At 59.7% G+C, this 115343-nt stretch carries 103 protein-coding genes and 7 pseudogenes (1 of these 110 running past the window's edge); 36 read left to right on the top strand and 74 right to left on the bottom strand.

Annotated features, from left to right (window positions below):
* Nucleotides 1-575, top strand: the final stretch of a protein-coding gene (locus tag GR212_RS20180; protein WP_163988689.1) for a PLP-dependent aminotransferase family protein. It extends 856 nt beyond the left edge of the window; only the last 575 of its 1431 coding nucleotides appear in the window; its start codon lies off the left edge, out of view; its stop codon occupies nt 573-575.
* Between the two features lie 39 nt (nt 576-614).
* Here the strand turns inward: GR212_RS20180 and ehuA are convergent, their stop codons facing one another.
* From ehuA to eutB, 8 genes are all read right to left on the bottom strand, one after another.
* The gene (ehuA, locus tag GR212_RS20175; protein ID WP_163988687.1) at nt 615-1379 is read right to left on the bottom strand and encodes an ectoine/hydroxyectoine ABC transporter ATP-binding protein EhuA; all 765 of its coding nucleotides are present in this window, start codon (nt 1377-1379) and stop codon (nt 615-617) included.
* Entirely contained in the window at nt 1376-2068 is a 693-nt protein-coding gene (ehuD, locus tag GR212_RS20170; protein WP_163988685.1) for an ectoine/hydroxyectoine ABC transporter permease subunit EhuD, read from the bottom strand. Before ehuD ends, ehuA begins: the two co-directional genes overlap by 4 nt.
* Nucleotides 2065-2730, bottom strand: coding sequence for an ectoine/hydroxyectoine ABC transporter permease subunit EhuC (gene ehuC, locus GR212_RS20165; protein WP_163988683.1), 666 nt, complete (start codon nt 2728-2730; stop codon nt 2065-2067). The genes ehuD and ehuC overlap by 4 nt, the downstream gene beginning before the upstream one ends.
* A gap of 93 nt (nt 2731-2823) precedes the next feature.
* On the bottom strand, nt 2824-3681 hold the full coding sequence (gene ehuB / locus GR212_RS20160) for an ectoine/hydroxyectoine ABC transporter substrate-binding protein EhuB (RefSeq protein ID WP_163988681.1): 858 nt from the start codon (nt 3679-3681) through the stop codon (nt 2824-2826).
* 102 nt (nt 3682-3783) lie between these two features.
* A complete protein-coding gene (gene doeB, locus GR212_RS20155) occupies nt 3784-4803 on the bottom strand; it encodes a N(2)-acetyl-L-2,4-diaminobutanoate deacetylase DoeB (RefSeq protein WP_163988679.1) in 1020 nt (339 codons plus the stop codon).
* A gap of 9 nt (nt 4804-4812) precedes the next feature.
* Entirely contained in the window at nt 4813-5991 is a 1179-nt protein-coding gene (doeA, locus tag GR212_RS20150) for an ectoine hydrolase DoeA (protein WP_163988677.1), read from the bottom strand.
* The gene (gene eutC, locus GR212_RS20145) at nt 5988-7004 is read right to left on the bottom strand and encodes an ectoine utilization protein EutC (RefSeq protein ID WP_163988675.1); all 1017 of its coding nucleotides are present in this window, start codon (nt 7002-7004) and stop codon (nt 5988-5990) included. Before eutC ends, doeA begins: the two co-directional genes overlap by 4 nt.
* On the bottom strand, nt 7001-7987 hold the full coding sequence (eutB, locus tag GR212_RS20140; protein ID WP_204326671.1) for a hydroxyectoine utilization dehydratase EutB: 987 nt from the start codon (nt 7985-7987) through the stop codon (nt 7001-7003). The genes eutC and eutB overlap by 4 nt, the downstream gene beginning before the upstream one ends.
* Nucleotides 7988-8258: 271 nt before the next feature.
* Here eutB and GR212_RS20135 point away from each other — a divergent pair.
* Nucleotides 8259-9024: pseudogene (locus GR212_RS20135) on the top strand (ABC transporter ATP-binding protein); the annotation flags it as partial.
* A gap of 126 nt (nt 9025-9150) precedes the next feature.
* On the opposite strand, the gene GR212_RS20130 reads toward GR212_RS20135, so the two are convergent.
* The 11 genes from GR212_RS20130 to murA form a co-directional block, all read right to left on the bottom strand.
* A complete protein-coding gene (locus tag GR212_RS20130; protein ID WP_163988894.1) occupies nt 9151-11421 on the bottom strand; it encodes an FdhF/YdeP family oxidoreductase in 2271 nt (756 codons plus the stop codon).
* Nucleotides 11422-11692: 271 nt separating this feature from the next.
* Nucleotides 11693-12643 (bottom strand): lytic transglycosylase domain-containing protein, encoded by a 951-nt coding sequence (locus tag GR212_RS20125; protein WP_163988673.1) that lies wholly within the window; start codon nt 12641-12643, stop codon nt 11693-11695.
* Nucleotides 12644-12751: 108 nt separating this feature from the next.
* The gene (locus GR212_RS20120; protein WP_163988671.1) at nt 12752-13867 is read right to left on the bottom strand and encodes an anhydro-N-acetylmuramic acid kinase; all 1116 of its coding nucleotides are present in this window, start codon (nt 13865-13867) and stop codon (nt 12752-12754) included.
* A 10-nt stretch (nt 13868-13877) separates the two neighbouring features.
* Nucleotides 13878-14897 carry a serine hydrolase domain-containing protein gene (locus tag GR212_RS20115; protein WP_163988669.1) on the bottom strand — a complete coding sequence of 340 codons (1020 nt, stop codon included), beginning with the start codon at nt 14895-14897 and terminating at the stop codon, nt 13878-13880.
* A 21-nt stretch (nt 14898-14918) separates the two neighbouring features.
* Entirely contained in the window at nt 14919-16658 is a 1740-nt protein-coding gene (locus GR212_RS20110) for an ABC transporter ATP-binding protein (protein ID WP_163988668.1), read from the bottom strand.
* On the bottom strand, nt 16655-17494 hold the full coding sequence (locus GR212_RS20105; protein WP_163988665.1) for an ABC transporter permease: 840 nt from the start codon (nt 17492-17494) through the stop codon (nt 16655-16657). Before GR212_RS20105 ends, GR212_RS20110 begins: the two co-directional genes overlap by 4 nt.
* Nucleotides 17494-18453, bottom strand: a complete 960-nt coding sequence (locus tag GR212_RS20100) for an ABC transporter permease (protein ID WP_163988664.1) — start codon at nt 18451-18453, stop codon at nt 17494-17496. Before GR212_RS20100 ends, GR212_RS20105 begins: the two co-directional genes overlap by 1 nt.
* Before the next feature lie 129 nt (nt 18454-18582).
* Nucleotides 18583-20103, bottom strand: a complete 1521-nt coding sequence (locus tag GR212_RS20095) for an ABC transporter substrate-binding protein (protein ID WP_163988662.1) — start codon at nt 20101-20103, stop codon at nt 18583-18585.
* A gap of 81 nt (nt 20104-20184) precedes the next feature.
* Complete coding sequence (gene murQ / locus GR212_RS20090; protein WP_163988660.1) at nt 20185-21108, bottom strand: N-acetylmuramic acid 6-phosphate etherase; 924 nt, start codon at nt 21106-21108, stop codon at nt 20185-20187.
* A 270-nt stretch (nt 21109-21378) separates the two neighbouring features.
* Nucleotides 21379-22269: an N-acetylglucosamine kinase gene (locus GR212_RS20085; protein WP_163988658.1), complete on the bottom strand. Its 891-nt coding sequence runs from the start codon at nt 22267-22269 to the stop codon at nt 21379-21381.
* Nucleotides 22266-23522, bottom strand: a complete 1257-nt coding sequence (gene murA, locus GR212_RS20080) for a UDP-N-acetylglucosamine 1-carboxyvinyltransferase (RefSeq protein ID WP_163988656.1) — start codon at nt 23520-23522, stop codon at nt 22266-22268. Before murA ends, GR212_RS20085 begins: the two co-directional genes overlap by 4 nt.
* Before the next feature lie 236 nt (nt 23523-23758).
* On the opposite strand from murA, the gene GR212_RS20075 reads away from it, so the two are divergent.
* Both GR212_RS20075 and GR212_RS20070 read left to right on the top strand, forming a co-directional pair.
* On the top strand, nt 23759-24619 hold the full coding sequence (locus GR212_RS20075) for a MurR/RpiR family transcriptional regulator (protein ID WP_163988654.1): 861 nt from the start codon (nt 23759-23761) through the stop codon (nt 24617-24619).
* A 218-nt stretch (nt 24620-24837) separates the two neighbouring features.
* Complete coding sequence (locus tag GR212_RS20070) at nt 24838-25614, top strand: SDR family oxidoreductase (protein ID WP_163988652.1); 777 nt, start codon at nt 24838-24840, stop codon at nt 25612-25614.
* A gap of 41 nt (nt 25615-25655) precedes the next feature.
* Here the strand turns inward: GR212_RS20070 and nadC are convergent, their stop codons facing one another.
* The 5 genes from nadC to GR212_RS20045 all read right to left on the bottom strand — a co-directional run bounded on the left by nadC (nt 25656) and on the right by GR212_RS20045 (nt 30797).
* Nucleotides 25656-26513 carry a carboxylating nicotinate-nucleotide diphosphorylase gene (gene nadC / locus GR212_RS20065; protein ID WP_204326670.1) on the bottom strand — a complete coding sequence of 286 codons (858 nt, stop codon included), beginning with the start codon at nt 26511-26513 and terminating at the stop codon, nt 25656-25658.
* Between the two features lies 1 nt (nt 26514).
* Nucleotides 26515-28056 carry an L-aspartate oxidase gene (locus tag GR212_RS20060; protein WP_163988650.1) on the bottom strand — a complete coding sequence of 514 codons (1542 nt, stop codon included), beginning with the start codon at nt 28054-28056 and terminating at the stop codon, nt 26515-26517.
* Nucleotides 28053-29024, bottom strand: a complete 972-nt coding sequence (nadA, locus tag GR212_RS20055; RefSeq protein WP_163988648.1) for a quinolinate synthase NadA — start codon at nt 29022-29024, stop codon at nt 28053-28055. The genes GR212_RS20060 and nadA overlap by 4 nt, the downstream gene beginning before the upstream one ends.
* Before the next feature lie 69 nt (nt 29025-29093).
* Nucleotides 29094-29996: an NUDIX hydrolase gene (locus GR212_RS20050; protein WP_163988646.1), complete on the bottom strand. Its 903-nt coding sequence runs from the start codon at nt 29994-29996 to the stop codon at nt 29094-29096.
* Nucleotides 29997-30104: 108 nt separating this feature from the next.
* Nucleotides 30105-30797, bottom strand: coding sequence for an FCD domain-containing protein (locus GR212_RS20045; RefSeq protein ID WP_163988644.1), 693 nt, complete (start codon nt 30795-30797; stop codon nt 30105-30107).
* A gap of 212 nt (nt 30798-31009) precedes the next feature.
* On the opposite strand from GR212_RS20045, the gene araD reads away from it, so the two are divergent.
* Entirely contained in the window at nt 31010-32746 is a 1737-nt protein-coding gene (gene araD / locus GR212_RS20040) for an L-arabinonate dehydratase (RefSeq protein WP_163988642.1), read from the top strand.
* Between the two features lie 18 nt (nt 32747-32764).
* A complete protein-coding gene (locus GR212_RS20035) occupies nt 32765-33490 on the top strand; it encodes a ribonuclease activity regulator RraA (protein WP_163988640.1) in 726 nt (241 codons plus the stop codon).
* A 55-nt stretch (nt 33491-33545) separates the two neighbouring features.
* On the opposite strand, the gene GR212_RS20030 is transcribed toward GR212_RS20035, so the two are convergent.
* Nucleotides 33546-34121 carry a DUF922 domain-containing Zn-dependent protease gene (locus GR212_RS20030; protein ID WP_163988637.1) on the bottom strand — a complete coding sequence of 192 codons (576 nt, stop codon included), beginning with the start codon at nt 34119-34121 and terminating at the stop codon, nt 33546-33548.
* A 103-nt stretch (nt 34122-34224) separates the two neighbouring features.
* A complete protein-coding gene (recX, locus tag GR212_RS20025; protein ID WP_432444384.1) occupies nt 34225-34764 on the bottom strand; it encodes a recombination regulator RecX in 540 nt (179 codons plus the stop codon).
* 258 nt (nt 34765-35022) lie between these two features.
* Between recX and GR212_RS20020 the strand changes: the two genes are divergently transcribed.
* Entirely contained in the window at nt 35023-36054 is a 1032-nt protein-coding gene (locus tag GR212_RS20020) for an aldo/keto reductase (protein WP_163988635.1), read from the top strand.
* Between the two features lie 82 nt (nt 36055-36136).
* Here GR212_RS20020 and GR212_RS20015 read toward each other — a convergent pair whose 3' ends face one another.
* Nucleotides 36137-37171, bottom strand: coding sequence for an aldo/keto reductase (locus GR212_RS20015; RefSeq protein WP_163988888.1), 1035 nt, complete (start codon nt 37169-37171; stop codon nt 36137-36139).
* Between the two features lie 195 nt (nt 37172-37366).
* On the opposite strand from GR212_RS20015, the gene GR212_RS20010 reads away from it, so the two are divergent.
* The gene (locus tag GR212_RS20010; RefSeq protein ID WP_163988634.1) at nt 37367-38269 is read left to right on the top strand and encodes a LysR family transcriptional regulator; all 903 of its coding nucleotides are present in this window, start codon (nt 37367-37369) and stop codon (nt 38267-38269) included.
* Between the two features lie 63 nt (nt 38270-38332).
* On the opposite strand, the gene GR212_RS20005 is transcribed toward GR212_RS20010, so the two are convergent.
* The 5 genes from GR212_RS20005 to GR212_RS19985 form a co-directional block, all read right to left on the bottom strand.
* Nucleotides 38333-38992, bottom strand: coding sequence for a peroxiredoxin (locus tag GR212_RS20005; RefSeq protein WP_163988632.1), 660 nt, complete (start codon nt 38990-38992; stop codon nt 38333-38335).
* Between the two features lie 112 nt (nt 38993-39104).
* Complete coding sequence (locus GR212_RS20000; protein ID WP_163988886.1) at nt 39105-39689, bottom strand: RBBP9/YdeN family alpha/beta hydrolase; 585 nt, start codon at nt 39687-39689, stop codon at nt 39105-39107.
* Between the two features lie 65 nt (nt 39690-39754).
* Nucleotides 39755-39931 (bottom strand): hypothetical protein, encoded by a 177-nt coding sequence (locus GR212_RS19995; RefSeq protein WP_163988630.1) that lies wholly within the window; start codon nt 39929-39931, stop codon nt 39755-39757.
* A 58-nt stretch (nt 39932-39989) separates the two neighbouring features.
* On the bottom strand, nt 39990-40550 hold the full coding sequence (gene msuE / locus GR212_RS19990; RefSeq protein WP_163988628.1) for an FMN reductase: 561 nt from the start codon (nt 40548-40550) through the stop codon (nt 39990-39992).
* A 459-nt stretch (nt 40551-41009) separates the two neighbouring features.
* Nucleotides 41010-42233, bottom strand: coding sequence for an MFS transporter (locus GR212_RS19985; protein ID WP_163988626.1), 1224 nt, complete (start codon nt 42231-42233; stop codon nt 41010-41012).
* Between the two features lie 163 nt (nt 42234-42396).
* On the opposite strand from GR212_RS19985, the gene GR212_RS19980 reads away from it, so the two are divergent.
* From GR212_RS19980 to GR212_RS37610, 3 genes are all read left to right on the top strand, one after another.
* A complete protein-coding gene (locus GR212_RS19980) occupies nt 42397-42714 on the top strand; it encodes an ArsR/SmtB family transcription factor (RefSeq protein ID WP_246725830.1) in 318 nt (105 codons plus the stop codon).
* Nucleotides 42715-42794: 80 nt separating this feature from the next.
* Nucleotides 42795-43073 carry a transposase domain-containing protein gene (locus GR212_RS19975; RefSeq protein ID WP_163988622.1) on the top strand — a complete coding sequence of 93 codons (279 nt, stop codon included), beginning with the start codon at nt 42795-42797 and terminating at the stop codon, nt 43071-43073.
* Nucleotides 43074-43082: 9 nt separating this feature from the next.
* On the top strand, nt 43083-44075 hold the full coding sequence (locus tag GR212_RS37610; protein WP_163988620.1) for an alpha/beta fold hydrolase: 993 nt from the start codon (nt 43083-43085) through the stop codon (nt 44073-44075).
* A 34-nt stretch (nt 44076-44109) separates the two neighbouring features.
* Here GR212_RS37610 and GR212_RS19965 read toward each other — a convergent pair whose 3' ends face one another.
* Nucleotides 44110-44472, bottom strand: a complete 363-nt coding sequence (locus GR212_RS19965; protein ID WP_246725828.1) for an FRG domain-containing protein — start codon at nt 44470-44472, stop codon at nt 44110-44112.
* Nucleotides 44473-44739: 267 nt separating this feature from the next.
* Nucleotides 44740-45012, bottom strand: coding sequence for a helix-turn-helix domain-containing protein (locus tag GR212_RS19960; protein WP_163988618.1), 273 nt, complete (start codon nt 45010-45012; stop codon nt 44740-44742).
* A gap of 144 nt (nt 45013-45156) precedes the next feature.
* Between GR212_RS19960 and GR212_RS19955 the strand changes: the two genes are divergently transcribed.
* Nucleotides 45157-45816, top strand: a complete 660-nt coding sequence (locus GR212_RS19955) for a hypothetical protein (RefSeq protein ID WP_163988616.1) — start codon at nt 45157-45159, stop codon at nt 45814-45816.
* A 1123-nt stretch (nt 45817-46939) separates the two neighbouring features.
* Nucleotides 46940-47263 (top strand): SMa0974 family conjugal transfer regulator, encoded by a 324-nt coding sequence (gene rctB / locus GR212_RS19950; RefSeq protein ID WP_163988614.1) that lies wholly within the window; start codon nt 46940-46942, stop codon nt 47261-47263.
* A 247-nt stretch (nt 47264-47510) separates the two neighbouring features.
* On the opposite strand, the gene GR212_RS19945 is transcribed toward rctB, so the two are convergent.
* From GR212_RS19945 to GR212_RS19930, 4 genes are all read right to left on the bottom strand, one after another.
* Nucleotides 47511-48947: a cytochrome c gene (locus GR212_RS19945; protein WP_163988612.1), complete on the bottom strand. Its 1437-nt coding sequence runs from the start codon at nt 48945-48947 to the stop codon at nt 47511-47513.
* Between the two features lie 3 nt (nt 48948-48950).
* Nucleotides 48951-50597, bottom strand: coding sequence for a GMC family oxidoreductase (locus GR212_RS19940; protein ID WP_163988610.1), 1647 nt, complete (start codon nt 50595-50597; stop codon nt 48951-48953).
* A gap of 2 nt (nt 50598-50599) precedes the next feature.
* Nucleotides 50600-51172 (bottom strand): sugar dehydrogenase complex small subunit, encoded by a 573-nt coding sequence (locus tag GR212_RS19935; protein ID WP_163988608.1) that lies wholly within the window; start codon nt 51170-51172, stop codon nt 50600-50602.
* A gap of 646 nt (nt 51173-51818) precedes the next feature.
* The gene (locus GR212_RS19930) at nt 51819-52922 is read right to left on the bottom strand and encodes a porin (RefSeq protein ID WP_163988606.1); all 1104 of its coding nucleotides are present in this window, start codon (nt 52920-52922) and stop codon (nt 51819-51821) included.
* Nucleotides 52923-53711: 789 nt separating this feature from the next.
* Here GR212_RS19930 and GR212_RS19925 point away from each other — a divergent pair.
* Entirely contained in the window at nt 53712-54041 is a 330-nt protein-coding gene (locus GR212_RS19925) for a hypothetical protein (protein ID WP_163988604.1), read from the top strand.
* A 404-nt stretch (nt 54042-54445) separates the two neighbouring features.
* The gene (locus GR212_RS19920; RefSeq protein WP_163988602.1) at nt 54446-55882 is read left to right on the top strand and encodes a family 16 glycosylhydrolase; all 1437 of its coding nucleotides are present in this window, start codon (nt 54446-54448) and stop codon (nt 55880-55882) included.
* A gap of 112 nt (nt 55883-55994) precedes the next feature.
* Here the strand turns inward: GR212_RS19920 and GR212_RS19915 are convergent, their stop codons facing one another.
* From GR212_RS19915 to htpG, 4 genes are all read right to left on the bottom strand, one after another.
* Nucleotides 55995-57305: an HlyD family type I secretion periplasmic adaptor subunit gene (locus GR212_RS19915; protein ID WP_163988600.1), complete on the bottom strand. Its 1311-nt coding sequence runs from the start codon at nt 57303-57305 to the stop codon at nt 55995-55997.
* A complete protein-coding gene (locus tag GR212_RS19910) occupies nt 57302-59041 on the bottom strand; it encodes a type I secretion system permease/ATPase (RefSeq protein WP_163988598.1) in 1740 nt (579 codons plus the stop codon). The genes GR212_RS19915 and GR212_RS19910 overlap by 4 nt, the downstream gene beginning before the upstream one ends.
* Nucleotides 59042-59378: 337 nt before the next feature.
* Nucleotides 59379-60152: a siderophore-interacting protein gene (locus tag GR212_RS19905; RefSeq protein ID WP_163988596.1), complete on the bottom strand. Its 774-nt coding sequence runs from the start codon at nt 60150-60152 to the stop codon at nt 59379-59381.
* Nucleotides 60153-60432: 280 nt separating this feature from the next.
* Nucleotides 60433-62322, bottom strand: coding sequence for a molecular chaperone HtpG (htpG, locus tag GR212_RS19900; RefSeq protein WP_163988594.1), 1890 nt, complete (start codon nt 62320-62322; stop codon nt 60433-60435).
* A 325-nt stretch (nt 62323-62647) separates the two neighbouring features.
* Here htpG and GR212_RS19895 point away from each other — a divergent pair, with 325 nt between their 5' ends.
* The 9 genes from GR212_RS19895 to GR212_RS36865 all read left to right on the top strand — a co-directional run bounded on the left by GR212_RS19895 (nt 62648) and on the right by GR212_RS36865 (nt 72867).
* Complete coding sequence (locus GR212_RS19895; protein ID WP_163988592.1) at nt 62648-63298, top strand: hypothetical protein; 651 nt, start codon at nt 62648-62650, stop codon at nt 63296-63298.
* A gap of 182 nt (nt 63299-63480) precedes the next feature.
* The gene (locus GR212_RS19890; protein ID WP_163988590.1) at nt 63481-64365 is read left to right on the top strand and encodes an AraC family transcriptional regulator; all 885 of its coding nucleotides are present in this window, start codon (nt 63481-63483) and stop codon (nt 64363-64365) included.
* Nucleotides 64366-64533: 168 nt separating this feature from the next.
* Nucleotides 64534-66723, top strand: coding sequence for a TonB-dependent siderophore receptor (locus GR212_RS19885; protein WP_163988588.1), 2190 nt, complete (start codon nt 64534-64536; stop codon nt 66721-66723).
* Between the two features lie 187 nt (nt 66724-66910).
* Complete coding sequence (locus GR212_RS19880) at nt 66911-67801, top strand: ABC transporter substrate-binding protein (protein WP_432444383.1); 891 nt, start codon at nt 66911-66913, stop codon at nt 67799-67801.
* A 7-nt stretch (nt 67802-67808) separates the two neighbouring features.
* Nucleotides 67809-69785, top strand: coding sequence for a Fe(3+)-hydroxamate ABC transporter permease FhuB (gene fhuB / locus GR212_RS19875; RefSeq protein WP_246725827.1), 1977 nt, complete (start codon nt 67809-67811; stop codon nt 69783-69785).
* Nucleotides 69782-70834, top strand: coding sequence for a siderophore-interacting protein (locus GR212_RS19870; protein WP_163988586.1), 1053 nt, complete (start codon nt 69782-69784; stop codon nt 70832-70834). The genes fhuB and GR212_RS19870 overlap by 4 nt, the downstream gene beginning before the upstream one ends.
* A 92-nt stretch (nt 70835-70926) precedes the next feature.
* Nucleotides 70927-71958, top strand: coding sequence for a CorA family divalent cation transporter (locus tag GR212_RS19865; RefSeq protein ID WP_163988584.1), 1032 nt, complete (start codon nt 70927-70929; stop codon nt 71956-71958).
* A gap of 62 nt (nt 71959-72020) precedes the next feature.
* Nucleotides 72021-72527 carry a hypothetical protein gene (locus tag GR212_RS19860; RefSeq protein ID WP_163988582.1) on the top strand — a complete coding sequence of 169 codons (507 nt, stop codon included), beginning with the start codon at nt 72021-72023 and terminating at the stop codon, nt 72525-72527.
* Nucleotides 72528-72693: 166 nt separating this feature from the next.
* Nucleotides 72694-72867: a hypothetical protein gene (locus GR212_RS36865; RefSeq protein ID WP_204326669.1), complete on the top strand. Its 174-nt coding sequence runs from the start codon at nt 72694-72696 to the stop codon at nt 72865-72867.
* Nucleotides 72868-72944: 77 nt separating this feature from the next.
* Here the strand turns inward: GR212_RS36865 and GR212_RS19855 are convergent, their stop codons facing one another.
* From GR212_RS19855 to GR212_RS19845, 3 genes are all read right to left on the bottom strand, one after another.
* A complete protein-coding gene (locus tag GR212_RS19855) occupies nt 72945-73781 on the bottom strand; it encodes an alpha/beta fold hydrolase (protein WP_246725826.1) in 837 nt (278 codons plus the stop codon).
* Between the two features lie 364 nt (nt 73782-74145).
* Nucleotides 74146-75165, bottom strand: a complete 1020-nt coding sequence (locus GR212_RS19850; RefSeq protein WP_432444382.1) for an alpha/beta hydrolase — start codon at nt 75163-75165, stop codon at nt 74146-74148.
* Between the two features lie 186 nt (nt 75166-75351).
* Nucleotides 75352-76041 carry a DJ-1/PfpI family protein gene (locus GR212_RS19845; protein ID WP_163988576.1) on the bottom strand — a complete coding sequence of 230 codons (690 nt, stop codon included), beginning with the start codon at nt 76039-76041 and terminating at the stop codon, nt 75352-75354.
* Nucleotides 76042-76126: 85 nt separating this feature from the next.
* On the opposite strand from GR212_RS19845, the gene GR212_RS19840 reads away from it, so the two are divergent.
* Together GR212_RS19840 and GR212_RS19835 are read left to right on the top strand one after the other, a co-directional pair.
* Nucleotides 76127-77077, top strand: coding sequence for a GlxA family transcriptional regulator (locus GR212_RS19840; protein WP_163988574.1), 951 nt, complete (start codon nt 76127-76129; stop codon nt 77075-77077).
* A gap of 139 nt (nt 77078-77216) precedes the next feature.
* Complete coding sequence (locus GR212_RS19835) at nt 77217-78128, top strand: acetamidase/formamidase family protein (protein ID WP_163988573.1); 912 nt, start codon at nt 77217-77219, stop codon at nt 78126-78128.
* Nucleotides 78129-78141: 13 nt separating this feature from the next.
* Here GR212_RS19835 and GR212_RS19830 read toward each other — a convergent pair whose 3' ends face one another.
* Nucleotides 78142-79884 carry a cation:proton antiporter gene (locus GR212_RS19830; protein WP_163988570.1) on the bottom strand — a complete coding sequence of 581 codons (1743 nt, stop codon included), beginning with the start codon at nt 79882-79884 and terminating at the stop codon, nt 78142-78144.
* 146 nt (nt 79885-80030) lie between these two features.
* Nucleotides 80031-81077, bottom strand: coding sequence for an NAD(P)-dependent alcohol dehydrogenase (locus tag GR212_RS19825; RefSeq protein WP_163988568.1), 1047 nt, complete (start codon nt 81075-81077; stop codon nt 80031-80033).
* A 260-nt stretch (nt 81078-81337) separates the two neighbouring features.
* On the opposite strand from GR212_RS19825, the gene GR212_RS19820 reads away from it, so the two are divergent.
* The gene (locus GR212_RS19820; RefSeq protein ID WP_163988567.1) at nt 81338-81478 is read left to right on the top strand and encodes a hypothetical protein; all 141 of its coding nucleotides are present in this window, start codon (nt 81338-81340) and stop codon (nt 81476-81478) included.
* 20 nt (nt 81479-81498) lie between these two features.
* Here the strand turns inward: GR212_RS19820 and GR212_RS19815 are convergent, their stop codons facing one another.
* Nucleotides 81499-82962, bottom strand: coding sequence for a DHA2 family efflux MFS transporter permease subunit (locus tag GR212_RS19815; protein WP_204326668.1), 1464 nt, complete (start codon nt 82960-82962; stop codon nt 81499-81501).
* Between the two features lie 413 nt (nt 82963-83375).
* On the opposite strand from GR212_RS19815, the gene GR212_RS19810 reads away from it, so the two are divergent.
* On the top strand, nt 83376-84170 hold the full coding sequence (locus GR212_RS19810) for a FadR/GntR family transcriptional regulator (protein WP_163988565.1): 795 nt from the start codon (nt 83376-83378) through the stop codon (nt 84168-84170).
* 143 nt (nt 84171-84313) lie between these two features.
* On the opposite strand, the gene GR212_RS19805 is transcribed toward GR212_RS19810, so the two are convergent.
* Complete coding sequence (locus GR212_RS19805; RefSeq protein WP_163988563.1) at nt 84314-85813, bottom strand: MDR family MFS transporter; 1500 nt, start codon at nt 85811-85813, stop codon at nt 84314-84316.
* A gap of 390 nt (nt 85814-86203) precedes the next feature.
* Nucleotides 86204-86812 carry a LysE family translocator gene (locus tag GR212_RS19800; protein ID WP_163988561.1) on the bottom strand — a complete coding sequence of 203 codons (609 nt, stop codon included), beginning with the start codon at nt 86810-86812 and terminating at the stop codon, nt 86204-86206.
* A 546-nt stretch (nt 86813-87358) separates the two neighbouring features.
* Here GR212_RS19800 and GR212_RS19795 point away from each other — a divergent pair.
* Nucleotides 87359-87682 (top strand): hypothetical protein, encoded by a 324-nt coding sequence (locus GR212_RS19795; RefSeq protein WP_246725825.1) that lies wholly within the window; start codon nt 87359-87361, stop codon nt 87680-87682.
* 186 nt (nt 87683-87868) lie between these two features.
* Here the strand turns inward: GR212_RS19795 and GR212_RS19790 are convergent, their stop codons facing one another.
* From GR212_RS19790 to GR212_RS19755, 11 genes and pseudogenes are all read right to left on the bottom strand, one after another.
* Complete coding sequence (locus GR212_RS19790; RefSeq protein WP_163988559.1) at nt 87869-88360, bottom strand: cupin; 492 nt, start codon at nt 88358-88360, stop codon at nt 87869-87871.
* A gap of 57 nt (nt 88361-88417) precedes the next feature.
* Complete coding sequence (locus tag GR212_RS19785) at nt 88418-88648, bottom strand: hypothetical protein (protein ID WP_163988557.1); 231 nt, start codon at nt 88646-88648, stop codon at nt 88418-88420.
* Between the two features lie 361 nt (nt 88649-89009).
* Nucleotides 89010-89283 (bottom strand): annotated as a pseudogene (locus tag GR212_RS37140) (hypothetical protein).
* 177 nt (nt 89284-89460) lie between these two features.
* Nucleotides 89461-89732, bottom strand: a pseudogene (locus tag GR212_RS37135) (DUF6481 family protein).
* Between the two features lie 36 nt (nt 89733-89768).
* The gene (locus tag GR212_RS19775; RefSeq protein WP_163988555.1) at nt 89769-89993 is read right to left on the bottom strand and encodes a hypothetical protein; all 225 of its coding nucleotides are present in this window, start codon (nt 89991-89993) and stop codon (nt 89769-89771) included.
* Nucleotides 89994-90128: 135 nt separating this feature from the next.
* On the bottom strand, nt 90129-90338 hold the full coding sequence (locus GR212_RS19770) for a cold-shock protein (protein ID WP_163988553.1): 210 nt from the start codon (nt 90336-90338) through the stop codon (nt 90129-90131).
* 400 nt (nt 90339-90738) lie between these two features.
* Nucleotides 90739-90991, bottom strand: a pseudogene (locus tag GR212_RS37750) (DDE-type integrase/transposase/recombinase); the annotation flags it as partial.
* A gap of 27 nt (nt 90992-91018) precedes the next feature.
* Nucleotides 91019-91102 (bottom strand): annotated as a pseudogene (locus GR212_RS37745) (IS6 family transposase); the annotation flags it as partial.
* A gap of 325 nt (nt 91103-91427) precedes the next feature.
* A complete protein-coding gene (locus GR212_RS19765) occupies nt 91428-91853 on the bottom strand; it encodes a type II toxin-antitoxin system VapC family toxin (protein ID WP_163988551.1) in 426 nt (141 codons plus the stop codon).
* Complete coding sequence (locus GR212_RS19760) at nt 91853-92107, bottom strand: type II toxin-antitoxin system Phd/YefM family antitoxin (protein WP_163988550.1); 255 nt, start codon at nt 92105-92107, stop codon at nt 91853-91855. Before GR212_RS19760 ends, GR212_RS19765 begins: the two co-directional genes overlap by 1 nt.
* 731 nt (nt 92108-92838) lie before the next feature.
* Nucleotides 92839-93105 (bottom strand): hypothetical protein, encoded by a 267-nt coding sequence (locus tag GR212_RS19755; protein ID WP_163988548.1) that lies wholly within the window; start codon nt 93103-93105, stop codon nt 92839-92841.
* A 738-nt stretch (nt 93106-93843) separates the two neighbouring features.
* On the opposite strand from GR212_RS19755, the gene GR212_RS19750 reads away from it, so the two are divergent.
* Nucleotides 93844-95376, top strand: coding sequence for a Fic family protein (locus tag GR212_RS19750; RefSeq protein ID WP_163988546.1), 1533 nt, complete (start codon nt 93844-93846; stop codon nt 95374-95376).
* Nucleotides 95377-95940: 564 nt separating this feature from the next.
* Here GR212_RS19750 and GR212_RS37740 read toward each other — a convergent pair.
* Nucleotides 95941-96168 (bottom strand): transposase, encoded by a 228-nt coding sequence (locus tag GR212_RS37740; protein ID WP_432444386.1) that lies wholly within the window; start codon nt 96166-96168, stop codon nt 95941-95943.
* Nucleotides 96161-96223 (bottom strand): annotated as a pseudogene (locus GR212_RS37735) (hypothetical protein); the annotation flags it as partial. The gene GR212_RS37740 and the pseudogene GR212_RS37735, both read right to left, overlap by 8 nt.
* An 825-nt stretch (nt 96224-97048) precedes the next feature.
* Here GR212_RS37735 and efeU point away from each other — a divergent pair.
* Genes efeU through efeB form a run of 3 tightly spaced genes read left to right on the top strand, consistent with a single transcriptional unit; the run spans nt 97049 to nt 101140 of the window.
* Nucleotides 97049-98689: an iron uptake transporter permease EfeU gene (gene efeU / locus GR212_RS19740; RefSeq protein ID WP_163988542.1), complete on the top strand. Its 1641-nt coding sequence runs from the start codon at nt 97049-97051 to the stop codon at nt 98687-98689.
* Entirely contained in the window at nt 98676-99896 is a 1221-nt protein-coding gene (gene efeO, locus GR212_RS19735) for an iron uptake system protein EfeO (RefSeq protein ID WP_204326666.1), read from the top strand. The genes efeU and efeO overlap by 14 nt, the downstream gene beginning before the upstream one ends.
* A complete protein-coding gene (gene efeB / locus GR212_RS19730) occupies nt 99896-101140 on the top strand; it encodes an iron uptake transporter deferrochelatase/peroxidase subunit (protein ID WP_163988540.1) in 1245 nt (414 codons plus the stop codon). Before efeO ends, efeB begins: the two co-directional genes overlap by 1 nt.
* Nucleotides 101141-101225: 85 nt before the next feature.
* On the opposite strand, the gene GR212_RS19725 is transcribed toward efeB, so the two are convergent.
* The 9 genes from GR212_RS19725 to GR212_RS19685 all read right to left on the bottom strand — a co-directional run bounded on the left by GR212_RS19725 (nt 101226) and on the right by GR212_RS19685 (nt 111133).
* The gene (locus GR212_RS19725; protein WP_163988538.1) at nt 101226-102326 is read right to left on the bottom strand and encodes a porin; all 1101 of its coding nucleotides are present in this window, start codon (nt 102324-102326) and stop codon (nt 101226-101228) included.
* 396 nt (nt 102327-102722) lie between these two features.
* Entirely contained in the window at nt 102723-104282 is a 1560-nt protein-coding gene (locus GR212_RS19720) for a D-aminopeptidase (RefSeq protein ID WP_163988536.1), read from the bottom strand.
* Between the two features lie 54 nt (nt 104283-104336).
* A complete protein-coding gene (locus tag GR212_RS19715) occupies nt 104337-105407 on the bottom strand; it encodes an ABC transporter ATP-binding protein (RefSeq protein ID WP_163988534.1) in 1071 nt (356 codons plus the stop codon).
* Nucleotides 105407-106381 carry an ABC transporter ATP-binding protein gene (locus tag GR212_RS19710; protein WP_163988874.1) on the bottom strand — a complete coding sequence of 325 codons (975 nt, stop codon included), beginning with the start codon at nt 106379-106381 and terminating at the stop codon, nt 105407-105409. Before GR212_RS19710 ends, GR212_RS19715 begins: the two co-directional genes overlap by 1 nt.
* 5 nt (nt 106382-106386) lie before the next feature.
* Nucleotides 106387-107268 carry an ABC transporter permease gene (locus GR212_RS19705; RefSeq protein ID WP_163988532.1) on the bottom strand — a complete coding sequence of 294 codons (882 nt, stop codon included), beginning with the start codon at nt 107266-107268 and terminating at the stop codon, nt 106387-106389.
* A gap of 15 nt (nt 107269-107283) precedes the next feature.
* Entirely contained in the window at nt 107284-108225 is a 942-nt protein-coding gene (locus tag GR212_RS19700; protein WP_163988530.1) for an ABC transporter permease, read from the bottom strand.
* A gap of 49 nt (nt 108226-108274) precedes the next feature.
* Nucleotides 108275-109828 (bottom strand): ABC transporter substrate-binding protein, encoded by a 1554-nt coding sequence (locus GR212_RS19695; RefSeq protein WP_163988528.1) that lies wholly within the window; start codon nt 109826-109828, stop codon nt 108275-108277.
* A 325-nt stretch (nt 109829-110153) separates the two neighbouring features.
* On the bottom strand, nt 110154-110804 hold the full coding sequence (locus GR212_RS19690; RefSeq protein ID WP_204326665.1) for a helix-turn-helix domain-containing protein: 651 nt from the start codon (nt 110802-110804) through the stop codon (nt 110154-110156).
* A gap of 92 nt (nt 110805-110896) precedes the next feature.
* On the bottom strand, nt 110897-111133 hold the full coding sequence (locus GR212_RS19685; protein WP_163988526.1) for a hypothetical protein: 237 nt from the start codon (nt 111131-111133) through the stop codon (nt 110897-110899).
* On the opposite strand from GR212_RS19685, the gene GR212_RS19680 reads away from it, so the two are divergent.
* Nucleotides 111132-112307: an alanine racemase gene (locus GR212_RS19680; RefSeq protein WP_163988524.1), complete on the top strand. Its 1176-nt coding sequence runs from the start codon at nt 111132-111134 to the stop codon at nt 112305-112307. The two genes, GR212_RS19685 and GR212_RS19680, sit on opposite strands and share 2 nt — an antisense overlap.
* Before the next feature lie 55 nt (nt 112308-112362).
* A complete protein-coding gene (locus GR212_RS19675; RefSeq protein ID WP_163988522.1) occupies nt 112363-113832 on the top strand; it encodes a M81 family metallopeptidase in 1470 nt (489 codons plus the stop codon).
* A 169-nt stretch (nt 113833-114001) separates the two neighbouring features.
* On the opposite strand, the pseudogene GR212_RS19670 reads toward GR212_RS19675, so the two are convergent.
* Both GR212_RS19670 and GR212_RS19665 read right to left on the bottom strand, forming a co-directional pair.
* A pseudogene (locus tag GR212_RS19670) lies at nt 114002-114191 on the bottom strand (DDE-type integrase/transposase/recombinase); the annotation flags it as partial.
* Between the two features lie 169 nt (nt 114192-114360).
* Complete coding sequence (locus GR212_RS19665; RefSeq protein ID WP_163988520.1) at nt 114361-114549, bottom strand: hypothetical protein; 189 nt, start codon at nt 114547-114549, stop codon at nt 114361-114363.
* A gap of 81 nt (nt 114550-114630) precedes the next feature.
* Between GR212_RS19665 and GR212_RS37130 the strand changes: the two genes are divergently transcribed.
* Complete coding sequence (locus GR212_RS37130) at nt 114631-114990, top strand: hypothetical protein (protein WP_246725823.1); 360 nt, start codon at nt 114631-114633, stop codon at nt 114988-114990.
* Nucleotides 114991-115343 lie beyond the last annotated feature (353 nt).

Raw genomic sequence — 115343 nt, 5'->3', positions numbered from 1 at the left:
ACAAGCCGATGCTGCGCGATCCCCTTCCCTCCATGCCGGACCTCATCCCCGAGCTTGGCTTCTTCGTGACCAGCTTCACCAAGTCGGTCATGACAGGGTTGCGTATCGGCTACCTCGTGGTGCCGGCGCACTACTCCATCCGCGCGGCGTCGATTCTTCGAGTCACCGGATGGAGCGCGACCAATGTGGTAGCGGAGATGGCCTCCCGCTGGATTCTGGATGGTACAGCCAATACGCTGGTTGCCGTCCAGCGAAACGAGGCCGAGGCACGCCAAGCGATCGTCTCGGAGGTGATGGCACCGTTCGTTGCCGGCAGCCATCCGCTGTCACTTTGTGCTTGGCTCTCGGTGCCCGAACGCTGGACGGAAGAAGGCCTTGTGCACGCCCTTGCTCGAAAAGGTGTGGCGGTCACGCCCTCCGACCCGTTTGTCGCGGGTGGAGAACGACCAGTAGGCGGCATTCGCATTTGTCTTGGCGGCCGCCTGTCTCATTCCGCGCTTCGATCGGCGCTCGAAACCGTTCGAGGCACTTTCGAGCAACTACCCCCCGTCTTCGACGTAGGTTCTATCGTCTAGAGCAGCAGTAAGCAGGCGACCCGGCCACTCCGATATCTTTCAGAGGATTGAGCCAAGGAACTCCTTGGTACGGTCCTCCTTGGGACCGCTAAAAATCTCTTCCGGCTTGCCTTGTTCGCAAATGCGTCCCTTGTCGAAGAAGCAGACGCGGTCGGATACCTCGCGGGCGAAGCGCATTTCGTGTGTTACCAGCAGCATGGTCAGGTCGTGTTCACGCGCGAGATCGCGGATGACGCCGAGCACTTCGCCGACCAGTTGGGGGTCGAGCGCCGACGTCGGTTCATCGAACAACAGGACGCGTGGGCGCATGGCGAGCGCGCGGGCTATGGCAACGCGCTGCTGCTGGCCGCCCGAAAGCTGGCTTGGATAGTGATCCTTCTTCTCCGAAAGGCCGACCATGCGCAGCAGTTCGACAGCCCGGCACTCGGCTTCCGCCCGCCCGAGCCCGAGCACGCGCGTCGGCGCCTCGACGACGTTGCGCAGGACTGTCATATGCGGAAAAAGATTGAAACTCTGAAAGACCATGCCGACATGGGTGCGGATCTGGCGCAGATGCGCCTCGCTGGCCAGGAACCGCCCGCGACCATTGTCCTGATGATAGGACATTCCGGCCAGATGCAGGGCTCCTTCCTGGAACGGTTCGAGCGTCATCAGGATACGCAGGACGGTCGATTTGCCGGAGCCCGAAGGGCCGATTAATGTCACCTTTTCGCCGGGCGCGACATCGAAACAGAAATTGTCGAGTACGGTGAAATCGCCGTAGCGCTTGGTAACATCTTGAAAGCGGATCAGGGGTAGCGTCATCTGAGGGCAATTCCGTTTTTCGGCAACGCCTTTTCGAGCCAATGAATGGCCGCCGAGCAGACGAGCGTGAGGATAAGAAAGATCAGGCCGACGAGGGAAAGCGGCACCAGATATTCGAATGTCCGATCGCCGATGAGATTGGCGAGATTGAGCATGTCGACCACGGTGACGACGGACAAGACCGGCGTTTCCTTCAGCATCGATACGAGGTAGTTGCCCATGGCCGGAACGATACGGGGGATCGCCTGCGGGATGATGATATCCCAGTAAGTGCGGCCATGACCGAGATTGAGCGCCGTCGCCGCCTCCCATTGACCGAGCGGCACGGCGTCCAGCCCACCGCGATAGACTTCCGACGTATAGGCCGAATATTGAAGACCCAGCGCCAGCGCACCGGTGAGAAAGGCGGGCAGGACGATGCCATAGACCGGCAGCACGTAGTAGAGGAAGAAGAGCTGTACGAGCAGGGGCGTATCGCGCAGGAACTCGATGACGAAAGCCGTCGGCCACGAGATCGCCACGAAATGTCTGCGCCGCAGCAAAGCGAAGACCAGTCCGAGAACGAGGGCGATCGCAAATCCGGCGGCCGCCGCCTCCAGCGTGACGATCAATCCGATACCGAGGATCGGCAGGATCGACAACGCGAAGGACAGCGTCGTGGACGTGTCCCAGGTGAAGCCATACATCATGCCGGCGCCCTCCCGGGGAATGCGACGCCACGGCGAAGGATCATCTCCAGCCAGCGCATGAAAGCGACCAAGATGAGCGCCATGATGAAATATCCGATGAGCGTCAGCGAGTAGATCGTAACGCTGTCCAGGGTGATATTGCGTAGTTGCTGCGCCTGAAACGTCAGGTCGCTGATCGAGATCAGCGATACCAAGGCTGTATCCTTCAGATTCTGAACGGCGAGATTGCCGAAGGCCGGCATCATTTCGACCACCGCCTGCGGCAGGACGATATGGAAGAGCGTCTGTCCATGCTTGAAATTCAGCGCACGCGCCGCCTCGTGCTGCGTGTCGGGAACAGACTGCAGCGCGCCACGCACGACTTCTGCGCCATAGGCACCGATATTGAGCGCCAGACCGACAATGCCTGTCGTGACGGGATCGAAGGAGATTCCAATCAACGGCAACGCATAATAAAGCCAGAAGAGCTGCACCAGAAGCGATGTGCCGCGGAATATCTCGATATAGATTACCGCGATCCAGGAAAGCAGACGCCCTCCGGCAAAACGCGCGAGGCCGGCTGCAAAGGCAAAGATGGCGCCAAGCAGCATCGAGGCGATGGCGATGACCGCCGTCACCTCAGCGCCTTTCAGCAATGCCGGAAGATAATGTGTCCAGCTCATGTCCGGGTCACCTCCGTCGCAAGATGGAAGGGGCCAACCGGCCTGATGGCGGTTCGAAAACCGCCGCCAGGCCGATATCGATGATCGACAGGCTCACTTGCCCGCGCACAGATCTTCGGTGCTCTTCGTCCGCGCAGCCTCGACACTTTCAGCGCTCAGGCCATAGGACATCAGGATCTTCTTGTAGTCGTCCGTCTTCTTGAAGGCGACAAGGGCGGTATTGAACGCCTTGTAGAGATCCTTGTCTTCCGGCCGGAAATCGAAGCCGCCATAGCTGCGGACCGACTTTCCTGCGATCACGGGATCGGTGAACGGCTCGGCATGCTCGACATTCGTACTACCCTGGACCAGCTTGGCGACGGTGAGCTCGGTTGCGGCATAGGCGTCGGCCCGGCCGGTCTGGATCGTGGAAAGCGCATCCGCATTCGCCTGAATCATAACGATCTGGGAGTCTGGAATGCCAAGGCCATGAAAGAAATCGAGCTGATCGGCACCCGAGACGATAGCGATCTTGAGCGACGGATCCTTCTTGATGTCCTCATAGGAATGCAGGTTCTTCGGATTGCCCTTCGGCACCAGCAGTCCCTCGCCATAGCTGGAGTTCGGCGTCGTGAACTGCACCTGCTTGCAACGCTCCGGCAAGATGTTCTGCTCGGCGGCGACGAAATCGAAGCGCTTGGCCTTCAGGCCGGGAATGAGCGATCCGAACGGCGTCACGGTCCAATCGATTTCCTTGACACCCATCGACGTCAGGACTGCAGCGGCAACGTCAGGACCGATGCCCTTGGCGGCGCCACTCTCGTCCATGTAGCTGTAGGGAACCTCATTGGCGCTGGCACCGCGGATATAGCCGTCCTTCTTGATCTGTTCGATGCTGGCGGCATGGGCAGATGCTGCAAGGCCGACCATCAGACCCGCGGCGGCAAGACTGCGGTAAAAATTCGATCTCATAGTTCACTCCTCTGTGGTTGGATTCCGCCATCGGCTGTCCGGTTTTCCGGATCTCTGCCGTAACGGGTTGCGATCCGCGCCGCGCTGTCGCGGCGCGGCAATTCAGGGGCCTGCCGTCAAGGTCGCGACGACGGCCAGACAGTCTCCGGTCTTGATGAGACCGGGGAAATGGCGGGCGGCCAGGACACCGTCCAACGCCGCGCGATAATCGAAGGGCGCAGACCCGGTGCGGCCGATCGGGTGGATTCGAGCGATGACCTCTCCCGGCGCGACCGTGTCGCCAAGATCCCTTATCGGCTCGAAAAGCCCGTCTGCTTCAGCAAAGATGAAGCAATCCGACGACGGCATATCGAGCCATTGCGTCGCTTCGATCTGCGGCGTACCGGCGACGATGCCCGCCTGCTTCAAGACGTTCAGCACGCCGCGTCTGGCGATGGAAGCCGTGCGCACCGATATGGTTCCACCGCCCGAAAGCTCCGTGGTCACAAAAACCTTGCCCATCTCCTCCGCGGTGGTGTCGTACATCCCGACGGCATCGATCTCGCTCATCCGCATGGAATAGGGTGCGGAAAATGCGGCGACGGCATCGAAACAGGCTTTCTCCTGCCTTTTATCAGCCAATGCATGAGCAGCGGCATAAGGCAGGAAATCAAGCGTCCGTCCGCCCGAATGGAAATCCAGCACGATGTCGGCCAGCGGCAGCAAATGGCGGGTGAAATGGTCGGCGATCTTCTCGGTCACGCCGCCGTCCGGCCGACCGGGAAAACTCCGATTGAGATTGCCCTTGTCGATTGGAGACGTGCGGGTTCCTGCCTGAAAGGCCGGATAGTTCATTGCCGGAACGATGATGATCCTCCCGTTGATCTCCTCGGCCTTCAGCGTCCGGGCGAGATCGAAGAGTGCGACAGGCCCTTCATATTCGTCGCCATGGTTGGCGCCCGTCAGCAGCGCCGTCGGTCCCTCACCGTTCTTGATGACGCAGACCGGGATCATGATCGAGCCCCAGGCGGAATCGTCGCGCGACCAGGGAAGCCGCAGGTGGCCGTGCTGAATGCCAGCGCGATCGAAGTCGACGGTCGGAACGAGCGGCGATGGCCGTTTGACAATGTTCATGCTGTTCATCTCAGGCAATCACTTCACGACAAGCTGCCGGGGAACATTGGAGAGGCATTCGACACCGCCCTCGGTGATGACGATGCTCTCCGTGATCTCCATGCCCATGGTTTCAAGCCAGAGTCCGGTCATGAAATGAAAGGTCATGCCGGGCTGCAGCTCGGTACGGTCGCCAGGGCGCAGGCTCATGGTCCGCTCGCCCCAGTCCGGCGGATAGGAGAGACCGATCGAGTAGCCCGTACGGTTGTCCTTGACGATCCCGTATTTCTTCAGGACCGCGAAGAAGGCGTTGGCGATATCTTCGCAGGCATTGCCCGCCTTGGCGGCGGCAAGGCCAGCCTCCATGCCCTCAAGCGTCGCCTTCTCCGCATCCAGAAAGGCCCGCGTCGGCTTGCCGAGGAAAACGGTTCGCGACAGCGGGCAATGATAGCGGCGATAGCAACCGGCAATCTCGAAAAAGGTCCCCTCGCCGCTCTTCATCGGCTTGTCGTCCCATGTCAGGTGCGGAGCGGAGGCATCGGCGCCCGACGGCAGCAGGGGAACGATTGCGGCATAGTCGCCGCCGAAACCATCGACGCCACGGATGCCGGCATCGTAGATTTCTGCAACGAGATCGGATTTGCGGATGCCCGGCTCGACCTTTTCGACGATCCGCCTGTGCATGGCCTCGACGATGCGCCCGGCCTTGCGCATATAGTCGAGTTCGGCCGTGCTCTTGATGGCGCGTTGCCAGTTCACCAGCCCCTGGGCATCCTTGAAACGGGCATTCGGCAGGTGCTTGACGAGAGAGGCGTAGGCTGCCGCGGTGAACCAGTAATTGTCCATCTCGACAGCGATCGAGGCATTCGACCAGCCGCGCTCCTCGATGAGCTTTGACAGCAGATCCATCGGATGGCGTTCGCTGGATTGCACATAATGATCCGGGTAGCCGACGATATTGTCATGGGCCAGATAGGCGGTGCGCTTGGCGCCATTGGCATCCTGGCCGCGCCCATACCAGATCGGCTCGCCGGAGCCGGGCACCAGCACGCATTGATGCACGTAGAAAGACCAGCCGTCATAGCCGGTGAGCCAGTGCATATTCGACGGATCGGTCACGATGACGAGATCGACACCAGCCTTTTCCATGGCGCGGCGTGTCTTGGCGAGCCGCTCGGCATATTCGGAGCGGGTGAAATTGAGGGTCGGTTCGCTCACGATGGGTCTCCTGATGCTCGTGTCGTTTCAATCGCCTGCCCCGCGCCGGCCGATACGGCGCGACGATAGGCAAGCGTGGCAATGGCGGTGTCCTGCGCGCCTGTCCCTGTCAGATCGCAAAGAGTGATGGCCTCGCGCAACCGGCGGCCGGCAGTCTGGCCTGCGACAATGGCGCCGAGTTCGGGGAAATCGGCACTCTCGTTCACAAGCCCTGCGGCGATGGCATGATGAAGCTCGCCCAACCGCCGCGTCTGCTTCAGGCTGTCGGCGACATAGGGGGCTGCCTGCGAAATGGCGGCCGGATCGATCTCGTTCTTGTGCTCTGCGTCCGAGCCCATGGCCGTGACGTGCTGGCCCGGCTGCAGCCAGGCAGCATCGAGGATCGGCCGGTTCGAGGGTGTCGTCGTCACGATAATATCGGCGTCGCGGCAGGCACGCTCGGCGTCGACCTCCGCCGAAACGGGAAAGCCAAGTTCCATCGTCAACTCCCCGGCAAGCTTTTCGGCCTTTGCCCGATCCCGCGCCCAAATCCGGACAGCTTCGATCGGCCGGACAAGCGTGAGCGCGTGCAATTGCAGGCGGGCCTGCATACCCGCACCGAGAATGGCGGCAATCCGGGCATCCGGCCGGGCAAGATGTCGTGCGGCAACAGCACCCGCGGCGGCAGTGCGCACATCGGTCAGATAGCCATTGTCGAGCAAAAGCGCCTCGACCAGACCGGTATGTGCCGACAACAGCATCATCAATCCATTGGTGCTGGGCAGGCCAAGCGACGGATTGTTGAAAAAGCCGGGGCTGACCTTGATCGCGAAGCTGTCGAGATCCGGAACGTACGCCGTTTTCACATCAACCTCGCCGCGATGCGCCGCGATATCCAGCCGCAAGATCGGCGGCATTTCCACGGCCTTGGTCGCCAGTGCGGCAAAGGCCTGCTCGACGCAATCGACGGCGTCAATGTCGAGTTGAACGATCTTGCGCAGATCGGCCTCCGTCAGGATCAGCACACGGGTCATGGCGCCAACCCCGCATCGCGATCATCGACGATCGCCCGATGGACTGCCGGATCGATATTGCCTCCGGAAACGATAATCACCGTTGGACCATCGGATACGATCTTGCCGGCAAGCAAGGCCGCGATCCCGACCGCTCCCGCGCCTTCGACGGTCTCACCCTCGATCCGGGCCGCATGGCGAATGCCTGCGGCAATCTCCTCCTCGCTCAGCAGGATCACCTCGTCCAGAAGTGCGCGACACATGGGGAAAGTCAGGCGATTGTCGAGGCCGATGCCACCACCGAGCGAATCCGCCAGGGTCTCGACCTCCTGCACGTCCATTGGCCGACCGGCCGCCAGACTGGCCGCCATCGCCGCGCCGCGCTCCATCGACACGCCGACCATCCGCGCGGCAGGTAGCCGGCCCTTGATCGCGGCCGCGACGCCCGCAGCCAGCCCGCCGCCGGACAGCGGCACCAGAATGAGCGCGGTCTCGGGCAGGTCGTCGGCAACCTCGAGCCCGAGCGTGCCCTGACCGGCAATGACGGCAGCATCGTCAAAAGGAGGAACGAAGCACATGCCCTCTTCCCGCACCAGACGCTCGACCTCCAGCATCGCGTCATCCTGCGAACGCCCGACGATGCGAACGTTTGCCCCGATACTTCGGATAGCCTCCACCTTGTTGGCCGGAACGAGTGCGGACAGGCATACGGTCGCGCGCGCGCCCATCGTCCCGGCGGCATGGGCAACCGCCCGGCCATGATTGCCGGTGGACGCCGTTACCAATCCGCGCGACCGGGCTTGCCCGTCCAGACACCGGAGCGCATTGGTCGCACCGCGGAGCTTGAAACTGCCGGTCTGCTGGCGATTTTCAAGCTTCAGATAAACGGGAATGCCCGCGCGCCAGGATAGCGCCTGCGAACGCCGCAGCTGCGTGCGTACAACATGCTCGCCGATGCGTTGCCGCGCCGCTTCGATATCCTCCAGCGTCACCATCATTGTCATGGCGCGCACCGATACGTTTCAATCGGCGGGACCGATATCATCACGATACTCATCTCTTTCTCGCCTTTAAGCTCTGAACAGCAGCGTGAGAGAGACAATGGATCGTGTCAATCTGTATATTGTTTCATTACAATTATAACAACACAGTCTCGCAAGCTGCAAAGGGGGAGAGATGGAGCCAGCACCATCTGAAGCAGCATGCGGAGAGACGATGGCGGTCGCAGATTCAAGCCTGTGCCCGACATCTGCCCATCCACGAAACGCACCTCTCGTGAAAATGGCGCGAACCGATGCATCCGAGATCGAGAAGCGTGTGCGCACCACCGCCATCCTCAAGATCGACCATTGGCTGGATCGCCGGGCGGCACAACTCTCGGGCGGTCAACGTCAGCGTGTCGCTATCGGCCGCGCCATCGTTCGCGAGCCGGACGTCTTTCTCTTCGACGAACCACTCTCCAATCTCGATGCCGAACTGCGCGTTTCTATGCGCATCGAGATTGCGCGGCTTCACCGCGAATTCGCCAACACGATGATCTACGTCACTCACGACCAGACCGAGGCTATGACGCTCGCCGACAAGATCGTCGTTCTGAGGGATGGCCGGATCGAACAGCTCGGCAGCCCGCGCGAGGTCTATGAAGATCCGCCAACAGCTTCCTGGCCGGGTTCATAGGCTCGCCGCGGATGAACACGATTCAAGCCATATGGCCTGGCGACGGTAGGGCAAACGTCGGCAATGGCAGTGTCAAGATCGACCTTGCACGATACACACCATTACCCGGCGACAAGATCTTGCTCGGCACGCGTCCAGAGCATTTCGTCATTGCGTCCGGAGCGGACGATGCCTTACGGGTCACGGTCGATCTTGCCGAATATCTGGGCTGCACCCGCTATCTCCATTGTCAGACCGAAGACAGCCAGTCCCCACCGCAGAATATCGCGACGGGCCGGAAATCGGACGCGGCGAGACGCTTCATCTGCGCTGCCCGCCAGAACGGCGCCGCTATTTCGACACGCGGGGAGAAAGACTGCGCTAGACCTCCGTCCATACGACCTGCCAGCCTGCACTGCAGCCAACCGGCCGCAAGCTCTCCATGATCCCGTCGCCATGTCCGCATCCAGCCATCAGGATACCAATTAATGGTTGGATGCTCGCATGAAAATCATGCCGCCTTGCTGATGCGCACCGGAATGGATTTATAAGAGGGCGTGCCGCTTTCCTTGTCCTGATAATCGATCGGGATCAGGCAGTTGGCTTCCGGGTAATAGGCCGCAACGGAACCCTGCGAGATATCGTAGGAAATCGCGGTCAGCTTCAGCAATCGCCTGACGCCGGAAGGAAGCGCCGTCTCGATCTCGACGAGATCACCGTGCTCCAGCCCTTTCGCCTTCAGGTCGCTGTCATTCATGAACAGGACGTCGCGACGGCCGAACACGCCGCGATAACGGTCGTCCAAACCGTAAATCGTCGTGTTGTACTGATCATGGCTGCGAATCGTCGCGAGCTTGAGGATAGTCCCGTCCGAAAGCAGAATGTCTTCATTCAAGCCGGAAAACAGCTTGAATTCCGCCTTGCCGGAGGGCGTCTTCCAGACGCGCTCGGTCGGTCCGAGCGGCAGACGAAAACCGCCCGGCACGCGGATGCGCTCGTTATAGTCAGCGAAATCGGGATAAACGATTTCGATCTTGTTACGGATCAGATCATAATCGGTGACAAGCTCCATCCACGCGACCTTGCTGCCCGGCAGCGACGCCTGCGCTATTGCGGCAACGATGGCCGGCTCCGAGCGGAGTTGGTCGGACGCCGGCTTCAGCCTGCCGCGCGAGGCATGCACCATCGACATCGAATCCTCGATCGTGACCGATTGCACACCGGTCGCCTGAATATCCTCCTCGGTCCGACCGAGTACGGGGAACAGGAAGGACTCCTTGCCGATCAACAGATTGGAGCGATTGAGCTTGGTGTTCATATGGACGGCAAGATCGAGCTTTCGCATGCCCTGTGCACACAACTCCGGATCGGGCAACGCGATCGAAAAATTGCCGCCAAGGCAAAGGAGTACCTTGGAACGGCCCTCCGCCATCGCCTGCATGGCAGCAACCGCATCGTGCCCGTGATGAGCCGGCGACTTAAAACCGAAGGCACGTTCGATGCCCTCGATCAGCGCGGCATTCGGCTTTTCGGTAATCCCGACGGTGCGATTACCCTGCACGTTGGAATGACCGCGCAGCGGGCAGATGCCGGCGCCCGGCCTGCCGAAATTTCCGCGCAGGAGCAGCAGATTGGCGATCTGCTGCACATTGGCCGTTCCCTTGGCATGCTGGGTGATGCCCATGCCGTAGGCGACGATCGTCGCCTTAGATTTGGCGTAGATGGCAGCAACCCGTTCCAGATCGGCGCGGGCAAGGCCCGAAACCCGCTCGATGTTGGCCCACTCGGTCCGGTTGATGTCATCAACGAGAGCCTCGAAACCTATGGTATGTGCGGCGATGAACGCGTGATCGAGAACATCCTTCGATGTTTCGGCAAGCGCCAGAACCGCCTTCATGATACCCTTGAGCGCCGCAGCATCGCCGCCGATCTTGACCTGGTAATAAGAGGAAGCGATCCGGGTCGAACCGAAGGTTGCCATTTCAACCGGGCTTTGCGGGTCGGCGAAGCGCTCCAGCGCCCTTTCCTTCAACGGATTGAACACGATGATCGGCACACCGCGGCGCGAGCATTCATGCAACGTGCCCATCATGCGCGGATGGTTGGTGCCGGGATTGTGCCCCATGGAGATGATCAGATCGCATTCATCGAAATCGTCGAGGGAGACCGTGCCCTTGCCGATGCCGATCGATTGCGGCAGGCCAACGCTCGTCGCCTCATGGCACATGTTCGAGCAATCCGGGAAATTGTTGGTGCCGTATTCGCGCGCGAAGATCTGGAAGAGGAACGCGGCCTCGTTGGAAGCGCGGCCCGACGTATAGAATTCGACCATGTCCGGATCTGGCATGCTTCTCATGACCTCGCCGATGCGGGCAAATGCATCCTCCCAGGCGATCGGTCGGTAGGTATCGGATCCGCGATCGTAGACCATCGGATGGGTCAAGCGTCCGGCATTCTCAAGATCATAATCACTCCAGGTTTGGAGTTCGCTGACCGTGTGCTCGGCAAAGAAGTCCGGCGTCACGCGCTTGTTCGTCGCTTCCCAGGTGACGGCCTTGGCGCCGTTTTCGCAGAACTGGAAGGTAGAGGTGTGCTCCTTGTCGGGCCATGCGCAACCGGGGCAATCGAAGCCGGTCGGCTTGTTGGTGCGCAGGAGAAGGCCAGGCGCCTCGGTAACGTCCATCTGTTCGCGCACGGCATTGGCAGTGGCCTTCAGCGCTCCCCAGCCGCCGGCGGGACTGTTGTAGGGACGGATACCAGGGACTTCACGCTTTTGCGCCATCATACGCTCCTTTGGTTACCCAAACGGCTTCCTCCCAAAGGTCGGGCCTACAAGAAATAAGCTTGGAACATCAGGGAGTAAAGCCCAATCAGGCAGCGGCGCATGAAACTCGCTCATGATTGCGGAGGAATGCAAGCGACCCTGCGCAATCGATTTGCGGTGTCTGAACCGCGAGAGCCTTTTCGCTTTTCCTCGGATCGCGACAGCGCTCTATCCCGTTGTTTTACCCGATTCCGGATGGGAAACCGCTCTACACTTTTCCTGGATTGCTCTAGTTCTTGAAGACGAGGCATGAGCCTCCCTGCTGGCGGACCTGAGAGCAAACCGCATCCGCCTCCTCACGCGTTTGCCGCCCTATGCGCGCCGCGTAGCGAATTCGGCGGCCGAAATCGGCATTGCGCTGACGCACGATCAGCGGCTTTTCCGTATTGAGCGGCGAAGGCAATTTTCGGATGTTTGCGGCAAACAGGCTTCGCGCGGCATCCAGCTGGAAATGCTCGGCCAATTGCGCGCCCCAGGGCGCCCATGGCCGCTCCTGTTCGAGAGCGACCGGCTTCAGGCGCCTGCTTTGGGCGAGCGCCACGCAGGAATCGGCGAAGGGCTTGCCCTTGTCCAGCACAGGGGCTGCGACATCGGGCGGGTCATCCCGCCATTCCTCGACACTGTGGGCGGTAATCGCGCTGACATAATTGCGCGTCTCATAGGGCAGTCCGCCGGAATTCAGGAAATTGACGAGACCGGCTTCACCGGCGTTGTAGGCCGCCGCGGCCAGCCCGAGGTTGCCGAAGCGGTCGCGCAGCTCATCGAGATAGGTCGCCGCCTTGCCGAGTGCTTCAAGCGCATCGTAGCTGTCGCGGACCCCGCGCAGCTTGGCCGTTCCCGGCATGAACTGTGCGATCCCGCGAGCGCCTTTGGGACTCACCGCATCGGATCGAAACAGGCTCTCGCGCCAGACCAGCCGTGCCAGATAGTCCGGCGGCAAATGGTTGGCCCCGGCAAAATACTCGATGGCTGCGCAGAGATCGTGGTTGTAGCTGTCTTTGCGCAGACAAAGCGTCTCGCCCGTCTCCGTTGTCATCGGCCCCGAGACGCAATCAGAAGGCGCAACGCGCCATTCCGGCTGCGCGAACGCGGGACACGGTGCCAAAACAGCGATAGCATACGCGAACATGAAAGCGACAAGGATGCCGACGAAGCCCGCTTGAAACTGCCTGCCTGCCATCGAAGCGATATCCGTCCGAGACCAACCGATCGCAAATTCGCAGCCTCTTCATATCATCGAAAGACGACAGCGAAAACCTCCGACATGGCAGCGATTGTTGGCTCGGCGCTATTGCGCGAGGCGCCCGCCTTGCATCGGAGCGGGCACGCCCGTCGTGCCGGGGAAGCTGATCGGCAGACCGCGCAAGACGCGCACAGCGAGAAACGCAAAGCATTCCGCCTCGACGGCATCGCCGCGCCAACCCAGATCTTCGGCAAAGATCGGCTCGACGCCGGCCCGACTCCTGAGCATCGACATGATCGTCGGATTATGCCGACCGCCACCGCTGACAACGACCTTGCTGGGCCGGCGCGGCAGAAGATCAAGTGCCTTGCCGACGGCACTCGCCGTGAAGGCTGAAAGCGTGGCGGCACCATCCTCCGGGCCAAGCCCATCTGCCATGGAGGCGCCAAAGTCGAAGCGGTCGAGCGACTTCGGATAGGGTGCCGTCATATAGGGGTGCTGCAGCAGCGTTTCGAGCCGCACTTCGTCGACGGTGCCCGCCCCTCCAAGCGCACCGTCCCGGTCCATCTCTCCAAGCCCGTGCGATTTGATGAAATCGTTCAGCGGCGCATTGGCCGGGCCGGTGTCGAAGGCAACGAAATTGCCCTCTCCGTCCCACCAGGTAACGTTCGCAACGCCGCCGAGATTGAGAATGGCGGCCTCGCCCGCGGCACCCGCGCCGCGCAACAGGGCGGTATGATAGGCTGCGGCAAGCGGCGCGCCCTGCCCGCCGGCACGCATGTCGGCAGAACGAAAGTCATAGGCGACCTTGGTGCCGAGGATCGAGCGCATCAATTCGCCATCGCCAAGCTGGCGCGTTTGCCCCAACCGATCCTTCTGTGGCGCCCGATGCAGCACGGTCTGGCCATGAAAGCCGACGACGCCGATGTCGGCCATCGTCATGCCGTTGCTTTCAACGAGCTCCTTTACCGCCTCCGATTGAGCTCGCGTCAGAGCTTCCTCGGCTGCCTTGAAGATCGCCGGTTCGGGTCCTTCGAAATTCCATGCCCTTGCCAGCCGCAATGTCTCTTCCAGCAATTCCCGAATCCAGTTGGGATAGGGAGCCAGAACATAGGGGCCGAATTCCTCGACGCGCTCACCGTCCGTCTTCAGCATGGCGACATCGATATTGCCGTCGAGGACGGTTCCGGTCATCAGACCGACTGCCCAGATTGGTTCCATGGTCAGGCTCCTATGCTGCGTTGACAAGATCGCTGACGGCTTGGCGAAGCGCCAGGATGCCGCTGTCGAAGTGGCGTGTCGGATGAATGCGGTTCGTGAGCAGGGTCCAGGCCCGACCCCGGTCGAAATCGACCCAGAGGGCCACGCCGGTAAACCCCGTATGCCCGATTGTACCGGCCGAACAAAGAGCACCGCCATGCCAGCCGTCATGAGGCCGCTCCCAGCCATGGGTACGTGTTGCTGAAAGTGGTGTTCGCATCAGGGCGATCGATCCTGCAGATGTACCGCTGCCATCAAGCAAACCTTCGGCAAAATCGAGGACAGATGCCGCCGTTCCGAAAAGCCCGGCGTGGCCGGCACCCTGCAGCGCCGAACAATTGTCGTCATGCACCTCACCCGACAGAATACGGTGACGCCAGGTGCAGTCTTCCGTCGCCGCGGCCAGTTCCGGCGCGGCGGAGAAGGCAAAACCCGGCCCCGGATCCATGGCTCGAATGGTCTTGCGGGCCAGGCGCTCCAGCGCAAAACCCAGCAGGATGAAGTTGATATCGGAATAGACGGGCGGACCGGCTCGCCATTCACGCTGGAGGATGAAGGTGCGCAGAAGCTCCGGGTCGCGGCCATAGGTGTAGATCGGCTCGACCGCAGGAAACGGCGTCTGGTGACCCAGGCATTGGCGGAACGTCACCTTCCGCTCCCAGGCCTCGGCGCTATATTGGCGAAGATCGGGCAGAAGTTCGATCAAGGGAGCATCGAGGTCGATCGTGCCAGCCTCAGCCAGCGCAAGAATGCGCGGCGTGGTGAAAATGACCTTGGTCAGCGACGCAAGATCGAACCAGGTATCAACCAGCATCGGCCTGACATCAGGCACCTTCTGCGCCGAGCCGATGGCCCGGACCTGTCGGTTGCCGTCGAGATCAACCATGCCCAGCACGCCGCCCGGAATGCGCGCCGTCGCGACCGATTGCTTGAGCGGCGCGAAGGCCCGATCGAAACGCTCCTGAAACTGCATGCTCCCCCCTGCCGCCATCTCGCCTCTCCTCGGCCGTGCTCAGGCTTCCGCCAGTGCGATATGATCCGGGGCGAAGCGACGCCACTCGGGAATGGCCGGCTCGAAGCCCAAGGGGCGCACCAGGGACGGAACCTGGCGCGTGTCGAGCGTGAAGTTTTCCTTGCGCCGCGCAACCGTCGGAACCGCCGCGATCAACCGCCTGGTATAGGAATGCTTAGGCTCCGACAAGACGGAGGCAGCATCGCCGATCTCGACGATCTGCCCGGCATAGATCACCGCGATGCGATGGGCGATACGCTCCACGACCGCCATGTCATGCGAAATAAAGAGATAGGCGAGCCCGTATTCGCGCTGCAGTTCGATCAGCAATTCCAGGACCTGTGCCTGAACGGAAACGTCAAGTGCCGAAACCGCCTCGTCGAGCACCAGCACGGAAGGATTGAGCATCAGTGCACGCGCTATGCAAAGCCTCTGACGCTGGCCACCCGAGAACTCGTGCGGATAGCGCTCCAGGGCGTTCTCCGGCAATCCCACGCGCTTCAGCAGCATGAGCATGCGTTCGCGCGTCCCGGCCGAAACCCGAATGCCCGATGCGATGACCGGTTCGGCCAGGATGTTGTCGACCCGAAGGCGCGGATTAAGCGAGGCATAAGGGTTCTGGAAGACCATCTGCACCGCGCCGGTGCGATCTGCCGCCTTGCCGGCATTCGTCGTAAAGGTGCCTCGCGTCGATTTGACGAGCCCCAGGATCGCTCTTGCTGTGGTCGATTTGCCCGAGCCGCTCTCGCCGACGATCGCCAGCGTCTCTCCCGGCATGAGATCAAAGCCGACACCTTCCACCGCATGCACAGCGCCCGTCGATCGGCGCAGGAAACTGCCCTTGACCGGAAAGCGGACGGTCAGGCCTTCCACTTTAAGTGCCGCCTTGGAAGGATCGTCGTTACGCTGGAAATCGGTGCGGGCGGCCTGTCCCGAGGCAAAATGCGGCACCGAATGAAGGAGATGCCGGGTATAGGGATGCGTGGGATGATCGAGAATCTGGTTGAGTTCAGCTTGCTCCATCGCCTGGCCGGCCTGCATCACCATCACCTTGTCGGCAATGCCGGCAACAAGGCCGATGTCGTGGGTTATGAAGATCATCGACATGCCAGTCTCGCGCTTCAATTCCGCAAGCAAGGCCATGATCTGCGCCTGCACGGTAACATCGAGCGCTGTCGTCGGCTCATCGGCGATCAGAAGACGTGGATTGCAGGCAAGGGCCGTCGCGATCATCACCCGCTGCAGCATGCCTCCGGAGAGCTGGTTCGGGCAATAGCTCAAACGGCGCGCGGCATCGGGAATGCGCACGCGATCCAGAGCATCCTTGGCCGCCGCCTTCGCCTGACTTCCCGACAGGCCTCGATGCAGCCTGAACGATTCCTCGATCTGCGTACCGATGGTCAAAACCGGATTGAGGGAGGTCATCGGCTCCTGGAAAATCATGCCGATCTCGCCGCCACGGATCTTCGTCAGTTCCGCCTCGCGCGCCTTGGTCAGATCGAGAATGCTGTTGTCGACGCGCTTGAGCCTGATCGATCCGCCTGTAATGCGGCCGCCGCCGAAATCGACCAGACGATTGATCGACAGCGCCGTGACGGATTTGCCCGAACCGCTCTCACCGACGATTGCCAGCGTTTCGCCCGCTTCAAGATCGAAGCTGACGCCGCGAACGATGGGATTGGCCTCAGGCTTGCGCCCGAAACCGACGCGCAAATCGGATACGGAAAGAAGCGGCGTCATACCGTCGACCTCCGCATCTTCGGATCGAGAATATCACGCAGGGCATCGCCGAGCAGGTTGAAGCCAAGAATAGAGATCATGATGGTGACGCCGGGAAAGATCAGCAGCCAGGGTGCTGTTTCCATGAGATTGCGACTGTCGCTCAGCATCAGGCCGAGCGAGGACGCCGGCGGCTGCGTTCCCAAGCCAAGGAAGCTCAGGCCCGCCTCCGTCAGCAGCGACCAGGCGAGCGCCAGCGTCACCTGCACGGTCAGGGGTGCAACGAGATTGAGCAGCAGATGCCGCGTCAGGATATAGGACCGGCTGCTGCCGAAAGTGCGGGCCGCATCGACGAAGTCGCGTCCCTTCAGCGAAAGGGCAGGCCCGCGCACCACGCGGGTAAAGATCGGCGTGTAGACGATCGCGATCGCCGCGACGCTGGTCCATGTGCCCGGCCCGACGATAGCGATGATCAAAAGCGCAAGCAGGATCGCCGGAAAGGCGAGAAGCACATCCATCGTGCGCATGATGACGCCATCCCAGCGCTTGCCCGACCAGGCGGCGCTGAGGCCGAGCAGAGTGCCGATCAGGCTCGCAAGCGCAACAGAGAGGAAGGCAACCGTGAAGGATTCTCCGATGCCCTGCATCAGGCGGCTCGCGACATCGCGACCGAAGAGGTCCGTCCCCATCCAATAGGCAAGGCTCGGGGCGTGCAGGCGGTCGATCCGGTTCTGCGTCAACGGGTCATGCGGCGTCACGCCGAGCGCACCGAGAATGGCAAGGAGAATATAGAGGAGGACGATGATGCCGCCGATCCGGCCGCTCATATGTCCGAAAATGGCTCTGACGATCCGCATCAGCCTTCTCCCAGCCGCACGCGCGGGTCGAGCGCGACATAGGCGAGATCGACGATCAGGTTGACGATCATGAAGTTGAAGGCAATGAACAACACACTGCCCTGCACCAGCGCATAGTCGCGCTGCAGGATGGCGTCCAGCACCATGCGGCCCAGTCCCGGCAAGGCATAGATCTGCTCGACCAGCACCGCGCCGCCGAGCAGATAGCCGAATTCCACGCCGCTCAACGTCACCACCGGGATCAGCGCATTCGGCAATGCATGCCGCCAGATGACGCCACGCGCCGGCACGCCGCGGCTGCGCGCTGTACGCACATAATCGTCGCTGAGAACGTCGAGCATGGCCGAGCGCACCACGCGCGTCACCGACGCCGCAAAGGCAAAGCCAAGCGTCAGTGCCGGCAGGATCATCTGGCCGAGATTGCCGAGCGGATCCTGCCAGATGGGCGTAAATTCCCCCATGGTCGGCAGTATCCCGAAGCCGGCAGACAATGCATAAATCAGCAGGAGCCCGAGAACGAAATTCGGCGTGGACTGTCCGATCATGGCGACGATGCGCACAGCAAGATCGGACAGCTTTTCATTTCGTGTCGCAGCAAAGACGCCCGCCGGCAGGCCGATGGCAAGCGCAATCGCCATGGAGAGCAAGGCAAGCTCGAGTGTCAGCGGAAAACGCTCCAGGATGATGTCGAGCACCGGCTTGCCATAGGTAACGGATATTCCGAGATTGCCATGGAGCAGACCCAGCAGCCAATGCCAATACTGGACGGGCCAGGACTGATCGATGCCGAAATAGGCGGCCAGGGCCTGCCGCTGCTCCGGCGTCAGCAGGCCCGCATTGGTTCCGAGCATCGCCGTGATCGCGTCGCCCGGCACCAGCCGGATGGCGACGAAGACGAAGATGGATACGCCCAGCATGATCAGCGGGAATATCATCAGCCGGCGCGTCAGGTATGCCATTGCATTTCCTCTGGAGCAATTTCAGCTAAACCAAGACGTGAACTCATGGCTGAAATTTCGTAAAAACAAAGAGATAGAGCACTTCCTTGACATCGATTGAAAAGAAAATGCTCCAGGCCCCGGTCGTCGTTACTTGATCGACACCTTGCTCAGACCGAACAGCGAACCGGTCGGCGTCGGCACGAAGCCTTCGACGTTCTTCTGCTCAGCCGTATAGCCATAGGCCGTGTAGAGCCAGATCCAGGGCGAGACCTCGGCGATATGCTTTTCGAATTCCGCGAAGATTTCCTTGCGCTTGGCCGGATCGGTCTCGGCGCGGCCCTGCTGCATCAGGCTGTCGAGCGTATCGTCGATGTAGTTGGCGACCTTCTGCAGGTTGCCGGTCTTCGTCCAGTAGCGGTTATACATCGAATAGGGATCGGCACTGCCGCCGTTGAGCGCAACGGCCATGTCGAAATTGCCCTTCAGCCAGGTATCGACGTAGACGTTGAGTTCCATCACCTTGATGTCGAGCTTGATGCCGATTTCGGCGAGCTGCGACTGGATGACCTGCGCTTCAGCCGTCGCCGTCGGCGGTTCGCCGGTTGCAGCGATCACGGTTGCGGAAAAGCCGCCGGCAAAGCCAGCGTCTGCCATCAGCTTCTTCGCCTTGGCCACGTCACGCGTATAGCAGAAGAGCTTGCCCGGGTCTGTCGCGTAAAGCGGCATCGTCAGCGGCCCCGTTACCTTGCCCTCGCCGAGAGCTGCGGTATCCATCACATCCTTGCGGTCGATGGCGCAGGAGATCGCCTGACGTACGGCCAACTGATCCATCGGCTTGCGCGAGGGATTGAGCTGCAGGACATTGTAGGAGAGGACCGGCGTGCGGGTGAGCTGCAACTTCGGCTCCTTCGGCACCAGCGTTGCAACGAGTGGATCGTTCAGCAGCGCGAAATCGATCTGGCCGGTGCGCAGCGATGCCAGGATCGCCGTTTCGTCCGGCAGCACGCTGATATTGATGCCGTCGACACCGACAGCCCCGCCTGCCCAATCCTTGTTGGCGCTCAGGACTTCCTTGGAATTCGGAACCCAGCTGTCGAGCTTGAAGGGGCCGGAACCGATCGCCTTCGTGCCGATGGTGCCCCCGGTGATTTCGCTTGCCGGAACGACGGCCGCATTGAGGCTCGTCATGGAGGTCAGGATCGGAGCGTCGGGCTGCGACAGGTTAAAAACGACAGTATTGGCATCGGGCGTATCGATGCTCGCGATCGACAGGAAATTGGCGCGGGCGACGGCACCCGTCGCCTGATCGAGAATGCGCTGGAAGGACGCCTTGACGTCAGCAGAGGTGACCGGTGCCCCATTCTGGAACTTGGCCTTGGCGTTGAGCTTGAAAGTCAATTGCTTGGCGTCTGGCGAAAACTGCCAGCTTTCGGCAATGCCGGGAACGATCTGCAGATTGCCGTCGAGACGCACGAGCGGCTCGTAGATCAGTTCCAGCAGGCGGATGGAGGAAAACGCCGTCTGCTTGTGCGGATCGAGGCCCGTCGCATCCTGCGACCAGGCCATGCGCAACGTCGCCGCCTCCACAGGCATCGCGCCAGTCGCCAGGCCGAGCCCCACGGCCAGGGCTGCACCGGAAATCAGCTTCTTTCCAAAATTCCTCTTCATTGTCAGTCCTCCAAATTTTTTAAATGTCCCCGGCCGATTTTGGCCCATTGATTGCCGATGCGGCATGCCGCGGCGGTTGTCTCAAGCAGTCCTGGCGTTGATGGCCTTGCGCAGGAATCCATCAGCGTTTTGCAATGCCGCGCGGGCGTCTTCAATGCCCATCCCGGTAATTTCCATCAGAATGGCAAGCTTGACATCGTTACCCGTCAGATCGAGCACGCGACGCGCTTCCTGCTGCGTGCATCCCGTCGCCTGTATGACGATGCGCGAGGCGCGCGCTACCAGCTTCTTGTTGCTGGCGCTGACATCGACCATGAGGTTCTGATAGCTCTTGCCGATGCGGATCATGCTCGCCGTCGTGAGCATATTGAGAATGAGTTTCTGCGCCGTGCCGGATTTCAATCGCGTCGAACCGGTCAGAATTTCCGGGCCTACCACCGGCGAGATCGCCAGATCGGCAATGCCGGCAATGATGGAATTCGGATTGCAGGACAAGGCAACCGTAAAGGCGCCAACGCTCTTGGCATAGTTCAAGCCACCGATGACATAGGGCGTGCGACCGCTGACGGCGATGCCGACAAGCACGTCATCCCGGGTCAGCCTGACCTCTTCCAATGCCTGGCGTCCCTGCTCGGGATCGTCTTCCGCGCCTTCGATCGAACGCCTTAGCGCATCCGGACCGCCGGCAATCAGGCCGATGACCATATCCGGCGGCACGCTGAAGGTGGGAGGGCATTCCGACGCATCGAGAACGCCAAGCCGGCCACTGGTGCCAGCGCCCATGTAGATCAACCGACCGCCCTTCTGAAAGGCGGCCACGATCTGATTGACGGCGGCGGCGATTGCCGGAATCACTTTCTCGACGGCGACCGGCACCGTCTGATCCTCATAATTGATCTCGCGCAGGATATCGAAGGTCGGCAACAGATCGATATGCATCGTGTTCGGGTTGCGTCCTTCGGAAACCAACTGCTCCAGCTCGGATATCAACTTCTGCTCTGTCATGGGCCTGCTCGCGAAATAACGCTTCGATATCAATAGGTCAAAGTGGCGAGCTCGATCATTTTGATATCGGGCGCACCGCAGCAAAGATCGGTTGTCAGCAAGACGGATGACCAAAGTCAGCCGGGACGCAGGATGGCCTTTTCGGCTTTGTTCCACGTCCATTCCCTGTTTACCTAGGTTAACATTATGGCCGTTTATTCCTAACGTCAATCCATACAGGAATAAAATATTCCATCGCAGCTACGACAGATCATCGACGCCGATTTATCGTCAGCGCCCGCCGACAGCCCTTCTTGCGAGAATGATCGCACCGGACACGGCATCGCCGTCGACAGGCTTGAGGCGGCGGCGCACATCGGGCGCAAGCCAGGGCTCAAGCGGGCTCGCGAGACCACCAAGCAGGCAGACCCGCGGCGCTCCTTTGTCAAACAGGGTACGAACCAGCGTATCGATATGGCCGGCAGCACTTTGCACAATCCGCCGCGCAATGGGATCGCCCTGATCGGCGTGTCGCAGAACCATGGGCGCAAATGTCGCGTAGTCCGTGGCCGATGCCCGATCCATCCACGCGACCGCCTCCATCGGATCATTCTGGAAGCGCTGCATGATCTCGGCCATCAGCGCCGTCTTCTGTTCGCGACCATCATGCGCACGCAACGCAAGCTGCACGACCTTCAGTCCGAGATAGGCACCGCTGCCCTCATCCGAGATTGGAAAACCGTAGCCGCCAACCCGCAATTGCCGTCCTTCGACGAGGCCGAGCCCGATGGAGCCTGTCCCGGCAATGACGATGGCGCCGTCGCGACCGGAATGCGCACCGAGGCAGGCGCCCTCGCCGTCGCTGATGAAAGCGACGCTGGCGAAGGGATGCTCTATCGCCTTCAGAGCTGCAAGTGCACCCTTGCGGCCGATCCCCGCCAATCCGACGCCGGCATGGATGTGGCCAAGATCGCCGGCGCCCAGTTGCGCCTCCTCGATGGCCGCATCGAACGCGCGCGAAATCGATGCCCATGCCTCAGCAATCCCGAGACGGGTGGTCGCCGGCCCGGACAATCCCTGGCCTAGAACCGTACCTTCTGCGTTCTCGATGCGCGCCCGGCAACCCGTGCCGCCGCCGTCGATGCCGAGGAAATAAACGGCGCCTCCCGATGTTGCAGTCATGAGGTCAACCGTTCGATATCGGCGCCGCAGAGGCGCAATTTGCGATCCAGCTGCTCGTAGCCGCGATCGAGGTGATACAGGCGGTTGACCATGGTTTCGCCTTTCGACACGAGCGCGGCCAGAACGAGCGAAACGGACGCGCGCAGATCCGTTGCCATCACCTGCGCGCCCTTGAGCGGCGCACCGCCGCGAACCAGCGCCGTTGTGCCCTGCAGGGTGATGTTGGCGCCAAGTCGCATCAGCTCCGGTACATGCATGAAGCGGTTTTCGAACACTGTCTCGCGGATCAGCGAGGCGCCTTCGGCACAGCAGGCCAGGGCCATGAACTGCGCCTGCAGGTCCGTCGGAAACCCCGGATAAGGTTCCGCGGTGATATCGGCTCCCTTAAGCGGACCGTCCCTGGAGACGACCAGGCCGCGATCGCTCGGCCAGACGCTGACGCCCATGGCTTCGAGCACCTGGACGACGGAGGCCAGATTCTCCAGGCGGGCATGAATGAGCTCCAACTGCCCGCCGGTGATGGCAGCCGCCACCGCATAGGTGCCGGCCTCGATGCGGTCAGGGATGCCGTGATGCCTGGCAGGATGCCAGCCCGTGTCGCCCTCGATAAGAATACGATGCGTCCCCGCCCCTTCGATCCGCGCGCCCATGGCGCCGAGGCAGGCCGCGAGATCGGCGACTTCCGGCTCGCGGGCAGCATTCAGGATCTCGGTTTCGCCTTTGGCCGCGCAGGCGGCCATCATGGCCGTTTCCGTCGCGCCGACGGATGGCGAGCTCAGCACGATCCGCGCGCCCTTCAGCCCGTTCGGAGCCGAAGCCACGATCAGGCCGCTTTCGATCGCGATATCGGCACCCAGCGTCGATAGCGCCTTTATGTGCATATCGACAGGCCGCGCACCGATGGCGCAGCCGCCTGGGAGGGAAACACGCGCATGGCCGAAGCGAGCCAGCAGCGGCGCGAGCACCAGCACGGTCGCGCGCATGCGCCTGACGGTATCGTAGGAGGTCTCCTTGGAGACGAGGTCGCGCGCATCGATCGTCGTGCCATGCGGCCCACGGACAATTTCGGCACCGTGCAGGGCGATGACGCCCAGCATGTTCTCGACGTCACTCACTAAGGGCAGGTTCGTCAGTTCCAACGGATGCGGGCTCAGGAGCGCTGCGGCGATCTGCGGCAATGCGGCATTCTTTGCGCCGGCGATGGTGACCGCGCCCTGCAACCGTCTGCCGCCGGAGATGCGAAGTTTGTCCATAATGAAAATCCGTCGAGGAAAAAACGAGAACAGCCGGAGCCTGTCGCTCATCCTGCAAAGACTATTCGACCATTCCATACTGTCAACGGGAATTGGAATTTTTTATTCCAAATTGTTGTGATAATGTTGAATAGCAGCACGGACGTTTGCGAGCGGGAACCGGAGGCTATTTTCCGTCGTGCTCGTGTCGGCCGGTAAATTGATGCCGATGGCTCGAAGGGACCCCAAAGGATCAGATGTCGATCTTAAAAAAAATCAGCGCTCAGCTCGAAACCATGGCTCCCGCCGATCGCCAGATCGGGCAGTTCATCATCGACAATCCCGAGCAGATGCTACGCCTGTCCTCCGCGGCCTTGGCGACTGAAACCGGTCGCAGCCAGTCGAGCGTGGTCAAATTCAGTCAGAAGCTCGGCTATGCCGGCTATCAGGAACTGAAGCTTGCCGTCAGTGAAGCCAAGGCGCAGGAGTGGCAGGCGCCCGCCGGCATGATCCACGGCACCATCGAGGTCGGCGACGGTTACCTTACGATCCTGCAGAAGCTGCTCGGCAGCAAGATGCAGGCGATGCAGCAGACCATCTCGGTCAACAACGAAACCGACATCGAAAAGGCGCTCGAAGCCCTTCACGATGCCCGGCGTATCCATCTGGCGGGCGTTGGCGCTTCGTCCCTGGTCGCCCGCGACTTTTCCTACAAGCTGATGAAGCTCGGACGCAATGTGCTGCATGACAGTGACAGCCATGTGCAGATGGCCAACGCGTCGACTTTGGGTCCGGACGACCTTCTCTTTGCTCTTTCCTATTCCGGCGCCAGTATCGAGACCCTGCGGATTGCGGAACTGGCACGTCAGCGCCGAGCAACCGTCATTGCCGTCACCGGACTACAGGACAACCCGCTCACCCACGTCGCCGACATCTGCCTCCATACCGTCGGCGACGAGGATCGCGTCCGCTCCTCGGCGATCACCGCCCGCGACGCACAGCTGATGCTGACCGACTTGCTGTTTATCCTGCTGGTGCAGCGTCAGCCCGACGCCAACGACTATGTCCATAACAGCGAAACGGCTGTTTCCGTGCTGAAGGCCAAACGTCTTTCATAGAGCGACCGAGCTCTTCACCGAAGCTCTGCGCCACTCTATCTCGTTGTTCTCACGCAATTGCGTGACGGAAAATTGCCGTACGTTTCTCTTGGCTTTGCCGCAGCACCCCGCCGAAAAGCCGGCAACCGGTAAACAAGCTGTGACGACAGCGGCCCTGTACGGCAATGGTTTGGGGACGTAGTTTGGCGCCCCTTGGCAAATCATACCGGAGAGATTTCATGGACCTCGGCCTCAAGGATAAAGTCGTACTGATCACAGGCGGCTCGAAAGGCATCGGCTATGCCTGCGCCGAACTCTTCCTGCAGGAAGGCGCGCGGGTCGCGATCTGCTCGCGCTCCCAGTCCAACATCGATACCGCCCTCTCCGGCCTTGCGGGTGCGCGCGGTTATACAGCCGACCTGACATCCGACGCGCAGGCACTTGCGGTCGTTGACAAGGTCGAGGCAGATATCGGCCCGATCGATATCCTCGTCAACAGCGCGGGTGCCGCAGCGCGCACGCCGGCAGACGAACTGACGCCGGCCATCTGGCGCACTGCGATGGATGCGAAGTATTTCTCCTACATCAACGCCATCGATCCCGTCATCAAGCGCATGGGCGCGCGCGGGTCGGGTGCCGTCATCAATGTCATCGGCAACGGCGGCAAGATTGCTTCGCCTTTCCATCTGGCCGGTGGTTCGGCCAATGCCGCCTTGATGCTCGCAAGCGTCGGGCTTGCCAATGCCTATGCCGGCAGAGGCGTGCGTGTCGTCGGCCTAAACCCTGGCCTGACGGAAACGGGTCGTGTGGCGGAAGGCCTGAAGGCGGCGGCGAAAGCCAGCGGTTCAACGCAGGAGGAAGCGCTTGCCGATGCTCTGAAGCGCATCCCGATCGGCCGAATGGCGAGCCCGGCCGACATCGCCAATGTTGTCGCTTTCCTGAGTTCGGCCAGGGCGAGTTACGTTACCGGGGTGGTGATCAGCATGGACGGCGCGCAGGTGCCGGTCGTCGTCTGAAACACCAAGCCGACGACCTGCGCGCTTTTGTGGCGTTTTCGTCAGGCCGCCGCCTTCCAGTCCAGCCCGATATCGAGCGTCGGCGCGCTGTGCGTCAGCCAGCCGACGGATATGAGATCGACGCCAGAGGCAGCGATCGCGGCAGCGGTTGTCGGGGTGATACGGCCCGAGGCTTCGGTGATTGCCCGTCCGCCGACGATATCGACCGCTTCACGCAACTGGTCCGGCGTCATATTGTCAAGCAATACCGCATCGACACCTTCCTGCATGGCGTCGCGTAGCTGTTCCAGCGTATCCACCTCGACCTCGATCTTGACCATATGCCCGACACCGGCCTTGGCGCGGCGGATAGCCTCGGTGATGCCGCCGGCAATGGCGACATGATTGTCCTTGATCAATACCGCATCATAAAGCGCGAAACGATGGTTCATGCCGCCGCCGGCGCGCACGGCATATTTTTCCAGAGCCCGGAGACCCGGCGTGGTCTTGCGGGTGCAGACAATCGACGCCTTCGTGCCGACAATCGCCTCGACAATGCCGCCCGTCACGGAGGCGATGCCGGAGAGATGGCCGAGGAAATTGAGTGCGGTCCGCTCTGCCGTCAGCAGACCGCGGGAAGGCCCCTCGATCGTTGCGATGACGTCTCCCGCTGCGACTTTCTTGCCATCGGGGACATGACGGGTCATGACGATGGTGGGATCGACGAGCTGGAAGGCAAGTTCGGACGCATCGAGACCGGCGACGACGCCCGTTTGGCGGGTGACCATGGCGACGCGGGAGCGATGCGCCGCAGGGATGACGGCGGTTGACGTGACGTCGCCGGCAAGACCGAGATCTTCCACAAGCGCATTGCGTACCAGCGGTTCAACGATCAGGCGCGGGAGGGGAGCAAGCGTCATGTCAGGCACTCCTTGCGATGGAATAGGGGATGACGGACCTGGCGATATCCAGTGCGTCGGAAAGGTTCATCACGCGTCGCTGCGCGTATTGCAGCTTCAGCGGAAAATCCGTGCGGGCGTGGGCCCCACGCGACTCTGTCCTCAGAGACGCGAAGACGGCGATCAACAATGCGACCAACGCGGGATCGCTCGCCGGGCCGTCACTCTCGTAAAGCGGCAGGAGAGCCGCAATCGCCCCCTGAATGGCACCGGCATTGCGCAAGACGCCGAGATGCCGCGACACAATCGGCCGGACGGGCATAGGGTCTGGCGCCACCATCTCGGGAAGGCGATGCGGCAATCTTGCAGCGCCTGCATCAGCGCCCGCAAGGTCACCTGCCGCGCGCATCCCCATGACTGCTGCCTCCAGCAGGGAGTTGCTGGCCAGACGATTGGCTCCGTGCAGGCCGGTGGAGGCCGCTTCTCCCACGACCCATAGGCCGGGCACGGAACTGCGGCCATTCTCGTCAGTTGCCACGCCGCCCATATGATAATGAACGGCCGGACGCACCGGAATAGGATCGCTCGCCGGGTCCACGCCCGCTTCGCGGCAGAGAGCTTCGATGATTGGGAAGCGTGTGGCAAACCGGTTGCCGAGTGCATCGCGGGCATCCAGGAAAACCCGGCCGCCACGGGCAATTTCGGCGCTGATGGCACGCGCGACGACGTCGCGCGGCGCAAGCTCGGCACCCTCCACCTCCGCCATGAAGCGCTCACCGCTTTCGTTGACAAGAAGAGCGCCCTCGCCGCGGACCGCTTCGCTGACGAGCGCCAGGGGACGGCGGCAGCTATCGAGCGCCGTCGGGTGGAATTGCACGAACTCCATATCGGCAAGCAGCGCTCCGGCTCTTGCCGCAAGCGCAATGCCTTGGCCGAAATTGCCGACCGGATTCGTCGTGGCCTCGAACAGGCCGCCGATACCGCCCGTGGCAAGAACGATGCGGGAGGATCGCAGCACAACGCTGCCCTTGTCGGTCAGGCAGAGCAGGCCGGCGACACGATGATCGTCCAGCAAGAGCCGCTGCGCCTGGTAGCCCTCAAGCACGGTGATCGACGGCGTGCGTGCGACCGCTTCGGCAAGCACACGCACGATAGCCGCACCCGAACCATCTCCCTTGGAATGCACAATGCGCCGGAGCGAATGCGCCGCTTCAAGGCCGAGGGACAATTCCCCCGCATCATTGCGATCGAACTCGACGCCCGCCCGTTCCAGGGCGGCAATGGCAGCCGGGGCTTCCGCGACGATCCTTGCCGCCACGGTGGCGTCGCAGAGCCCGTCGCCGGCGGCGAGCGTATCGGCGAGGTGCAAGGCCGCGCTATCGTCCTTCCCCATGCTGGCGGCGATGCCGCCCTGCGCCCAGGCGCTTGAGGTCTCGGCACCGATCAGGGCGCGGGTGACGATCACGGTCGGCTCGGGCGCCAGCGTCAGCGCCGTCATCAACCCGGCAAGGCCGCTGCCGACGATGACTGTGCGGCCGGTCAGTCCTTCGAGAATCTCGCTCATATCGCCAACATCCTTTCCACTGCACGGCGGGCGTCGGCGGCAATCGCCGGATCGACCGTCACCTCATGCCGCCCTTCTTCCAAAGCCTTGCGGATATTGCCAAGTGTGATGCGTTTCATATGCGGGCAGAGATTGCAGGGCCGGATGAACTCGACCTCGGGATGATGGACCGCGACGTTGTCGCTCATCGAACATTCCGTCAGAAGCACGACACGCGACGGATGCTTCTTGCCGACATAGTCGGACATGACGGCGGTCGAGCCCGCGAAATCCGCCGCTTCGACGACATCGGGCGGGCATTCCGGGTGAGCGAGCACCGCCACGCCGGGATAATTCTCGCGAAGCTGGCGGATATCGTCCGCCGTGAAGAGCTCGTGAACCTCGCAATGCCCATGCCAGGCGATGAGCTCGACATTCGTCTCGCGTGCAACGTTGCGCGCCAGATACTCGTCAGGAAGCATCAGCACTTTCGGCACGCCGAGCGATTCCACCACCTGGCGGGCATTGCCCGAGGTGCAGCAGATGTCGGAGGCAGCCTTTACGGCCGCAGAGGTGTTGACATAGGTGACGACGGGAACACCGGGATGCGCCTGACGCAATAGGGCTATATCCTCGGGCGTGATCGATTCCGCCAAGGAGCATCCAGCCTCCATGTCAGGGATCAGCACCGTCTTTTCCGGGTTCAGCAGCTTGGCCGTCTCCGCCATGAAATGCACGCCGGCAAGGACGATGATATCGGCCTTCACATCCACGGCCTTGCGGGCGAGCGCGAGGCTGTCGCCGACAATGTCGGCAACGCCATGGAAGATTTCCGGCGTCTGGTAGTTATGGGCGAGAATGACGGCGTTGTGTCGTCGCTTCAGTTCGAGGATCGCCTCGACATCATCCTGAAACGTCAGCCATTCGGCCTTGGGGATGACGCGGCTGACGCGATCATAAAGAGAGGATGCGGATACGGGAAGATTCATGACCGGCTCCTTATTATACTCAGTTTGAGCATATTATGCGCAAATAGATATTCTCGTAGTGAGCATATGTCAATTGCGGGAGAGCGGTAATTTCGTTCCGGCGAATTCGCGTTCTTCGAGGACGGCACGGCGGAAGCGGAAAAGCTTGGCCGGACGGCCCCCGGTTTCGCTTTCCGTGCCTCCGGTTTCCTCGACCAGTTCCTGCTGCTCGATCAGCCGGCGGAAGTTCTGCTTGTGCAGAGTGAGGCCCGCCAGCGCTTCTACCGTTTTCTGCAGTTGCAGCAGCGTGAAGGTCTCGGGCATGAGTTCGAAGACGACGGGGCGATACTTGATCTTGGCGCGCAGCCGCGCCATGCCGGTCGCAAGAATGCGGCGATGATCGGCGAACATCGGCGTACCGAAATTGTGCTTGATATCGCAGCCCGCCTCGGCGACGAGCCCCGCCTCATAGAGCAGTTCATAGCGCTGCAGAACGAGATCCTCGTTCCAGGCGGCACCACTCAGCCCGAAGTCGAAATCGGCACGGCGACGGCGTTGGCCGCGGCGCATCGCATCCCCGTCGATCCATGACGCGAGGCGAGCGGCGATGGCGTCGAGGATCGGCGGTCGGCCGCTCCGATGATCCTCCCAGGGAAGATATTCGTACCAGCCATGCCAGCCCGGCGCACCGGCACCGGGTGCTGCCTGCTCGCGCACCAGGCCCAGATAGCTGATGGAAATCGTGCGCCCGCCGAGAATTTCATTGTTTCGATCGCGATCGGCAAACGTATAGAGCTGCTCCAGATAGCCAACCGGATGGGCCGTCTGCTCCTGAACCCATTCGCGCAACCCGCTTTGCAAGGTGCGATGCCCAAGCTCGAACGGACCGGATGGCAGGGCATCGCCCGAGCGCACCGTCATGACCCTCGGATCGCCGCCCGTGACAGCCGTCAGAACCGCGATCAGCTCTGCATGTGCAAGTCCGATGGTCAAGCGAACTCCATGATTTGTTTCCCTGCCAATCTTGTCGCACGAAGCGCGGCGCAAGCCAATGTGGTCGCCTGCACCCTCCACATCCCTCTACGGCCCGAAAGCGCGGAACTACCGGCTCACGTAGTCGGGATATTGCTCGCAGATGAGATCGATGATCGACAAGGTGCCGGACAGATGCTTGCGCAAGGCGGCAACGGCAACCTGCGCATCGGCGGAGCGGACAGCGTCGACGATCGCCTGGTGATCCGCAATGATCTGCTCCAGCTTGCCCGGCATCGGCAGATTGAGCATGCGCAGCCGGTCGAGATGCACGCTCTGGCGCCTCACCGTCGACCACAAGCCGAGAATGTCGGCCCGCTCGTAAAGCACCCGATGGAAATCCTTGTCGAGCGAATCGAAGAGATCATAGGTTTCCGGCGACATCACGCGCTTCTGACGGAACAGAACCGCCTCCAGCGCGGTCGCAGTCTCCTCGGCCGAATTGAGCGTCAGCCGACAAACAGCCTCGAGCTCGATCGACAGCCGCAGGAAATGCGCTTGCGTCGCGTTGCGGATATCGATCCGCGAAACGACGGTCGCATATTGCGGATAGACCTCGACCAGCCCCTCCTCTTCCAGCCGGATCAGGGCGTCCCGCACCGGGGTCTGGCTGACATTGAATTCGCTTTGCAACGACATCCGCGACAGCACGGTCGTCGGCGGCAAGCCCATGGAAAGAATGCGCGACCTGAGGATTTCGAGGATCTGCGGCGCCACCTGGCGGGATCGATCCAGTGCGAATTCTTTCGGATTGAGCTTCACGAGCAGCCTTTCTGATGGGAACGCCGGGCTGATTAAGCACAGTTTGTGACTTGATGCACTGATACATTAGTGCTTTAGTCCGACATTGCCAACTCCGCTTCACCGGATTGGATCAACCGTGAGGAATTGGGCGACCGGACGGGCATACCGAAGCAACCGTCTGCACAGGCAAGTTCGGTTCGATCCACATGCGAAAACAAGGCTCGATTACCATGGAAAGCAGGAAGAAGCCGTCGGATCTGCGCAGCGCCAGATGGTTTGCGCCGGATGACCTTAGAAGCTCCGGGCACCGATCCCGCACCATGCAGATGGGCTATGCACCCGAAGAGTGGACGGACAAGCCCGTCATTGCCATTCTCAACACCTGGTCCGACGCCAACCCCTGTCATGCCCATTTCAAGCACCGCGTCGAGGACGTGAAGCGCGGCATCCTGCAGGCCGGCGGCTTTCCCCTGGAACTGCCTGCGCTGTCGCTCTCCGAGAGCTATGTGAAGCCGACGACCATGCTTTATCGCAATATGCTGGCAATGGAAGCGGAAGAGCTTCTGCGCTCGCATCCGGTGGATGGTGCCGTCCTGATGGGTGGCTGCGACAAGACGACGCCTGGCCTCGTCATGGGCGCGCTTTCCATGGGGCTGCCGATGATCTACCTGCCTGCCGGCCCGATGCTGCGGGGCAATTATCGCGGCGAATATCTGGGCTCAGGTTCCGACGCCTGGAAATTCTGGGACGAACGGCGCGCCGGAACCATCTCCGAGAAGGAATGGGTCGATGTCGAGGCCGGGATCGCCCGTTCCTACGGCCACTGTATGACCATGGGCACGGCGAGCACCATGACGGCGATCGCCGAGGCGCTCGGCTTGACCCTGCCCGGCGCAAGCTCGATACCCGCACCGGATGCCAATCATATTCGCATGTCGTCGGCCGTCGGCAGGCGTATCGTCGAGATGGTCTGGGAAGATCTTGTGCCGTCCAAGATCGTCACCCAGGCGGCCGTCAACAATGCGGTCGCCGTCGCGATGGCGACCGGCTGTTCCACCAACGCCGTCGTGCACCTGATTGCCATGGCGCGGCGAGCCGGAACCGCTCTTTCGCTCGACGACCTCGACAGGGCCGGACGCACCACGCCGGTCCTTGCCAATATCAGGCCGACCGGCAAGACGTATCTGATGGAGGATTTCTATTACGCCGGCGGCCTTAGAGCCTTGATGGCAAAGCTCTCCTCCAAGCTTGACCTCTCGGCGTTGACCGTCTCCGGCATTACGCTTGGAGAAACACTGGAAGGTGCCAAATGCTATAATGACGACGTAATCCGCTCGCTCGACAATCCGGTCTATCACGAGGGTTCGCTCGCGGTGCTGAAGGGCAACCTTGCACCGACGGGTGCCGTCATCAAGCCTGCCGCCTGTGACCCGCGTTTCCACAAGCATCAGGGACCGGCGCTGGTTTTCGATACCTATCCGGACATGAAGGCGGCGGTCGATGACGAAAATCTCGACATCACGCCGGACCACGTCATGGTGCTGCGCGGCGCCGGCCCGCAGGGCGGGCCCGGTATGCCCGAATGGGGCATGCTGCCGATCCCGAAGGCGCTCCTGAAAAAAGGCCACAGGGATATGCTACGTCTTTCCGATGCCCGCATGAGCGGCACCAGCTACGGCGCCTGCATCCTGCATGTCTCGCCCGAATCCCATGTTGGTGGTCCGCTGGCTTTGCTGCGCAACGGCGATATCGTTCGTCTCGACCTGGAAGCGCGGCGCATCGACATGCTTGTCGACGAAGACGAGTTGCAGCGCCGGCGCGAAGCCTGGGTCAGGCCGGCGGAAAAATTCGGCCGCGGCTATGGCTGGATGTTTTCGCGCCATGTTGCGCAGGCCGATACCGGCTGCGACTTCGACTTCCTGGAAACCGATTTCGGCCCGACGCCGGGCGAACCAGATATCTATTGATTGCAAAGGATCTATCGTATGAGCAACTACGTGCTGAGCAATGAGACGCGCAACAAGCTTATAGGAGTGGCGACGCCGACAATCGCGACCGCCCTCTTCAGACGAGGCTTGCGCAACCAGTTCATCCAGGATGTCCGTCCGCTCTCGGCGAAGAAGGCAAACATGGTCGGACAGGCATTCACCCTTCGCTATATTCCGGCGCGCGAAGACCTCAACACGCTCGAGGTCTTCCGCAATCCGGAGCATCCACAGCGTGCTGCCGTCGAACAATGCCCGCCCGGCTTCGTGCTGGTCATGGATAGCCGCAAGGATGCGCGCGCCGCCTCCGCTGGTTCCATCCTCGTCTCGCGGCTGCAGGTGCGCGGAGTAGCTGGCGTCGTCACCGACGGCGGCTTCCGCGACAGCCCCGAAATCGCCGCCCTCGACATCCCCTCCTATCATCATCGCCCGTCCGCCCCGACCAACCTGACCCTGCATCAGGCCATCGAAATCAACGGCCCGATTGGCTGCGGCGATGTGGCGGTTTTCCCCGGCGACGTACTCGTCGGCGACAATGAGGGCGTCATCGTCATCCCCGCGCATCTGGCCGACGAAATTGCCGACGAGACGGTGGAAATGACGGCCTATGAGGACTTCGTCACCGAAGAGGTCTTGAACGGCGCCACCATCATTGGCCTTTACCCGGCGACCAGCAACGCTCCAAAACTGAAATTTGCCGAATGGCGGAAACGGAAGGGCCGCTGATCCGGCTTCGAACAAACGCAGCGGGGAGTACGCGACCGGCTGCGTTTGTCAGCGCCTATTCCTCGCGCACCAGCTTGAGCACGAGCTGCTGAAGATTGCCGCCGTCGCTGAACTCGACCTTGTCGAAATCGACGTTTCGCTGCCGTTCCTTTTTGGAAATCTCGCCGAGACGCTTCGTCAATTCGACGCGGATCCTGCTGCATTTCGGATCATCGGGTACGGAAAAACCGACACTCATGGCCTCGATTTCCTTGACCATGTCCTTGATATATCCGCCATGAACCCGCTCATGCGCCTCGACGCCGGCAATAAATTTCTGCCAGCTGCTGCGGGTCTGCGCCGGCAAACGCCCGGCGGGCTTCGGCAAGGTGTAGGTGATGACCAGCTTCGGGATGTTGACGGTGATCGTGCAGGCGCCGTCCGGTCGCGGCTCGTATTTCCGTGTCCACGTCAGCTTGAAATCGGTATGGGCAATTGCCCTCACCTTGGGTCCGAGCAACGGACCGCGCTCGCCGATCGAATCGTAGAGTTGAGCGCCGGATGTCCCGGTAATTGAATAGGTCTTGATGATCTCGACCGGCTGCCAATCGGCATTCGCCGTCATGGGCATAAAAGCGATCACAAGTGCCATCGCCGGCAATCCAATAGCTGATTTCACGAACGTCCCCATGCGCACCACGCCCAAGCGCTGCAAGCTAGCTGGTGATCCTGGCTATTTCAATGAATGTCAGGCCTCAGAATGCCGAAGCAGAGTACAACACCTCCTCGGCGTCCTCTCGCTCCATCTCGAAAACCCGTTTGCCGATGGCGAAGCTGAAGCCGTTGCGGGCGAAGGCGGACAATTCCTTTGCCTTGCGCTTCTCGTCAAGGTCGCCGCGCCGGAAAGGCCCAAACCCACGCTTTCTGGCAAAGATGACGGCGGAATGGAGGTCATCGACATCCCCTACCGCCGCGACGACCGTCTCGCCATCTATGCCCTTGGACGCCAGCCTGAAAGCGATAGCTTTCTTCGACTTGCCGGAGCGAACCGCCGAGCGTGTGCTGATCTCGGCATAGGCCACATCGTCGAGCACTTTCAGCTCATAGGCGAACTTCACGGCAAAATCGGCCAGCGCCTTGATCTGCGCGTCGCTAATATCCTCGAACTTCTGTTTCGCCTTTTTGGCGATCGCCTCGGAGAGCTGCTTCTCGGTCATCATCCGGCGTTCGAGACGATAGATGGTGGAGTTGCGTGCCCACGAGAGCATGCGGCTTGTCGGCGTTTCATCCATCAAGAAAGGCAATCGGCAAAAAAAGGAATCATCACGGAGAATTTTACGCGAGCCGCGTTATCCAGGCAACGAATGCGCTTGGTAATCATGGGATGATTGACTATGGTGTGCGTACGGCCGCGGCAATAAAATGCCGAGCGTCGAACCCCCATCGACGGTGGAGGCCGTCTCAAGCACCACATTGCTATGGATCACGGAGCCTGCGGCTCTCCCGACCGTTTCGCCGATCGGGCACCAGCGCTCCGTTCAAAGGAGGCAGGAATGGACTATCGCAAGCTCGGCCCAAGCGGGGCCGTCGTCACAGCCTATTGCCTTGGCACCATGACTTTCGGCGCGGAAGCCGATGAGGCTGCGTCACATAGGCTTCTCGACGATTATTTCGCATGGGGCGGCAATTTCATCGATACAGCCGACGTCTACAGCGCCGGAAAATCGGAGGAAATCATCGGCCGATGGCTGAAGGCGCGTCCGACAGAGGCCCGCCAGGCCGTCGTCGCCACCAAAGGCCGTTTTCCGATGGGCAAAGGCCCCAATGATATCGGGCTCTCGCGCCGGCATCTCGGCCAGGCTCTCGATGACTCTTTGCGCCGCCTCGGCATCGATCATATCGACCTCTATCAGATGCATGCCTGGGATGCATTGACCCCGATTGAGGAGACGTTACGCTTCCTCGATGACGCCGTGCGTGCCGGCAAAATTGGCTATTACGGCTTCTCCAACTATGTTGGCTGGCACATTGCCAAGGCGGCCGAGATCGCCAAGGCCCGCGGATACACCCGGCCGGTGACGCTGCAGCCGCAATATAATCTGCTTGCCCGCGATATCGAACTCGAGATCGTCGATGCTTGCCTGGATGCCGGCATGGGCCTGCTGCCCTGGTCGCCGCTAGGCGGCGGTTGGCTGACCGGCAAATACAAGCGTGACGAAACGCCAACCGGGGCCACCAGGCTCGGCGAGAATCCCAACCGCGGCAGCGAGTCCTATGCGGCCCGCAACGCACAGGAACGAACCTGGGCGATTATCGATACCGTCGAAGAGATCGCTAAAGCTCGCGGCGTCAGCATGGCGCAGGTAGCGCTCGCCTGGACGGCAGCACGGCCGGCGGTCACGTCGGTCATTCTTGGCGCACGCACGTCTGCGCAGCTTGCAGACAACCTGGGAGCAGCTGAGTTGACGCTTACGGACGCGGAGACGCAAAGGCTCAACGAGGTCAGCGCGCCGCAATCGGCTGCCTATCCCTATGGTGAAGGCGGCAGAAACCAGCGCCACCGCAAGATCGAGGGTGGCCGCTGAAAGCGTTTTGGCAGCGGAGCAAACGTTGCTCCGCTTCCTTAAGCGCGACTGCTCCAGTGGTCCACGATATCGTCTGCCTGCGTCAAACCAGTGGCGGATTGAGCTTGGCGAAACCTTCCTGGCGCCAATACGGGAAGTATGGATAGGGGACAACCTGTTTGCTGGCCTTATCCAGCGCCTCCACCTGTTGCCTGGAAAGCGTCCAGCCGACGGCGCCGAGGTTCTGCCGCAACTGCTCTTCGTTGCGGGCGCCGATAATGACACTTGCAACCGTCGGCCGGCTCAAGAGCCAGTTGATCGCGATCTGCGCCACGCTCTTGCCGGTCTCACCCGCAATCCCGTCCAGCACGTCGACGATATCGAACAGCGTCTCATCGTCGACAGGTGGGCCGAAGGTCGCAGTCTCGTGCAACCGGCTGGTCTCCGGCAATGGTTGGCCACGACGTATCTTGCCGGTGAGCCTGCCCCATGCCAGCGGACTCCAGACCAGTGCCCCGACATTCTGATCGCGACCCAGCGGCATGAGCTCCCATTCGTAATCGCGGCCGGCAAGCGAATAGTAGACCTGATGGGCGACATGACGCACATAGGAGTGCTTCTCCGAAGCAGCCAGCGACTTCATCAATTCCCAACCGGAGAAATTCGAGGCGCCGATGTAACGGATCTTGCCCACCTTCACGAGCCCATCAAGCGTGGAAAGCGTCTCCTCGACCGGCGTCGATGCGTCGAAGGCGTGCAGCTGCAGCAGGTCGATGTAATCGGTGCCGAGACGACGCAAGGCGGCTTCGACCGATCTGATCAGCCGGGAGCGTGACGTCCCCCAATCGGCGGGGCCGTCGCCTATGGGAAGAGCCGTCTTGGTCGAGATCAGGACTTCGTCTCGTCTGCCTCGAATCGCCCGGCCAAGCACCTCCTCCGAAGCGCCAGCCGAATATACATCCGCCGTGTCGAAGAGATTGACTCCCGCCTCCAGGCAGATGTCGACCAAACGCCTTGCTTCCTCGGCATCCGTGGAGCCCCAGGCGCTGAACAACGGTCCGCTGCCACCAAACGTGCCGGCGCCAAAACTGAGTACGGGGACACGCAGGCCAGAAGCTCCGAGATTTCGGTATTCCATCATCTGTCTCCTTGGAACAACTCCGGAAAAGGGCGCCGCAGCTTTCCGTCCGGACTTGCGTAAAAACAATAGGATGGAGCGGTCCACAGCTTCCGCGAAGACGGTAAACCACTCCGGTCGTTCCAAAGAGATAGATCCTCTGAACAAGCTGATATAGATTACCGAAAAGAAAATGATTTATGATTTGAATTCATCATGAGCCGTCAAGAGATCAATCGTTCCGGTGAAATGGAAGTCTTTGTCCGTGCTGTTGAACTCGGCGGCTTTACCGCCGCAGCCACCGCCTTCCGCATGACGCCGTCCGCCGTTAGCAAGCTCGTCACGCGATTGGAAAAGCGCCTCGGCGCGCGTCTCATCAACCGGTCAACGAGGCGGCTGCAGCTGACACCGGAGGGTTGCGTCTTCTTTGAGCGCAGCGTTGCCATTCTTGCAGACATTACTGAGGCCGAGCGTCATGCCTCGGCAGGAGAGCAGGTTGCAGGACATATCCGCATCAATACCAGCGGCTCGTTCGGCAACCATGCATTGGCGCCGCTTGTTCCAGCCTTCATGGCACTTCACCCGAACGTTTCGCTTGAGATTTTCCACACAGACCGGATCGTCGATCTGATGGAAGAGCGCGCCGATGTGGCCATCCGCGCCGGGCCTCTGAAAAGCTCCAGCTTGACGGCCCGCAAACTTGGAGCGACGCGCAAGGTCATCGTCGCCTCGCCGAATTACCTGCAAAGGCACGGTGCGCCCCGCTCAGCAGCCGAGCTGGAGAAACATTGCCGCATCGGCTTTGCCTATTCCCGGGCAATCGAAGGCTGGCCGCTGCGCATCGACGGCGAGGTTGTGACAATCCCTGCAGCGCGGAGCCTGCAAGTGGGCGATGGGGAGGCCATGCGGCATCTCGCCCTTGATGGCGCCGGCCTCGCTCGCCTCTCCGCTTTCACCGTCAAGTCGGATATTGCGTCAGGCCGCCTGTTGACGGTGCTGGAGGATCTCAATCCCGGCGATGTCGAAGAATTCCACGCGATCTACATCGGCCAGGGCGGCCCCTTGCCGGCCCGTGTGCGCGCATTGCTGGAGTTCCTGCGCGAAAATGTACGTCTGTGAAAAAAGCGATGCGGCCGTTAAGGCCGCACCTGATTATTCGCAAACCTCAGTCGTCCAATTCGATCAGGCGGTCGGTTGGCGGGTCTTGCGCAGATAGGGCAATACGGTATCGAACGAGCCGAAACGGGTGATGGCATCTTCATTGGAGACGGCAGCCGTGATGATGACATCTTCGCCCTGCTGCCAGTTTGCCGGCGTCGCAACCTGATGCTTGGCCGTCAGCTGGATCGAATCGATCGCCCGCAGGATCTCGCCAAAATTGCGACCTGTGGTCATCGGATAGGTGAGAATGAGCTTGATCTTCTTGTCCGGGCCGATGACAAAAACGGAGCGAACCGTGGCATTGTCGGCAGGGGTGCGCCCCTCGGAACTCTCGCCGGCACCCGCCGGCAGCATGTCGTAGAGCTTGGCGACCTTAAGATCCTTGTCGCCGATCAGTGGATAATCGACATCGAAACCGGTCGCCGTCTTGATGTCGTTCTTCCAACGACCATGACTTTCGACCGGATCGACCGAAATGCCGATGATTTTAACGCCGCGCTTGCGGAACTCGCCTTCGAGGCCAGCCATCGCGCCCAGTTCTGTCGTGCAGACCGGCGTAAAGTTCTTCGGATGCGAGAACAGCACGGCCCAGCCATTGCCGATCCAATCATGAAACTGAACGCTGCCTTGCGTCGTTTCCGCCGTAAAATCCGGAGCGATATCGTTGATGCGCAAACTCATTGCCTTACCTCCAAAAGCCGCCGCGTTGCACGCCTGAAATGGCGGCCGAGGGCGGGATCAAAAAAATCCGCCGCACAATGGCGTCGAACGTTCAATATGAAAAGCCCCTCGTTTAAATGGAAGCTGCAATTGCCGTCGAAAATCCTTGCGGCCGGCGATGCCTGGTACGCGCCTTCAGCATTTCCAGGAAACCATAGCCGCTCGGCCACCGTCCGAACCCGCTGGCAATATTGATATGCCCGGCCAGGCCGATATTGCGAACATCGGTGTTCCACAGGCGCCCGAACATGGTGAGACGGTCAAGCCTCATGTAGATGTCGTTCAGGCTTCCGACCGTAATGCTGGGAAACGGCAGCGCTTCAGTCGGCATCGTGCCGAACGTGAGATGGCCGGCGTGAAGCGTCTCAGTCACCGGAATATCGCACGGTGCCACGAGGAGCGCCCCCTTTATCCTTCGCGCAGCCGGCCGCCTGGCCAATTTTGCCGTTAGCACACAGCCCAGGCTATGAGCGACGATATAGGCCTCGCCGGCTTCTTCCAACGCCGCTTCCAGCTTTGCCATCCAGCTGCCAAGATTGGGAAAATCCCAGTCGTCCTGCTCGACAAGCCGGACATCGGGATGATCTTTCAGCCAGTAGCGCTGCCAATGCCCTTCACCCGAACCGAACAGCCCGGGCACAATCAGCACTCTGGTCATGGGAGCCTCGCGACGATTAGTGCTGGAGAGCTCAACTCGCGACACGAAATCAATGGCGCATCCTTTCAGTACCAGGGCGCCGGTGTGGAGCACCAGTAATAGATCTCGTAGTCGCGAGCGGAGAGCTCCCGATCCCGCTCGTCGACGCCGATCCAATCAGTGGACGGGCTGCGAGGATCCGTCCGCTGCAACGCAGGTGCCGCAAAAATCGTCTTCAGGCGGCTGATGACATTCCACTTCATGTAACCCTCCATTCCGTTGACATATCCAAGACGGTCGCGCACGACCGCCATCAACCCTTCATTCTGCTGCCGCAAGCACCGTTACCGGATGCGGAAAGAAAGCGGCGAGTTCGCCGACAACCTCATTGATGCGGCCAGCGAGTGGTTCCGCCGAGACCTTGTAGTCTGTAAAGTCCCGATCCGACGCGTAGACGGCCGTCGGCAAGGTATGCGCCATGAAGAAGCCGAAAAGCGGCCGCAGTTGATGCTCGACCATCAGCGCATGCCTGTCTCCGCCGCCCGTCGCCGTGATGATGATCGGCTTGGCGCGCAGTTCGTGCGGATCGATGAGATCGATAAGGTGCTTGAAAAGACCGGGATAGGATCCCTTGAAGGTCGGCGAACCGATGATGAGAGCATCGGATGACACGATCTCATCGATCACGCCCTTCGCCTGTTCATCGAGATCCTTGCGCCACTGGGCAGCACCGAGCGAGGGACCAACATCGTGCAGATCGTAGACCCTGCTTTTAAAACCATAACGCTCGCTCGCCAGATCGGTAACAGTCTGGACGAGCGCGTAGGTTTTCGATGGCCGGTTGAAGCTGCCGGCGATACCGACGAGTTTGGGGGCGCTCATTCTCATCCCTTCAGAAGATAAAACACGTTTTCGATATCGCGAATATTGTCCACAAAAATAGTAGATTAAAAGAAACAGCCATCTCTCAGTTCGCCGGAAACGGAAATCTCTTTCCAGCAACGCAACCTCTCGGATGAGGCCTCACCTGACTGGTGTTGGACTGCAACTTGAGCTTCAACATATGTCGTAGCGTCACATTGCCGGCGTATTGCCAGACTGAAGTTGGAACAGAGGAGCCGGATCCCCGGCAGAAGGTTCGAGCGCACCGAATTGCGTCGTGATCACAACGACGAGCCTCGCTCTGAAGAGAGTTTTGCCAGCTCGCACCGCCTCGAATGACGGCCAAACAATTCCCAATGGCTGCGACCGTTGGATTGACAACAACCAACGGTCGGGCCGAGCAGAAGGGCGATCATCACATCAAGCAGCACGTCGCTTGATTGATACGCTCACTCACCATCAATCCCTGGCGAGTTTGCGGAAAACCAAAGCCCCGCCGAGCACGGCGATAAAAGCCAGCACCGCTGCAAACAGCGTTGCACCGAGCGAAAGGCCAACGGCGTCGATAATGAACCCTATCGCGACGGGCATCAAACCAGCAGGGATGTAACCGCCAATGTTGAGAACGGCGTTTGCTTCAGCTCTATGGTTGCCCGGCACATGCAGGCCGATAAGGGTCAGACCACCGAGTTGCCCAAGGCCCTGGCCGCTCCCGGCGAGAAGCGCCGCAACAATCAGCGTTGCGGCATTCGACGATGCCACCGCAAACGCAATTCCTGCCATGGAGAGGACCGTCGCCGTCGCCCCGCACAGCAAAATGGTGCGCACAGAGAACCGGCGAGCGGCGAACTGCACGCCTGTCGCGGCCAGGAACATGCAGCAGGCCATGCCTCCGGCGATCAGCGGGCTGGTGACGCCGAGAAGATGCGACAGCAAAGATGGCCCGAGAGCCAGCACGAAGGAGGTCGCGGTGATGCCAGGCCCGAAAACCGCAATCCCGAAAAGCAAGTGCCGACGATTGGCGTGTGGAACGCTCGGCAGGTGCAGCCGCCAGTTATGGTCGGCGGGCGTGCCGCGATGCGTCAGCGGCAGGGTCAGCGACACAACCAGCGCCGTCAGAAGAACGGCAAGTTCGACGGCAAAGATCGGGATCACGGCGTTTGCCAGCAACAAGGCGAGACTGCCCGCCAGCAACGGCCCGAGACCGGCGCCAAGAACCATGGAAACAGACGCGATCAGAGAAGCTTGGCGCTTGCGCTCCGGGCCACCGAGGTCAACCACCGCTGCCATGCCCGCCGACACGACAACACCGACAGCAACGCCTGAAAGGAAGCGCGCAACAATCAGCATGAGTACCGAATGCGCGCTGGCGAACAGCAGGCAGGCAAAGATCGCAGCCGCCAGCCCCGGCAAGAGTACCGGACGGCGCCCATAGCGGTCGGAGAATTGTCCGGCGACCAGCAGAGTCAGCAACAGGCCCAGGATATAGGCGGCGAAGATGACGGTCAGCGTCGACGATGAGAAGCCGATCGCCGCCTGCCATCGCACATAAAGCGGGGTGGCGGAGTTGGAGAGAATGAAGACCGCGGTGATGATCCAGGCGGCCGTCCACATTCGCCATGGCGAATGGGCCGTGATCTCGAAGGGCGAATGCGCGGTATGAGAAGATTCTAGCGACGACATAGGTGGTGGGCTCCGTGGGACAGTACGAATTAAATCGTACTTAGCATGGTTCGATTAAACTCGTACATATCTGTTCGACAAGAATCGTACTTGGTGCTACAAAGCACTCATGACCTTTGCGATAATCAGAACCGACCCCACTTCCGAGGAACTTCCGCCACCATTGCCCGAACCGGCGGCGGACGATTTACGTCTGGATGTCATCATGGGCGCGCTCGCTGACCCTTTGCGCCTGACCATCGTCCACAAGCTGCTTCTGGAGTCGGAAGCCTATGACCACGCCTGTGGATGGTTTGGTTTCGACCGGCCGAAATCGTCGCTAACGCACCATTTCAAAGTGCTGCGAGAAGCGGGGCTCATACGGCAGCGGCAATACGGCCTGGAGCGTCGCAGTCGCGTACGGAATGAGGATCTGGAGGCACGATTTCCCGGCTTGCTCCGCTTGGTAAAGGCATGGCATCCCGGAACGGCTGACGGCTGACGCGCTTCCAAAGACGGAGGCTCAAGAACGTTGAGGTCGAGCCACTACCATATCCATGGACGAGCAACGGGAGTTTCTCCATGGAGAGTACACTGGAGTTTCTCGCAGCTAGGAAGTCTGGACGTGAGACCCACCGGAATTGGCCTGCTGAGGTTAAAGCGCAAATCGTGTCGGAGACCGCTGCACTCACCGCTATTGTCAACGGCCACAAGCAGAGTCGAGTCGATGAGCTTTTGCCGTGGAATTATGCCACCCTCTCTCGCGTGCAAGGACAAAGCCAGAAGCAACCTCTTGTCGCTGGGCTCCAGCAAGGCGAATTTCACGCCGATACAAGTGGTTCAGACATCCCACAACAATGATGGGGCGCTATGCAGGTTGGTTTCAAAACGGGAATTTGCGTTGATCCTCACCGGTTAAATTGGGATGGAACCGCCGCACGACCCTTGGCTTGGACAGCCTGGTATCCCGCCGACGAGAGTTGGGTGGCTCACGTGCCATTAAAGAAATCATGGTTCCGGAAAGAACCCGTTGCCTTCAATGCACCCCCAGCTCGCTCAAACCAAGTGCCTCCCCTGGTTGTCCTCTCGCACGGAACAGGTGCTACGGGGGAAGCACTGGAGTGGCTAGGATTCCGGCTAGCTCAGCGCGGCTTTGTAGCGTTAGCAGTCAATCATCACGGCCACACAGGTTCTGAACCCTATCGCGCGGAGGGTTTCCTTTGCATGTGGGAGCGAGCAGTTGATCTTTCGGCTATCCTTGATGAGCCTAGTTGGCGGAGTTCATTGGGGGTTGAGACAGACGAACAGATTTTCGCTGCGGGCTTCTCGGCGGGCGCATACACGGCTTTATTATTGGCTGGAGCCCGTGTTGCATTCTCGCAGTTCGAGCCAGGCAACCCGGAAAAGAGTCCTGTCCGAGGCCCGCGAGAATTTCCAAACCTCGTCGACGAACTACCAAGACTATATGAGAACCCAGTTTTTCGGATGTCTTGGGATCGGCGGCGAAGTGACTTTTCCGATCCCAGAATCCGCGCTGTCTTCGCCATTGCTCCAGGCCGCTCCGTCTTGGGTTTTTCACCGGAAAGTCTTCAAGCGATCAACCGGCCTGTGTACCTGATAGGTGGTGACGGAGATAATGTCGCACCGCCCAAACAATGCTGTGAATGGCTATCACAAAATATCCCTCGCTGTAATTTTGAAGTTTTGGGCGGAGGTGTCGGCCATTACACTTTCCTTCCAGAAGGGTCGGCAATTGGCCATGAAGCCGCGCCTGAACTGTTTATCGATCACGAACGGCTAAATAGAACTGTCGTCCATGATGATGTTGCGGGAAAAGCTGCAGAGTTTTTTGCCAAAGTGTAGCCCTGCTCAGGGCAGCGATCACCGATCATTTCAGTCAAGGTGCGACCGGCACCTCGCTTACGAGGTGCGGCTTCTCACTTCTGATGAAGTGGAGAAGCTTCTTGCATTCGTCCGTCCCGTTGAAGGCGCCCGCCTCCATGCTTGTGTCTAGCGCATCCTTTTCCGACTCTGCCATCAGCGCCAGTTTCGCGATGCAGCTCACGGTGTCGGCGTCGAAGAAGCGGACTTCGGATGACTTCGTCGATAGCACGATGACTTTGCCATCGATCTCGTTTCCATCATTGTCTACCCTCAAGCCTGCGCAGCAAAAATACAGGGCGTTCAGCGGATTCGACGTGACGCTGAGGAGCCGTGTCGACAGCCCGTAGCACTGCGTCCTCACCAGCTTGTCGAGCATATACTCGTCGCTCGAGAATGCGGTCTCCTGCGCTGTCAGGAGCTCCCGGGAGATCGTCTCCCTCCTGCCAGAGGTACCGCCATTCGCTCTAGTTTTTGCGAAACAGCGATGGGATCACCTATGAGCGCGACACTTGATGCCATTTCGTCCATGATCGATCGTACCTTGTAACCGAGTATTACTTTCGCGCTGGCGCCGCCTTCTCCGGTTACAAATGATTAAACTGGTCACATGTCCAAGCCGCATCAAAGCACCGCACTGCGGTCCTCACGGCGTAATATTCTTGAAACGTACGCCGACACCGCCGCCATTTTTAGGAATAAACTCTATCCCTGCGGCTTCCAAAGCCAACCGAATGGCTGTTAAGTTTGCATTTGTGATAGGCGGAATACCATCCTCAACTTCGGCTCGGCTCACTGTCGCAACACCAACGCCAGCTGCGTTTGCGAGATCTTTTGCGCTCCAGCGGATTAGCGCACGCGCCGCCCGCAATTGAGCTCCGGTGATTTTGTTGACATCATATGATTTCGAATTGATCAATTTTGTCTCTTGTGATATTTAGTACGTCGCTTGAGTCTGAAGCTCAGTCTTGAAAGAGCCGAGGCCAAGTAAACTGCGGCTGCACTCAGTGCTAGGAACACCGAATGCAGCCTAACCACAACCAAGCTTAGTGGAGCTCGGATCATGGCTGATTCTGAGAATAGCAGAAGTTTGTCTGCAAATACCCGCCTAAACATTCTGTCATACACCACAGATTTTCTAGCCCGAACAGAACATCGCGTTGGAGACGATCCCAATGCTGATTCGACCTTGGGAACATGGTGGGCGTGGAATGAGGCGCATCGCGAGTTTACCATACTATGCCATCTGCAACAGCGCCTCGAGGTCCAGCTGACGGAGACCATCGGTTTTCCCGTCATAAAAATCGACGTTGCTGGAAAGGTCGATCCCATCGCCGTGCAAAGCGAGGCCGAGATTGAATATTGGCTCAAAGGCGATGATCTGGCTGAAGCCCGGGATAGGGCAAAAGATGCCTTGTCGGCGCAGCTCAGTCGCTGGACTAAAGGCTGCAGCGTTACGGGATATACACAAGCTCGAGAAGCCGAAAGCGTAGCCGCCGATCGCGAGTGTGCCCTGGCAGCAGACCTGTGGGATATGCGAGCGCACTCCATCGAAGGGGTGATTGCCAAGTTGCACGTCGTTCTCACCATGGGGATAGCATCACCCGATTGCGACGAGTTCCCGTGGCCGCCGCTGCGCTCCGTGTTGACAGATCTGCTGGCAATGATCAAAACCGAGACCCCTAGCCTTCGGGCGATTGCCTTATTAGGTCCTCAACGGTGACCTAGAGTGCTGTGGCAAGCTTGATCATGTTCTCGTATGTTGGTGAATGTCTGCAACATTCGTAGTCGCTTATCACCGTCCAATGGACCTCGACCAAGAAGGCAAGCCCTTCCTGGCTCAGCTCTCGGGCGTTTCGAAACCTCACCAGATTTCGTGCAAAAGTACCTCGAGCATCCGTTCGACCACTTATTGCGATCTGCAGAGTATTCATCCACAGAGTATACACTACAAAACGAAAGTTTCTCAGCTATCGCCATACAGTATAAGACGACAATGACGACATGGCTGAGCGGCATATTGAAGACCTTTTTACCGGAATATGCCGCGTCGCTCCAATCCTCATGGTTCTCCCCGACGGCGAAAGCATGGATGCTCGAACCTTTCATGAATCGAGTTGACAACTTGGGTATGGAACTCCGCTGAAGCCATGAGCGAGCAAGAAAGAGTGACCTTACCAAAAGCTGCTCGTCGCTGAGGATGCTCGTTCGAAGGGCTCTGCATTCTATCCGAGAAGCTGGATTCACGTCGCCCGGAGAGACTGGCCATAGACAATATGCCACTGGTGCCAGTCATATGATATGCCGCAAAGCAACCTGCAGTGCGATCCCACGATGGACGATCCGGAGGTCATGCAATCATCTGACCGATATTTCCAGCTGCTTTTGTCATAACTGAAAACTGTGTTGGTAGGTAATCTGGCAGGCTCCGGCATCAAATCTGTCTCAGGTATTAGATCAGCTAATCATATTTTAAATAAGGCTTATAAATTGACGAAATCCGATTATTTGCGAATCTTCTCCCATCGGTTGGCCATTACAACAGCAATGTGACTTTGGTAAAACGGGCCATTGTAGACAGCTCGTTCCCGAATTCGATCCTGCATTGCAAGAGGCAGCCACGGGAATAGGAGGATCGCATGGCCACGTCGCAGCCAGGCGCAAATCGGAATCGTCAAGAATCTGCTCAAAACCGCACACACATTATGGTGCCGTGACTTGCGGCCTTTTCATCCGAATTGCCGGCACGCGCTAGCAAGCTGACTTTCACACACCAGCAGCTCGGCCCATTACGATCAAGACACTTCTCCGACGATGGATAGCGCCCGCAACTAGCAGGAAATCACATGCAAGATTATATTGTCGAGGGATTCGTCCATGTTGACAATTCGCTTCTGTCCCTCAAGCACATATGCAACCGCATAAGTCAACTCTGTCAGTCGATCTCCCGTGACGACGTTGATTGGCTTATCAATTTCGGTGAAGGAAACGCAATTCTCAGACCAGGAGACAATAAACTGCTGTTTCGCATTTCCACGCAGGACATCCTAATTTTTTATGGCATTCAAACCATCATCGAGGGAAGTCTTTCGGACCTACCTAAAATTTTGACAGATGGCATTGAGTGGATACCCGGAACGGAAATTCCATTCGCCACGACAGGAGTTTGATTGGCAAAGGTAAGAATGGATGAAGGCATGCCAGTTCCATTCCCTCCTGCACAAATTCAGTTGAAGCCCAAAGATCAACCGTCTGCTAAAGTGTGCCCGCTTGCAATAGATTGCTTCCTTGCGGCGGATCAGAGCAACGGAACATTCTCCATCTTCATAGATCACCGCCAATAGTCCGGAACTGTCGATACGGTCGAACTCGCTACGCTAAATTCAATCTCCCGCAATCTATCCGATCAGATCCCTTTCACCGCGCTGCCACCGGCGCCAACCGCCGCCTGCGCTTGCCGATGAACCAGCCGGCGGCGATCAGGATAATGACAATGGCAATCCCGACCAATGTTGGAAGAATGAACGGTTGAACGGTTGCGAGGATGGGCTTCGGGCCACCCGTCCGGGCCATCGCGACGTCGTCGGGTGTCACATTCGCCTGGGAGTTTCCGAAATTCTGCAGCACGTAGTTGGACAGATCCGCGATCTGCCGATCCGTCAAAGGCGTCACGTAAGACTGCTTGCCGAAGCCCGGCATCAGCACTTCCTTGCCATCGACCTCCCGATCGATGCCGTAAAGGATCACAGCCACGAGGTTGGCGGGCCGGATCGAACCCGTTGCCGTGTTGTGGAACAAGGATGGATAGGCCTGATCGTCGCTGCCAGCCCCGTTTGGCTGATGGCAGCTGGCGCAATAACCGCTGTAAAGTTCCTTGCCGCTTGCCAGGCTGTCATGCGCTGTCGGTGGATAGGTGCCGCGAATGCTGTCCTCGTCGCTATGCGGGGAGCCGAATTCGTAAGCAGCCCGCTCCTCAGTCTTGTCTCGGATGGGATCTGTGCTTTTCAAGTAGGCCGCGATCGCGGCGAGATCGCTCTCAGGCAAATATTGCAGGCTGTTCTGGACAGCTTCTGCCATGCCACCGGCCGCCTGGTTCTTCCCTTTGGCATGCCCGGTACGCAAATAGGCGACCAGTTCGTCCGGCGTCCAGCCGCCGATACCACTGACAGGATCGGAGGTGATATTCGGCGCATACCAGGGGCCAACGAAGCCTCCGGCAAGTGCTTCGCTTTGAATGGCCCCCATCAGGGCGTTTCGCGGCGTGTGGCAGGACGTGCAGTGCCCAAGGACATTGACGAGATATGCGCCGCGATTGATCTCGGCACTGACGCCTGCAACTGGAGTAAAAGGTGTCGTGCCGGCATAGAGCACGTTCCAGAACGCCATGGAGAAACGCAGGTTGAACGGAAACGGCAGCGCCGTCTGCTCTTTTGACACCTCGTCCACCGGTTCGACGCCGTGCATGAAGTAAGCATAAAGCGCGTGCATATCTTCGTCGGTGATGCCCGCATAGGAATCATAGGGCATGGCCGGGTAGAGATGGGCGCCGTCCTTGCGGATGCCCTGGCGAACGGCGCGGGAGAACTCGGCCTCGCTATAGCCGCCAATGCCCGACGTCTTTGACGGAGTGATATTCGTCGAGTAGATCGTTCCCAAGGGAGAGACGATTGCATAGCCGCCTGCAAAAGGCTTGCCCGTGCGCGGCACCGTGTGGCATGCCATGCAATCAGCTGCCGTGGCAACAGCATGCCCCCTTTCGACGAGTGCCGCATCGGTAAGCGTCTGTGCCTGCGCACTGGAGCCAATTGTGCCAAGAGCGGAGACTATCGAAACGACGAGAGATGATATCCTCATGGTTCACGCCCTCAGCACGCGTGAAATATCGTCTGCCGCCTTGATGCCGAGAGCAGCCATGGTGAGCGTGCTGTTGACGACGCTTGCCGATGGTATGGCCGATCCACCGGGAATCCACAGATTGACGTGATCGTGGGCACGACAGTCGCCATTAACGACCGAATCCTTCGGATCACTGCCCATGATGCATCCGCCCATGATGTGGTTGTTTGCATTGAGGGACGTGGTGATCTGGAAGTCCGACGCGCTGAACAACTGGCCGATTTCCTGCAATTGGCGGCTCGCCGCGTCGAAGCCTTTACGCACGTAGTCACCGACATCGTAGTAGACGTCAGGACAGGGGATATCGTGCGGATCGCGCCTGGTCTTGCTGAGCGTGACCCGGTTCTTCGGATCCGGCAGCGGCTCGAGGCTGATCGAAAGGTCGACACCGTGGACCGTCCGCTTGCGGATTTCCGCATCGAGCTCCTCGCCGACAAGACCTTTGGCAAGTGCCGCCGACGTTGCCGTCGTCACCTGCGTGATATTGTTCAGGATCATCTTGTTGGCCGAATATTCGGAGCGGAAGGTGCCGTCTCTCGGGCCGACGAGACAGCTGCTCTGCGCCGGTCCGCGGCCGATCCAGAGAGGCTCGGCCGCCTGGAAGAAACAGTGAAATCCGGAATGATCCATCATATTTCGGCCAACTTGATCGGACGAGTTCGCAATGCCCGCCGGATTACGGTCGTTTGCCGCCGCCAATAGCAGGCGAGGCGATTCCATCGAGTTGCAGGCGACGACAAAGGTCTTTGCCGTTACCTTGTGCGAGCGATGTTCGTTGTCGTACCAATGGATGGCGGTGATGCGATTGTTCTCGTCGGTATCGATCTTATAGGCGGTCGCTTCGGAAAGCACGACCGCGCCGAGTTCTTCCGCCGCCAGGACGGTATGAATGCCGTTATACATGGCACCGATCGGACAGATGGGCTGACAGTTATTGTTGCCACAGCAGGTCGGACGTCCCTTCCAGGGTTTTGTGCTGCGCCCCTGCGGGATGGGGACGGAACGATAGCCATGCGCATTGACGATTTCGGCAAAGCGCTTGTCGCCGTAGCTCCAGGGAACCATGTCCATCGGATAGGGCTTGCTGCGTTCAGACGGCGACTGCAGCGCCGGATCATTGGGGCCGGCAACTCCCATCGCGTCCTCCGCGCGACAGTAATAGGGCTCGAGTTCGTCGTAGGAAATCGGCCAGTCACGGCCGACACCATAGGTCGAGCGCATTTTGAGATCGACGGGCAGATGCCGCCAACACGAAGCCGCCCAGTGCCAGGTCGTACCACCGACCGTTTTAAGATAACCCTGCTTGAAACCCTTGCCGTCGGGCCCGGACAGCTCGACATAGTTGTTCTCAGGCCAATAAAGCGGCGCCGGCGCCCATTTGGACTGCGGATACAATCCTTGAAAGTCCGAGCCGGCGCGGTTCTTGAAAGGCATATTGCGCCAGTTTTCCACAGCCTGTGCGCGCTCGATCCGCAAGCCGGCATCCAGCACGAGAACGGCATGGCCTGCAGCTGCCAGCTGCTCGGCAATCAGAGCGCCGACAACGCCGGATCCGACAATAGCGACGTCCGCTGTCGCATCGCCATTTGAGAAAACAGGAGATGTCATGATTACAGCACTTTCGGATTGTTTTGCGGGATGCGGGTGACTTGTGGAGGAAGATCGCTCCACCAGAGAGGTCCCCGGTTGCAATAGGTCGGCACGGTCAAACCATCGGCGACCGGCTGATACATCAGGGCATCCTTGTAGGCGACAACAACGGGTCCGGCCTTGGTGTCGATCGTCCCGGTATACCAAGCAGATACGATTGCCATCACGACGCCATCGAGACCGACAGTTGCAGCCGCCTGTTTGAGGGCCGCTGGAGAGATGGCCGAGGTCGAAAGCTCGCTCAGCTTTTCAATCTTCACCGGTAAAGCCGGATCGTCCGCTGCAAGCGCTGCAAGAATCCGGCCTGCCGTGGCCGGCGAGAGCTGATCTTTGCCCGTTATCCTAAGCGACAGCGTCAGAAAGGCCGCGTGTGCGGCAGATGATTCCGTTTCAGCCAGTGCCGGGGTGTGGAATGCTAGATCGGCAAGCAACAAGGCAGAACCAGCCAGCAATTGGCGGCGCGTGGTTTTCAGATATCTGGGAACGGTATTGCTTTCCGTCAATCCGGCCTGATCATACTGTTCTTTTGTCATGGTCATCCGCTGAACTGACCGAGTGGGACTGCTCGGCCGTATCTCTTGAGCCTAATCAGTTTGTTTTCGGCACGACGTCCAATGGGGCGGGGTCGAAATGCAACTCCGTTTGTCATCCCTGCGCCGATTAACGTCAATATCGATTCTAGGAATGATTGTTCCTTGCCCAAATGAATTTCGCAAATGTCTAAAATGTTGCCGCATTCAAGCAAGGATCGCACCCGACCTGAAGGCATCCTTGCGAAAATGCAAGTCGGCAGCGCATGCGACCCGCTGAAAGGATTGAGGCGGGATGGCGACTATCAGTGGGCGCTGGGGCCACCTTAGTGAGATAAGCTTGATGTCCCTGCAAGAATTGGGAACCCTGCTTGCTCAACGGAGGCTTAGTTTGACGCGGCCCTGTGGTCTCGCCACACGGGTTCATTCCAACGCGCCCGGTCAAATCTCAATGGCAAATCTCAATGGAATGATTAAGCTCATAGCGACACTCGCCTGAGCACGAATTCGGCAAAAATATCAAAGCCCGAGTCCGTGATGAAAACGAGGCGGCCTTTTTCTTCGACCAGACGTCGACTGGTCAACGAAAAAAGCCCGACACATAAGTATGTCGGGCTCCCTTGGTCCGGTACAGGCCCGGAACTATCTATTAGAAATTGCGTTCGAAGCGCAGGATACCAGAAACCGTATCGTCCTTGGCATAGTCGTAGTGAACGTAGGTCAATTCCGGCTCGACCAGGAGATCCTTCACCGGGTTGAACTTCAGGTTCGTGGTTGCTTCGAAGATCTTCGAGTCGGTGTAGGCGAGCTGGAGGTTCCACTTCAGCTTATCGTTGACCGGAACGCCAACGCCACCCCAGACAGCCCAGTCACCCCAGCCGCACTTCGCTGCATTGACGGTGCCATTCGGCGCCGTGCAAGCGGAAACGTCTTGGTTGGTACCTGCGTACTTGTTGAGCTGGTCGCCGTCGGTGTTCCAGCCACCCATCAAGAATGCCGAGAAGCCGCCGAAGTCAGCGTCTACACGAGCCTTGATCGCGCCTTCCGACTTGATCGAGTCGTAACCGCCAACGACCTTGAAGCCCCATGCGCCAGACTTGAAGCCGGCACCGGCAACAACGTCAGGAGCGTAATGGTTGGCCTTGTCGTCCGTTGCCCAGCTTGCGCCGTAGGCAGCGCCCGAGCCGCTGGAGTTGGAATCTTCGAGCGAGATCACAGCCGAGAAGCCGTTGCCGCCGTCGTATTCATAGGTCAACTGGTTGAGTTCGTACGGGCCGTCATAGATCACGTCGTCGTTGATGACGTCGCCAGCGTAACCGATGTACAGGTTGTACTGGGAGTCCTTCTTACCGACCGTGAAGCCGCCGAGGCTGATGTAGGACCACAGCAGGTTGGTGGAGGTGGAGCCGCCGTCGTTCCAGTCCCAGCGAACGATGGTTTCGGTCTTCAGCGGACCGTATTCGGTGTCGGTCGCGGTGTCGACGTTCAGCTCGGCACGAGTGTGCCACAGCGTGCCCTGCTTGCTGTCACGGTTGTAAGCGTTGTACCACTCACCTTCAGTACGAACCTTGCCACCGATCTTGAGGCAGGTTTCGGTACCCGGGATGAAGAAGTAGCCTGCACCGTATGCGTCGCAGATGCGGACGTATTCCAGCGGCTCCGGCTCAGCTGCAACGATAGCGTCAGCCGCGTGAGCACCAGATACTGCTGCCAGCGCAGCAGCGGAGCCGAGAAGAAGGCTCTTGATGTTCATAATAACTCCAATCTTTCTTGATTGGGTATGAGATACCAAGCCGAAAGTCGGCATTCCCCACCCCATCCCGTTCACGTTCCCTATAATCAGGTGCGAAGTAGTAAGCCCCGCGAACTATTTCCTGAACCTGCTTCACTGATTTGACAAGATACCAAGCGCACCGAACTATTGTGAATGCCGCTGGAAATTACTCGCCGTTGCGAAAATGACACAATCACAGGGTGAATCGATCATCGGCTACTTTAATCGCAATCGGCGGCAGCCGATCTTTGAACACAGAGCATGGGCCAGAGATCGGAATCGATGGCGCCAGGCTGACGAATGAGATTGCTGTTGCCAAATTTGGGCGCAATGGCAGATTTCGGCGAGGTTGAAGCATCGGATTGATCCTGAAGATTGACGCTTGCTCAGTCCAAGCGTTGCAGATCGCCTGACAGGGCAATTCAGCGTTCTCCATCGCGGCACCTTGAGCTGTTCGGCGAAGTTGCAGGCTGTGACAAAGGCGAGGACATGAGCCTCGAGACTACTCCACGGCTCCTTGCGTAGGCCGGAGTGATGAGGCGCGCGGCCTACGCACCGGGCATTGTTGTGCAAAACCGTGGCTGCCAAGATGTACAATCGGGAGAGCCGTCCACCTCGTCACTTCAATCCGGTGTTCCCTCTTCGTGCGGATCGACACGTCAGCTTCGCGTTAAACTTCGTGCGCTAGATACAGTCCGGAAAGTGCCGTTGCCCAAGCGACGGGCAGTTTCGGCAAAGATTGGCTCCAGAGCGTGCGAGATGTCTCAGATGAGTGAACTACAAAACAAAGCGGTTGCGCTGGTGGTGCAGAGCGAAGGCGATATTGGCTCGCAAACATCGTCTCACCGTAGCGCAATCCTTCTCGACAAAGCGCTGGATTTGTACTTTGCGCTTGGAGGCGATGCGGAATCCGCACTTGCCCTGGTTGTCGAAAAATATACTGCGTCGCGCTTGCGCATCGATTCTGCAATCGCGAATGTGATGATCGAGCTGGCTGTCGTCAGCCGCCTCAACGACCTCGACATGGTGCAGGCGACATATAATCGTCTGGATGCCGAACTGGTGGCTCCGAACGGTGGTCTACTCGCTGAAAAGTAATCCCGCCAGCATGCCGGAAACGAGCATTGAAATGGCGGCGAAACGACACGGGGGGCTGAAGCGATCCGGCCGATGCGCGTGACGGATTTCCCGGTCAGCATCGTTCGACGCAGCGCAAGATCGCAAAACCCATGAAGACATCTGCACGACCTAGCTAGACCCGGCCATCGTCGCAACGGTGAAGGCCTCTCTCTAAAATCCGGCCTGGAAACGTGGTGAGCGATCGCCTCTCCAACCTCACGCTCGTGCTTTTGGCAACCCATTAAACTGTCGTGGGTACTGGGGCGAAAAAACTTCTCACCGGGACTGGGCAGAAGAACAAAGCACGCTATCTGACGCATATGAGCGAGGAGACATATTAGCGCGACGGAGGAGGTCGTCCGGCACGAAGGAAGAGGTTTATCATGCCCAGTTCAGTTTTGAATGCTCTTGGACAACCACTCTACTATAGCGGCACATCGACAGGCTTCTTCTCCGCCACCGGCTCCGGACCTGTGCTCTACGGCACAGCCGGCAATGACTCCATGTGGGGCGACGCCTCCGTCAACGTGACGATGACGGGCGGCACAGGCGACGATATCTACTATCTCTACTCCAGCATCAACCACGCCTCTGAAGCGCCGAATGGCGGCATCGATACCATCAACACATGGATGGATTACACGCTGCCGGCCAATTTCGAGAATCTGACGGTCACGGGCGACAACCGTCATGCCTACGGCAACGATGCCGACAATATCATCACCGGCGGCAGCGGTAGCCAAACCATTGATGGCGGCGCCGGCAATGACGTGCTGACAGGTGGCGGCGGGGCAGACACCTTCATCATCACCAAGGGGAATGGCAGCGATCTCATCACCGATTTCAGCGATGACGACAAGGTCCGGCTCAATCAATATGGTCTGACGTCGTTCGACCAGGTCGTCAGCCATTCCACACAGGAAGGCGCCGATGTCCGGCTCGATCTCGGCAATGGCGAGAGCCTGGTCTTTGCCAACAAGACAGTCTCCGACCTTCACGAAGACCAGTTCCAGCTGGGGCTCGACAGGTCATCGCTGACCCAGACTTTTTCCGACGATTTCAATAGTCTTTCACTGCATGTGGGAACGCAGGGCACCTGGGATGCGAAATATTCCTGGGCGCCGGAGAAGGGCAGCAGCCTGAATGACGAACTGCAATGGTACGTCAATCCCTCCTATGCGCCGACCGCATCCGCAAACCCTTTTTCCGTCTCCGACGGCGTGTTGACCATCACGGCCAAACAAACGCCGGATGCATTGAAGTCGACCGTCGAAAACCACGATTACACCTCAGGTATTCTGACCACTCATTCCAGTTTCTCGCAGACATACGGCTATTTTGAAATGCGCGCGGAGATGCCGCATGACCAAGGCGTCTGGCCGGCTTTCTGGCTGCTGCCGGAGGATGGCTCCTGGCCGCCGGAGCTGGACGTGGTGGAGATGCGAGGACAAAACCCCAACACAGTCAATGTCACCGTTCATTCGGATGCCACCGGCACACACACCATGAATTCGATCCCGGTCGAAGTGCCGAGTACCGACGGCTTCCATAATTACGGCGTGCTCTGGGACAAGGATCAGATCGTCTGGTATTTCGACGACGTCGCCGTCGCCCACGCCGATACGCCGGCCGACATGCATGGTCCGATGTATATGCTGGTCGATCTCGCCGTCGGCGGGGTGGCGGGCACTCCGACGGACGGACTTGCCCATGGATCCGAGATGAAGATCGACTACATCAAGGCCTATTCTCTCGACGATCATGCCGCCCAGCTCGCCTCTTCGGCCCAATCCGCCCATGCGACGGATTGGCATATCTGAGCAGACAAAGAAACGTATGAAATGACAAAGGGGCGGCCGTCTTGCGGACCGCCCCTTTGTCGTAACCGGTGCGCCACTTCGGACAACAGCGCCGGGCGCACCCGGAATTGCCCTAATCCTCCTTGAAAGCTCGCCTGATCTGATCGGTCATCGGCTTTGTCAGATAGGCCAGAACACTTCTCTTGCCCGTCTGCAGGAAGGCTTCCACTGGCATGCCGGGCAGTGGCGTCAGTCGTCCGAGCCTCTCCCACTCCGGTTTCGTCACCTTTGCCCGCACGACATAATAGCTCTGGCCAGAGCGTTGATCCGTTGCCAGATCCGCGGAGATGGTATCCACATGCCCGTTCAGTTCAGGCGTTATTCGCTGATTGAAGGCAGGAAAGCGCAACGATACCGCCTGTCCGACGGCAATCTGGTCGATATCCTGCGGCGCCAGTTTCAGCTCCGCCACGAGCGCGTCCTTGTCGGGAACGATCTGCAGGATTGCCTCGGCCGGCGAGACGACTGCGCCCTCGGCGTGAATGCTCAGCTGATCGACGATGCCCGCCTGCGGCGCCTTGATGTCGATCCGTTTCAGATCGTCCTCGGCTGCGATCAACCGCTCGGAGAACTGGCCGCGATCGCTTTCCGCCTGACGTAGCTGATCGGAAACCTCCGAGCTGTGATCGGCATCGACCTGAAGGATCTGCAATTCGGTTTCGGCAATCTTGCCCCGCGTCTGGGCGATGGATGAAACCAGATTGCCGAGATCGCCGTTCAGAGAGGCGCTTTCGCGCTGCAGGGAGTAGACTTTTGTCGCCGAAATAATGCCCTGATTGAGCAGGCCTTCAAGACTGCCCAGCTCCTTGCCGATCAGGGCGATCTCCCGACGCTTGCCCTGCTCCTGCGCCACGAGCCCCTCGATCTCCTGCTTCAGCTGCTGAATGCGCTCATGCAGTTGCGATTTCTGACCTTCGCGCGATGCCTGACGATCACGAAAGAGCTGCCGTTCGCCGGCCAGAATAGAAGCGACATCTGCACTTCCAGCCGACGAAAGCAGATCCTCCGGAAAAGCGATGTCGCTCTTGTCGTCACGCTCCGATGCCAGACGCGCGGTACGGGCAGAGAGCTCGTCGAGCCGTTTGCGGATGATGGAAAGATTTGCCCTGGTCTGGGTGTCGTCAAGGCGAACCAGCACCTGGCCCGCGGCAACGTGATCGCCGTTCTTTACAAGGATCGCACGGGCGATTCCGCCCTTCAGATGCTTGACTGGTTTCACGTAGCTGTCCACGACGAGGCTGCCCGAGGCAATCACGGCACCGGAAATCCTGGTCGCCATTGCAAGGCCGCCCATGACGCCGAACAACAGCAGGATGGCAGCGACCACCAGCAGGGACAGGCGGCGGATCGCGCGGTCGGTCGATGGTGAAACCCTTGCTGTCATCCACGCGTCTCCCCGCCGGCGACTGCGAAATGTGCCGTTCCAACCTGTTTGGGTGGCGGCCCGAGGATCTCTTTCTTGGGGCCGAATGCCTGAATCTGACCACCGGCAACGATCATGACCGTATCGGCAGCCGCCAGGGCGCTCGGCCTGTGGGCAACGACGATCGCAATACCACCACGCTCCCGCACTCCTTCAAGCGCCACCGTCAGCGCCGCTTCACCTTCCGCATCCAGATTCGAATTCGGCTCGTCGAGCACAACCAGAAACGGATTGGCATAAAGTGCTCTCGCCAGGGCGATGCGCTGCCTCTGACCGGCCGAAAGCCGCGATCCGCCCTCACCGATCTTGGTGTCGAAGCCTTCGGGAAGCTTGACGATCATGTCGTAGACGCCTGCTGCCTTCGCTGCGGCAATGATCGGCTCCGGGCGCATCTCTGCCGCGAAACGTGAAATATTCTCGGCGATCGAGCCGTCAAAGAGGTCCACATCCTGCGGCAGATAGCCGACATGTGCGCCGAGTTCGTCGGTATCCCACTGCGAAAGAGCGGCACGATCGAGCCTCACGGTGCCGATGGCAATCGGCCATAGGCCGGCAATCGCTCGCGCCAGAGACGATTTGCCCGATGCACTCGGACCTATCACTCCGAGCACCGTTCCGGCTGATATTTTGAACGAGACATTCCGCAGGATGAGCTCGCGACCGCCGGGGGATGCAACGCTGATGTTCTCCACGCTGAGCTCCCGCGACGGCGGCGGTAACGCGAAGGTCGGCCGCTCTGCCTGCGCAGCCTCAAGAAGCGCCGCAAGTCGCGTCCAGCCCTGCCGAGCGGCAATAAACCCCTTCCATTGTCCGATCGCGAGCTCGACGGGCGCCAGGGCTCGGCTCACAAGGATCGAACTGGCGATGATGATGCCTCCCGTCGCCTCCTGGCGAATGACGAGGACCGCCCCGACGGCGAGAACCCCGGATTGAAGCATCATGCGCGCTATCCTGGCAGCGATGGTCAACGCTCCGGCAACGGCGCTCGCGGCCGCCTGATGGCCAAGATACTCATCATTCATCGCTGCCCATTTCGCGGTGAGACGACCGGCAAATCCCATGGCGATGGCAGCCTCCCAGTTCCGGCGCGCTGCTTGGGCAAACCCGAGACGGAGTGCCGAAGACCGTGCCGCTTCGAGAGCCGGTCGACGCGACAGCATTTCGGCAAGGACGGTAAGGCTGACGAGCAACAACGCCCCGCACAAGGCCGTGAAGCCGATCCAGAAGTGGAACAGAAAGCACAGGATCAGATAGAACGGCACCCATGGCAGATCGAAAAGCGCCGTCGAGCCGTTGCCGGAGAGGAACGAACGGATCTGCTCGAGATCGCGGACCGATTGCAGGCCATCGTCCGACGTCTGCTTTCTCGTCGGCAGGAACAGAAGCGAGCCGAAGACCCTTTTGTTCAGACGCTCGTCAAGCGACATGCCGACGCGGACAAGCAGCATGGAACGCAGCAGCTCCAGGACGCCCTGAAAGAGAAAGAGCGTCACGACGATGATGACGAGGCCGGACAACGTCGGCAGGCTGCGGCTCGGAATGACCCGATCGTAAACCTGGAGCATGAAGAACGAGCCGGTTAGTGCCAGGACGTTGATGGCGGCACTCGCCAGGGCGATACCGAGGAAGGCCTTGCGAAGCGTCGATAGCATCAACGCGACAAAGCTCTGCGGCGGGTCTTTCGGGAGAGCAAGCACCTTGCCTCGATCCTCAACATTCGCCGTCGCGTACGGCAGGGCTTCACATGATGCCCATGGCGCCGCCTCCCGCTCGGCCCCATGAACCCACAAAGCGATCCTGATGGCCGTGGCCACTCTTGACGCCTCACGCCTAACCTTTGGCGATTCCACGCAATTTAGAAAGTCGAAATTTGCTCCGATTTCAGTTTCGGTGAACCCAATCTTAGCATCGGGCGCCGTGTGCAGTTACGGCACAGTTGTGCCATGAGATGGAGCAGCGACCTGCTCCGGCAAGATGCCTTGCCCATGATATCGGGAGGAGCAGGTGGCCTCTTGTCGCCTGCCCCTCCCTCATTCAATCGAATTTCTCGGTCGTATCAGCCTTGCCCTTCACCCAATAGCCGGATGCCTTGATCCAGCTCAGCGGATAGCCGCGTTCCTCGACGAGGTAAGTACGCAGGGCACGCGTGACGGAGGCTTCCGCCGCGATCCAGACGAAAGTTCCGGCCTGCAGGTCGACGGATCGGAGAATGTCCATCAGCGCGGCCGGATCCGTAGCTTTCGACAGGGGCCGATGCGCCCAGCGGATATCGAGCTGCGCGCTGGTTTGAAGGATTTGATGCTCGCCAGCATCGGCAACCGCCACGATCGCAGTGATACGTGCATTCGCGGCAGCCTCCTCGACCCGACGGCCTATTGCCGGCAGCGCCGTTTCATCGCCGATGAGCAGCCAGTTCTCGATATCGCCGGAAACGACGGCCGAGCCACGGGGGCCGCCGATCTCCAATCGATCGCCAATGCGCGCATCGAGCGCCCATTTGGTCACCGGTCCGGCCTCGTGGATGGCGAAATCGATCAGCAGCGTCCGCGCATCGGTATCATAACGGCGAGGCGTATAGTCACGCCGCTCCATCTCCTCGCCTGCGCCCGGCACGAGAATCTTGATGTGATCGTCGGGCGCCAGACTGACGAAATCGGCCAGATCATCGCCTGACAATTGCAGGCGCAACATGCCCGGCGTGATCCTTTCGATGGCCGCAACCGTCAGGGTGCGCCGCTTCAACTCATGGCGGACGCGCTCGATCTTCGGTGCAAAGACCGCCGGATTGGAAGTATGGGGATTGTCCATGTGTGTCCTTTTGAGGCGCTTCGATCTCGATCCGCAGGACACAGTCGCGCAGACCGAAGCCGCAGAGCCGTTCGATCATACGCGTTGAGTGACGTTAACGCTTACGTGGCCGGGCACTGCCCGACCAAACTGCGCTTTCTATAAAAGAAGAATGCTCGCCTCGCAACAAAAAGATGACTTTTAGAGACAAGTTTACTGGCATGCCGGCGACGCGCTGCGGCAGCAACGCTCCGCGGGCCGGGTCGGCGCGGTCGTTTCAGCCGCGCCGACCTCGATTGGATCACTGAAGCGCCTTCTCCATCAGGCGCGCCAATCTCTCGGCAAAGGCACGCGGATCGGCCGGCTTGTCACCATCGAGAACACGCGCCTGATCGAGCAGAAGAAAGGCGGCATCGTCACGCAAGGACGGCGCATCCGCCCTGGCAGCTATGGCTTTGACGACGGGGTGATCCATGTTGATCTCGAGGATCGGCTTGGCACCGGACTGCAGACGGCCGGCCCCCTGCAGGATCTTCTCAAGCTGCCGGTCATACCCCTGTTCGGAAGCAACAAGGCAGACAGCGCTTTCGATCAGGCGATCGGAGGCGCGGACATCAGAGACCTCGTCGGCGAGCTTCTGCTTGGCGTAGTCGAGGAAGGCCTGCACGTCCGCGGGCGCGCTTTCGCTTTCCGGCTTGTCTTCGTCCTGTTTCTTGAACTGCGCAAGATCCGCGGAGCCTTGCGTGATCGACTTGAAGCTCTTGCCTTCGAATTCCGGAGCATTGGTGACCCAGAAACTGTCGACGGAATCGGTGAGCAGCAGAACTTCGATGCCGCGGGCGCGGAAGCCTTCGAGCTGCGGCGAGGCCTTCAGCTGCTCGAGGCTGCTACCAACGAGATAGTAGATCGACTGCTGGCTCTCCTTGGCATCCTTGACGTAATCCGCAAGCGACCGGTAGCCGTCCGCGGACGCAGTCGTGCGGAAGCGCGCGAGCGCCAGAAGTTGCGAGCGGCGCTCGAAGTCCTCGTAGATGCCTTCCTTGATGAGGCTGCCGAAGTTCTCCCAGATCTTCAGGAAGGCGTCATGGTCGCTCTCGGCCTGTTTCTCGATCGCCGTGATGATACGGTTGGTGACGCCCTTGCGGATCGCCGTCAGGATCGGGCTTTCCTGGATCATCTCGCGCGAGACGTTCAACGGCAGATCGGTCGTATCGACAAGGCCGCGCACGAAGCGGAGATAGCGCGGCAGCAATTCCGCCTCGTCGGTGATGAAGACCCGCTTCACATAGAGCTTCATGCGGCCCTTGCGATCCGGATCGAAGAGATCGAACGGCTGCGAACCGGGCACAAAGGCGAGAGCAGAATATTCATGACGGCCTTCAGCGCGGAAATGCACCGTCAATGCCGGCTCGTCATACTGACCGGAAACGCTGCGATAGAAATCGGTGTATTCCTCGACTGTGATGTCGTTCTTCGACTTCGTCCAGAGTGCGGTGCCGTCGGTAAGCTGCGTGGCTTCCTCGCCAAGCGTCTCGGCGATCTTGATCGGCACCGGAACATGGCCTGACTGTTCCTTGACGATGCGCTCGACGGTCCAGCGCGACGCGTAGCTCTTGGCATCCTCCATCAGGTGCAAGGTGATACGCGTGCCGCGCGCCGGAGCCTCGCCCGCATCGACAGGAGCAACGCTGTAGCCGCCTTTGCCATCGGAAGACCAGAGCCATGCGTCCTCGGCACCTGCCTTGCGCGAGACGACGTCGACGCGATCGGCCACCATGAAACAGGAGTAGAAGCCGACGCCGAACTGGCCGATGAGCTGGGCGCCCTCGCCCTGCCTGTTCGCCTCGATACGCTCCATGAAGGCGCGCGTGCCCGAGCGGGCGATCGTGCCGAGCGCTTCGATCATCTCGTCGCGGCTCATGCCGATGCCATTGTCTTCCACGACGAGCTTGCCGCCATCGGCATCGAGCGTCAGGAGGATGCGGCTGTCGGGATCGCTCGCAAGCAAGCCGGGCTCGGCGATGGCCTCGTAGCGCAGCTTCTCGCAAGCGTCGGCCGCGTTCGAGATCAGCTCGCGAAGGAAGACATCCTTGTCCGAATAAACCGAGTGAACCATCATATGCAGAAGGCGGGCAACGTCGGCCTCAAAGACGTGGCTCTCGGCGGTCTGTTCTGCGGTGGTCGCTGTCATATGCGTCTAGTCTCCTGGGAATGTTGAACGTCACGCCGAACAGGTGGCGGAAGACGAGGGAAATTTCAAGCGGGCGTTGTCATATCGAATGCCCAATCGACGAACGGCGCTCTTGCCGCAGGTGACATCGACGACTGGCAATATCCGGATTTCGCGCCAATCACACAGGTTTTACCTGAACCATCCTTCTACGCCGCGCCGTTACGGCGACATGCCATAAATTTGGCCAAGGTACGCCCAAAATCGAGCGGGTCACATTGATGGGCGCCCGAAGCCATCCGCTTGGAAGCCCATCGGATATGCTCTTCAAGAAAAGGAGACCATCGTGCAAACCCTTCGCAGTGCGTTCCTTATCGGCGCCGGCCTCATCGCAGCAGCGGGATTGGCAAGCCAGGCGCTCGCCCAACAGCAGACCAGACAACCCGCCATCAGGCATCAAATGACCGTCCGCCTGCCGGACGGCACGCTGGAGGTGATCCGCTACAGCGGCGATCAGCCGCCGGCCGTCGAATTCCGCGGCGCTTCTGATCCGACCTCCTATACCGTCACAGCCTTCGATCCGTTCGATGACGCCTCGCCCTTTGCCGAAATGCAGCGCATTTCAGCGGAGATGGACCGCGAGACGGCGGCCATGTTCAACAACGCACAGTTCCTGGCGCAATGGCCGGCGGGGGCAGATAGTGTCATGAAGGTCGATCTGTCCAGGCTGCCAAAAGGTGCCCAAGGCTACACGATGATCTCGACGACATCCAGCAAGGGCACCTGCACCCGGTTCATGGAATACATCAGCTCCGGCAGCGACAAGCCGCAGGTCAGGACGAGCAGCTCTGGAAATTGCAACGCATTGCAGAGCCCGGCCGCCAAGCGCGCGCACGCCATTGCTCCGCCCCCATTGTCCAAACATCAGTCGTCCGGCGTTATCGAAGCTTCTTATCGGCCAAATTCGAAAACAATCCGAACGGCCGGGCTCTTCTAGCAGCGGCAGATCCAAATCCGGCAAAAGGGACGCTCGACAAGAGCGCCCCTTTTGCATATGCGCATGCGGCTACACCATTATTTCGCGTCGCAGCAGCCCGATTGCCATCCGCGCTCGGTTACTGTAATAACTTGAGTTAAATGGGAAGGATTATTGCGCGAGAGCAACACCGGAAACCGCGAATGACGTTTCAGCCAAGAATGCAGAACAAGATCGGAGGCTTTTCCGTCATCGGCGGCATGCATCGACGCCAGTGGAACGGCATCGTCGCCGATATCTGGAATGTCAACTGCGCGGCCCATGCCGGTGGATACTATGTCGCGAACGATCCGCGTCTGTTCATTCTTCTGGAACAGCGCGGCGCAGGCACCACCAACGTTCGACAGTCGCCGCGAGCGCCGGCTCAGCTCCAGGATTACAACAGGGGGCGGATCTCCTACATTCCGGCTCGCATGGAACTCTGGGTCGATATTTCCGACGTTGAATTCGTGCGCCACCTCGATATCCACTTCAATGCGGAAATCATCAGCCAGCGGCTGATGGAAAATATCGATCCTGCGCGGCTCGATCGGCCGCAATTGCATTTCACCGACCAGCGCGTGATGGCGCTCGCTGAGCTTATCGCTGCCGAATGTGAAAATCCCGAACCGCTACACGACCTCTATGGCGACGGTCTGACGCTTTCGCTGTTGATCGACGTGCTGCAATTGCGCGGAACTCAGCCACGCAAGCGTAGCGCCCTTGCCACCTGGCAATTGCGTCGAGCCGTGGACTACATAGAGGAAAATTGCACACGGGCCATCCGGCTGGAGGAACTGGCAGCGCTGACCGGCCTGTCGCAATCACACTTCAGCCACGCCTTCAAGGCGTCAACCGGCCTCCCTCCGCATCAATGGCAAACGCAGGCAAGGCTGGAGCGAGCCAAGGAGCTTCTCCTGAAGAGCGAAATGCCGCTGACGACAGTTGCCGTCGAAACCGGATTTGCCGACCAGGCGCATTTTACCCGCGTCTTCCGCAAGAATGTCGGCGCCGCTCCCGCAAGCTGGAAACGCAGCAGGCTTGCCTGAAGACCACAGTTCCCGAGCAATTGCATGCTTCGCGGAGAATTGCCCAAAAACGTTCAATTTCCCTCGTGACAGACAAGCCTCGCCGGTAAATATGAGTTAACTCCTCATCTTATTGAGGGATCGGCCGCCTCCGGCCGAACGGGCGTAAAATCGGGACGAACGACGGAAATGCAGGGATTGAAGAAAGACGTATCGCGAGTGTCGCTTCTGGCGACGGGCGCGGCCATTGCCGTATTGCTGGCCGGCACGCAAGTTGCGGCGCAAGAAAAGCCCACGGAATTGCAGCCGCTGGTCATTCAAGGCGGTTCGCAACAGAAGAGCGAGGACAGCGGCACCGCCCCGGTCAAGGGCTATGTCGCCAAGAAGACGACATCCGGTTCGAAGGCCGACACGCCGATCACCGAGGTGCCGCAATCGGTCTCCATCGTCGGCCAGCAGGAGATGCAGGATCGTGGCATCACCAACAAGGTGGATGAAGCGCTGCGTTACACGCCCGGCGTGACCACCCAGCCCTTCGGCAACGACGGCGATACCGACTGGTTCTATATTCGCGGCTTCGACGCGACACAGACCGGCGTCTTCCTGAACGGCCTGACGCTCTACAGCTACGGCTTCGGCGGCTTCCAGATCGATCCGTACATGCTCGAACGTGTCGAAGTCCTGAAGGGTCCATCCTCCGTGCTCTATGGCGGCGCCAATCCCGGCGGCCTCGTCAACATGATCCGCAAGGAGCCGACCGACACTCCTCAATATTCCACCGAGATCGGCATAAACAATCTCGGCAACGCTTTCGTCGGCTTCGATTTCTCCGACAAGCTCTCGGCAGATGGCGTCTACCGCTACCGCCTGACTGGCAAGATTGCAGGCGGCGATACTTACAGCGACGGCACCCATGACCTGCGCGGCTTCATCATGCCGCAGGTGACGATCTCGCCCGACGATTCCACCAAGCTTACCGTTTTCGGCATGTTGAGCGGCCTTGATGAAATCCATAGCGGCAACGGTTTCTTTCCCTATGTCGGCACTGTCGTCGATGCGCCTTTCGGCAAGATCAAGCGCGATGCCTTTTATGGCGAACGCAGTATCGACAACCTGAAATATGCGCAGCAGATGCTCGGCTACGAGTTTTCGCACGACTTTGACGGCGGCTGGACCGTGTCGCAGAACGCGCGTTACGGCCACCTCTACAAGCGTGAGGAAGGTCCCTATCTGAACGGCTATGTGGATGGAAATCCGCTCAGCCCAGGCTATGACGACCCGAACTACATGCTGAACCGCATCGGCTTCTTCGAACGCTCGAAAGTCGATACGTTCTCGGTCGACACGCGCGCGGAGAACAAGTTCGACACGGGCCCGATCAGCCATGATTTCCTGATCGGCACCGACTATTCGATCTATCGTCTCGACCAGATTCAGGCCTGCTGCGGCTCCAATCCGATCAGCGCCACCAACCCGGTCTATGGCACGCCGCAAGGCACGAACTTCGTCTACCTCAATCAGGTCATGACGCAGCAGCAGCTCGGCGTCTATACGCAAGACCAGATGCGCTTCGGCGACGGCTGGCTGGTAACGCTCAACGGCCGCTACGATTTCGTCGATACCAATTCCGACTCGAAGATCGGCACGACCTACAAGTCGAACGAAAATGCCCCGAGCGGCCGTGCCGGCCTTGCCTACGAGTTCTCCAATGGCATCACGCCCTATATCAGTGCGGGCACCTTCTTTAATCCTCTCATCGGCACCAGTGTTACCGGCGGCGGCCTGACCCCCGAAAAGGGCGAGCAGTACGAGGCTGGCGTCAAATACCAGCCAGACTTCATCGACGGCCTGTTCACGGCGTCCATCTTCCAGATCGACCGGAAGAACATGGCCCTGACTGATCCGGTCACCTTCCTGCAGCGGCAAGTCGGCGAGGTGCGTTCGCGTGGCGTCGAATTCGAAGGCAAGGTCAATCTGGACGATAACTGGAAGCTGCTCGGCTCCTATTCCTACACCGATCTGAAGATCACCAAGGATATCGACACGTCCGTCGTCGGCAACTCGCCCTATCTGGTGCCGAACTCCACCGCCTCGCTTTGGCTCGACTATGCCTTTACCAGCGATGCGCTTGAAGGTCTCAGCATCGGTGCCGGCGTGCGCTACCAGGGCAAGTCCTGGGCGGATGAAGCCAATACCCTGCGCGTGCCTTCCGCGACGCTTTTCGATGCGGGCATTCGCTATGAGAAGAAGGGATGGGGCGCCTCGCTCAACGTCGCCAACCTCTTCGACAAGGACTATGTCTCGGGTTGCGCCGGAGAGAATGTCTGCGGCTATGGCGATGCCAGAACCATCACCTTCAAGCTCAGCAAGAAGTGGTAAGTTGATAAAAAAAGTATACTTTCTTTCTCCATCGTGGCAAAGAGCCGGGGATTGCCGCAAGGCAATCCTCGAACTCGTTTGAAACCAGGGGCGACGCCCGCATGACGGCGCAACAGCGGCAGCGAATTTTCAGCGTCGGCATGAGAGCTTCTCCCCATCCGCAGCGTCAATCGGTCAGCGATCTTCCATGACGGCAATAAACGCTCATATGCTATCGCGTCGGCAACTTCTGGCCATGGCGGCGGTCGGCGCGATTGGCCTGAAACCGGCACGCGCGGCGGCAGGCCCGCGCGTCGCGACGCTCGATTGGGCTGTTTTGGAAACCCTGCTTGCGATCGGCGCCAATGTGGTCGCCGGAACCGAGCTGCTGCAGTTCCGGGACGTCGCGGTGACGCCCGCCATTCCTGCAGGCGTCGCCGATCTCGGGCTGCGCGGCACACCGAACTTCGAAGTCCTGTATGCCGCCATGCCGGAGTTGATCTTCAACTCGAATTTCTATGCCTGGGCCGATGATCGCCTGCGCCTGATCGCACCGGTCGAGAGCCATGCCGTCTATCGGCCGGGCGCCAGTCCCTATCGGCTTTCCGAGCAGATGACGCTTGCGATTGGCGAACGGCTAGGTCTGCCAACCGGCCGTGCGCTCGTCGACACCACGCGGGAAAAGCTGGAAGCCCACCGCATCATCTTCGGCAAGGGCGATCATCGCCCCATCCTGCCGATCAATCTGGGTGATTCCAGACATTTTCGCGTTTTCGGCTCCGATAGCATGTTCGGAGAGGTTCTGGCCCGGACCGGCCTCATCAATGCCTGGCCGGATCTGACGAGCTATTCGGCGACGGCGCCCGTTGGCATCGAGCGCCTCGCCGCCATGCCGGAGGCATGGATTGTCCTGATCCCGCCGCACCCGGCGGAAGCATTGGAAGAGCTCCGGCAAAGTGCCTTCTGGAAGGCGCTCCCGCCGGTGCAAGAGGGCCGCGTTCTTCTCCTCGGCTCGATCAACCCCTATGGCGCGCTGCCGGCGGCGGAGCGTTTTTCCGATCTCCTTGCAGGAGGACTGACCCTTGCATGGAATGGTTGAGCGGCCCATGATCGCCAGAAGCACGTTGCTGGCGCGCAACGGCGTCGTGCTCGGCGTCGTCTGCACCCTTGCATTTGCAGCACTGGTCGCCCTGCGGCCGCAGCTTGCCAAGGACATGCGCGATGCGGCCGCCCTCAACCGCATCCTGCTGATCGACAGCCTGCTGCCGCGATCAGCCGTCGCGATCATCGCCGGCGCGGCGCTTGGCCTTTCCGGCGCCTTGTTGCAACGGGTCCTGCGCAATCCGATCGCCGACGCCTCGACCCTCGGTATCGCAGCCGGCGCACAGCTGGCGATGACGATCGCAGTCGGCCTCTTTCCACTGCTCGTCGGCCTTTCACGCGAATTTTCGGCCTTTGCCGGCGGGCTTGCCACTGTCCTGATCGTACTGGCCTTGAGTTGGCGACGAGGTCTCGATCCGGTGACCGTGGCTCTGTGCGGCATGATGGTGACCCTGGTCGCCGGCGCTCTCAGCGTCACCATTATTCTAGCGCGCGGTGAATATGCCATGTCCGTGTTCATCTGGGGCGCGGGAGCGCTAAACCAGCAAAGTTGGGACGGCGTCATAACGCTGGCTCCCCGCCTCGCCATCGGCTTTGCGGCGGCACTGTTGCTCCTTCGCCCTCTCACCGTCATGAGCCTTGACGACAACAGCGCAAAAAGCCTGGGTCTGGCGTTGCACAGCATGCGCTTTGTCGTCCTGGCTCTTGCCGTCTGGCTTGCGGCTTCGGTGACGGCGCAGGTTGGCGTCATTGGCTTCCTCGGGCTCGCCGCGCCCCATCTCGCCCGGTTTTGCGGCGCACGCCGCACCAGGCAATTGCTCGTCGCAGCGCCCATTGCCGGCGCAGGATTATTGTTCCTCACCGATTGCGTCGTGCAGCTCCTTTCACCGGGATTCACCGATCTTGCACCGACAGGCGCGGCGACCGCGCTTCTGGGCGGGCCGCTATTGCTCCTGCTCCTGCCGCGCCTGCATTCGACGAGTGCGCTGCGGCCGGACAGCGCTCCTCGGCCGCGCTCAAACCTTGCCGCACCCAAGATGGCTCTGGCCGCGCTCGTTATCGGCGTCATCCTGCTGATGACCTTGGCACTATCGGCAGGGCGCAGCATCGACGGCTGGCAATTGGCTTTCGGCGTCCGGTTCTGGGAGCTTCTGCCTTTTCGCCTGCCGCGCACCGTCGTTTCAGCCACGGCCGGCGCCATGCTGGCCGCAGCCGGCTTTATCATGCAGCGCCTGACCGGCAATCCGCTTGCAAGCCCTGAGGTTCTGGGCGTCAGCGCCGGCAGCGGCGCCGGGCTCACGGCAGCGCTTTTCCTCTTTGCGTTCCCCTCGCCTGCCATCACCATTATCGCGATGACGATCGGCGCTCTGGTCGCGTTCCTCGCCATGATGGCATTCAGCGCTCGCGGAAACTTCGGCCCGGAGCGTCTTCTGCTTTCCGGGATCGCGATCGGCGCCCTCTCGATGGCAATCGTCACCGTCGTTCTTGCCCGCGGCGATCTGCGCGGCTATCTCCTGCTGACCTGGCTGTCGGGGTCCACCAATCGCGCCGGCTCCTTCGAAGCATGGACGGGAATTATCTCGGCCGCGCTTCTTATCCCGATGCTGCCGCTTCTGCGGCGGTGGTTTGATGTTCTGCCGCTCGGCGGCGACGTCGCCCGCTCTGTCGGCCTCTCCGTTGCAATCAGCAGGCTCGCTTTGGCTATCCTGGCAGCCCTTCTCACCGCCATCCCATCCTTTCTCGTCGGCCCCCTAAGCCTCACAGGGCTGATAGCGCCGCATCTCGCGCGGCTTGTCGGCTTTCGCGAGATCGGCAAACAGCTGATCGCCAGCCTGTTGTTCGGCGCCATGCTGCTGACGCTTGCCGACTGGCTGTCTCGAATGGTGATCTTTCCCTACGAGGTTCCGGTCGGCCTGTTCGCCGCCCTGATCGGCGGCCCCTATCTCATCTGGTTCCTGACCCGCAAGGAGACTACGCAATGATGCATGCAAGGGATTTCACTGCCTCCGGCGTTGCCACGCATAAGGACGCCGGTCAATTGCTGGATCAATTCTGCGCACGTTTCGCCGAGCACGTCACGATCACGCGCAGTGCCGCCGGAGCTCGCCTGGAGACAGTCATCGGCAGCGCCGACATCGCTGTCAGCAATGACCGCCTCGACATCCGGCTGCGTTGCCCGACCGCAGCCATGCTCTTCACCGTCCGCAGCATGGTCGCCGAAAACCTCTTCGAACTCTCAACGGGCAACACCCTCGATCTGAATTGGGCCGATGGACCGCAGCCGTCGGCCATACCGAATTTTCGGGAGATCAGCGTTATCGACGCCTATAACATCACACCGCACATGCGCCGCGTTGTGGTCGCAACCGACGACGCCAGGCATTTCGTCGAGGGCGGGATGCATGTCCGCCTTCTCATTCCGCCGAAGGGCCGCGAGCCGGTCTGGCCGCATACGGAACCCGACGGACGCATCCACTGGCCGAAGGGCGAAGACGAGCTGACCCTTCGCGCCTATACGATCCGCAGCATCGATCTTGCCCGCGGCACGATGAACATCGATTTCGTTGTGCACGAAGGCGACAACATTCCGGGAGCAACATGGGCGATGACCGCGCAACCCGGCGATCGTGCCGGCCTCATCGGGCCGGGCGGCGGCGGCGTACCGGCTGCCCGCAAGCTCATTCTGGCCGGCGACGAAACCGCGCTCCCGGCCATTGCCCGCATTGCGGCCGCGATGCCGGCGCAAGCGGACTTGCGCATCTTCCTCGAGGTAGCCGACAGGCGGGAGGAGCAGACGCTCGTTTCCAGTGCCTCGATGGATGTCACCTGGCTGCATCGCAATGGTACGGCGCCTGGCGCATCCGATGCGCTGGAGCGCATTCTGCGCGATATCGTACCCGCCGCCGACCCGCAGACTTATGTCTGGGCCGCGTGCGAGCAAAGGCAAGCCCGTGCCATCCGCGCCTTCGTCAAGAGCGAATTGGCCAGGGATCCCGCCACCTTCAGCGTCGCCGCCTATTGGCAACGCTGAGCCAGCGGGGATCGAGGACAGGAGTGCTTTGCTCTCGTTGGAAAGTGGCCGTATGATTTCTCCTCTTGGACGCTCGGGGAGGATGAGGGCGGATGGAGGTTGCAGGCCAGAAGATTCATTTGAGTTATGGTGCCGAGCCCGGCATTCGCTTTGCCGTCCTTCTCGACGGCAATGGCGGCTGTCGCGAAATCGGCGCAGCAGGTCTGCAGCGCTGGACGCCTGAAGACGGCATTCTGTGGGTCCACCTCGAACGTGACCACGATGCGGCAGCAACATGGGTCACGAGCAGCGGCGGTTTCGATCCTCTCGTCGCGGACGCGCTGCTGGAAGATGAATCCCGCCCGCGTGTGGAACCGGTCGAAGAGGGTCTGCTGATCATCCTTCGCGGTGTCTGCGCGACCCCTCCCCAGGAGGCGGAAAAAACGGCCGATGAGCTCGATCTCGTGCCCCTCCATGCCTGGGTGGAAGAGAACCGCGTCGTCACGCTCCGTGACAGCGGACACTACATCACCGCTCTTCGCGACATTCGCCAGGCGCTCGAAAAAGGCAAAGGTCCGAAACGCGCCGGAGAGTTGCTCGCCCTCGTCAGCGACAAGCTCGTCAGAGACCTGGAACCTGTCCTCGACCAGATGGACGAGGAGGTGGACGAACTCGATGAATTGATCTTCCATGGAGAGGCCGCCGAAGTCCGCGAGCGTCTCAAATTACTTCGCAGACGAGCCGTACAGTTGCGACGCTATCTCTCACCGCAACGCGACGCCCTCAACCGTATCGAGCATGACGATGCGCCCTGGCTTACCGAGCGCGACAAACTCCGGATGCGCGAAGTCATCGACAAGCTCATGCGCTGCATCGAATATCTGGACGCCATCCGCGACCGGACCAGCATTCTGCATGACGACCTTTCCACCGTGATCAGCGAACGCATCGCCCGCAATTCCAACCGGCTTGCCGCACTTGCCGCGCTACTTCTGCCGCCGAGCGTCGTCGCCGGCCTCTTCGGCATGAATGTCGGTGGCATTCCGGGCGTCAACGACACATGGGCGTTCGTCGTTATCGTCGCATTGGTGGCCATCACGTCCATCGTCACGCTCTACATATTGAAACGCATCAACTGGCTTTGATTGCGGGGAACCGCCGGCGTTCTGCGGCGTTCTTCGTCCATCATATCCAAGGGGTTGATATCATGCATCGCCAAGCATGCCTCCTCGCAATCCTCGCCGTATTTTGTGCCGCGCCACCCGCCGCGGCCGACGAGGCGGGATTTCTGAAGCCGCTCGACGGCAATTGGACGGGAAACGGCAAGGTGCTTCGAAAGATTGGCGGAGCGCCCATCAACGTTTCCTGCAAATTCAATATCAGCGCACCGGGTTCTTCAATCTCGATGAAAGGCAACTGCCGCGGCCTGCTTGTCGTCAACCGTTCGGTCTCGGCCGAGCTTGCCGCACGAGGAACACGCTATTCCGGCACCTATGTCGGCCCGTCCGGTGCGCCGTCACAGCTCTCGGGAAGCCGGCAAGGCAGCGTCATCAATCTCGCGGTGCACTGGGCGCGTATGGTCAACGGCGACCGGAACGCCAACATGACGATCCGCAAGCAGGGCGGCAGCCGGCTGACGATCGAAACGATCGACAAGGACCTGAACTCCGGCAAATCGGTCGTCACGAGCCAAATCGACCTGCGCCGGCAATGAGGGGTCTGACGGGTGGCGCATTCCTGGAGAATGTCGTTGGTGCAGCTTTCTCGCTGGCGAGGATCCGAAGCATGCTGCCTCGACGACACCGGAGAACAGCAATGCCCGGCCGGCTTGACTTTCTCCATTCAATATGAGAACATAAAGTGAACATATGGAGATATCCATGACCAAGGCCGAACAAGTCATCGAACGTGCAATGAGCTTTGTCGCTGTATCGAAGGCGCTTAGGGAGCGCGAACAGGAGCGGCGCGCCGACTGGACGCGCCGGGTCGAAATCAGCCGGCCGCTACCGCCCTTGCCGCGCGCCGTTCAGCTCTCGTTGAAACTCGACAGCTGAAGCGGCGGAGGCGGTAACAGCACCCGGCAGGCTGTGAAGCGCCCGCCGAAAGGCGGGCGCTCTGGTTTCAGGCTGTATCAGGCCTTGATGAACTCGAGCAGGTCGGCGTTGATGACGTCGGCGTGGGTGGTTGCCATGCCGTGCGGGAAGCCCTTGTAGGTCTTCAGCGTGCCGTGCTTGAGAAGCTTGATCGACAGCAGCGCCGAATCCGCGATCGGAACGATCTGGTCGTCCTCGCCGTGCAGCACCAGCGTCGGCACGTCGATCTTCTGCAGATCCTCCGTGAAGTCCGTTTCCGAAAAGGCCTTGATGCAATCGTAGTGCGCCTTGGCGCCGCCCATCATGCCCTGGCGCCACCAATTCTGGATCACGCCCTGGCTGACCTTGGCATCCGGCCGGTTGAAGCCGTAGAACGGCCCGCTGGGCACGTCGAGGAAGAATTGCGCCCGATTGGCAACGAAGGCCGCGCGGAAGCCGTCGAAGACTTCGATCGGCAGCCCGCCCGGGTTCTTGTCCGACTTGACCATGATCGGCGGCACGGCGCCGATCAGGACCGCCTTGCCGACGCGGCCCTTCCTGGCGCGGGCAACATAGTGGGCGACCTCGCCGCCGCCCGTCGAATGGCCGATGTGCACCGCATTCTTGAGGTCGAGATGCTCGGCAAGCTCGGCAACGTCGGCAGCATAGGTATCCATCTCGTTGCCGGTCGCCGTCTGGCTGGAGCGGCCGTGACCGCGGCGGTCATGCGCGATGACGCGATAGCCCTTCTCCAGAAAGAACATCATCTGGGCGTCCCAGTCGTCGGCGCTCAACGGCCAGCCGTGATGGAAGACGATCGGCTGCGCATCGCGTGAGCCCCAGTCCTTGTAAAAGATCTGAGTGCCGTCTTTGGTGGTGATCGTGCTGCTGCTCATTGTGTCCGTACCTTTCGAAGATGGTTGCTTTGTAGAGGCTTGTGCAGGTTGAGCGAAGGGGGTGACGGCCGCAGCGGCGGCAAGGCCGAGCCCGGCTGTCATAACCCCCCGGCGGGTAGCTTGATGGATCGACTGGCTCATTTCAATCTCCACTTTGGAACTTATCGCACGATTTATTATCGCGACATGAATAGGCATACGCCCTTCGACCTTCCTTGTCTACGACAAATTTAGTTCGCGATTATTTATCGCGATAAATAAATGGGAGAGCCCTGGCTACCGGCCAAGCCCGACGGCACGCCTTGTTGCTTCCGGTGACTTGTCGGCAACGCCTGCCGCGCCGACCGCGAATAGCGCGCAGATATTATTGCGCCGGCCTGTCGGCAAAATGCGCGATCGCGAACTCGGCGACCCTGCCGATCGCCTTCTGTGCGTCGTCCAGCCAGAACGGGAAGATCTGCCACTGATGGATCATCCCCGGCCAGATTTCCACGCTCACAGTCCCACCCGCCTGGCGAATCCTGTCTGCCAGGCGCGTGCTGTCATCGAGCAGCGTCTCACGCGAGCCCACCTGTATCAGCATCGGCGGAAAGCCGGAGAAATTGCCATAAAGCGGCGATATGTCGGGATCGGCGAGGGAACGGTCCCCAACGAATGCGCTGCTGATAAGGGCCAACTCGTTCTTGCCCATGAACGGATCGTTGCTGGCGTTGGTGGCCAACGATGCCCCCGTCGCAGTAAAGTCGGTGACCGGGCTCATGGCAACCACAGCCGCAGGAAGCGTTCCCCTGAGGCGCATCTGGTTCAGGACGACCTCGATTGCCAGGGTCGCCCCGACGGACTCGCCGACAATGACGATGTTGCTGGGCTTGTACCCGGACGACAGAAGCCAGCGATAACCTGCCACCGCATCGTCTCTTTGCGCGGGAAAGCCGTTTTCGGGTGTGAGACGATAGTCGATCAGCAGCACATCGGCCGATGTTGCCTTGGCGAGCGCGGCAGCGACATTGCGATGCGTTCTGAGCGAACCGCTATAGAAGCCGCCGCCATGCAGATAGAGGACCGCGCGCCGGCCGATCGGGTGATGTAACCGTGCGGGCCAGATCAGATTGCCATCCACGCCGTTGGCGTCGACCCGCCGGATCTGCACCCGCGTCGGATCCGGTGTCGAAGCCATCAATGTCTCAAAGCCCGCGCGCCGCTGTCCAAGGTCCGGACCAGACATGGCGCCGCTGTCGCGCAAGGTGCCGATCAGCTTCTCGACCTGCTGGATAGAAGCCTTCGTCTGCGGCGCTATTCCGGGCGTCTCGGCGGCGATAGCCCGAGGCATCTGCAAAAAGGCTGCGGCGATCGTAACGACCGCCGCGAGGGCAAAACAGGACATGCAGCGAAATGATCGGAACTCACTCATAAGAGACGCCTTTTCCGCGACCGAACACGATGTTGTGAGGCTACGGTCGCAGAAACCCGGTTCGTGTCAAGCGGGAGAAATGGCGGGATCGGCGGTTCTGGCGCCTGCCTATCGGCCTTCCATTGTGCTCGGATGAAAGCTCCCGCTGCTATCGGCGGATCAGCCGGCCCTACGATTTACAGCCAGCAGACGGGCCATGATTGCCTCTCTCGCCCTTCGCGAGCCAGAAAGACGCTGCCTCGTGGCCGCCAGCACCTCCGCACTTGCCTCGTCGGGCGTTCCCGAGTGGAACGGCGGCTCCGGTGCATATTCCAGTGAAAGCTGGATCTCTTCCGCCTGCCGCTGATCGCGCAGGGCCGCGACGATGGTCAGCCCGAAATCGATACCGGCGGTAACACCGCCCGCGGTAAAGAGATTGCCGTCCCGAACGACGCGGCCTGGCGTGGCGATCGCACCGAAATCGGCAAGAAAATCACGCGCGTTCCAATGGGTCGTCGCTCTTTTGCCTTCCAGCAAGCCGGCGGCGCCAAGGACAAGGGCGCCGGTGCAAACGGATGTCACGAAACGCGCGCCGGCAGCCTGCGCCCGGACAAATGACAGCACGACTTCGTCTTCGAGCAAGGCATTGACGCCGCTGCCGCCCGGCACGCAGACGACATCGAGCTGCGGGCATTCGGCAAAGGCGGTCGTCGCCTGCAACACCAGTTTTGTCGCCGAAATGATCGGCCCCTTATCCTTCCAGACCAGATGGACCTCGGCATCCTCCATCGATGCGAATATCTCATAGGGCGCGGTCAGATCGAGTTGCTGGACGCCGGGAAAGGCAAGCAGGCCGAAGCGGATGGTCATGATACGTCTCCAATGATTGACACCTGCGAGCTTATGCGACAACAATCTGGCATACTTGCCAAACCACCGTCATTTTGTGCCAATCATGCGCCGCATCGAAATTCTCGCCTTCGACAACGCACAGCTGCTCGATATCGCCGGCCCGCTGCAGGTCTTCACCAGCGCCAACGAGGCGGCATTCGAGGCTGGACGGGAAAAACCTTATGAAGCAATCGCTGTCGCCATGGGCGGGCGCACGAAGACCAGTTCCGGCCTTGCGCTCGTGACGACCCCGCTTGGCGATGCAGGCGGTCCGATTGACACATTGATCGTCGCGGGCGGTTGGGGTGTCAACAAGGCCTGCGAAGACGTGATCCTGCTTGAATGGATACGCAGACGATCGGCAAGTGCCCGGCGCACCGCCTCCGTCTGCAGCGGCGCCTTTCTTCTCGCCGAAGCCGGGCTTCTGGATGGGCGCCGCGCCGCAACCCATTGGAACCGCTGCGACGAATTCACCCGACGCTTCCCAAAGGTAAAGCTCGAGCCCGATCCCATCTTCGTTCGGGACGGATCGATCTGGAGTTCGGCCGGTGTGACGGCGGGCATCGATCTTTCGCTCGCCCTGGTGGAAGCGGATCTCGGGCGCAAGCTGGCGCTTGCGGTTGCGCGTGAGCTCGTCGTCTTTCTCAAGCGTCCCGGCGGCCAGGCGCAGTTCAGTTCGGCGCTGCGCCTGCAGCAGAACGACGAGCGCTTCGATCGCCTGCACGGCTGGATCACGGACAATTTGCGCGCCGACCTTTCCTTGCCGGCGCTCGCCGAACAGGCAAATATGAGTGCCCGCAGCTTTTCCCGCCACTATCTGAAGGCGACCGGCCGCACGCCGGCGCGAGCGGTGGAGGAAATCCGCATCGAGGCCGCCCGTCGTCTTCTGGAGGAAGGCCTGACGGTGCATCAGGCGCGCATGCGATGCGGTTTCAGCTCGGAAGAGACCATGCGGCGCAACTTCATGCGAAAATTCGGCACCACGCCGCAGGCGTTCCGCGATCATTTCGCCTAAAAAGATCAAGGCCGACACGACACGACCCACTCCCAGGCAAGCAGTGCCGTCCCCGCACAAATACCGCCTCAGCAACCTTCCGAAACCGGTTGAGTCGTCTTAGTTTGGCCAAATCGGATTCAAGACAAGGTTCTGCAGAATGGTAACGCACCGCTTCTCCCCCACCGTCTACCACAATGTCATCGGTTCGCTGCCGCCGGCCTTGCATATCGCCGACGGCGATACGGTTGTCACCGAAACGCTCGATGCCGCCGGCTACGACAAACACGACGTTCACCGTATCTCCGGCCCCAATCCGATGAACGGACCGATCTTCGTCGACGGCGCGGAGCCGGGCGATTCCCTCAAGGTCGAGATCCTTGCCATGCTGCCGACGCGCGATACGGGCTTCACCCGCAGCGTCGTCGCGAGCAATGTCGTCGATCCGCAGGACGTGCGCGCCTTGCCGGCAAGCCAAAAGGTCATCTGGCAGATCGACCGCGAAGCCCGGACGACGCGGCTCGCCGAACCCGTCGCGGGCCTCGAAACCCTGACCCTGCCGCTCTCGCCGATGATCGGCTGCTTCGGTGTCGCGCCCGCGCTCGGCCAGGCCATATCGACCGCCACCAGCGGCGAGTTCGGCGGCAACATGGACTATCGCCTGCTCGGGCCAGGCACGACCGTCTGGTTTCCGGTGGCGGCGCCCGGCGCGCTCTTCTTCCTGGGCGATTGCCATGCGGTGCAGGGGGACGGCGAGATCGTCGGCACCGGGATCGAAACCACCTTCGAGGTCACCGTTCGGCTAAGCGTGGAAAAGAAAAAGACGATCGTCTGGCCGCGCGGCGAGACGGCGGAGGATATTTTCACCATCGGCAATGCGCGGCCGCTCGACCAGGCCTTGCAGCACGCAACCAGCGAAATGCTGCGCTGGCTTGGCTCCGACTACGGCCTCGACAGGACCGCCGCCAGCCATCTGCTCGGCCAGGTCGTACGCTACGATGTCGGCAACGTCTTCGATCCCGCCTACACCATGGCCTGCCGCGTTTCGAAATCCTGGCTCAAGCGCCGCTAAATCCGAAACGAGCTCAGCTTGCATCCAGCGACTGGTCGCGCCGCTGGCGCGACACGTTGCTCTCCTGGCGCTCGCGCGCCATGCGGCTGACGGCCGCGCGCAATTGCGGATGCCGCGACATGAACAGGTTGAAATCGCGCCGGTCCAGCACGAAAAGCTGACAGAAATCGACGGCGACAACGTCGGCGGTGCGGCGCGCGCCCGTTAGCAGCGCCATCTCGCCGAAGAAGGAACCGGCGCCGAGAGGAATCTCCTCATCCTCGAGCTGGACCTCGACTGCACCGGAGGCGATGAAGAACATGCTGTCGCCGCGATCACCGGTACGAATGACGCGGTCGCCCGGCGAAGCAGACCGCGGCCGGAAAAGCAACAGAAGCTCCTCATGCGCATTGTCGTCGAGCTCGGCAAACATCGGGAAGGTTTCGATGAGTTGTTCGATCTCGAGGTGATGCTGGCGATCCCTTTCCTCGCGCTGCTTGTTGATGGTGGTCAACTGGCGGCGCAAGCTTTCCTGCTTGGCCATGCCGTATTTGTTTGCCAGAAACGGCCAGCGGGAAAACGCCCATTTTTCCAGCTTCTCGGTGGCGAAAAAGGCCAGCGGATTGAGCGTGATCGACAGGATCGCTCCAGCAAGGATGAGATCCTGCCCTTCCCGCGTCAGCAGTCCCAGCGACACGCCGAGCCCTGCGAGAATGAAGGAGAATTCGCCGATCTGCGCAAGTCCCGCCGCAACAGCAAAACCGATGCTGGCGGGATAACGCAGCAGCAACACGACACAAAAGGCGATCAGCGACTTGCCGAGCATGATGAGCGCAAGCACGCCGATAATCATCAGCGGTTCCCGGATCAGGACCGACGGATCGAAGAGCATGCCGACGGATACGAAAAACAGAACGGAAAACGCGTTCTGCAATGGCAGGGAGTCAGCCGCCGCCCTGTGGCTGAGATGCGATTCACTCATCACGAGGCCGGCAAAGAAGGCGCCGAGCGCGAAGGACACGCCGAATATCTCCGCCGCGCCAAAGGCGATGCCGAGCGCGATCGCCAGAACGGATAGCGTAAACAGTTCGCGCGAGCCGGTGCGTGCCACGGAGGTCAAAAGCCAGGGCACAACACGCGGGCCGATAAAGATCGCGACGGCCGCAAACGCCGCCACCTTGACGAGCGTCATGCCGATCGTCAGCCAGATGGAACCGGAAGCGGCATGGTCGCCGGCATCCCCGTGTCCGCCCAGGACACCGGCAAAAGCCGGCAGCAGGACAAGGGCGAGGACCATCGCCAGATCCTCGACGATCAGCCAGCCGACGGCGACGCGGCCATTGGTCGAACTGACAAGATTGCGCTCTTCCAGTGCCTTCAAGAGCACGACTGTACTGGCAACGGCAAGGCTTAGGCCGAAAACCACGCCCGCGCCGACGCTCCAGCCCCAAAGCGAGGTCAGGCCGACACCCAGCACGGTTGCAATCGCGATCTGCCCGATGGCGCCGGGGATCGCGACGCCGCGCACGGCGAGCAGGTCAGCAGCCGAGAAATGCAGGCCGACGCCGAACATCAGCAGGATGACGCCGATCTCGGCCAATTGCGACGCCAGCGAAACATCGGCGACGAAGCCCGGTGTGGACGAACCGATGATGACGCCTGCCACGAGATAGCCGACCAGCGGCGGCAGGTGCAGCCTGTCGGCCAGATAGCCGAAAACGGCCGCGAACACGAAGCCGGCGGCAATCAATGCGATCAATGCAACGTCGTGCGGCACGGCAGTCCTTCCCGTTTCACGGCGTTAAAGCCTGTTCCCTGTGTATAAGGCTACCTAGCACCGCTTTTGCCGGGCCGTCTACGGGGTCGAGTGAAACTGAAGGAAAACATCGCCTTGCCAAGGCAAGGCGATGCAAAAACAGAAGCTTACTGCTCCAGGACGATCTGTAGCTTGACGTCCGTGGGCCGCGCTTCGACGGCGCGGTCGAACGCCTTGATGGAATCCTCGAAGGCGAAGGTTTCGGAGATCAGCGGCTTGAGATCGACGCGGCCGGACGCGATCAGCGCGATGGAGCGCTCATACTGATGCGCATAACGGAAAACCGTCTCGATGCGGATTTCCTTGGTGGATGCGGTCGAAACATCGAAGCCGACCGGATTGACGGGCAGTCCGACGGCGACGATGACGCCGCCCGGGCGCGGCAGCGCCATCACGGTTTCCCAGGCCTTCGGCGAACCCGAGCATTCGAAGACCACATCCGCACCCCAGCCTTCCGTGAGCCTCTCGACTTCCTCAATCAGGTTCTTCTCGCGAATATTGACCGGAATGACGCCCTGATACTGGGCGGCGATATCAAGCTTCGGCTGCGCCAGATCGGCAACGATCGCCCGCGCGCACCCACCGGCGAGCGCTGCAACCGCCACCATGATGCCGATGGGACCGGCACCGAGCACGACTGCCGTATCGCCAGGCGTAATGCGCGCCTTGGTCGCGGCCTGCATGCCCACAGCAAAGGGCTCGACCATAGCCCCTTCCGCAAAGCTGACATTGTCCGGCAGCTTGAAGGTGTAGTTGGCCGGATGCACGACGAAGGGCGTCAGGACGCCATGGATCGGCGGCGTCGCCCAGAAAGTGACGGCGGGATCGACATTGTACATGCCAAGCCGGCTGGCCTTGGAATTCGCATCCGGAATACCCGGCTCCATGCAGACGCGATCCCCGACCTTCAGATGCGTTACGCCGGACCCGACTTCGACGACAATCCCGGCAGCCTCATGACCGAGCACCATCGGCTCGTTGACGACGAAGGGCCCGATCTTTCCATGCGTGTAGTAATGCACGTCAGATCCGCAGACGCCGACCGTATGGATCTTGATCTTCACCTCGCCCGGTCCGACATCCTGCGGCAGATCGATATCGCGGATCGCCAATTCATGCTGGCGCTCCAACACCAGGGCACGCATCTTGCTCATTGCCTTTTCCTCTTTTCAAAGCAAACCGGTAGTCCCACTGCAATGGGGACGAAATTCCAACCCGTTATACCGCCTGAACGAACACCACAAAACGATCTTCACGAAATCCTTTCAAAATTATCGGGGATGCGATTGCGACCAAAAAGCCACTCGCACCAATAAATATTAGTAAATTCTTATTATAAGGCTCGCTATTGCCGATATTGACTGGAGTTCCATTTCTTGCCTTTCTAGGGGCCGAGGACAAGGAGGGGCTTATTATGGCAGTATATGACTGGACCGGTCAGCGCGTCCGCCGAATGAAGATGGTGCGCACGGCAAGCGTCGCAATGCTTCTGATCATGCTCATGGCGATACCCGTGATATTGCTGCACTATAATCTTATTCAATACCCGCGCTGAACGCATGTGAAAGCAATAGGTTATGCCGCCTTCCTCGCACTTTGCTTTGGCTTGCGCGAGACATTGTCGCCGACCTTGCTGTCAAGCGGCAGGCAATCCAGTACGGCGAGAAGCGCGATGATCCCGAGCAGCACGAAGGCGAGACGGAATTCCACGGCGACGATGCCACTCGCCCCCAATGGCGCGCTGATCGCCTGGCCGATACGGATACCGATGGCGCCGACAGCGATGCCCATGCCCATGGTCAGCTGAAAGACAGTGCTGAACAGCGTGTTGGCGCCCGTCATTTGCTGGGGCGGGATATCGGCAAAGGCAATCGTATTCAGCGCGGTAAAATGCATCGAGCGGCACATGCCGCCGATGAACAGCACCGGTATGATGAACCACAAGGACGTGTCGGGAGAAAACAAGGCGCAGGCGGCAATGAAGACGGCATTGAGAAGGCCGTTGACGATCAGCACCGGCTTGAAACCAAACCGACGAAGGATCGGCGTCGTTGCCGGCTTCATCGCCAGATTGCCGGCAAAAACCGCCAGGGTCAGCATACCGGCATGAAAGGCGCTGAGCCCGAACCCGACCTGGAACATCAGCGGCAGCAGGAAGGGCACGGCCCCGATGGCGATGCGGAACAGCGATCCGCCCGAGATGGTGATCGCGAAGCTCGAAAGCTTAAGCCCCGAGAGATCGATCAACGGATGCTCCGTGCGAAGGAAATGGAACACGGCGACGGCAAGCAGGATGATGCCGACAATCACATAGGCCCATGCCTCGAGCCAGACAGGATCGGGCCGCCCGATCAGTTCCAGCCCATACATCAGGCCGGCCAGACCAATGCCGCTGACGATGAAACCGATCCAATCGAAGGGCGGACGCGCCGTGCTCTTGGTTTCAGGAATGAGCATGAGCGCGAAGACGAATGCCAGAATTCCGAGCGGCAGGTTGAGGAAGAAGATCCAGCGCCAGCTTGCATGATCGGTAATGAAGCCGCCGAGCGGCGGTCCCAGGATCGGCGCCACCAACGCGGGCCAGGTGATCGTCGCGATCGCCGAGATCAGCTTGTCCTTGGGCGTGTTGTTCAAGACGACCAATCTGCCCACAGGCACCATCATCGCCCCGCCGATGCCCTGCAGGATGCGCATCGCCACGAACGAACCGACTCCATCGGCAAAGCCGCAAAGGACGGATGCAAGCGTAAAGACGACGACTGCCGTCGTGAATACCAGACGCGCACCGAAACGATCGCTGATCCAGCCACTGATTGGAATGAAGACGCCAAGGGTCAGGAGATAGGCGCTCATCCCGATATTAAGATCGACCGGTCGGGCACCGAAGGAAACGGCCATTTGCGGCAGCGCAGTCGCAATCACCGTGCCGTCCAGGTTTTCCATGAAGAAGGCACCGGCCACCAGCAATGCAATCAACAGCGAGCGAGAGCCGGCCTCCTGCGCCTCTTCCCCCTGCCCACGCGTGGACATGTCATTCATCGATAAGCTACTCCGAATCCGCCTCGCATCCCCGCCGTATTTAAACGGTTCGGCAACGTTTACGATAGACCGAAATCGTCCCATCAATCGATTAAGCGATCACGTTTCGCTTAGCGGAATGTGTGCAATTTGATGATACGGCTGCCCCCGCAACGTCTCAGCACGGAAAGGGCAGGTCTGCGCGTTCATGTGGGCGAACAGGCGAGCCCATCCCGTGCCTGTAGGCATCCGTGCGCAAGACATGCTAGGGTTTTGCCGGAATATGCCGCAAAATGGACGACAGGATCGACATTTGAACACTATGGAACAGCCTCGAGCAAGCCGAGACACCCGCGTGAAGTTTCCCCCCGCCGCACATAGGCCGACGTTTGTCCTTGAAACGGCGCATCAATAAGGAACGAGAGTCCCGCATAATGAAACATGGCCAGGACGCAATGACCTCTCCGGCTACTCCGGGGTCGAAACTGATCGCAACGCAGTCGCCCTTCGATGCCTTTGTGCGAAAATACGGTACGATCCCGCGGCGCGGTGTGTTCGGCTATTTCGTCCATGAGCTCGGCCGTCGGATCGTCCGGGCCGACTACCCCGTCGGCACGACATTGCCCAACGAGCCGGATCTGGTCGAACAATTCGGCATCAGTCGCACAGTCATCCGCGAAGCGATGAAATGCCTTGCCGGCAAGGGACTGATCGAGATCAAGACCCGCGTTGGCACGCGCGTCAAGGAACGCTCCAACTGGCACCATCTCGATACGGATGTCATGGTCTGGTACTACGAGACAGGACCTTCGGTCGAAATCATGCGTTCGATCAAGGACTTGCGGCTGGCTCTGGAGCCGGAAGCGACGGCGCGTGCAGCCTTGCGCCGTACCGAGAGCGACGTTGCCGCCATCAATTCGGCTTATGAGGAAATGGCCTCCACCATCGGCGACATCAACAGCAATGCCGATGCCGACCTGCGCTTCCATACCGCGATCTTCGCTGCCACGCACAACATGATCTATTCGCAGTTGATCGACCTGATCGCCGTCGGAATCTACGCCAATCGCACGCTGTCCGGCCATGAAGACATCGCGGAGGGTCAAAAACGCTCCCTGCCGCTTCACAAGGCTATTCTGGACGCCATCGTCGCCCAGGATGCGAAGGCCGCAACGAAGGCTTCGCGAAACCTGCTGGATGAATGGCTCGCCCGTGACTACGGTTTCTGACAGATCGCGTCAAATATGATTCTATGGCCCCGCTTTCGTGATGAACACGGCAGCGTGCTGAAGCGGTGGGCCTGCCACGCCATGTCCTTTGTTTTTCTGCAATTCCAGACGGAAAACCGCTATCAACTTTTCCTGGAATTGCTCTAGTGGGTCATCGCATCCTGCGCATCCGCCTTGGGCACGGATGATCCACGCCCGGCGTCATGCGCAACCGGGATGAGCCAGATGGTCGCAAAGGCTGTCACCGCGACGACGACGACGCCCCAGAAGCTCCAGTGCAGCGCCGCATCGAAGACGCCTCTGATCGCCGGATCGCCGACGAGATCGGAAAGGCCGGTCGGCTGGTTGAGAATATCGTGAAGCCTGGTTGCCAGATCACCGCTGCCGTAGTGCGCTATGCCGACATTCATGATCGCGCCGAGTGCCGTCGCGCCAAGGGTGTTGCCGAGGCTGCGCGAGAATATGATCGACGCCGTCGCACTGCCGCGCATGGACCACTCGACGCTTTCCTGCACGAGCACGACGCTGGTGAGACTGATGAGCCCCATGCCGAAGCCCATCAGGAACGAGCCGATACCGGCGATCACCGGGCTGCTATCCGGCGTCAGGAACAGGAGGAAGACTGCACCGAAGGGGAACATGAGACTACCGGCGCGCAGGGTTCTGCGGATACCAAAGGCGCGAAAGAAGCGGCTCGAGAGCATCACGGCGAGCGGCCAGCCGACGATCAGCATCGTCAGGGTGAAGCCGGCTTCGAGCGGAGACCGTCCGAGCACGCCCTGGACGTAGATCGGCAGTACCGTGGTCAGCCCGATCAGCGCCATGCCGGCGAGAAGCGTGGCCGCATTGCTGGTCGCAATGAGCCGCCGGCTCCAGAGCGCAATCGAGATGATTGGCTCCGGTGCCCGTCGCTCCTGCAAGAGAAACAGGATGCCGGTGACGACAAAGACGATTGCGAGCGGACAGAGAACCGCAAAGCCCGCATCTGTTTCCGTCAGCATGACAAGCAGCGAAACGATCGAGATCGAAAACAGGATCGTGCCCAGATAGTCGATCTTCGCCTCGCGCGGCGTGACGGACTCGTGCAGGAAGAAGATGAAACCGGCGATGGAGAGCACGCCGACCGGCAGGTTGATCCAGAAAATCCAGGCCCATGACAGATTGTCGACGATGATGCCGCCGGCAAGCGGGCCAATGACCGCGGATATGGCCCAGACGCTAGCAAGCGCACCCTGCACCTTGGCTCGCTCTTCGAGCCTGTAGAGGTCGCCGACCACGGTCATCGTCACGGGCTGAATGGCGCCGGCGCCGAGGCCCTGCAGCAGCCTGAAGACGATCAGGGAGGCCATCGACCAGGCAAAGCCCGCAAGTGTCGAGCCCACCAGAAAGATGAGGATGCCGCAGATGAGCATGGGCTTGCGGCCGAAGATATCGGAAAGTTTGCCATAGATGACCGTCGTGGTGGACTGCGCAAGCAGAAAGGCGGAAAAGACCCAGCTGTAATAGGTGAAGCCGCCGAGCTGGCCGACGATGCGCGGCATGGCGGTTGCAACGATGGTCGCTTCCACGGCGACCATGAAGGTCGCCAGCATGATCGAGACGATGACCAACGGGCGTCTCGAACGATCGACCTTGCTGGACATGGCATTCCTTTCTGACTGCTGCACCCGATATCGAAGACGCATTGGCCGGCAAAACGGCCGTGGTCGAGCGATTGGCTGATGGGATGAAAGTCTGGGGCGAGACGACTGGAGGACGGCGCCTGCGGAATCGTTATGATAAGCTTTGCATATTGATGCAGCGCGATGTCAACTGTTTAAAGGACAGCCATACCGTCCCGATCGCCCGGAGACGGGTGCAATATCGGGATCCGCGGTTTCGCACCGAAGCAAGCGGCACCTACTCTCAAACTCATTGACGAAACTGCACGCTTGGCGAATCAGCTCTTCACGGAATCTCTGAACCGCTCGCTCTTTCGCTTTGACGCAATTCCGGGCGGAAAACCGCTGCGCACTTTTCCTAAAATTGCGTCCCTAAAGAAGTGCTGTGACCACCGTGGCAAGTATCGTGCTGGCCATGAGGACGTTGACGATCCGCTCCGCGGCTGGCTTCAGATTGGCCCTACCGAGCGCCACGCCTGCCCACAGCCAGGCGATATCGACGAGGATCATGACGAGAACACAAACCATCCATTTGATCGAGATGTCGGCGACACTATTGAACCGAACGATTGAATAGGACGCCATCAAGGATGCGAAGGCGATATACGCCTTGGGGTTGGTGATGCCCAAAAGCGTTCCACCGAGCGCCGTTGTGGCAAAACCCGATCCAGACCCTGTAGCGCCCACGCCAACCGGAGCAAAGGCGATCTTGTACGAGAGATAAAGAAGATAAGCCGTTGCGACCAAAGCCATTGTGTGCGTGGCGCCCGGAATGGCGGCGATGATCGAAAACAGCCCGACGGCGCTCAGCCCGGCAGCTATTGCCAAGCCAATCTGCAGGCCGCCGTAGAAGCGCAAACCCTGAAGAAATCCACGTTCCTTGCCGACCGCGACTAGCGCCGCAATGCCCGGTCCCGGCGATCCGAGCAGGACGACGGCGGCCAGAGAAAACAGGGTCAAATTCAACAGATCGATAGCCATCGGTCAAATCCACATAAAGAATTCTTTATGTCTTTATATGACTCACTTTCAATCACATCAAGCGAGAAATGTGAATTCGGCACTACGATGTCCTTGGCCTGCATCGTGTCGATTGCGGCCTGCGATCAGATCGTATCCGAGAACCGGGTCGACAATCGCTCCCTTCATGGTCCCGGGATCACGGAAGACATATTGCCAGCTCCCCGTTGCCTTGTCCCAAAATGGCTTCACGAGAGGATTTACCATCTCGAACTCCTGACGATTGCGAGGGAAGCGGAAGCGCGGCCGGTCCCTGATAATTGCCGTATTCACCCTGGGGCGTAAATTGGCATGGGTCGCGGCGGCGGGCAGCACAATAAGCCATATTTCGCTGAGACAACCGAGGTTGCCACACGGTGCTTATTCACAAACTTGCGGCGAATCTCCACCAACGACAGCTGCTCGCTCTTAAACGAGCAGGCTGTGCATGGATAAAGTCAACCGAACTTTGGAACCGGCGTCAGCATAGAAGGTTATTGCACTGACGAAACTCAAGGGAGGAACGTCATGTCAAGCTCGATGTCATATGCTGCTCGTGCTGTTCTGCTGATGGGTATTACCGTTGCGGTCGCCTATCCTGCTTCGGCAATCTCACGCGTCAGTGCGGGTAGTCGAACCTGCGCAGCACTGCGACAGACGATCAACAATCAGGGAGCAGTCATTGTAACGCACCCCGGATCGCGGCAATCCGGTACGCTCTATGACCGTTATGTGCAGGATAGCAATTACTGCGACGCCGGTGACGTTGCGACCGATGACTGGGTGCCGGCGAAAGACGGAAGCTGTCGCCTTTACAATTGCCAGACCTATGAGCCGCCCTTTGACAACTGAGGTGCGATCGACGGTGGCAAATTTTGAACGCAGGAGACGTCTACTCAGTTCATCATCGTTCCCAAGGTTAAAGAGACTGTCTTGATTAACGTTGCAAAGTGGTGATGAAGGCCGCAACAATGCCGCGAATTCAGTGGTGCAGTAACATTTGGCCGATCCATCTTTCATCGCCTTCTGTCCAGCAATTCAACGCCAACTCTCCACGATCCCTCCCGACGGTCCTAGGATGGGATCGGCAACTGGCACGGGCAATGAGGAGATTGTCGCCAGCATGGCGCTGGTGGGATCGGCCGTCTGAATGTCGGCATACTGCCCCTCCGGATAAGCCCCCACGACCTCGAAATTCGTGGAGCAACCAAGGCTTCGGTGCCCCGTTCCAACGGGGAGAACCAGACAGTCTCCCCTTGAGACCTCTATCGGCTGTCCATGTGAGCCACCGATCAATAGAGTAGCGCTGCCGCGTTCAATACCCAATACCTCGTGGGCTCCAGAATGATAATGCTGGTAGTTAAAGACGCCGTTTTTCCAGATGCCAGTCCATCCGTTTGTAGCGAACAAAGTTTCGAAATCTGCAGATGAATGGCCGGGCGGCAAAGCTCCCCTGTAAATCAAAACGGGAAACCGCTGGTTGTTTGGTACCCAGCCACTCGGCTCAAACACCATTTTCTCGATGTTCATCCAGCGCTTCTCTCCATCAGGTGGCCAGGCGTCTTGAACCGATTGAGATTCTATCTGTCATTTGGATGCCGGCTCGTCACTTTCGTCATTGATCGACGGAAGGAAAGTTTGGACGTCCCGCTTCTCACGATCGGACAAGCATGCAATTTGCTCTTTCCAGAACTTGGCAGCCTCCGGAGGATCGCCCTCCCAATTGCGCGATGAGCCAAGGTTGTCATCGATTACGGCAATGCGGCGGCCGCCGAGACGCCGGTATTCTTCTGCAAGCTTTTTCGATGCGTTTCCCATTTTGATCCCTCATTTCCGTTGTGGGCTGCGTGAGATAAACTTTGTGCAGCGTGACTAGTTCCCTGGCCGGCATATGGAGGAATAAGGTGGTTGCGCTTGCTGGCTGGTGGCAGTGAGCCGGGAATCAGCACAAGGTAACGGAAAAACAGGCCGATACAGAGGAGACGAAAGCGCCTCAGACCGAACTCTCTGAGCTTTTCAGGGCAATCTTCGTCAATACCTGGGGTTGGTGACCGACCTGGAGCCAGATGAAGACGAGTGCTTGGGAGAACGGGGGACGGGCAGCGGTCGCTTGAACAGGCGATCAATCGACCGACGAAGTCGATGAAACGGGCGGCTTGAGAAGCCGCGTCTCTTTGCATCAAGCGCGGTCAAATGTGAAGGATGTCAGCAGTGTCGTGACAAAATTGCTCGCCTTTTCTTTATAACAAGTACTTCTGTCCATTCGTCGGGTCCCCGCAACCGCAGGTCCGTATGGATACCGTCGACGGCCTCCTCCTCGATGCGCTCTGGTCCATGAATGCCTGCTGCCCACCCGTGTGATGCATGTCTCGAATGACCATCCGCAGGATCTCCTGAATCGCAATGTGCCAGGCAGTATTGATAACCTGTAGCTCACCCGTATTTTCTACTATGGAGACTCCTGTCGGGACGGAGTGGCATATGCCGTTCCGGAAGGGCTCTGGCCGCTCATGTGGCAATGCCGCATCGACCAACCTTGAGTATTCAATCGCTCATCTACGTGCAGCCGGTCCTGGAACCTGAGCCTGTCTCGCCTTACGATTGGCATATTGTCGATCGCGTTCAGCCTTTCATGCCGCTTCGTCCTCGATGACGCTGTGATACGGCTTTTCTCAAGTGCTTCGGTGGCGGCTCGGACCTCGTCAGCCACGGCGTGCAGCTGCTCGGCTGCTTCGGTTACCCGGCGCTCCGATTCCACAAGCTTCACGCGTTCCCCCTGCCTTGCCAAATTGATTGGCTCGGCTGCGGTCTTTGCAGTGCGATAGGCATTCAGGAGAGCAGTCTTTGCATCCGCTGATGCCGAGCGGCGATCGGAGAGCTCATTGTTTCTGGTGTTCTTCAAATGCCTGTCCCTGGATCGTATTGTGAGAACGAGCTTTCAGGCCGTTTTCGCTCGCTTGGTGAGCAGAGAGGCAGTCACGGCTGCTCGATCCTGCAATTCCTTTGCCAACCGTGCTTCGCGAAGCCGCAGGGTCTTTTCCTCGCGGGAGCGAACGATGGAATCGAGCTCATCGACCGCGCTGTTGCGGGCGAAGAACTGCGACTGGGCATGGCTGAAGGCAATCTCAGCCTGCTGGCGGGATTTGCTATATGTTTGTGACATGATTTTCCCGAATGATGGGCCGCGAGATACCGCGGCAGTAAAAAAGGCCAGGCAACTTGCCTGACCTCGGTTGGTATCGTGCTCTCGACAGTGCCAGTACATCCGTGGTCAACGGAAAGCAGATACCAGGGTGACTTACGCAGCCTGCAGATTGCAAGCCGACATTTTGCCCGACTTGATGTCACGCTCCAGCTCATAGCCGATCTTCTGGCCATCAACCAGTTCACGCATGCCTGCGCGCTCGACGGCCGAGATATGGACGAACGCGTCAGCGCCGCCATTGTCAGGCTGGATGAAGCCGAAGCCCTTGGTGGAATTGAACCATTTAACTGTGCCGGTGGTCATGATGAACCCTTTCCTAGCAATAGAAGAACCACAGCACTCATGCGCCGCGGATGGTGATAGCGATTTTTGAAGGGAAGGTTCGTTCAGGGCGCGGTGCCAAATGCGCGGTAACCAAAGCTCAGCAAGCAAATATCGATAACCGATGTATAGGCTGACCTCTTCAGTATGTCAACTTTTAGTTTTTAAAAACGACAACTATCAACATTAGGTTGTATCATTGAGCTTTACATCTGGACATAATCTCCTCTGACCAACCCATCTCGAAAATCAAAATAGCCGCATCGTCCTGAACTTCCCCAGACCCTGACGCCTGGAGATGTCCGGCAAAATGCAGACAGTGGAAACACCGGTGTTGTCACGGTAATCCCTCTGCCTGAGAAAGCCCAGGGGTCTTAGGTTTTCAGGCGATGCGAGCCGCAGCTTTCCAAGCATCGGAAGCCTCGAGCCTATGGTAGCGAATTGTTTGTGCGGTTCGGCGGCATGAGGGAGCTGAAAAGGAGCTGCGGATGACCGAGCGCGTGGCGACGAACCGTTGCACATTTCCGAAAGATCGATGACCCTGCATGGTCCGCTCGCGTTTCGAAACGACAGATGGCTGTTCTCGGCGCGATTGTTGAGACCCTTATGCGACCAACGAGCCGGCCCGGCGCCTCGCGCCCATTTTGTATGGATTTCCCCAAAACGGGGCCATGCTGATCGACCGCGCGCCAGAACCAGAATTTTCTGCCAGTGCATTTCACGGCGACCTCGCCCAGATACCAAACGCCGTCGGCGCATGCTGCGCACGGTCTCGGGCTCAAGCGCATGATCGCCCATTAGCGGACTGTGTCTTATAGGAGGGGCAGGTCTACGCCACGGCCGCCGTCTGAGTTCGGGGTCATTTGCGGACTTGCCACCAATGGTCATGTGAAATAAGCGCCGCAACCCGGCCGCGGCCTCAGTCACGCCCGGCCGCCAACGCTGCTGCTGGAAAATGGGTCCGGACATAACCATGTAGCACAAACGCTCACGGACGCCGGAAAGTAAGGGTGACACTGTTCGGATCGAGAGGGGAATCGAGGGGGAAGATTCAGTTGGAATCCAAAACTACTATGCCAGCATATTCCACGGGTTCACCAGCGCCACTCCCATGCCCTCGAAATCTTTGACGTTTCGTGTGACCAATGTCATACGCCGGGTTATCGCTACCGCCGCGATATAGGCGTCATTGATCGGCTTGGGATTGGGTACATGCCATTTCGCCGCCTGAACGGCTGCCGCCCCGTCTAGCGGCAGGATACGGCGGAAAAATGTCCCGATGACCGTATTTTCCAGCCAGTTGCGTAGTATCTTCCCGGCGATGGAGTCATTGTACTCCATCAGCCGAACGCCAATCTCCAGCTCGTGCAGAACCACGGACGAAATGAAGGTTTCGGCTGGATCGATGGTTTCGTTCCAGATCGCGACATTGGGATCAGCTTTGCCGCTCGCGACTTTGCGCAGCTCAGACACGACATTGGTATCAAGTAATAGCATCAGGACAGGTCAACCGGCTTGGCATGCTCAGTACGCGGCGGGAGAGGCAAGTCAACGTCTTCTGCTCCCGGCACGGCCAGCATATCACCGAGCGTCCGCATCTTACCGGTAAGCCGCTTGTACTCATCAAATGACAAGAGGACATGCGCCGGCCGTCCCCTGTCAGTAATGATGACAGGGCCGTCCTTGGCGGCGCGTTTTGCGCGGCCTAGATCGTTATTAAGTTCACGGCCTGAAAGCGTTGTGACAGTCATGGCAGCCTCCAACACGTGGCTCCGATATTTGTGGTTACGTAACCACATTTAGTTCACGGAAGCTGGAATTACAAGAGAATAGTCACGGCCACCGATCGTGCCGGCGCGGATGTTGTCACGGGAATCCCTTCCCTTGGGCTTCCGATCACAGCGTAAGTCGGAACACCATGGCTAGCCATCCTCGAATGCCGTTTGGGTGGGTGGGGCATGCTGCGCGGTCGGGCTGACGCTCGAAAGCCGGAATGTTCCGCCAACCAACCCCAAGACCTCCAGCATCGCGGCCCCAAGCGTTATGGCCGCATTGAGGGCGCGCGTATCACCTATATGTGCCGCCTCTTGAAACAGCTCGCTGATAGCGCGCGTGAGTTTCAACGCCGCTACGCCGCCACTGAACGATTCATCAACGTTGGGCGACACCTCAAGTCGACGTCGCTCGTTGTAACGGTCGGCGGAACGTGGTGTCAGGCGGCCTTCGCCGTTCCACTGCGCTCGATCCTGACGGTCCCGTAGGTCACTATGTCCGACGCGAGGCCAAGGATGCGCTCTCGATCTTCCATCAACATATCCCTCACCCGTACCCACTGGCCCTCGTGGATCTCCGCCACCTCCGCTTCCATCCTCTCAGGCAGTGGCCCGGCGCCCAAGTCCTTCACGGTGCCCATAAACACTAGGACTTACCCAGCCCGTAACTCCCGCCCATTCTCCTTGCGACCATACAGCGCCATCGTCGTTCACGCGCTCAACTTGGCACGCCGCATTTCCTGTAAGGGCTTCCGCCAGTTCTGCGAATTCAGCGAAATTCGGCTTCTGGATGTGATCCAGAAACCCGCGATCCCAGGATCGACGCGATCGGAATCCGCCAGCTCCTCGAACTTGGGATGGAACAGCCTTCGGAGTTCGAAAACCGCCGGGAAGCTATCGTCGATGACGCCGAGCGGCGCACCCGTCTCCGCTGGTCTGCTCCAGCCGAAATAGAGCGAGATTCGACGATCCGACATCGCTGCTTCCTTTCACGAATGCCTCAATAGCCGCTCCATTCCAAACGTATGTCGAAATAATCTCTCTCCGCGAAAATACTGTCCGGGGGACGCGTATCTATTAGCTCGCGCGTTCAACTGTAGAGCGACGGGCCGTATCCGCAAATGGCAAAGCGCAGGCGTTACGCCGATGCTGGCGACCTCGGCTGCGAGCGCCACGCGTGCTTGCAATGGGTCAGATGCCATTGCCGAGCGGACACCTCGGTTCCCTTTGTCGTTCGATACGCTGGAACGAACAGATCGATCTCGTCTCTCTTCGGCTCCCACCGCGCGATTACCGTTGTGCCGTCGCCAAATTCGACAAGGCATTCCGGGGCCTTATCCGAGATTTCCTCGACGACCACGCGGCCGCCACGAAATGCGTGGCTATGAGGAAAAACGAACCGCATCTTTCAACTCCGCACCGGCGACACTCGTAACGGTCGGAGACGCGCGAGCCCGGCTTGCTCGCGCCGACATGCGATCAACCAAGGAAACGGGGCCAGCGTGGCATAGGTTCCTTAGCCTCATGGCTGCGTGGTCGTAGTTTTGACCTCATGTGGCTATCAGGATGCTTGCGCGTTGGCCGCATCTTCATATCCTGCTCCTGTCGTTGCGACGGGCCCGAGAGGCCGATTTCACCGAAATTCGTTGAATGTTATTATTTCTCATGAGAAGTATCGATTTAGTACGACATTTCGTAGATCGGTATTGAAATTCATGGAACAGGGGCAGAGGAAGCCTTTTTCAGAGAGCGTACCAGCTTTTCATGGACGGCCGCTGCCGGAAGCGGCCGTTCCGGTCGGCTATGCTGCCCTGATTGACGCCTTCGGTCTAGCGGCGCCGATCCCGATCCGCCTTGCCGCCATCGGCCCACGCCACAAGGTCTATGAAGCCGACGATTGGAAGCTCTATACACCGCGACACCGACCAGATGCCAGCCTGATTGGCCATCTCACCTTCGCCCTGCGCTACGAAGGGCTCGACCTCGCCGTCCTGAAAACCCTGTTTCAGGCGACCGGACCGGAGCCGATCGCCGGGATTGTCCGCGCGGCCCCCACCAGCATCTACACCCGCCGCATCTGGTTCCTCTACGAATGGCTGCTCGCTGCCCGGCTTGATCTGCCCGATGCGACAAACGGCGCCTATGCTCTGGTCGTCGATCCCGATCAGCAATGGGCCGCCGAGGGAACGACATCCTCGCGCCATCGGGTGAAGAACAATCTGCCCGGAACGCCCGCGTTCTGCCCGCTCATTTTCCGCACGCCGCTGCTGGAGCAGCTCGTCGCCCGCGATCTTGGCGCCGAAGCGCGCCGGATTGTCGCGGACGTGCCTGCCGATCTGTTGGCCCGAACCGCGGCCTTCCTGCTTCTCAAGGACTCACGATCGAGCTTTCAGATCGAAGGCGAAGACCCGCCCCGGGATCGAATCCAGCGCTGGGGGCAGGTCATCGGCCAAGCCGGCCGCTATCCGATCGATCGCGCTGAACTGGAACGTCTGCAACGGATCGTCATCGGCGACGCTCGTTTCGTCCATCTCGGATTGCGCGATCAGGGCGGGTTCGTTGGCGAGCATGACCGGCTCGACGGTTCACCCATTCCCGACCACATCAGCGCGCGCCACGAGGATTTGCCCGCGCTGGTTGATGGCCTGACCGCGTTCGACCGTCAGGCCGCGCCGAACCTCGACGTCATTCTAGCCGCCGCCGCCCTCGCATTCGGCTTCGTCTATATCCACCCGTTCGAAGATGGGAATGGTCGTCTCCACCGCTATCTCATCCATCACGTTCTGGCGGAGCGCGAGTTCAATCCGCCGGGACTGGTTTTTCCCATATCGGCCGTGATCCTCGACCGGATCGACGACTACCGGCGTGTTCTGGAAAGCTATTCGCGGCGCATACTGCCGCTTGTCCGCTGGCGCGCGACCAATCAGGGCAATGTCGAGGTCCTGAACGAGACCGCCGACTTCTATCGCTATTTCGACGCCACGCCCCATGCCGAGTTTCTGTTCGAATGCGTTGCACGCACAATCGACATAGACCTGCCTGCCGAAACCGCGTTCCTCAAAAGCTATGATAGCTTCAAGGCGCAGGTGAAAGACATGATCGAAATGCCGGATCGGGTGCTGGATCTCCTCTACCGTTTCCTTCGGCAGAACGGCGGCAGGCTGTCGAAGCGGGCTCGCGAAAAGGAATTTGCGGGCTTTACCGATGATGAGGCCATGCGGATCGAAGCGATTTACGCGAACCTCTGATCTGCTTTCACCGCAGTAGCGCTTCACGAGTGAGGGCGCGTAATCACCCGCATCGAACGCCACTCACTCATGTATGAGCAAAATTATGGAGCTTGCTCATGTCTATATGAGCAATTGGCGGCTGCTTGTGGGGAAAGCCTTCTCCTGCGGCCGAGCCACGGTCTCGGTCGACCCCTTCTCTCATGTCCATTTGTCAAGGCTCGAGGTATGACAAAGCACTCCGCAGCTCGGACGGACGTAAAAATAATATAGATTGCTGTGCAGGGTTGGAGGCGGAGCTCGAAACGACGGTGGATCAGTCACTCATGCGCGGGTTGGCTACCGCAGGACCACGGTGTTCGCCTCGGAGCTTCCTCTGCCAACGGACGGGCGTCGGTAAAACCGGCCTGAAGAAGCGGGCCGCGAATTCTCCTAACAGGCCCCGCCCACAATGCTGCACAGCAATCGGGATGGTCGACGCATCATGCTGCGGCGGGCGAAGCAGGGCCGATCGCTTGACCAATCGCCCAGATGAAGCCAACCAGCTATCATGCAATAGCCGTTATGCAGTCGCAACTGCGCCTTTCAGGCGATCTTCACGATGGAGAGGTCAAGCCCCTCCTGACGACGCTGCATCTCCTCGCTGACGCGCGGAGAACGACAATAAGTCCATGCGCTCTCGACTAGCAGCCGACGGACTCGGGCATTTCCGGCCTTGGTGATGCCACGACGCCGGATCTTCGGACAGCTGGAATGCTCGCAGGTACGAGCCCGAGATACGCCATGAGCCGGCGGACGTGTCGAAGCGACCAAGGTCGCCGATCTCCGCGACGATCGTAGCTGCGGTGATCTGAGCAACGCCGCGCATCGCCTGGAGCGCGATGACCAGGAGGAGCCAATGTCCATGCTGGAAACGCAGCCTCGATCTGCTTTACGAGCCGGTCATGACGGGCATCGGCCTCCTGGATCGTGATGAATATACTCCTGCATATCAACATGCTGGGCGGGATGCTCAAGCTGGATCGTAGCCAACCAGCGCCAATAGGCCACAGTCCAGGCGCTCCTTCCACCGTAGCGATAGCCTTGGCGTGCAAGAAGCTGGACAGGGCTTGGCGAGCCTTGTTGCGCTGGTACATGGATGTCTCCCTGGCGCGAACCAGGTCGCGTACCGCCTCAAGCTGAGCGTCCGGCATCCATACTGAGATCAGGTCGCCAGCGCGGTGCATCTTCGCCAGTGTCGTGGCGTCGCGCTTGACCTCACCACGCCAAATAGAGAAAACAGCTTCACTATCATCCGTGATCATCTAAAAGACGCATGGCGACGTTTCGTCGCACGGCTGGGCCGAAGAAACGCACTTGGATTGTCCAAGGAACCTAACAAAATCAGACACTAAAGTTGATCGCAAAAGCCATGTTTTCGTTTGGCAAACATCGACATTAGAATCACTATAAATCATTGTCATTGCAGGCTTTTTCTGGCGGGTTAAGATCACCGCATTCGGGTTTGAGCACGGGCCACCGGAAGCGTTGGCAGGTGATTGTGATGCCAAATGACTGCGAAGATTAAAAATATCGAGGCTGTGCATTGGGCTGCAAGAAGCCAGCGCAAAAGCGGAAATGCCAGTAATTCTACGTCTTCATCCGGTTTCATGGGGTTCCGGAAGGATCACCTTGAGCCGGTCGCGGTGTCTTGATGCTAGCGACGCTCATCATTGGCCTTCGGGAAGGGCTGGAAGCATCGCTGATCGTCGGCATCATCGCGGCCTTCCTGCGGAAAAACGGCAAATCGCTTTCGGCCATGTGGTTAGGCGTGGCTCTTGCCGTGCTGCTGTCGGTCGCTGTCGGCATCGGCCTCGAACTGGTCGAACAGGCGCTGCCGCAGGCCAGTCAGGAGGGCATGGAGTGCGTTATCGGAGCCATTGCCGTCTTCTTCGTGACCGGCATGATCGCATGGATGAACAGCCATGCTCGCGGTCTCAAGCACGATCTCGAAGCAGAGGCTAACGAAGCGCTAAGCCAGGGCGGCGCCTATGCGCTGGTCGGCATGGCCTTTCTCGCCGTTCTGCGGGAGGGCTTCGAGACCAGCGTGTTCCTGCTCGCGACATTTTCGGCCGCGCAGTCGGCGGTATTGGCCGCCGCAGGTGCAATCATCGGCCTCGCTCTGGCGGTTGTCATCGGCTGGGGCATCTATATCGGTGGGATCAGGATCAATCTGTCGCGGTTCTTCCGCTTCACGGGTGCCTTCCTCGTCCTTGTTGCCGCAGGACTGGTGATCAGCGCATTGCGCGCAGCACACGAGGCGGGTTGGCTGAACGCCGGCCAGCAGCCAACGGTCAACCTTGCCTGGCTCGTTGCGCCAGGCACCGTCCGCTCGGCCCTCGTCACGGGTGTACTCGGCATCCCCGCTGACCCGCGGCTGATCGAAGTCCTCGGCTGGCTTGCATATCTTGTTCCTGTCGCCCTGTTCATCTATTGGCCCGCATCCATGCGCATCGAGGCGCGCATGACAGCAAGATTGCGGCTTGTGGGGGCAGCAGCGCTCGCCACGCTGGCCCTCGGTCTCGCCACGCTTTATCCCACTCCGCATGCGCAGCTCCCCGTCGAGGCGCCGATCGTTTCGAGCACATCCGCTCAACCGATCGGGACGGTACGGCTGGAGAATGGACAGGGCGGTTCGGCGCCCGTATTGAAGGTCGCTGCTAGTGGATCGGCGGATCTCAACTTATCACTTCCGTCAGAGGACGCGCGGCACGAACTGCATGACGGCACACAGACGTCTGCCTGGACGATCACCGATGCGAGCCCGCCGCCGCATGCACCATCCAGCTTGACACTCGATCAGCTCGTCGCGCTGTCCGGCGGACGTATACCGGTCGGTTTCAGTCCGGCGCGGCATCCCGGTCCCTTCATGGCTGGCTGGTCGGTTCATCGTTCGGTCAAGGTGTGGGTGACGAACGGTGTGCTGCTCGACGCCACCCAGAGCGGCACGACCGTTGTCACCCTTTCCGGTGGCGGTCTCCAGACATCGCGCACTCTGGCGGTTCGCGATACCGACGACGATATTGCTGCCGGCGACTGGCAGGTTTCGGCGTCCTATCGCGATAAGGTCGCTGCTGCACTCGGCGCCTTGACTGCGGCCAAGGCGGAGCGTGCCTTCTGGGCCGTACAACTGCCGCTCGCTCTTGCCGTCGCCGCTATCGTACTGGCTGCTTTCGCTGGCCGCACCATCGTCCGGCTGCGCCGCCGGGCTGAGGCGCCCGACTGTCCCAATTCAAATCCCGGCCATGGCGCCGGCAAATCTACCGTAAAAGGAGCAACACATGCCGCGCATTAACTCGAGACGGACCCTGATGACGACAAGCGGATTGACGGCACTTCTGGCGCTCGCTTCCGGCGTCTATTCGAGTGCCGCAGCAGACGACACTGCACCGGTAACGAACGGCGCCGCGCAGGTCGCAATCACGCTGACGGGTGACGACGGCGGCACCTGCAGCCTCGACCACGCCACGGCCAACGCCGGCCCGATCACCTTCGCCGTGACCAATAAGACCGCCACGGCGATCACAGAAATCGAACTTCAGAGCAACAACCGCATCCTCGGCGAGAAGGAGAACCTGGCGCCCGGACTACCGACCGTCAGTTTCACAGTAACCCTCGGCGGCGGCACCTATCAGGTCTATTGCCCCGGCGCGAAGCAGGAAATGGTGGAGTTCAAAGTCACCGGCGCGGCGGCTCCCCAGCCTGCGGGCAGTACAGCTGATATTCTGGCCGACAGCACCAAGGGCTACGCAAGCTACGTAACCGGCGTCGTTGACGCCATGGTGACCGCAGTCGATAAACTGAAAACGGATATCGACGCCGGAGACCTTGCCAAGGCCAAGGCCGACTATCCGTTGGCCCGACCCTTCTATGAACGCATCGAATCCGATGTCGACGGCTTCGTGCTGCCTGGCTTCAAGGCAACCGACGATGCCGGCAACCTCGACTACCTGATCGACATGCGCGCCTCCAACCTGGACGACAAGGTTGGCTGGCACGGCTTCCACGCCATCGAGCGCGACCTTTTTGAAAAGGGCCAAATCACCGACGAGACCAAGACGCTGGCTGGCGAACTGCAGCAGAACGTCAAAAAGCTCGCCGAGCTGGTAAAGACCCTTGAGTATAAGCCTGAGGATCTCGCCAATGGCGCGGCCGACCTGCTCGAAGAGGTGCAGAGCAACAAGGTTTCGGGTGAAGAAGAAGCCTTCAGCCACTACGACCTCGTGGATTTCGCCGGCAATGTCGAGGGGGCGCAGCAGGCTTTCGCCTTCCTAGAGCCTGGTATGGAGAAGATCGATACCGATCTCACCAAACAGGTAAACGCCCAGTTTGCCAACGTCCTGTCGCTGCTCAAGGATTACCGCGACCCAAGCGTCTCTGGAGGCTACAAGATCTATACCGCCGAACTGAAGGCGTCTGACGCCGCGAAACTCAGCAAGAGCATCCAGGCACTCCAGGAGCCACTATCAAAAATTGCCGAAAAAGTGGCAACCGCGCACTGATGGGGTCTGGTAACAATAATCGCTTATCGCGCCGCGGCCTGCTCCTGGGAGCGGCCGCGAGCACCATCGGCACAGCCGTATCGGCTACCGCCTCAGCCACGGCGGCCACGGATGCGGGCGACATGCTCGACTTGAACCGGCGATATGACTTTTATGGCGAGGTCGGACAAGCTGGCATTCGCACGCCACCCCAGCGCCACATCTTCTACATGACCTTCGACCTGACCTCGCCACTGCGCAGGGATCTCCAGGTTCTGCTGGCGCGCTGGTCCGGGGCCATCGCCCAGTTGATGCAGGGCGGAACCATCGGCCAAGTGGAGCCGTCACGGCCCAACGCCACAGGCTTCGATACCGGTGAGGCCTTGGACCTCGGTCCGGCCTCCCTGACTGTGACCGTCGGGCTCGGCCCGAAGGTCTTCACGGATACCTATGGCCTAGCCGACCAGAAGCCTCCCTTGCTGCGCAATCTGCGGCAACTTCCCAGCGACGATCTGAAACCGGAGCTTACTGGCGGCGATCTATCGGTCCAGGCCTGTGCCGACGATCCTCAGGTTGCCTACCATGCCGTCCGCGACCTTGCCCGCATTGCTAAGGACACGGGTGCGGCGGCAACGCGCTGGACGGTCATGGGCTTCGGTCGTGCTTCTGCCGGCAAGGGACAAACGACCCCGCGCAACCTTCTGGGATTCAAGGACGGCACGCGCAATATCATTGAAGAGGCCGATTTTGAAAAATTCATCTGGCTCAAGGAGGGAGGACCGTCGTGGCAGCGGAACGGCACCTATCAGGTTGTGCGGAAGATCAAGATGCACATCGAGAACTGGGATACCGACCGGATCGGAGATCAGAACAATGTGTTCGGCCGTTTCAAGGTTTCCGGTGCACCGCTGACCGGCGCCGAAGAATTTGATACGCCGGACTTCCGGAAACAGGATCCGGGCGGAAACCTCGTGATCCCCGCGACCGCGCATATCCGGCTTGCCGCGCATGAAAACAACAACGGGCTCAGGATACTGCGCCGCTCCTACAACTACACCGACGGCATCAACGAAATCGGCCTGCTCGATGCCGGCCTGCTCTTCATCTCCTACCAGAACGATCCTGCCCATTTCGAGACGATCCAGGAGAAGCTTGGCGCTTCGGACGCCCTCAACGAATACATATCCCATATCGGCTCGGGAATCTTTTTCGTTCCTCCGGCGCCTCGCAAAGGCTCATATATTGCTCAGGAGATGTTCACGTAGCGGCTGCGAGTTGCACACTATCATCAGCGGAATTCACTTGCCGTCATAAAGCCGGAGGCCTCGGCCTCCGGCTCTTACCATCAGCTCAGAAAGTTCGTTCGAAGCGAAGCACGCCGGCGACCGTGTCGTCGTTGATGAAGTCATAATGCATATAGGTCAATTCCGGCATGATCAGCAGATCCTTGACCGGATTGAACTTGACGTTCGTGGTTGCCTCGAAAATCTTCGAGTCGGTGTAGGCAAGCTGCAGGTTCCACTTCAGCTTGTCGTTTATCGGAACGCCGACCCCGCCCCAGACAGCCCAATCGCCCCAGCCGCATTTCGCACCGTGGACAACCCCGTCGGCCGTCGTGCAGGCAGATTCGTCCTGGTTCGAACCGGCATACTGGTTGAGCTTGTCGCCATTGGTGTTCCAGCCGCCCATCAGGAAGGCTTCCACGCCGCCGAATTTGGCGTCGATGCGCGCCTTGATGGCGCCTTCCTCGACAATGGAGTCATAACCGCCGACGATCTTGAAGCCAATCGTGCCGGTCGTGTAACCGAAACCGGCGACAACGTTGGGTGCGTAGTGATTGGCCTTCGAGGTGCGCCACGCACCGCCGTAGCTGTCCTCGTCATCGGACGAGTTGGAATCTTCCAGCGACACGACCGCCGTGAAGCCGTTGCCGGCATCATAAGTGTAAGTTAACTGGTTGAGTTCATTCGGACCGTCGTAGATCGCGTCATCGTTGACGACATCGCCGGCATAGCCTGCATAGAGATTATACTGCGAATCCTGCTTGCCGACGAGGAAGCCGCCCAAGGTGATATTAGCCCAGAGCAGCTTGGCTTCGGTGTCGCCGCCGTCGTTCCATTCCCATCGAAACACCGTCTGCGTCTTCAGCGGGCCATATTCCGTGTCGGTTGCCGTATTCACATTCAGTTCGGTACGGTTGTACCATTTCGTGCCGACCTTGCTCCTGGCGGTATAGGCGTCATACCACTGACCTTCTGTGCGGACCATGCCGCCGATCTGCAAGCAGGTTTCGGTGCCGGGAATGTAGAAATAGCCGGTTCCATACGCATCGCAAATGCGCACATATTCGAGCGGCTCCGGTTCTGCGGAGACGATGGCGTCAGCCGCATGAGCGCCAGAGACGACTGCCAGCGCTGCGGCGGAGCCGAGAAAAAGGCTCTTGATGTTCATTAAAAATCCTCTGTTGTCGACCCGCCGGAAATCTCGCCATCAGATGGCGGCTCAGGCTGATCCTTATGAGTCCCAAGGGGCGTGAAGCGGGAGCACGCAATAAATACCTGACTCTTTTTATCATGTTTTTCAAGGGCGACTTTTCAAATTCTAGGCAGCTGTTTACAACCTATTGCCAAAGTCGTTTGAAGCAGGCGTTTGAACCCTTCGAGGCAAGGCCTCGCCCCAGGGTATTCCCGGATGGTCGACAGGCCCGGGGAAACATACGGGTCAAATTGATCGGAGTGAGGGTCAGATCACACAGAGAGGCCACGCGGCACCAACCCCAGCGAGTGGTCGATCGGAGTTTAAGTCAAACCAACCGAGAACTGGCGCCAATCATATGACTATCCGTTTTCAACGCTTCTCGAAAATCACCTTCCGAGCAAGCCAGCAGCCGATCGTCAATCTCTCGATGCCACCATCACCGCCTCGACCGAAGACGACGGTCCAGTCGCCTGGAGCAGCAGAGTCCATGGCGCGCTCGTTTGGCATGATCCAGACATCGGGACCGATCGCGTAAATCGGCTGCATCGCTCCCTTGCCGAGGAAGCCTTCGAAGGCGACGTACATTTCGCCTGCGGCATCTTCGCAGACCAGTTCGGCGTCGAGTTCGGCCGAATAATATCGTCCTTCGATATCCCTTTTTGCTTCCCCGCCGACCTTTCGCATCGTGGCGACAAGGTTTTCGTCAGGACGTTCCAGCCGAATGCCCTCGCCCGTTCGCGTCAGGGTCATCAGCCGCGAGCGTGCGGTATCTTCGTCGTCCAGTTCCATGATATCGGGCGCTGTCGCGAAACGCGCCTTGAGCTTACCCGGGCCTGCCATGCTCACCGTCAGAGACAGCTTGGTCTCGTCATCCAGATAGTTGCCGAGCCATAACGGATCGATCGCGGTCTGCTTCGGCTGCGACGGCTTGATGCCGAGCGCCGCTGCAGTGATCTTGTCGGCGGCTTCGGGTGCGAAAACCTCGTGGTTGAACATGACGACGACAGAAAGACGTTCGGACGGAGCGTATCGCCGCTGCAGGCGCCATCCACGCAACGCACCACCATGGCCGGTCATCGCAACGCCATGAAAGTTCATGTGCCGCAGACCAAAGCTGTAGCATGCGGGTTTGCCGTCGGAAAACGTCGTCGCTCTTGAGATGCGGCCGTAGATGCTGTTTTCGTCGTCGCGTGTCGCGTCCACGAAACGCTCCCAGGCGATCATATCTTCCAACGAGGCATTGACGCCGGAATCGCCCGACAGGTGTATTTTATTGACCGCCGGGAAATGGCCGGTCGCCATGCTGCCCTCATAGCCCACGGCATCTCCCGGGAATTCGCTCGATTCCTCGCACCATTGTGCGGTCTTCATTTGCGCGGGTGCGAAAATGCGCTCCTTGACCCACTCGCCGAGCGGCCGCCCGGTATGGTCCGCTATGAGGTCCGACAGGATGCGGAAGTTTCCATTGGAATAGGAATATTGAGAGCCGGGATCGAAATGCGTTGTGCGGGCCTGGGAGAGGAGCCGCTTGCCGTCCCCCGCCCGGCATTCGCCTTGTGGCGAGGCACCGGACAAAACCGTCAGCGCCCAATAGTCACGAAGACCGGACTGGTTGTTGCAGAGGTCGGCGGCGCGGGGCACTGCGCCATCGAGCAGGTGCAGATAGCGCCGAACTGCCTCATCCAGCACGGAAGGATCACCCAGCACCTCCAGCAGAGCGGCGCAGGTGAACTCCTTGCTGATGGAGCACATCGGCATCAGCGTTTCAACGGTCATCGGAATATGTCGTTCCAGATCGGCATAGCCCCAGGCGTGGCGCGCAAGAACCTCGCCGTTCCTAAGGACAGCGAAGGCGCCACCGGGACCGCGATACTCGGAGGGGATGGAGCGTAGGACTTCGTCCAGAACGGCATTTCCGGTGTTGAACATGAAGCGACCTCAAAAATGACTGGTTACAATCGGTTTTCTCGTTGCGAAGCGCGTCTAACGCGTCGCGAAGTGACACGACGCGGAATGGGTATCGCTAAGCGCCGCCATCGGCGGTTCTGTTTCGCATATGGCCTGGGCGGCCGGACACCGGGTGCGGAAACGACATCCGGTCGGAATGGCAAACGGGCTCGGCACTTCGCCTTGCAGGACCGGCGGCCTATTACGCTTCTCGGGGACGAGGCGCGGCATCGCTTTCAGCAAGCTGACCGTGTACGGGTGCTTCGCTGATGAGAATATCTCTTCGGTCGTGCCGATTTCCATCACATGCCCAAGGTACATGACGGCGACCCGGTCCGAGATATGCCTAACCACGCCGAGCTCATGCGCAATGAACAGCATGGTGAGGCCGAGCTGGCCGCGCAAGTCCTCGAGAAGATTGAGAACCTGAGCCTGGATCGAGACATCAAGGGCAGCCACGGGTTCATCGAGAACGAGAACCGAAGGCCGGACCGCAAGTGCCCGTGCCAGGCCGACGCGCTGCCGCTGGCCTCCGGAGAGGCCGCGCGGACGACGCTCGGCAAGGGTTGGCGACAGCCCCACGAGCGACATGAGCCGGGACACTTCTTCCTGTACGTCCTCGGGTGGGACTATCGCGTGAAAAGACAAGACTTCGGCGAGCGTCTGGCGAACGGTGCGCCTCGGATTGAGAGATCCGTAAGGATCCTGGAAAACCATCTGGATCTTGCGCGGCAACTGCTTTTTCTGCTGGTCCGTCAGGGTTGCCAGATCGTCGCCGTCGAGCAGCATCCTGCCGTCGAACGGTTTATTGAGACCGAGCAAGGTTCGGCCGACCGTCGTCTTGCCGCTGCCGCTTTCACCCACCAGCCCAAGCGTCTCGCCCGGGGCGATTTCAAAGCTCACCTTATCGACGGCACGGACCTTGCCCGGCTGTTCGCCCCTCAGCATGGAGGCGATCGTGTGATTTCCGCGAAACTCGACGGAAAGCCGATCCACAGCAAGCCGCGCGACGGTCTTTGCGGGTTTCGTTGCGACGTCGTGCATGTCTTCGGCATCCTTCAAACCGTCCGCGACGGTCGCCACCCTATTCCGATCTGCAGCCACCATTAGTGCGTTGCTCCCCGATGAATGCAGGCGGTTTTGCGATCTGGACCGATACTGGCAAGCGGCACGACCTTCTCCACGCAATCATTCGTGGCCCGGGCGCATCGCGGCGCAAATGCGCAGCCCTGCCCCAGCATGGTCAGATCCGGCGGCTGTCCAGGAATTGGCGTGAGACGCTGGATAGGCCCTTCGACATGCACCATGGAATTGAGGAGGCCCTGGGTATAGGGATGCGCCGGCTCGTCGAAGATCTGCCTCACAGGCGCCGTCTCGACGATGCGGCCGGCATACATCACGGCGACCCGATCACATGTCTCGGCAATCACGCCCATGTCGTGAGATACAAGGACAAGTGCCATTCCCGTCTCGGCCTGCAGACTCAGCAGAAGAGAAAGGATCTGGTCCTGGATCGTGACGTCGAGGGCAGTGGTCGGCTCATCGGCAAGCATCAGCTTCGGCTTGCCCGCGAGCGCAAGCGCAATGACGGCGCGCTGGAGCATGCCGCCGGACCATTGATGGGCATATTCGTCCACGCGCCGCGCCGCCGACGGAATGCCGACTTTCTCAAGCAATGCGATCGCCTCCTTGCGGGCGGCCGGCCCATTCAGGCGCCGGTGCAGACGCAGGGTTTCCATGATCTGATCGCCGATCGACCATACCGGATCGAGACTGCTCATCGGGCTTTGGAAGATCATCGAGATCCCCGAGCCACGCAATCGCCTCATCTCGCGCTCCGACAGGGAGAGGAGGTCCTGTCCCTGAAAGGCGAGACGGCGGGCCGTCACGTTCGCACCGAGAAGCCGGAGCACGGCACGGCACAATACCGATTTGCCACTGCCGGACTCCCCGACGATGCCGAGGGTTTCGCCCGGCAGGACGGTCAGGCTGATATTGTCGTTGGCAAGCACCCGCCCCTTGGCGAAACGGACACTCAGGCCTTCAATATCCAACAACGGTGTCGCTGTAGTCGCATCCATGTTCATCATTTATGTCCTCCGCCGCTGACACCGAGCCGCGTCGCAAGGCCGTCGCCGATGAGACTTAGTGCCGCTCCCGCATAGACGACAACGAGGCCCGGCATGGCACAGATCCACCACGCATCGAGGATGAATTCCTTGCCTTCGGCAATCATCGCACCCCATTCGGGCATCGGCGGCTGCGCCCCGAAGCCGATGAAGCTCAGGCCGGCGAGCATCAGGATGTTGAGAACGAAGTCGGACATGGAAAAGGCGACCGCCGATCCGATCGTATTCGGAAGCGCGTGCAGGAGCAGCACGCGGCTGGTAGGGAAACCGAGCACCTTGGCCGCCTGGACATAGTCCTTGTTGCGCTCCACCAGCATTTCGGCGCGTGCTAGCCGCGCATACATCGTCCACGATCCCAGGAACACGGCGATATAGATGTTCTGAAGGCCGGGTCCGGCGACGGCGATCACGATGATGATGACGACAAGGAAGGGAAAGGCGATGACGATATTGATGATCATGGCGATCATCGAGTCGAAGAAACCGCCCCGGTAGCCGGCATAGGCCCCGATCAGCACGCCATAGGCCATCGGCACATAGGTCATGATCAATCCGGAGAGAAGATCGATCCGTGCGCCAAACAGCACGCGCGAGAATATATCGCGACCGATATTGTCTGTGCCGAACAGATGCTGAAAGTTCGGCGGCACCATGATCGCGTCGAAATCCTGGAGATCGGGGTCGTAAGGTGCGACCACCGGGGCGGCGATCGCGGCAATGACCAGGATCAGAAACAGCACGCTGCCGATCTTCAGCGTCATCGGCCAAGACCTGACCTCGGCGATGACGACCTGGCATGCCTCGATGACCGGCGACGCGGATGGCCCGACTTTATCCATGGAGTTGCTCATATGTCAGTCCCGTAAAACGCGTCGATCGACGAGGGCATAGCTGAGATCAGCGATGAGATTGATGCCCACGGTGGTAACAGCAAGGACGACGGACAGGCCCTGGATCAGCGGATAATCGCGGAAGCTCACGGCCTGGATGAGAAGGGAGCCAAGGCCAGGCAGGGCAAACACCGATTCAATAACGACCGCGCCGCTGACGAGCCAGCTGATGTTGACCGCCAGAACTGTGAGCGTCGGGATGAGCGCGTTGCGTAGCGCATGTTTGCCGAGAATGCGCCAGCTCGGCAGGCCGCGGGCGCGGGCCACTTCGATCTGATCCGTGGTCAACACCTCGATCATCGAGGCGCGAAGCGTTCGGATGAGGACGGGCCCGAGAAACAGCGCAATCGTCAGGCCGGGCAAGATCATATGCGCGAGATGTTCGGGGAAATTTGCCCCATAACCGGAGATCGGCAGCAGCCGCAATTGTATGCCGAAGGCGAGCATCAGGAGAAGCCCGACCCAGAAATGCGGCATGGCGAAGCCGAGGATGCAGATGATGCGCACGACCTGATCGAAGACCGTATCGGGGCGCGACGCGGCGAGAATCCCGATCGGCAGCGCGATCAGGATCGAGAAGATCGTCCCGACGCAAAGCAACATCAATGTCGGCGCGATTCTTTCACTGACGAGCGCGGAGACCGGCTGGTTTTGAATGATGCTCTGCCCCAGATCGCCCGTCGCCGCCTTTTTGACGAAGCTCAGGTACTGGACGACCAGCGGACGATCCATGCCGAGCTTGGCATAGATCGCTGCGACTTCGGCATCGCTGACGCGGTCGCGCATCATGATGCGGACCGGATCGCCCGGAACAAGCTTGATCGCAACGAAGCTGAACAGCGTCACGGCCACTAGGACGGGCATTGCGGCAATCAAACGCGAGAGAATGTAGCGCAAATAGATCATCTGGATCTCCGTGGCCTGCCTGGATACTAGGCAGGCAATCGCTGAAGATTTATGGGGCGATCCGGGTCGTCTTCAGCCACCACCAGCCGACGGCGATGTTTTGCCAGTTTTCCACCTTGGACTTGTAGCCGTTGATGAAGGGCACGAAGTTCAGGGGTACGCTGTAGCCGTCGTTGTAGACGATATCCTGCACCTTTGCGTAGAGCGCGGCGCGCTTGGTCGTATCGAGTTCGCCGCGCGCCTGGTTGAGAAGCGCGATGACGTCGTCGTTCTTGTACCAGGTAAAGAAGGAATGCGAGCTGCCGTAGTAATCGGTCTGCAGCGTGGCGATCTCATCGCTGTCGTTGATGTCGCTCGAGATCAGGTTGACGCGCGCCTGGTAGTCGCCCTTGCGCATCATCGCGCCGGCGGTCGCACCTTCATACTGCACGATGTTCACCTTGAGGCCAGCCTTCTGCCAGGCAGCCTGCAGGATGGACGCGGTCTGGCGCTGGGTGGAGTTTCCGGACGACACCATGAGTTCGATGGGCGTGCCGTCATAATTGGCTTCCTTGACCAGCTGTGCCGCCTTGTCGGGATCGTAGGGTATCGGCTTCACATCGGCCGACCAGTAATTGACCTTGGGCGTGAAGGAGTTCGGCACCTCGCCAAAGCCGAAATAGACGGCCTTCATTAGCGCATCGTGATTGGTGGCATAGTTCAACGCGAGGCGAATGCGCTTGTCGTCGAGCGGCTTCTTGGCGTGGTTGAGATAAATATAATCGAGGGCGTAGGACGGCGCGGTTTCGAGGACAAGCCCGTCGGTCGCCTTGACCGAAGAGGCCTGGCTCAGCGGAAGCTGCAACGCGACGTCGATATCGCCGTTCTTCAGGCCAAGGATGCGCGAGTTGCCGTCCGGCATGTATTTCATGACGATCTTGTCGACATAGGGTAGCGGCTTGCCATCGTCCCCCATGGCCCAGTATTTCGGATTGGCCTTCAGCACGACCTGGCTGCCGCGCTCATAGGTGTCGACCGTGAACGGGCCAGTGCAAACGGGCTTCAGGCCGAAAGCTTCCGGGCTGGCCTCGTAGGCCGTCTTTTCCACGATCGACGCGGCATAGAGCGAAAGCGCCGACAGGATCGGCACATAAGGCGTCTTCAACGTGATGGTGACGTGTTTGTCGTCCGTTTTTTCGACCGTCTTGACCGCTGCGAAGGCGAAGCCGAAGGAGGCGGACGGGTCCATCTGCTTGTTGAGCGAGAAGATCACGTCCTCGGCCGTCAGCGGCTTGCCGTCGCTGAAGACGACGCCGTCGCGCAGCGTGAAAACATAAGTCAGGCCGTCGGGCGATATCGTCCAGGAGGATGCCAGCCCCGGTTCGAGGCCGGTGCCGGCCTTGTCCGCCAGAATCAAGGGCTCACAGACCTGGGCGATCGCGAAGATCGAGCCGTTATCGGATGGAAGGAAGGGATCCAGGGTTAAAGGCTCGTCCGGCCTGCCCATCGTCAAGACGCCGCCGCGGTTAAGATCGGCTGATGTTGCCGCGCCGGCCATCAAGAGACCGGTTGCAATCGAAGCAACCGCCGCGACGGTGCTGAGAAGTTTTTGTTTCTTGTTCATGGTTCCCTCTTTGCTGCCGCATCTTTGTGCGGCTCCCAAGTTTCTGGATGAAACAGTCCACGTTGAGATCGCGATTGCCCAAAGGAAGGGACCGCCGCACGGAACCACCCTCCCGGCGGCCCGTAACGAGTTGCTCTGTCTCGTAGAGGTAAAATACCGAGGAATTATCCGATGGCAACAAATATTTTCTTAAAAGAAAAAGTATTTTATGATAGTAAAGTAGGCGCAGTGCACAAGAAACCATCATCGATCGCATCCGACGAGCGATCGATATGGAGCGCAGATGGTGGTCCTGGAAGCCGGCGCAAGCGCCTGGAAGAACCTGTTAGCGAGCGTTCCCGACCGAGACGTCATTGAACATCAATTGCTCGGTCATGCAGATGGACAGGATCCTCGCATCTTCGTCGCCGATCGACACGAAGCAATGCGCCATGGTGCTGTCGATATAGGCGCTGTCGCCGGCCGAAAGCTTGAGCGGTGCGTAATAGGCGGTATGCAGCTCCGTGACGCCGCTGACAACATAGATGAACTCCTCGCCGTCATGTGTCGACCAGTCCTTGCGCGGCAGCACTTCCCTCGTCTTTATGGTCATGACCAGCGGGATCATGCCTTTGTGGATGAGTTCGGCGGAATGAACCTGGTAGTCGTAATAGTCCGTCGAGAAAGGCAGGCCCTTGCCTGCGAAGGTATAGGTCCGGCGCCCGATGATCGAAGGCGTCTCGGGCGCGGGATCGATGGCGCTGGAGGCAAAGAGCTCGGCAAATGTCAGCCCAAATGCATGAGCGATCTTGACGATGGTGTCGAACGAGGCGGAGACCTGCCCATTTTCGATCTTCGACAGCGCCGAGATCGAGACGCCACTCATATCGGCAAGCCGTTCCAAGGTCCATTTGCGTGCCGAGCGCAGGTCCTTGACGCGAACGCCAAAATCCTGATCCGTCTTCGGCTGGGCAGCGCCTTCGCTGATATTGCGCAATTGTCGTCTCCTTACCGTCTCGCCCGCGCAAAACCGCCTGGCTTTTTAGGCGCTATACGTCGGCGCTTGTAATCTAGCAAACCGAGCACCGCCTACCCCGCGCGAAAGCCGCCAGCTATTTTTACTTTGATAAAAATATTATCGCAAAAGAAATTTTCATTGACATGACGCTCCCCGCCGTCGCAATTTCCGTCGCAAGCCTTGGCGCGGGGCAATGGTGTTTCCACGGAAAACGCATCCGGGCGATCAGGGTACCAACCTCTTCGATTTGAACAGGCGGTTCGCCTCTGGCGGCCGTCGCGATTGACAATGCCGGGTTCGAATTTCATGCCGAATGAAGTCTTCAATTCTTTCAACGCTCCCGAACCTGGCTTCGCGCGACCCTTGCCGGCTGAACGCGCGACCCCGTTCATCGAAGTGGATGAATTTCGACTGAACCGCAACATCGCGAAAATGCAGTCGATCGCCGAGAAGGCGGGCGTGCGCCTGCGGCCACACATCAAGACCCACAAGAGCATCGAAATTGCCCGCCGCCAGGTCGAGGCCGGCGCAGCCGGACTGACCGCGTCGAAAGCGAGCGAAGCAGAGGTTTTTCTGCAAGCCGGCTTCAAGGATGTGCTGATGGCCTATCCGGTGATCCACGCCGACACCATAGGGCCCCTGCTGCAACTGGCGAAATACGCCAATGCGCGCGTCGCTTTCATTGCCGGCGATACAGCCGGGGTCAAGGCATTGAACGAAGCCGCGGCCACGGCTGAGATGCGTCTGCCGGTGTTCATGAAGGTGGATGTCGGACTGGGCCGTGTCGGCGTGAAACCGCAGAGCGCGATGGCCTTGCAGGTCGCACAGGAAATTATCATGGCGAAAGGGCTCAAATTCGCCGGACTGCTGTCGCATGCCGGACATTCCTACGGCGCGAACAGCCTGGAAGCGATCGAGAAGATCGCGATCGCCGAGGGAATCGATCTCCTTGGGCTGCGCAAGCGGCTGGAGACGTCAGGAGTTGCAAATCTTAGTGTTTCAACCGGCTCCACGCCGACGGCGCTCGGTGCCCCGATTACGCCGGCGACCGACGAGATCCGCCCGGGAAATTACGCCTTTCTCGATCTAACGGCTGTACGACTCGGCATTGCTTCCGCCGATGATCTGGCGCTGTCGGTCGTCGCCACGGTCGTCGCGACGAACGACACCTATGCGATCATCGACGCCGGTTCAAAGACGCTGAGTTCCGATCATGGCCCGCATGGCACGGGCGGCGGCGGTTATGGGCGGGCGATCAGGATCGAGGATAGCGGCAAGTCTTCTTCCTTCAGTGTCGCGAAGCTCTCCGAGGAGCATGGTTTCCTGCCGCTCGAAGGCCGGACACTTTCGGTCGGAAGCCGGGTGCGGGTTTTTCCCAATCACTCATGCGCCGTCGTCGCGCTTTCCGACAGTTTCGTCATGCGAAACAGCGATGGGGGCTTCACAACATACCCGATCGATGCCAGAGGCAAATTGCTCTAGGAAAGCGCGATCGCCGGAGCTTCTCTTCAAATACCTTTTGCAAATCGGAGACGTGATGCGGATCTTCATTGCTGGCATGGACACCGAAACCAATACGTTCGTTCCGATCCCGACCGGCTATCGAAGCTTTGACGATGTCGGCATCGCGCATGGCGATGCGACCAGCCGTCCGCTCAACGAACCGTCCTGCCAACTCTATGTCTGGCGGCAGAAGGGCGAGGCAGATGGCCACACGATCATCGAGAGCCTGTGCGTCAATGCCGAGCCAGGCGGCACGACCGTTCGCAAGGTTTACGAGGATTTCCGCGATGAGATCCTCACGGATTTGCGCAACGCCCTGCCCGTTGACGGTGTCATGTTCGCCCTGCACGGCGCTTTCGTCGCGCAGGGCTACGACGACACGGAAGGCGATCTGCTCTCCAGGGTGCGGGCGATCGTCGGAGAGGGCGTGCCGATTGCGGTGGAACTCGATCTCCACTGCCATCTGACGGACGATATGCTCGATAACGCCGACCTGATCAAGGCGTACAAGGAATACCCCCACACCGATATCATGGAAGTGGCGGGTGAGCTCTATGACCTGTTTGTCGCAACCGTCAGGAAAGAAATCAGACCCCGCATGGGCGTCTTCGATTGCCGGATGATCGCGACGTTTCGCGTGCAGGAAGAGCCGATGCGCGGTTTCGTCGACCGCATGAAGGCGATGGAAGGCAAGGACGGCATTCTTGCGGTATCGCTCTGCCACGGCTTTCCGCATGGCGATGTCGCCGATGTCGGCGCGAAAATGCTTGTCGTTACCGATGGCGACGCGGATCGCGCAACCGGCATCGCCAAGGATTTGGGCCTCGAGTTTTTCTCCATGCGCGATCAGCTTGGGCGGGGAGCGTTGACGATCGATCAGGCACTTGATGCGGCCCTTGCCGAAACGGACGGCCCGATCGTCATTGCCGACACCTCGGACAATGCCGGCGGCGGCGCTCCAGGCGATTCGACGTTCATCCTCCGCCGGGTTCTCGAGCGCGGTATCAAGGATGTCGTCAGCGCCATGTATTGGGACCCGATCGCATTCCGTTTCTGTGCGGAAGCAGGCGTCGGAGCGGAGATAAAGCTGAGGGTCGGTGGCAAATGCGGCCCCTTCTCGGGCGATCCCATCGATCTGGACGTCGTGGTCAAGGCCATTGGCTTCGGATTGACGCAGACCTATGGCGGCATGCCCTGCATGCTCGGCGATGCCGCATGGGTTAGCGCCGACGGCGTGGACCTGATCATCAACACCCACAGGACCCAGGTCTTTCATCCGGAGTTCATGGTTGCACTCGGCCTCGATCCGGCGGACAGGAAAATTGTCGTCGTCAAGTCGAACTATCATTTTCAGGCGGGCTTCGCCCCGATCGCCGGGCGTATCCTGTTTTGCGCACCACCCGGTGCAACCCAACCCAATTACGAAAAAATTCCCTTCACCAGGCTGCGCAAGTCCTACTGGCCGCAAGTCGACAACCCGTTTCTCGTTGATGAATCTAGTTGAAACACAAAAAGCAACGGTCTTGATCCAAGTCTCACCGATGAAGACCAGTCGTTCACGATCAAGGTGATTTTGCAAAGTCTTCCGTCGCCTTCTCTCTTGCGAGCAACATCGTCAGGAGCCTGCTCATATGTCTGTCGGTTTTGTCGCGACGATGCCAACATCGCGCTGAGATGTCGGGTTTGCCATGACGGAAAGTGCCTCCTCCACCGCTTCGATACAGAAGCGGCTTCCGTCGTGATCGACAGCCGCCATGACAGAACCCTTCGGCTAAACCAATCCAGGACGGCGCACAGATAGACGAAGCCCCGCACCATAGGAATATACGTCAGATCCATCGCCCAGACCTGATTGGGTCGAGTGTAATGGCCCCATAAATTTCCGGACAGGATCTCCCACTTAATGAGTGAGCGAGCTAATGTGCCCATTATGACTAGTCACCGTCCTAAGATAGAAGTGCTGTCCGACCCAGAGCGGCGGCGGCGCTCGTCGAGTGCGCTCCCGCCGGGATTGAGGTCGAAAACGGCCTTCCTATGCTACCTCTCGTAACGCGAGCGCGAGCTCAAAAATGCGCTTTGAACGATACGCAACGAGGCGGACGGGCTGATCATATCCGCTAGCAACTCGAAGCGAATTATCCAAGCACGCGATGACCGCCTCAATTTGAGGAGTGGTGATCTTTTCATGTTCGGCGAGCTGGATTGCAGTCTCAAGCATCATGCTTGTCTCCTGTCACTACTATTCGATCCTGAAGTCTAACCAACGCCAAGCTGCCTGGTTAAGACCGTGACAAATTGTTGCGTGACAAAAGTATTAATATTCACAGGCAGCGTATCAGACCGATACACACGAATCTCGTCCAAGCCGGGACCCGGCGCTGGTGAACTTCAACGGGGTAGCAATCAGTCGCTGATCTCACCTACTTTTGCCATCAGGCATTGCAATTTCAGCGCCGTGCTCTACCTAACAGGGATGACCCGCAAAACCGATACCAAAGCCGAAATCACAAATATCGAAGCCTATGCGCTCATCATGGAGCAGAAAGTCGCCCGCGATAAGAAGACCACGCGGCTTCGAGATTTACGCCTGTCCAGGGACGCTCAAACTGCGGCCGCCAAGGCGGCGACAACTACGAATGCGGTGAATCGAAAGCGCAAATGATAAAGGTCGGTGCTTATTCACGAGGGCCTGGGTGCCGCTTGCTGGCAGGATTTCCGAGATCCCCTAGGGCCTACTCAATGCGCAAAGCCCAGCTCTGAAACATACAAGCCGCACCCGGACTTCTCCAAATATATGGCGCTCTGTCCGAGTGACCTCCAGAGAAGTTGGCTATGAGTCAAGATTCCGTCGACCGGCTCGATATACTCATCCAACAGCTTCACAATAGGTAAGCGATGAAACAACCCCGTCTGGCGACGGCTATGCCGAGGATCTATTCGTGCCTGAGTAATGAATGAGTTCTGGTGTGAAGTGCTATGTCTGCTCCTATGTCCGAACATAGAACGTTTCATATG

This window comes from Martinezella lusitana (genome assembly GCF_010668395.1).
GTDB classification, from domain to species: domain Bacteria; phylum Pseudomonadota; class Alphaproteobacteria; order Rhizobiales; family Rhizobiaceae; genus Rhizobium; species Rhizobium lusitanum_A.
Note: the sequence above shows the minus strand (reverse complement) of the source record. Positions and strands in the feature narration are given on the sequence as shown.

Bases quoted from the DNA above. Each gene is read 5' to 3' on its own strand.
- ehuA (WP_163988687.1), bottom strand. From the start codon at position 1,379: ATGACGCTACCCCTGATCCGCTTTCAAGATGTTACCAAGCGCTACGGC.
- ehuD (WP_163988685.1), bottom strand. From the start codon at position 2,068: ATGATGTATGGCTTCACCTGGGACACGTCCACGACGCTGTCCTTCGCG.
- ehuC (WP_163988683.1), bottom strand. From the start codon at position 2,730: ATGAGCTGGACACATTATCTTCCGGCATTGCTGAAAGGCGCTGAGGTG.
- ehuB (WP_163988681.1), bottom strand. From the start codon at position 3,681: ATGAGATCGAATTTTTACCGCAGTCTTGCCGCCGCGGGTCTGATGGTC.
- doeB (WP_163988679.1), bottom strand. From the start codon at position 4,803: ATGAACAGCATGAACATTGTCAAACGGCCATCGCCGCTCGTTCCGACC.
- eutC (WP_163988675.1), bottom strand. From the start codon at position 7,004: ATGACCCGTGTGCTGATCCTGACGGAGGCCGATCTGCGCAAGATCGTT.
- eutB (WP_204326671.1), bottom strand. From the start codon at position 7,987: ATGACAATGATGGTGACGCTGGAGGATATCGAAGCGGCGCGGCAACGC.
- GR212_RS20130 (WP_163988894.1), bottom strand. From the start codon at position 11,421: ATGGCGCAAAAGCGTGAAGTCCCTGGTATCCGTCCCTACAACAGTCCC.
- GR212_RS20125 (WP_163988673.1), bottom strand. From the start codon at position 12,643: ATGGCAGGCAGGCAGTTTCAAGCGGGCTTCGTCGGCATCCTTGTCGCT.
- GR212_RS20120 (WP_163988671.1), bottom strand. From the start codon at position 13,867: ATGGAACCAATCTGGGCAGTCGGTCTGATGACCGGAACCGTCCTCGAC.
- GR212_RS20115 (WP_163988669.1), bottom strand. From the start codon at position 14,897: ATGGCGGCAGGGGGGAGCATGCAGTTTCAGGAGCGTTTCGATCGGGCC.
- GR212_RS20110 (WP_163988668.1), bottom strand. From the start codon at position 16,658: ATGACGCCGCTTCTTTCCGTATCCGATTTGCGCGTCGGTTTCGGGCGC.
- GR212_RS20105 (WP_163988665.1), bottom strand. From the start codon at position 17,494: ATGCGGATCGTCAGAGCCATTTTCGGACATATGAGCGGCCGGATCGGC.
- GR212_RS20100 (WP_163988664.1), bottom strand. From the start codon at position 18,453: ATGGCATACCTGACGCGCCGGCTGATGATATTCCCGCTGATCATGCTG.
- GR212_RS20095 (WP_163988662.1), bottom strand. From the start codon at position 20,103: ATGAAGAGGAATTTTGGAAAGAAGCTGATTTCCGGTGCAGCCCTGGCC.
- murQ (WP_163988660.1), bottom strand. From the start codon at position 21,108: ATGACAGAGCAGAAGTTGATATCCGAGCTGGAGCAGTTGGTTTCCGAA.
- GR212_RS20085 (WP_163988658.1), bottom strand. From the start codon at position 22,269: ATGACTGCAACATCGGGAGGCGCCGTTTATTTCCTCGGCATCGACGGC.
- murA (WP_163988656.1), bottom strand. From the start codon at position 23,522: ATGGACAAACTTCGCATCTCCGGCGGCAGACGGTTGCAGGGCGCGGTC.
- GR212_RS20075 (WP_163988654.1), top strand. From the start codon at position 23,759: ATGTCGATCTTAAAAAAAATCAGCGCTCAGCTCGAAACCATGGCTCCC.
- GR212_RS20070 (WP_163988652.1), top strand. From the start codon at position 24,838: ATGGACCTCGGCCTCAAGGATAAAGTCGTACTGATCACAGGCGGCTCG.
- nadC (WP_204326670.1), bottom strand. From the start codon at position 26,513: ATGACGCTTGCTCCCCTCCCGCGCCTGATCGTTGAACCGCTGGTACGC.
- GR212_RS20060 (WP_163988650.1), bottom strand. From the start codon at position 28,056: ATGAGCGAGATTCTCGAAGGACTGACCGGCCGCACAGTCATCGTCGGC.
- nadA (WP_163988648.1), bottom strand. From the start codon at position 29,024: ATGAATCTTCCCGTATCCGCATCCTCTCTTTATGATCGCGTCAGCCGC.
- araD (WP_163988642.1), top strand. From the start codon at position 31,010: ATGGAAAGCAGGAAGAAGCCGTCGGATCTGCGCAGCGCCAGATGGTTT.
- GR212_RS20035 (WP_163988640.1), top strand. From the start codon at position 32,765: ATGAGCAACTACGTGCTGAGCAATGAGACGCGCAACAAGCTTATAGGA.
- GR212_RS20030 (WP_163988637.1), bottom strand. From the start codon at position 34,121: ATGGCACTTGTGATCGCTTTTATGCCCATGACGGCGAATGCCGATTGG.
- GR212_RS20020 (WP_163988635.1), top strand. From the start codon at position 35,023: ATGGACTATCGCAAGCTCGGCCCAAGCGGGGCCGTCGTCACAGCCTAT.
- GR212_RS20015 (WP_163988888.1), bottom strand. From the start codon at position 37,171: ATGGAATACCGAAATCTCGGAGCTTCTGGCCTGCGTGTCCCCGTACTC.
- GR212_RS20010 (WP_163988634.1), top strand. From the start codon at position 37,367: ATGAGCCGTCAAGAGATCAATCGTTCCGGTGAAATGGAAGTCTTTGTC.
- GR212_RS20005 (WP_163988632.1), bottom strand. From the start codon at position 38,992: ATGAGTTTGCGCATCAACGATATCGCTCCGGATTTTACGGCGGAAACG.
- GR212_RS20000 (WP_163988886.1), bottom strand. From the start codon at position 39,689: ATGACCAGAGTGCTGATTGTGCCCGGGCTGTTCGGTTCGGGTGAAGGG.
- GR212_RS19995 (WP_163988630.1), bottom strand. From the start codon at position 39,931: ATGAAGTGGAATGTCATCAGCCGCCTGAAGACGATTTTTGCGGCACCT.
- msuE (WP_163988628.1), bottom strand. From the start codon at position 40,550: ATGAGCGCCCCCAAACTCGTCGGTATCGCCGGCAGCTTCAACCGGCCA.
- GR212_RS19985 (WP_163988626.1), bottom strand. From the start codon at position 42,233: ATGTCGTCGCTAGAATCTTCTCATACCGCGCATTCGCCCTTCGAGATC.
- GR212_RS19975 (WP_163988622.1), top strand. From the start codon at position 42,795: ATGGAGAGTACACTGGAGTTTCTCGCAGCTAGGAAGTCTGGACGTGAG.
- GR212_RS37610 (WP_163988620.1), top strand. From the start codon at position 43,083: ATGCAGGTTGGTTTCAAAACGGGAATTTGCGTTGATCCTCACCGGTTA.
- GR212_RS19965 (WP_246725828.1), bottom strand. From the start codon at position 44,472: ATGCTCGACAAGCTGGTGAGGACGCAGTGCTACGGGCTGTCGACACGG.
- GR212_RS19955 (WP_163988616.1), top strand. From the start codon at position 45,157: ATGGCTGATTCTGAGAATAGCAGAAGTTTGTCTGCAAATACCCGCCTA.
- rctB (WP_163988614.1), top strand. From the start codon at position 46,940: ATGCAAGATTATATTGTCGAGGGATTCGTCCATGTTGACAATTCGCTT.
- GR212_RS19945 (WP_163988612.1), bottom strand. From the start codon at position 48,947: ATGAGGATATCATCTCTCGTCGTTTCGATAGTCTCCGCTCTTGGCACA.
- GR212_RS19940 (WP_163988610.1), bottom strand. From the start codon at position 50,597: ATGACATCTCCTGTTTTCTCAAATGGCGATGCGACAGCGGACGTCGCT.
- GR212_RS19935 (WP_163988608.1), bottom strand. From the start codon at position 51,172: ATGACAAAAGAACAGTATGATCAGGCCGGATTGACGGAAAGCAATACC.
- GR212_RS19930 (WP_163988606.1), bottom strand. From the start codon at position 52,922: ATGAACATCAAGAGCCTTCTTCTCGGCTCCGCTGCTGCGCTGGCAGCA.
- GR212_RS19925 (WP_163988604.1), top strand. From the start codon at position 53,712: ATGAGTGAACTACAAAACAAAGCGGTTGCGCTGGTGGTGCAGAGCGAA.
- GR212_RS19920 (WP_163988602.1), top strand. From the start codon at position 54,446: ATGCCCAGTTCAGTTTTGAATGCTCTTGGACAACCACTCTACTATAGC.
- GR212_RS19915 (WP_163988600.1), bottom strand. From the start codon at position 57,305: ATGACAGCAAGGGTTTCACCATCGACCGACCGCGCGATCCGCCGCCTG.
- GR212_RS19905 (WP_163988596.1), bottom strand. From the start codon at position 60,152: ATGGACAATCCCCATACTTCCAATCCGGCGGTCTTTGCACCGAAGATC.
- htpG (WP_163988594.1), bottom strand. From the start codon at position 62,322: ATGACAGCGACCACCGCAGAACAGACCGCCGAGAGCCACGTCTTTGAG.
- GR212_RS19890 (WP_163988590.1), top strand. From the start codon at position 63,481: ATGACGTTTCAGCCAAGAATGCAGAACAAGATCGGAGGCTTTTCCGTC.
- GR212_RS19885 (WP_163988588.1), top strand. From the start codon at position 64,534: ATGCAGGGATTGAAGAAAGACGTATCGCGAGTGTCGCTTCTGGCGACG.
- GR212_RS19880 (WP_432444383.1), top strand. From the start codon at position 66,911: ATGACGGCAATAAACGCTCATATGCTATCGCGTCGGCAACTTCTGGCC.
- fhuB (WP_246725827.1), top strand. From the start codon at position 67,809: ATGATCGCCAGAAGCACGTTGCTGGCGCGCAACGGCGTCGTGCTCGGC.
- GR212_RS19870 (WP_163988586.1), top strand. From the start codon at position 69,782: ATGATGCATGCAAGGGATTTCACTGCCTCCGGCGTTGCCACGCATAAG.
- GR212_RS19865 (WP_163988584.1), top strand. From the start codon at position 70,927: ATGGAGGTTGCAGGCCAGAAGATTCATTTGAGTTATGGTGCCGAGCCC.
- GR212_RS19860 (WP_163988582.1), top strand. From the start codon at position 72,021: ATGCATCGCCAAGCATGCCTCCTCGCAATCCTCGCCGTATTTTGTGCC.
- GR212_RS36865 (WP_204326669.1), top strand. From the start codon at position 72,694: ATGACCAAGGCCGAACAAGTCATCGAACGTGCAATGAGCTTTGTCGCT.
- GR212_RS19855 (WP_246725826.1), bottom strand. From the start codon at position 73,781: ATGAGCAGCAGCACGATCACCACCAAAGACGGCACTCAGATCTTTTAC.
- GR212_RS19850 (WP_432444382.1), bottom strand. From the start codon at position 75,165: ATGTCCTGTTTTGCCCTCGCGGCGGTCGTTACGATCGCCGCAGCCTTT.
- GR212_RS19845 (WP_163988576.1), bottom strand. From the start codon at position 76,041: ATGACCATCCGCTTCGGCCTGCTTGCCTTTCCCGGCGTCCAGCAACTC.
- GR212_RS19840 (WP_163988574.1), top strand. From the start codon at position 76,127: ATGCGCCGCATCGAAATTCTCGCCTTCGACAACGCACAGCTGCTCGAT.
- GR212_RS19835 (WP_163988573.1), top strand. From the start codon at position 77,217: ATGGTAACGCACCGCTTCTCCCCCACCGTCTACCACAATGTCATCGGT.
- GR212_RS19825 (WP_163988568.1), bottom strand. From the start codon at position 81,077: ATGAGCAAGATGCGTGCCCTGGTGTTGGAGCGCCAGCATGAATTGGCG.
- GR212_RS19820 (WP_163988567.1), top strand. From the start codon at position 81,338: ATGGCAGTATATGACTGGACCGGTCAGCGCGTCCGCCGAATGAAGATG.
- GR212_RS19815 (WP_204326668.1), bottom strand. From the start codon at position 82,962: ATGAATGACATGTCCACGCGTGGGCAGGGGGAAGAGGCGCAGGAGGCC.
- GR212_RS19810 (WP_163988565.1), top strand. From the start codon at position 83,376: ATGAAACATGGCCAGGACGCAATGACCTCTCCGGCTACTCCGGGGTCG.
- GR212_RS19805 (WP_163988563.1), bottom strand. From the start codon at position 85,813: ATGTCCAGCAAGGTCGATCGTTCGAGACGCCCGTTGGTCATCGTCTCG.
- GR212_RS19800 (WP_163988561.1), bottom strand. From the start codon at position 86,812: ATGGCTATCGATCTGTTGAATTTGACCCTGTTTTCTCTGGCCGCCGTC.
- GR212_RS19795 (WP_246725825.1), top strand. From the start codon at position 87,359: ATGTCAAGCTCGATGTCATATGCTGCTCGTGCTGTTCTGCTGATGGGT.
- GR212_RS19790 (WP_163988559.1), bottom strand. From the start codon at position 88,360: ATGAACATCGAGAAAATGGTGTTTGAGCCGAGTGGCTGGGTACCAAAC.
- GR212_RS19785 (WP_163988557.1), bottom strand. From the start codon at position 88,648: ATGGGAAACGCATCGAAAAAGCTTGCAGAAGAATACCGGCGTCTCGGC.
- GR212_RS19775 (WP_163988555.1), bottom strand. From the start codon at position 89,993: ATGTCACAAACATATAGCAAATCCCGCCAGCAGGCTGAGATTGCCTTC.
- GR212_RS19770 (WP_163988553.1), bottom strand. From the start codon at position 90,338: ATGACCACCGGCACAGTTAAATGGTTCAATTCCACCAAGGGCTTCGGC.
- GR212_RS19765 (WP_163988551.1), bottom strand. From the start codon at position 91,853: ATGCTATTACTTGATACCAATGTCGTGTCTGAGCTGCGCAAAGTCGCG.
- GR212_RS19760 (WP_163988550.1), bottom strand. From the start codon at position 92,107: ATGACTGTCACAACGCTTTCAGGCCGTGAACTTAATAACGATCTAGGC.
- GR212_RS19755 (WP_163988548.1), bottom strand. From the start codon at position 93,105: ATGTCGGATCGTCGAATCTCGCTCTATTTCGGCTGGAGCAGACCAGCG.
- GR212_RS19750 (WP_163988546.1), top strand. From the start codon at position 93,844: ATGGAACAGGGGCAGAGGAAGCCTTTTTCAGAGAGCGTACCAGCTTTT.
- efeU (WP_163988542.1), top strand. From the start codon at position 97,049: ATGCTAGCGACGCTCATCATTGGCCTTCGGGAAGGGCTGGAAGCATCG.
- efeO (WP_204326666.1), top strand. From the start codon at position 98,676: ATGCCGCGCATTAACTCGAGACGGACCCTGATGACGACAAGCGGATTG.
- efeB (WP_163988540.1), top strand. From the start codon at position 99,896: ATGGGGTCTGGTAACAATAATCGCTTATCGCGCCGCGGCCTGCTCCTG.
- GR212_RS19725 (WP_163988538.1), bottom strand. From the start codon at position 102,326: ATGAACATCAAGAGCCTTTTTCTCGGCTCCGCCGCAGCGCTGGCAGTC.
- GR212_RS19720 (WP_163988536.1), bottom strand. From the start codon at position 104,282: ATGTTCAACACCGGAAATGCCGTTCTGGACGAAGTCCTACGCTCCATC.
- GR212_RS19715 (WP_163988534.1), bottom strand. From the start codon at position 105,407: ATGGTGGCTGCAGATCGGAATAGGGTGGCGACCGTCGCGGACGGTTTG.
- GR212_RS19710 (WP_163988874.1), bottom strand. From the start codon at position 106,381: ATGGATGCGACTACAGCGACACCGTTGTTGGATATTGAAGGCCTGAGT.
- GR212_RS19705 (WP_163988532.1), bottom strand. From the start codon at position 107,268: ATGGATAAAGTCGGGCCATCCGCGTCGCCGGTCATCGAGGCATGCCAG.
- GR212_RS19700 (WP_163988530.1), bottom strand. From the start codon at position 108,225: ATGATCTATTTGCGCTACATTCTCTCGCGTTTGATTGCCGCAATGCCC.
- GR212_RS19695 (WP_163988528.1), bottom strand. From the start codon at position 109,828: ATGAACAAGAAACAAAAACTTCTCAGCACCGTCGCGGCGGTTGCTTCG.
- GR212_RS19680 (WP_163988524.1), top strand. From the start codon at position 111,132: ATGCCGAATGAAGTCTTCAATTCTTTCAACGCTCCCGAACCTGGCTTC.
- GR212_RS19685 (WP_163988526.1), bottom strand. From the start codon at position 111,133: ATGAAATTCGAACCCGGCATTGTCAATCGCGACGGCCGCCAGAGGCGA.
- GR212_RS19675 (WP_163988522.1), top strand. From the start codon at position 112,363: ATGCGGATCTTCATTGCTGGCATGGACACCGAAACCAATACGTTCGTT.
- GR212_RS19665 (WP_163988520.1), bottom strand. From the start codon at position 114,549: ATGATGCTTGAGACTGCAATCCAGCTCGCCGAACATGAAAAGATCACC.